Origin of the sequence: Clavibacter sp. VKM Ac-2872 (genome assembly GCF_015351105.1) — a bacterium.
In the GTDB taxonomy this organism is placed as follows: domain Bacteria; phylum Actinomycetota; class Actinomycetes; order Actinomycetales; family Microbacteriaceae; genus Clavibacter.
The window spans coordinates 1362046-1476761 of sequence record NZ_JADKRR010000001.1 but is presented as its reverse complement, the minus strand read 5'-3'; the positions used below and the strand labels follow the sequence as shown (position 1 = coordinate 1476761).

The window sequence follows — 114716 nt, the reverse complement described above, 5'->3', positions numbered from 1 at the left end:
CGTGCGGACCTTCTGCGCGCTGCCGTAGTAGGCGTCGTAGTAGCCGGCGCTCAGCGCGTAGGTGCCGAGGATGATCCGGCGCTTGACCTCGGGGCCGAAGCCGGCCTCGCGGGTGGCGGCCATCACGTCCTCGACGGTGCCGCCGCCGGGCGGGTTCACGCGGAGGCCGAAGCGCACCGAGTCGAACTTGGCGAGGTTGCTCGACGCCTCAGCGGGGAGGATCAGGTAGTAGGCCGCGATGGCGTGCTCGAAGTTCGGCGCGCTCACCTCGACGATCTCGGCGCCGGCCTGCTCCAGCAGGTCCAGCGCCTCGCGGAAGCGCTGCGTGACGCCGGCCTGGAAGCCCTCGCCGTCGAGCTGCTTCACGACGCCGATGCGGAGGCCCTTCACGGATCCCTCGCGCTGCCCGGCCCGCGCGGCGTCCGCGAAGGACGGCCACGCGTCAGTGAGCGACGTGGAGTCGCGCGGGTCGTGCCCGCCGATGACGTCGTGCACGAGCGCCGAGTCGAGCACCGTGCGGGAGACGGGGCCGACCTGGTCGAGGCTGGAGGCGAGCGCGATGGCGCCGTAGCGGCTCACGCCGCCGTAGGTGGGCTTGACGCCGACGGATCCCGTAACGGCGGCGGGCTGGCGGATGGAGCCGCCCGTGTCGGAGCCGAGCGCGACGGGCGCCTCGAACGCGGCGACCGCGGCCGCGGATCCGCCGCCCGAGCCGCCGGGGATGCGGTCGAGGTCCCACGGGTTGTGCGTGGCGCCGAACGCCGAGTGCTCGGTGGACGAGCCCATCGCGAACTCGTCCATGTTGGTCTTGCCGAGCGGCACGAGGCCCGCGGCGCGCAGGCGCTGCACGACGGTCGCGTCGTACGGCGGCGTCCAGCCCTCGAGCATGCGCGAGCCCGCGGTGGACGGCATGTCGATGGTGCAGAGCACGTCCTTGATCGCGATGGGCACGCCCGCGAGCGGCCCGAGCGGGGCGCCGTCCGCGCGCTGCGCGTCGATCTCCGCGGCGCGCCCGAGCGCGCGCTCCCCGGAGACGTGGAGGAACGCGTGGACGTCGCCGTCGACGTGGTCGATGCGATCGAGGTGCGCGCGCACGGCGTCGACGCTCGAGACGTCGCGGGAGGCGAGGCGGGAGGCGAGGTCGGCGGCGCTGAGGCGCGTGAGGTCGTCGGTCATGGTGCTCCTACTGCTCTTCGCCGAGGATCGCGGACACCTTGAACCGGGATCCGTCGTGCTCGGGTGCGCCGGCGAGCGCCTGGGCGGTGGTCAGCGTCTCCCCCGGCACGTCGGGCCGGTAGACGTTGACCAGCGGGATCGGGTGGCTCGTGGCGGGGACGTCCGGTCCCGCGACCGCGGTGACCTTCGCGACCGACTCGACGATGAGGCCGAGCTCGGTCGTGAGCGTGTCGATCTCCTCGGTGCTCAGGCGGATGCGCGCGAGGCCGGCGAGGTGCTCCACCTGCTCCCGGCTGATCTGCTCCGTGGGGGTCGGCGCCAGGGGGATCTCGTCCCCGCTGGTCGCGTCGGCGGGCTCGGGCCGGGTGTCGGGCATGCGTCTCCAAAGGACTGTGTGCGGGGGTACCGGGAGATTCTATTAGCGTGACCCCCATGCCCACCGCAGCCCGGATCCCCGCCCGCCGCCGATCCGGAGGCCCCCGCGGTGCCGCGGTCGCCGCCGTCGGGGTGCTGGCCGTCGTCGCGCTGGCCGCGTGCGCTCCCGTCAGCGACGTGCGCGGCAACTGGCATCTCGTGCGGGGATCCGACTCGGCGGGCGACCTCGGCGTCGGGGACACGCTCATCACGATGCGGGTCGGCGGCGGCGAGGTCAGCGGGCGCGGCCCCTGCAACGACTACTCGGGTCGGATCGGCGCGCGCGGCGACGGCATGCTCAGCGCGCTCGCCCCCGGCGCGCTCGCGTGCGAGGACGGCGGCCTCGAGGCGCGCTACTTCCAGGACCTCGCGCAGGTGTCGTCGCTCGAGGTCGACGACGGCCACCTCGTCGCCACCGGCCCCGACGACGTGCGGCTCGAGTACGCCGAGCGCAGCCGCGGCTGATCCCGGTCCGGCCCAGCTGGGCCCGGCCCATCCGGGTCCGGCCGCGCGCGCTGCTCGGCGACCCCGTCGGCTACCGGCCGCTGGCGTCCGAGACGACGTCACGGGCCGCCGGTCGGTCGATGCCGATGAGCGCGAGGTTGCGGAAGGACTCGGTCCCGCGGTCGAAGTAGCTGTTGTGACCGACGACGCCCGCGAGGGATCCGTCGGCAGAGACGCCCGAGGCCGCGCCCGTCCCGGCGACCCCGAAGTGCTCGGCCCCGAACGACGCGCTGCCCGGGTCGGAGCCGAAGTACGACGACCCGACCACCGGATCCCACGGCGCCTCGCCCACGAACACGCGGCCGGCCGGCACGTCGAGCTCCCCCGCGTCGCGCACGGCGCCGCCCGGGGATCCCACCACGGCCAGCGCGTCGGCGCACGCCCGACCGCTCGAGAGCGCGAGCAGCGCCGCCGTCGACCCGTAGGAGTGCGCGACCACGGTGAGGTACGGCGGGTCCTCCCGGCGCAGGCCCTGGATGCCCTGGATCGCGTCCTCGAGGTACTGCGCCCCCTCGCGCGCGAGGTCGAGGGAGCCGATCCCCAGGAGGTCGGGCGTGCGATAGCCGATCCAGGCGATCGTGGCGACGCCGCCGGCCCTCGCGCCCGGAGCCGCGCCCGCGTCGGCGTCCTCGCCCTCGCCCTCGCCCTCGCCCTCGCCGAGCAGCCTCGTCTGCTGCTGCTGGAGGCGGGCGGCGACGTCCGTCCAGTCGACCAGGCGGTCCGACACGGAGTAGAACATCCCGGGCACCACGATGGTGACGTAGGTCGCCGTGTCGAGGTCGCCCATCACCACGCCCGCGCGTCCCGGCCAGGTCGTGTCGAGCGTCAGCAGCGTCCGCGCGGGGCCGCCCGTCGCGGGATCCAGCGCGCGACGCACCTCGGCGAGCATGTCCAGGTCGGCGCCGAGCGCCTGCTGGGCACCGCGCCCCGGGGTCGTCGTCGCGCTGGCGTGCAGCTCGCGCTCGCGCTGGTCGAGGAGGCGGCGGTTGGCGGCGTCGCGCACGACCACGGGGATGCCCTCCAGGTTGCCCACGAGCTCGGGCACGCCCTCGGCGAGGTCGCGACGCTGGGCCGGCGCGAGGCCCGACCACCAGGCGGCGACGCCGGACACGGAGGGCGGGCGGCGGACCAGCTCCCGGATCGTGTCCGGCACGGCGCGCGCGAGCCGCCGGAGCTCCGGCGCGTCGAGCTCGGGCAGCGCGCCCAGGAGCGCGACGGGGGACGTGTCGCGGAGCGTCCGGTCGGAGACGTCCGCGGCGCGGAGCCGCTGGACCACCCGGGCGGGGCTCGGCAGGCGCGCACCCGCGGTGGGGTCGGCCGCGTCCGGCCCGGCGAGGACCACGGGCAGACGCGTCACCGCCCCGGCCGCGGGTGCGACCAACGTCCCGACCAGCGCCCAGGCGATGACCGCGGCGGCCAACAGCGCGCGGAAGCGAGTCGTCACGGCTCGAGATCCCCCAGAATCCGGCGTGGGAGGTCAGACGCCTGTGGATGGCGCACCCCGCGCCGACGCGTCCGTCAATGCTATCGGCGCACGTCTGCCCCAGGGAGGCCCGATCAGGTGCTGGTCGGGGGATCCGCGGGCTCGGCGCCGGGCTCGGTCGCGGGATCCGCCTCGGCCGGGGTCTTCCGCTTCCGGGCGCGCTTCGGCGTGGGCGTCGACGCCGCCGCCGGTCCGTCGTCCGGCGTCGGAGCCGAGTCGTCCTGAGCCGGATCCCGGTCGGGCAGCGCGATCGTGTCGGGCCCCTGCTCGACGAGCAGGCGGAACTCCGCCGCGTCGATGATCCGCACGCCGAGCGCCTCCGCCTTGCCGAGCTTCGAGCCGGCGCCCGGACCGGCCGCGACGTAGTGCGTCTTCTTGCTGACGCTGGATCCGGCCTTGCCGCCCGCCGCCATGATCGCCTCGAGCGCGCCCTCGCGCGTGTAGCCCTCGAGCGATCCGGTGGCCACGACCGTGAGGCCGGCGAGCACGCCGCCCGCCGCGGCCGCCGCGCCGGGACCCGGGTGGCCGGGGACCGCCGTGACGACGCCCGCCTTCTCCCAGCGGTCGACGATCTCGCGGTGCCAGTCGACCTCGAACCAGTCGAGCAGCGCGTCGGCGATGATGCCGCCCACGCCGTCGACCGCCGCCAGCTCCTCGCGGCTCGCGGAGCGGATGGCGTCGAGCGAGCCGAACCAGCCGGCCAGCGCGCGCGCGGCGACCGGGCCGACGTGCCGGATGCTGAGCGCCACGAGGATGCGCCACAGGTCCTGCGTCTTCGCCTTCTCGAGGTTCTCGAGCAGCACCTCGGCGGACTTCGACGGCACGGAGTCCTCATCGCCGACGGGCGCGGCGGGATCGAAGGGGCCGTCGCGCTTCTGACGCCGGCGGCGGAACGGCGTGACGCGCTTGGCCTCGCCGGTCTTCTCGTCGACCTTGACCATGCCGGTCTCGGCGTCGCGCACGACCACCGTGATGGGCACGAGGTCGGCCATCGTGAGCTCGAACAGGCCCGCCTCGGTCTCGAGCGGCGGATCCTCCGGCTCGAGCGGCTGCGTGAGCGCGGCGGCCGCGACCTCGCCGAGGCCCTCGATGTCGAGCGCGCCGCGCGAGGCCACGTGCTCGACGCGACCGCGCACCTGCGCCGGGCAGCTGCGCGCGTTCGGGCAGCGGAGGTCGATGTCGCCCTCCTTGGCGGGCTTGAGCGGCGTCTGGCACTCGGGGCAGAGCGTGGGCATGACGAACTCGCGCTCCTTCCCCGTCCGCAGCTCGACGACCGGGCCGAGCACCTCGGGGATGACGTCGCCGGCCTTGCGCAGCACGACCGTGTCGCCGATGAGCACGCCCTTGGCCTTGACGACCTGCTGGTTGTGCAGCGTGGCCTGGCGCACCTCGGAACCGGCGACCTCGACCTTCTCCATGACCGCGAACGGCGTCGCGCGACCCGTGCGGCCGACGCTCACGACGATGTCGAGGAGCGTCGTGTTGACCTCCTCGGGCGGGTACTTGTATGCGGTCGCCCATCGCGGCGCGCGGCTGGTGGCGCCCAGCTCCTCGTGGAGACCGAGGTCGTCGACCTTGACGACGATGCCGTCGATCTGGTGCTCGACCTCCGCGCGGTGGGCGCCGTGCCGCCGCACGAACCCGGCGACCTCGGCGATGTCGTCGAACACCCGGAAGTGCGTGGAGATGGGCAGGCCCCATCCGGCCAGCAGCCCGTAGACGTCGGACTGCGCGGACACGCGCGCGTCGCGCTCCAGCTCGCGCACGGGCCAGGCGCCGATGCCGTGCACGAGCATGCGGAGGCGGCGGATGCGCGCGTGCATGAGCTCGAGGCGCGCGGCGCTCTTGCCCTCCTCCTTCTGCCGCAGGGATCCGGCTGCGGCGTTGCGCGGGTTCGCGAAGACGCGCTCCCCCACCTCCAGCTGCCGCGCGTTGAGCTCGTCGAACTCGGCGACGGGGAAGAAGATCTCGCCGCGCACCTCGACGAGCGGAGGATGCCCGGTGCCCGCGAGGCGCTCCGGGACCGTGCCCATGGTGAGCACGTTCTGCGTGACGTCCTCGCCGACGACGCCGTCGCCGCGCGTGGCCGCCGTGACGAGCACGCCGTGCTCGTAGCGGAGGTTGATGGCCAGACCGTCGATCTTGAGCTCGCTGAGGTACCGGACCCGGCCGCTCCCGGCGTCGCGCTCGACCTTCGCCGCCCACTCGGCGAGCTCCTCCTCGCTGAACACGTTGTCGAGGCTGAGCATGCGCTCGGCGTGCGTGACGGGCGCGAACAGCGTGGTCTCCGCGCGGCCGCCGACGGTCTGCGTGGGGCTGTCCTGGCTGCGGAGCGTGGGGTGGGCCTCCTCGAGCGCCTCGAGCTCGTGCACGAGCGCGTCGTACTCGGCGTCGCTGAGGGTGCTCGCGTCCGCCCCGTAGTACTCGTCGCGGTGGCGCTCGATCTCGGTGCGGAGCGCCTCGACGCGGGCGGACGCCGCCTCGAGGTCGGCGGGGGTCGTCGCGGGGACGGCGTCGTCCGCAGCGGGCGAGGCGGTGTCGGTGTCGGTGTCGCTCATGCGCGCGTCACTCCCCCGCGGCCGCGCCGACGAGGGCGGCGTCGCGCATCGGCGGCCGGGCGTCGGCCACGGCGCTCACGGTGCGGTCGATGGTGACCTGGCCGAGCACGCGCGTGCCGGCGTAGACGACGGCGGTCTGACCGGGGGCGACGCCGTGCAGGGGGTCTCGGGGGGTGATCACGAGCTGCATGCTGCCATCGACCTCCGACACCGACGCCCGCGCGGGGACGGGGTCGGCGTGCGCGCGGATCTGCACGTCGCAGTCGAACGGCTGGTCGGGCCGCGTGGGCGGGGTGCCGGCCCACGTGAAGGAGGATCCGGCGATCTCGCGGATCGCGAGCGCCTCCTGCGGGCCGACGACCACGGTGTTGTCCTTGGGCCGGATCTCCAGCACGAACCGCGGCCGGCCGTCGGGCGCCGGCGTGCCGATCGCGAGCCCCTTGCGCTGCCCCACCGTGAAGGCCGCCGCGCCCTGGTGGGTGCCGATCGCGTTCCCCTGGCCGTCGAGGATGTCCCCCGGCTCGGCGCCCACGCGGTCCGCGAGCCAGCCGCGCGTGTCGCCGTCGGGGATGAAGCAGATGTCGTGGCTGTCGGGCTTCTGCGCGACCTGGATCCCGCGCGCCTGGGCCTCGGCGCGCACCTCGGCCTTGGAGGGCGTGGATCCGAGCGGGAAGTACGAGTGGGCGATCTGCTCGGCCGTGAGCACACCCAGCACGTACGACTGGTCCTTGGCCCACGCGGCGGCGCGGTGCAGCTCGGGCTCGCCGTCGGGCCCCGGGATGACGTCGGCGTAGTGGCCCGTGCAGACGGCGTCGAAGCCGAGGTCGAGCGCCTTCTCGAGGAGCGCGGCGAACTTGATCCGCTCGTTGCAGCGCATGCAGGGGTTCGGGGTGCGGCCGGCCTGGTACTCGGCGACGAAGTCGTCGACGACGTCCGCCGCGAAGCGCTCGGAGAAGTCCCACACGTAGAACGGGATGCCGAGCAGGTCGGCCGTGCGGCGCGCGTCCATCGAGTCCTCGATGGTGCAGCAGCCGCGGGATCCGGTGCGCAGCGTCCCCGGCATGCGGCTGAGCGCGAGGTGCACGCCCGTCACGTCGTGCCCGGCCTCCACGGCGCGGGCGGCGGCCACGGCGGAGTCGACTCCGCCACTCATCGCTGCGAGGATCTTCACCCCGTGAGCCTACGCGCCGCGCGGCCCGCGAGGCCCGCCCGGGAGGCGCGTGCGACGGCGTCGGGCAGCGCCGCCAGGAGCGCGTCGACGTCGGCGTCGGTGGTGGTGCGACCGAGCGTGAAGCGGAGCGCGCCGCGGGCCTCGTCATCCGGGATGCCCATGCCGATGAGCACGTGGGAGACCTCGGGCACGCCGGCCTGGCAGGCGGATCCCGTGCTCACCGAGACGCCGGCCATGTCGAGCAGGAGGAGCAGCGAGTCGCCCTGGCAGCCCGCGAAGGTGAGGTGCGCGTTGCCGGGGAGTCGGCCCGCGGGATCCGGGTCGCCGCGCAGCACCGCGCCGGGGACGTCGCGCAGAGCGGACTCGACCAGGCGGTCTCGGAGGCGTGCCACGCGCACCGCCTCGGCGTCGAGCTCGGCGACCGCGAGGGTGACGGCCGTGCCGAACGCGACAGCGGACGCGGCGTCCTGCGTGCCCGAGCGCACCTGGCGCTGCTGGCCGCCGCCGTGGATCTGCGGATCCACCGTCGCCTGCCGCGCGAGCACGAGCGCTCCGCTGCCGACGGGCCCGCCGACCTTGTGCGCCGAGACGCTCACGGCCGCGACGCCCGCCCCGCGCCAGCGCCGGAACGGCACCGGCATGTGCCCGAGCGCCGCGACCGCGTCGACGTGCACGGGCACGCCGTGGGCCGCGGCGAGCGCCGCCAGCTCCTCCACGGGCTGGATCGTGCCGACCTCGTTGCTCGCGGCGAGGAAGGTGAGGAGGGAGACGGATCCGGGGTCGGCGGCGAGCGCGGCGGCGACCGCGTCGACCCGGATGCGCCCGACCTCGTCGATCGGGAGCCGCTCCACGACGGCGCCGCGGCGCTCGAGCCACTCGACCGTGTCGACCGTCGCGTGGTGCTCGCCGTCGGGCACGAGGATCCGCGTGCGACGGGGATCGGAGGCGACGCGCGCGCCGTGCAGCCCCTTGATCCCGAGGTTCACCGACTCGGTGCCGCCGGACGTGAGGATCACCTCGACGGGATCCGCGTCGAGCGCCCGCGCGATGGCCTCGCGCGCCTCCTCGAGCACACGCCGGGCCTCCTGGCCGTGCGAGTGGATGGAGGACGGGTTCCCCACGAGCGTGAGCGCCCCGGCGAGCGCCGCGATCGCCTCGGGCCGCATCGGGGTCGTCGCCGCGTGGTCGAGGTAGACCGTCATGCCCCTACCCTAGGTCGCATGCCGCGCCCCGGACCGCCCGTGCCCCTGGGGCTGACGCTCCACGACCAGGGCGGCACGCTGCGCGTCGTGAGCCACGGCGCATCCGCCGTGGAGCTCACCGTCTCGGACGTCGACGACCCGCGCCGGGTGGTCGAGGTCGTCGCGATGGAACGGGGCGACGGCGGCGTCTGGACGGGATCGAGCGCCCGGCTCGTCCCCGGCACCGCGTACTCCGTGCGCGTCGACGGCCACCCGGCGCCCGGGGACGCCTTCGACCCGACGCGGCACCTGCTGGACCCCTACGCGCGCGGCCTGGTGCAGGTGGGGCCCGCCGCCTGGCGCTCGGTCGCCACGCGCGAGGTGCCCGCCGAGGAGCGCGCCGCCCGCCGCGCCGCGCGCCCCGTCGTGCCGCGCGACCGCCAGGTCGTCTACGAGCTGCACGTGCGCGGCTTCACGAAGACCGACGAGCGGCTGCCGGAGGAGCTGCGCGGCACGTACGCGGGGCTCGGGCACCCGACCACGGTCGAGCGCCTGGTGGACCTCGGGATCACGACGGTCGAGCTGCTGCCGGTGCACGCGTCCACGAGCGAGGAGCGGCTGCGCGCGCAGGGCCGCATCAACCACTGGGGCTACAACACGCTCGCGTACCTGGCGCCGCACGCGCCCTACGCCACGCGCCGGTCGCGCGACGCGGGCGCGGACGCCGTGGCTGCCGAGTTCCGCGCGATGGTCGACGCGCTGCACGCGGCGGGGATCCAGGTCGTTCTCGACGTCGTCTACAACCACACCGCGGAGGAGGGCGCCGACGGGCCGATCACGAGCCTGCGCGGCCTCGACGGCGCGCGGTACTACCGGCACACGCCGGACGGCACCCCCATCGACGTGACGGGCTGCGGCAACACGGTCGACCTGTCCCGGCCCGACGCGCAGCGCCTCGTGCTCGACTCGCTCGAGCACTGGTCCGACGTGATGGGCGTCGACGGCTTCCGCTTCGACCTCGCCGTCACGCTCGGCCGCGACGAGCGCGTCGACTTCGACCCGGAGCACCCGCTGCTGCGCGCCATCGTGGAGGACGAGGCGCTCCAGGGGCTGCTCATGATCGCCGAGCCGTGGGACGTGGGCATGGGCGGCTGGCGCACGGGCGGGTTCGGATCCGGCTGGAGCGAGTGGAACGACGGCTACCGGGACGTCGTGCGCGACTTCTGGCTCACCGACGTGGCCGAAGCCCGGCGTTCCGGACGCGCCCCGAACGGCGTGGGCGCGCTCGCGTCCTGCCTCGCGGGATCCTCGGGCACCTTCGCCGCCGACCGCGGCCCGCTCGCCTCCGTCTCCTTCGTCACCGCGCACGACGGCTTCACGCTCGCGGACCTCACCTCCTACGACCGCAAGCACAACAGCGGCAACGGCGAGTCGAACCGCGACGGCACGGATGCCAACCGCTCCTGGAACCACGGCGTCGAGGGCCCGACGCGCGACGCGGCGATCCTCGCGGCCCGCCGCCGCACCTCGCGCAACCTGCTCGGCACGCTGCTCGTCTCCGCGGGGATCCCCATGATCACGATGGGCGACGAGCGCGGCCGCACGCAGCGCGGCAACAACAACGGCTACTGCCTCGACAACGCGGCGACGTGGATGCGCTGGGACGAGGACGCGTGGCGGATGGACCTGGAGGCGACCACGCGCCACCTCCTCCGCATCCGGCGGGAGAACCCGGCGCTCCGGCCCGTGCGGTACGCGGAGCCCGACGCGCACGTGCCGAGCGCCTCCGTCCTCGCCTGGCGCGACGCCGACGGCGCGCCCATGACGGAGGCGGCCTGGGAGTCGACGGGCACGCGCACGCTGCAGTGGATCACGACCTCCACCCCCGAGACGGAGGATCCGAACACGGTGCTCGTCGTGGTCCACGGCCAGGAGTCCCGCGCGGAGGTGACGCTGCCGGAGCACGACGGGGTGACGCGCTGGCGCCTGCTCTGGTCGAGCGAGTGGGAGCGGCCCGAGGTCTCGACGGCCGACGACGCGCCGGGCGACCGGGTCGAGGTCGACGGGCCGGCGCTGCGGATCTACCTGGCCCGCTGAGCGCGTCCCGCCCGTCGCGCGGCGGATGCGGATGCCGCGTCCCGACCCGGACGGGGGCCGCGACGGGTTCGCGCCACGCGGCGCTCGTGTGCTCTCCTGGAGGCACCCGCACGATCCGCCGCGCACCGTCGCGCCCCGAACGACGAGGATGCCGCCCATGACCGACGAGTCCCCCGCCCCGCCCGGCGGCCGCTCCCCCGATCTGCCTGCCGCCGACCGTCCGACCGGCCGGCGCCGGACCCTCACCCGTCGCGCCCTCGTCGCGGGCGGCGGCCTGGCCGCGCTGTCGGCCGTGGCCGCCGTCGCCGGCTGCACCACGACGCCGCGCCCCGCCCCGCCGACCGCGGGTGCCACCGCGACCCCGACGACGGATCCCGGGGATCCGCCCGCGCCCGCCGTCACCGCGTCCGGCGGCCCGCCGATCGACCCGATGACCTACGCCCCCGACGACGCGCTCGCGGGCTTCTACGCCCTGCGGGACGGGGTGCGGGAGCGGCGCCTCACGATCGGCGTGCTCGGCGACAGCATCACCGAGGGCCAGGGCGCCACCACGCTGCAGCACGCCTACCCCGCCCAGCTCCGCGACCGGCTGCGCGGCGCGTACCCGTCGGGCGCGCGCGGCGGCCTCGACTACATCGCGTCACGGCACCAGATCACCGTGCCCGCCGACCAGGGCTTCGCGTTCGCCGGGACGCCCGCCGCGGGTGGCAGGCACGGCTGGGGGCGCCGCGTCGTCGCGCTCACCGAGGCCGCGGGTCCCGGCACGTACACGGCCCGCATGACGTCGGCGCGCGTGTGCTGGTGGGCGCCCGGGCTCGACGCGGCCATCACCGTGCAGGTCGACGACGGCGCGCCCGAGACCGTGCGCGCGGACGTCGGCGGCTCCCTCACCTGGACGAGCCCGCCGCTCGAGTCCGCCGAGCACGCGATCACGGTGGCGTGGGCCGGCGGGAAGCCCGAGCTCGAGGGCGCCTGGCTCTTCGACGGCGACGAGACCCGCGGGATCCACGTCATCGAGGGCGGCAACTCCGGCTCGCAGCTCTGGCAGCTGTCGGAGAGGGCGCGGCCCGACGGCGTGAGCACGTGGATCCGCTCGGCCCCCCGCTTCGAGCTCGACCTCTGGATGCCCGAGCACCTCATCAACGACGTGGTCGTCCGCACGCCCGAGCAGGTGCGCTCGGACGCGGCCGTGCTCATCGAGCTGATCCGCACCACGAGCGAGGCGCCCATCCTCTTCACCCCGCCGTACGAGCGCACGACGCTGCCGATCCGCGGCACGACCTGGGCGGACTACATCGGCGCGCTCCGCGACGCGGCGTCCGCGGATCCGCTCGCCGACGTGTTCGAGATCGGCGCGTACATCCCGCGCATGGTCGGCGAGGGCGCCTCCGACCCGTACGGCTGGATGGGCCCGGACAACCACCCGAACGACCGCGGCTACGCGCGCTTCGCCGAGGTGCTCGCCGCGAAGCTCTCCGCCACGCCCGCCTGACGCGGCGCCCGGGGACGCCGCCCGGCCGCGTCAGCTCGCGACCGCGACCAGACCCGGCTCCGCGCTCGACGCCAGCAGCTCGTGCCGCGGCACCACGCGCACGGTGTAGCCGAACGGTCCCGCGCTCGCGAGACGCACGGCGCCCGCGTACTCCTGCTGCCCGCCGGATCCGCCGACCGGCTCGAGCGCCTGCCGCACGACGTCCGTGAGCACGTCGCCCTCGCCCGTCGACCCGTGCACGACCTCGACCGTCACGTCCTCCGCGCCGAGGCCGCCGAGCGCCACCCACGCGCGCACCCGCAGCTCGTCGCCGACCTGCGCCTGGTGCTCGACGCCCTCCGACTCGACGTGCGCGACCTGCACGGACGGCCACGCGGCGGCGACGCGCGCCCGCCAGGCGGCCAGCTCGCGGGCCCGCGCCGCCCCGTCCGCCGCGACGACGGCCTGCGCGCGGCCCGCGGGCACGTACAGCCGCTCGACGTACTGCCGCACCATCCGGTCGGCGCTCAGCTCGGGCGACAGCGTCCGGAGCGTGTGCCGGATGTCGTGCACCCAGCCGACGGGCACGCCGTCCGCGTCCCGCTCGTAGAAGCGCGGCGCGATGCGGTTCTCGATGAGGTCGTAGAGCGCGGTCGCCTCCATCGCGTCGCGCTCGGCGCCGTCGTGCGCGCGGTCGGCCGACGGGATCGCCCACCCGTTGCCGCCGTCGAAGTACTCGTTCCACCAGCCGTCGAGGATCGACAGGTTGAGCGCGCCGTTGAGCGCCGCCTTCATGCCCGACGTGCCGCACGCCTCGAGCGGCCGGAGCGGGTTGTTGAGCCACACGTCGGTGCCCGGGTAGAGCAGCTGCGCCATGCCGATGTCGTAGTCGGGGAGGAACACGAGCCGCCCGCGGATCCCCGGCTCGGCCGCGAAGCGCACCAGCTCCTGGATGAGGCGCTTGCCCTCGTCGTCCGCCGGGTGGGACTTCCCCGCGACCACGATCTGCACGGGCCGGTCGGGGTCGGTGAGGATCCGGCGGAGGCGCTCCCGGTCGTGGAGCATGAGCGTGAGGCGCTTGTAGGTGGGGACGCGCCGGGCGAAGCCGATCGTGAGGACCTCGGGGTCGAGCACGTCCTCGAGCCAGGCGGGCTCGACGGCGCCCGGGTTCTGCTCGCGCCAGGCACGCACGACGCGACGACGGGCATCCTCCACGAGCTGGCGGCGCATCCGGCCGCGCACATCCCAGAGGTCGCCGTCGGTCACGGCGGGCGACGACCAGTCGGCCGCCGTGGTGTCCCAGGTGCCGAGGCGCTCCCGCGCGAGCGACATGAGCATCGGATCCGTCCACGTCGGCGCGTGCACGCCGTTCGTCACGCTCGTGATCGGCACCTCATCGGTGTCGAAGCCCGGCCAGAGCCCCGCGAACATGCCCCGGCTCACCTCGCCGTGCAGCTGGGACACCCCGTTGGCGCGCTGCGCGAGGCGGAGGCCCATGAGCGCCATGTTGAACACGTCCGGCGATCCGCCGTCGTGGGACTCCGCGCCGAGCCCGAGCACGCGCTCCGGCGGGACGCCCGGCAGCAGGCGCTCCGTGACGTGCCGCCGCACCAGGTCCACGTCGAACCGGTCGATGCCCGCGGGCACAGGTGTGTGCGTCGTGAAGACCGTGCCCGCGCGCACCACCTGGAGCGCCTCGTCGACGTCGAGCCCGTCGGCCATGAGGGTCGAGATCCGCTCCACGCCGAGGAAGCCGGCGTGGCCCTCATTGGTGTGGAAGACGCGCGGGACGGGTGCGCCCGTGACGCGCGCGTGCGCCGCGATGGCGCGCACTCCGCCGATGCCGAGCAGCAGCTCCTGGTGGAGCCGGTGCTCGCCGCCGCCGCCGTAGAGCCGGTCGGTGACACGGCGGAGGTCGTCGTCGTTCTCGGGCACGTCGGTGTCGAGGAGGAGCAGCGGGATGCGGCCGACCCGGGCCACCCAGATCCGCGCGTGCAGCGTGCGGTCCTCGGGCAGCGCGAGGGACACGTGGACGGGCGCGCCGTCCCCGTCGCGCAGCACCTGGAGCGGCAGGCCGTCCGGGTCGAACACGGGGTAGGTCTCCTGCTGCCAGCCGTCGGAGGAGATCCCCTGGCGGAAGTAGCCGGAGCGGTAGAAGAGGCCGACGCCCACGAGCGGCACCCCGAGGTCGGAGGCGCTCTTGAGGTGGTCGCCCGCCAGGATCCCGAGTCCGCCGGAGTACTGCGGCAGCGCGGCGGCGATCCCGAACTCGGGCGAGAAGTAGCCGATGGACTCGGGCACGTCATCGCCGAGCGACTGGTACCAGCGGGGCTCGTGGCAGTACGTGCGGAGGTCCTGCCGCTGCTCCTCCGCCCACGCGACGAAGCCCCCGTCGGCCGCGAGCTCGCGGAGTCGCTCCTGGTCGACCGCGCCGAGAAGCGCCACCGGATCGTGGCCCATGCCCTCCCAGAGCTCCGGGCTGACGTGCGCGAAGACGCGGCGGGTCGGCTCGTACCACGACCATCGGAGGTTCCCGGCGAGCTCGTCCAGCGCGGACAGCTCCTCCGGGAGGACGGCACGGACGGTGAATCTGCGGATGGCCTTCACGGGACTCCCTCGGACCGGACGGCGGCGGGCGGACCCGCGCGGGTGGCCCCGAGCCTAGGGGCGCGGGGTGGTGCGCACCAGGGTCCCGGCCGGGCGTGGAGGAGCCGTGGACGCGGGGCGCACGGCCGGTGACGCGCGGGCGTCGGGGATCCGCACGGCGCGCGCCACCGCCGCGGCGAGCGACAGCCGGACGGCGCACGGGCTACGGTCGAACAGTGACCACACCCCAGGACGGACCCGATCCCCTCCCCCGCCCGGTGCGCGGCCGTGCCGCCCGCAAGGCCGCCAAGGCCCAGAAGCTCCAGGACGCCCAGAGGCCCCCTGAGCCCCGACCCCCGCTGATCCCGGAGGCACCCGCCCAGGCGGCCCCCGCGACCCCGGAGCCGCAGCCGCGCGTGATCCCCGCGGAGCCCGCGACCCCGCCGGTCCCCGCCGATCCGGAGCCCGTGCACGCCCCGGCGCCCGCGCCGGAGCCCGTCGCTCCCGCGCCGTCCGCGCCGCGCCACGCCGCGCCGGCCGCCGAGCCGACGCCCGACGCCGGGCCTGCGCGATCCGACCTGCCGCTCGAACCGACGCCCGCCGACCGGGCCCCCGCCGCCGGGCCCACCCTCGACGACGACTACGTCCCCGTCATCGGCCGCATCCCGATCCTGTCGCTCACCCCGCAGATCGAGGACGACCTCTGGCCCGCCAAGAGCTTCGTCCACGACGTGGTGCCCTTCGGCGCGACGATCTTCCGCGAGGGCCACGACCTCATCGGCGCCGACGTGCTGCTCACCGATCCGTCCGGCGCCGTCACCGAGCACCGCATGTCCCTGGATGCCACGAAGCCCGGCCTCGACCGCTGGATCACGACCGCCCAGCTCGCGACGCAGGGTGTCTGGACGTGGCGGGTCAGCGCGTGGTCCGACGACTTCGGCACGTGGCTGCACAACGCCGAGATCAAGGTGCCCGCCGGGCTCGACGTCGACGTGATGCTGGCCCTCGGCGCGGAGGCGCTCGAGCGCGCGGCCGCCGACGACGACCGCGCCCCCGCCGACCGCGGCGCGCTCCGCGACGCCCTCGCCGGCATCGCGGACACCGACGTCACGGCCCAGGCCCGCCTCGCCGCCGCCACGACCCCCGAGGTCCTGGCCGCGATCGACCGCGTCCCCCTCCGCAGCCTGGTCACGCTCTCCCCCGAGCGCACCATCGTCGTGGAGCGCGAGCGCGCCGCCGTCGGATCCTGGTACGAGTTCTTCCCGCGCTCCGAGGGCGCGGTGGAGCACGAGGACGGCTCCTGGACGAGCGGCACCTTCGCCACGGCCGCCGAGCGCCTCCCCGCGATCCGCGACATGGGCTTCGACGTCGTCTACATCCCGCCGGTGCACCCCATCGGCCGCACCAACCGCAAGGGCCCCAACAACACGCTCACCGCGGGTCCGCACGACCCGGGGTCGCCCTACGGCATCGGCTCCGAGGACGGCGGGCACGACTCCATCCACCCGGAGCTCGGCACGGCCGAGGACTTCCGCGCGTTCGTCCAGGCGGTCGCCGACCACGGCATGGAGCTGGCGATCGACATCGCGCTCCAGGCCTCGCCCGACCACCCGTGGGTCACGACCCACCCGGAGCTCTTCACGACGCTCCCCGACGGCTCGATCGCGTACGCCGAGAACCCGCCGAAGAAGTACCAGGACATCTACCCGCTGAACTTCGACAACGACCCCGAGGGCAGCTACCGCGAGATGCTCCGCGTCATGCGCGTGTGGCTCGGCCTCGGCGTCAAGATCTTCCGCGTCGACAACCCGCACACCAAGCCGCTCGTGTTCTGGGAGCGCCTCATCCACCAGGTGATGCGCGACGAGCCCGACGCGATCTTCCTCAGCGAGGCGTTCACGCGCCCCGCGATGATGCGCACGCTCGCCAAGATCGGCTTCCAGCAGTCGTACACGTACTTCACCTGGCGCAACACGAAGGAGGAGCTCGAGGAGTACCTCACCGAGGTCAGCCACGAGACGAGCGACTACCTGCGCCCGAACTTCTTCGCGAACACGCACGACATCCTCACGCCCTACCTGCAGTTCGGCGGGCGGGCCGCGTACCGGATCCGCGCGGCCATCGCCGCGACCGCGTCGCCGTCGTGGGGCATCTACTCGGGCTACGAGCTGATCGAGAACGTCGCGCGCCCCGGCGCCGAGGAGAACATCGACAACGAGAAGTACGAGTACAAGCCGCGCGACTGGCAACGCCAGGAGGAGCTCGGCGGTTCCATCGCGCCGGAGATCACGCGCCTCAACGAGATCCGCCGCCAGCACCCCGCGCTCCGCCAGCTGCGGAACCTCGACGTGCACTGGAGCGACGACGACTCGATCCTCGTCTACTCCAAGCACCTCGCGGCCGAGCACACCGGCACGGGCGAGGCCGACACGATCCTCGTGGTCGCCAACGTCGACCCGCACTCCGCGCGCGAGACCCAGGTCCACCTCGACCCGACCCGCTGGGGACTCGCCGAGGACGCCGTCTTCGACGTCGAGGACCTCCTCACGGGCGACGTCTACACGTGGTCGACCTCCAACTTCGTCCGGCTCGACGCGTTCACGCACCCCGTGCACGTGTTCCGGGTCCACCCGACCGCATCGAAGGGATGACGGACATGACCGACACCACCCCCGCGCACGACCCCCAGGACGAGCTGCCCGGCGCCGACGTCGTCGTGCCCCCGGCCGCCGACGCGGACGTGGAGCGCGGCGCCGACGTCCCCGTGCCCGCGGCCGATGACGGTGCCGCGGAGGACGCACCCGCGTCCGCCGCCGACCCCATCCGCCTCCCCGAGGTGGCGGACCACGACCTGCGCGCCGTCGCCGATGGCGCCCACTCCGGACCGCACTCGGTCCTCGGCCAGCACCCCGTCGCCATCGACGGCGTCGGCGACGACCTCGTCGTCGTCCGGGCCCTGCGTCCGCTCGCCGAGGCGGTCTCGGTGGTCCTCGCCACGGGCGCCCGCGTCGCGCTCGCGCACGTGGGCCACGGCGTCTGGCAGGGCGCGCACGTGCTCGGCCTCCAGGACTACCAGGTCGAGGCGCGCTACTCCGACGGCGGCACCTGGACGAGCGACGACCCGTACCGCTTCCTCCCCACCGTGGGCGACCTCGACCTCTACCTGTTCGGCGAGGGCCGCCACGAGCGGCTCTGGGACGTCCTCGGCGCCCATCACCGCGAGCACTGGGGCGTCGCCCGCACCTACTGGGGCGTCTCGTTCTCCGTGTGGGCGCCGCACGCCCGGGCCGTCCGCGTCATCGGCGGGTTCAACGGCTGGGACGGCGTGCAGCACGCGATGCGCCGCCTCGACGGCAACGGCGTCTGGGAGCTCTTCGTGCCGGGCGTCGATCCCGGCGTCTCGTACAAGTACGAGATCCTCACGCAGGCCGGCCAGTGGATCGAGAAGGCCGACCCGATGGCCCGCATGACCGAGGTCCCGCCCGCCACCGCCTCGCGCGTCGAGACGAGCGACTACCAGTGGGACGACGCCGCCTGGCTGGAGGAGCGCGCCGCGCGCGATCCGCACGACTCCCCCATGAGCGTGTACGAGATGCACCTCGGATCCTGGCGCCCCGGCCTCGGCTACCGCGAGGTCGCCGGCGAGCTCGTCGCCTACCTGCAGGAGCTCGCCTACACGCACGTCGAGTTCCTGCCGCTCGCGGAGCACCCGTTCGGCGGCTCCTGGGGCTACCAGGTCTCCGGCTACTTCGCGCCCACCTCGCGCTTCGGGTCCCCGGACGACCTCAAGTTCCTGATCGACGCGCTGCACCAGGCCGGCATCGGCGTCATCGTCGACTGGGTCCCGGCCCACTTCCCGAAGGACGCGTTCGCGCTCGCGCAGTTCGACGGCCAGCCGCTCTACGAGCACACGGATCCGCGCCGCGGCGAGCAGCAGGACTGGGGCACCCTGGTCTTCGACTTCGGCCAGTCGCAGGTGCGGAACTTCCTCGTCGCCAACGCGCTGTACTGGTTCGAGGAGTTCCACATCGACGGCCTGCGCGTCGACGCCGTGGCCTCGATGCTGTACCTCGACTACTCGCGCGAGGAGGGCCAGTGGCTCCCCAACGTGCACGGCGGCCGCGAGAACCTCGAGGCGATCAGCTTCCTGCAGGAGGTCAACGCCACCGCGTACCGCACCCACCCCGGCATCGTGATGATCGCGGAGGAGTCCACGAGCTTCCCCGGCGTGACGCGCCCCACGAGCGACGGCGGCCTCGGCTTCGGGCTCAAGTGGAACATGGGCTGGATGCACGACACCCTCGACTACGCGGCCGAGGACCCGATGTACCGCTCGTACCACCACGGCCAGATCACGTTCTCGATGGTCTACGCGCACACGGAGAACTTCCTCCTCCCCATCAGCCACGACGAGGTCGTGCACGGGAAGGGCTCGCTCGTCGGCAAGATGCCGGGCGACCATTGGCAGAAGCTCGCCAACGTGCGCGCGTACCTCAGCTTCATGTGGTCGCACCCGGGCAAGCAGCTGCTGTTCATGGGCCAGGAGTTCGGGCAGCCGTCCGAGTGGAGCGAGGAGCGCGGGCTCGACTGGTGGATCCTCGACCAGCCCGTGCACCGCGCCCTGTTCGACCTCGTCGGGTCGCTCAACCGCACCTACGTCGACACACCGGCGATGTGGGCGCTCGACAACGACCCGGCCGGCTTCGAGTGGATCGACGCGGGCGACGCCGGACGCAACGTGCTCGCGTTCCTCCGCCGCGACCGCGAGGGCAACCAGGTCGCCGTCGTGCACAACTTCTCCGGCGCGCCCCTCCAGGGCTACCGCCTGGGGCTGCCGCAGGCGGGCGTGTGGGAGGAGATCCTCAACACGGACGCCGAGCAGTTCGGCGGATCCGGGGTCGGCAACCTCGGCGCCGTGCACGCGGGCGACGAGGGCTGGCACGGCCGCCCGGCGTCGGCGGAGCTGACGCTGCCGCCGCTCGCCGGCCTCTGGCTGCGCCTCCGGCAGGATCCGGCGGATCTGCGCCCCGTCGAGGCTCCCGCGCATGCGGCCCCCGATGCCGACGAGTCGCGCGCCGACGGCACGCCGTTCGCCGACGCGGCCGCAGCGCCCGTCCTCCCGCAGTCGCCCGACGCGCAGCCGCCCGTCGAGGCGCTGTCCGCCACGGACGACGACCCCGCCTCGCACGACGGCACCCCGCGGGTGCCCACGGTCTGATCCGACCGCGCACACGGCGACGGCGCCGCATCCCCCGGGATGCGGCGCCGTCGTCGTGCGGGCGGGACGCGCGTCAGTAGAGCAGGCGCGTGAGCCGGCGTCGGGCGACGCCGACGCGCGGGTCCTCGAGGCCGACGACCTCGAAGTGCTCGAGCAGACGCTGCCGGATGGCCTCGCGTCCCTCGGCGTCCGCGGACGGGAACAGCTCGAGCAGGCGCGTGAACGCGTCCTCGACGTGCCCGCCGGAGAGGTCCAGGTCCGCGACGAGCAGCTGCGCGTCGACGTCGTCGGGGGCCGATGCGGCCGCGCTGCGGATCTCGTCCGCCGCCTTCCCGTCGAGACGGTGCAGGAGGCTGACCTGCGCGAGCCCGGCGACCGCGAGGGCGTCGCGCGGGTTCTGCGCGATGGCGGTGCGGTACTCGGCGGCGGCCGACGCGTAGTCGCCCTGCTCGATGAAGGCGTAGGCCTCCGCGTGGTGCGGCGGCAGCGGCTCCTCGACCGGGGCCGCGGGCTCCGCGGATCCCGCGGGGGCGACGGCCCGGCCGGTCACGCCGTTCTGCTGCGCCAGCTCCAGCACCTGCTGGAGCACGTCGCGCACCTGGTCCTCCGGGATCACGCCGGCGAACAGGCCGACGGGACGGCCGCCGACGAGCGCCGCGACGGTGGGGACCGTCTGGGCCTGGAAGGCCTGGCCCAGCTGCGGGCTCTGGTCCACGTCGATGCGCACGAGCAGCACGCGGCCGCCCTGCTCGGTGACCACGCGCTCGAGCACGGGCGACAGCTCACGGCTCGAGGCGAGCCCCGTCGACACCAGCTCGACGATGACGGGCACCACGGACGAGATGTCGAGGAACTGCGTGAACGACGCGTCGTCGGCCGCGAGCACGAGGCCGGGGACGTCGACCGTCTGCGGGGCTGCCGCCGCGTCGGCGGGCGCTCCGGGCGCTCCGGGGCCCGCGGGCGCGCCGGCAGGAGCCGGACCGCCCGCGGGAGCGGCAGGCGCCTGCGCCCGGTTCACGAGCGAGGAGAGGTCGACCGCGCCGCGGAGGCTGGCGGCGGAGGGGGGCACGTTCGTCATGGGAGCTCCTTGGCCGAGGTGATGTGGGTGCTGGAGGCGTAGAGGCGGATCTTCTCGCCCGAGTTCACGGGCGGCACGTACATGAGCATCTGCGCCGTGCGGACGGTGTCGAAGCCCTTCGCCGAGTCGGTGAGCCCGGTGATCGCCTGGACCTCCGGGTTGGCGTTGACCTTGGCGCCCTCGGCCGTCGGCTTCGCCACGATGCCGAGCTGGACCGTGACGCTCACGAGCGCCCCCGACTCGACCGTCGACATGGCGACGGGGGTGGCGGAGTCGGCGGTGGCCTGGAACTCGACCGTGCCCGTCTCGCCGATGGAGGTGGGGAAGTCCGCCTTGCGCTTCGCGTCCTGCGCCCGCACGCCGTCGTCGGTCGGGTCGAAGAGGTCGGCGTACTGGCTCGCGTCGCCGTTGTTGAGCACGTCCGCGTAGGCCGCGGAGAGCTGATCCGGCTGCACCGCGAGGAGCTTGACGTCCGCCGCGAGCCGCGCCGCGCCGATGGCGGCCGGCGCCACGTCCGGCAGCGCCGCAGTGGTGGAGATGGGCATGGCGTAGCGGACGCGGTAGTTGTCGCGCGGGCTGTCCTGCACGAGCGTGAGGGAGAGCGTGGGCGCGTCCTCCGTGTCGGGGTCCTTGACGACCGCCGCGACGGTGCGCGGCCAGGTCAGCGTCGCCTGCGGGAGCGTCAGTTGGAGGTCGCCCGCGGGGATCGCGGGGAGGGCGGCGATGTCGGGCTTGGCCTTCCGCACCTGGTAGTCCGAGGTGCGCTCCTGGAGCGCCGGGCCGGCGAACCGGGGCGTCAGGGTGGCGGCGTCCAGCGACTGGTCCGCCGCGGTCGCGACCTCGGACACGCGGGACACGATGCGCGCGGCCTGGTCCGCGGTGACGACGGGCGGATCCGCGTCCTCCGCCTGCCGCGCGGCGTCGAGCGAGGACGTCGGGGTGGGCGTCGCGGTGGATCCCGCGCCCGCGGCGAGGTCGGCCGGCGCGCCCTGCGCGGTGCAGCCGCTCAGCGCGAGACCGGTGACGACCAGGACGGGAAGCGCGATGCGGCTGCGACGACCGCGGCCGCGGGCTGCGACGGGCGCCGTCCCGGTGCCGGCGGTGAGGGCGGCGCGACGCGCGGCCGGTCCGATGCGCGGGATGCGCGGGCCGCCGCGCGGGGGCAGGTTGCGGCGCGGTCCGCGGCTGCGGCGCAGGTGGCGGAGCGCGAGGAGGTACAGGACGAGGCCGACGACGAGGAGCACGATCCCGCCCACCACGAGCGGGACGACCCAGGGCGACTCGCCCTCGGAGGGCCAGGAGAGCTCGACGTCGGCGGGCGCGGCGGCCTGGCCGTCGGTCGCGAGGATGAGGCTCACGTCGTCCGGGAGCCGGGTGCTGAGCGCCACCTCGCCCTGGCCGGTCTGCTCGGAGAGCCAGAGGTCGGATCCGCGGGGGTCGGTCACCGTCGGCGTCGCCGGGGCCGCGGTGCCCGACGCGTCGGCGCCCGATGCCGCCGCGCCGGGGCTCGGGGACGGCGTGGGGGTCGTGGTGGTCGCGTCGGGCTGCACGACCTGGCTCGTCAGCGCACCCTGCTCGTCCATCGTGACGCGCGTGTAGGGGCTGGTCCCGACCCAGGCCTCGACGTCCGCCGAGGGGCCGTAGGCCGCGAAGACCTCGCCGTCGCCGCGGACGACCGTGTCCTGCAGGCCGGGGTGCGCGTTGAGCGTCTTCCCGTCGACGACCGTGTACGCGGCCCCGTCGGCGGAGGACGTGGCCGCGGTGATGCGGTCGGGTCCCGCCAGGAACGTGTGCTGGGCGATCCCCAGCCCGATCATGAGGGCCGCGACCACGAAGGTCGCGATCGCCAGGACGAATCGCACGGGTGTCTCCTCTCGTGTCGTCGCGGGCGGCGGCCGCGTGAGCAGCGATCGGATGACGACCGCGGCGGCCGACGAGCACGGGTGCTCTCGCGACGCTCCGCCGTGCTGCAGGCGGACCGGCGGCGGACGACGACATCGAAGGATACCGGACGACCCTGGGAGCCCCTGCCCCCGGCGCCGCCGGCGACGGGAGACGGACCGGGTCGCCGGCCCCCGACTCGGTAGGATCGGCTCCTGCTGCGCCCCGCCCGGCGTCCGCGAGCCGCCCGCGAAGGAGTCCCCCGTGCCCCACGACGACACGCCGTTCAGCCCCGCCATGCGCGGCTACAACCGCGACGAGGTCGACCGGGCCGTCGCCGACCTGCGCCGCGAGCTCATCCGCTCGAACCAGCAGGGCGCGGAGCTGCGCGCCGAGGCCGAGCGCCTCCGCCGCAGCGAGCAGGAGCTGCGCGACGAGCTGGATGAGGTCGGCAGCCCCACGTTCGCCGGTCTCGGCAGCCGGCTCGAGGCCACACTGCGCGTCGCGGAGGAGCAGTCGACGCGACTGGTCGCGCAGGCGGACGCCGACGCGGCCCGGCTCCGTCGGGCCACGCAGGAGGAGACGGACGCGCAGCGCGCCGAGGCCGAGGCGACCGCCCGCCACCTCGTCGACTCCGCGCGGGCAGAGGCCGCGCAGATCCTCGACGCCGCCCGGCGGGAGGCGGACGACCTGCACGAGCGCGCCGACGATCGCGCCGAGGGCCTGCGCAGCGACGCCGAGCGCGAGGCCGCGGCCCTCCTCCTCCGGACGCGCACCGAGGTGGCTGACCTCCGCGCCACCGCGGAGCGGGACACCGACTCCCAGCGCGCCGAGGCGGCCCGCGAGGTCGCCGAGCTGCGCGCGCGGGTCGATCGCGAGACCGACGAGGCCCGCCGCGACGCCGCCGACCTCGCCCGCGACACGGTCCTCGCCCGCGGCGCCCTCGAGCGCGAGCTCGCCGACGCGCGGGCCCGGCACGACGAGTCCGTCGCGGAGGAGCGCGCCGAGCTCGACCGCGACGTGCGGGAGACGGAGGAGCGCCTGCGGCTCGACGAGGAGAGCCGCCGCATCGCCCTCGCCCAGCTCGACGAGCAGACCCGCGCCGACCTCGACCGCGAGATCGAGCAGGCCCGCACCGACTGGGACCGCGAGCTGCAGGCGTCGCGCGACGACTTCGACCGTCGGATCCACGCCGAGCGCACGGCCTTCGACCGCGACGTCGAGGAGACCCGCGCCTCCCTCGAACGTGAGATCGCCGAGACGCGCGAGGCGCTCGAGCTGGAGCTGGCGACCGCGCGGGGGGACCTCGCCCGCGACGTCGACGAGGCCCGCACCGACCTCGCGCGCGACATCGCCCAGGGCACCGAGAGCCTGGAGCGCGAGACCCGTGCGACGCGCGCGCAGCTCGAGCTCGAGGCCGTCACCGCCCGGGCGGCGCTCGAGCGGGAGATCGCCGAGGCAGAGGCCCTGGAGGCCGACCGTCGGGAGGCCGAGCGCCTCCGCCTCGAGCGGGAGACGGCCGAGACCCGGCGCGAGATCCACGCCGAGGCCGACCAGGCGCGCCTCATGCTCAGCCGCGAGATCGAGCAGGGCCACCTCGACCTCGACGCCGAGATCACCGCCCGCCGCGACCACGACGCCCGCGACGCGGCCGAACGCCAGCGCGAGGCCGCCGAACGCACCGCCGCCTACCTCGGGGAGGCGGAGGCACGGCTGCAGGAGGTGACGGCGCTGCTCGCCTCCACGCGCGAGGAGGCGGAGGCGCTCGCGGTCGAGAGCCGCGACTCCGCGCGCAAGGTGCGGGAGGACGCCGACCACGACGCACGCGCCGCCATCGCCGACGCCGAGCGCCGCGCCCGCGAGACCGTGGCGGACGCGGAGCGCCGCGCCCGCGAGGCCGTCGCCGACGCGGAGGAGCGCCTCGACCGGATTAGGATCGAGCGCGAGGCGGTGGCCGCGTACCTCGAGAACGTCCGCGGCGTGCTGACCCAGGCGGACGACACCTCTTCCGACGACGACCCCCGCACCGCGCGCTGAGCGCGCGCCGACTCGGAAGCCCTCACGACGTGAAGATCCAGAATCCCTACCGCCTCGGTCTCCTCGCCGGCCTCGGCGTCCTCACCGCCCTCGTCATCGGCGGCGCGCTCGTGTCGCTCGGCACCGTCCTCACCTACGTGGGCACGGCCATCTTCCTGGCCCTCGGCATCGACCCGCTCGTCACGTTCCTCGAGCGCAAGGGCGTTCCCCGCCCGGTCGCCATCCTCGTCATCTTCCTGGTGCTGCTCGGCTCCCTCGCGGGCGTGCTGCTGACGGTCGTCCCCGTCGTCGTGAACCAGGCGAGCGCCCTCGTCACGCAGATCGTCCAGTACGCGCAGAGCGTGAGCGGCGACCAGTTCATCGAGAACCTGCAGTCGTTCGTCCCGCGCGAGGTCTTCGACGTGCAGACCGGCGCGGACCAGCTCGTGCAGTACCTCTCCAACGCCTCCAACGTCGCGACCATCACGGGCAACGTCATCACCGTCGCCTTCACCATCGGCAACTTCCTCTTCGGCCTGGTGATCGTCGTGATCCTCACGATGTACTTCACGGCCTCGCTCAACTCGTTCAAGAGCGGCCTCTACAAGCTCGTGCCGGCCACGCGCCGCGCGCGCTTCGCCGACATCTCCGAGCAGATCACGCAGTCGGTCGGCCGCTACGTCATGGGCCAGGTGGGCCTCGCGCTCTGCAACGGCGTGCTGAGCTTCATCTACCTCAGCATCGTGGGGGCGGCGCTGCCCGCGGTGCTGGCGTTCATCGCGTTCCTGTTCTCGCTGCTGCCGCTCGTGGGCACGGTCACCGGCTCGGCGCTCATCGTGCTCGCCCAGATCGTCCTGCTGCCGGAGTCGATGAACACGTGGATCGCCGTGGCGATCTACTACCTCGTCTACATGCAGATCGAGGCGTACGTGCTGAGCCCGAACATCATGAATCGGGCGGTCAAGGTGCCCGGCGTCGTGGTCGTCATCGCGGCGCTCACGGGCGGCACCCTGCTCGGCGTGCTCGGCGCCCTCATCGCGGTCCCCGTGGCCGCGGCGGTGCTGCTGATCATCCGCCAGGTCGCGGTCCCGCTGCAGAACGAGCGCTGACCGCCTCACGGGGGATCAGCGCGCGGTCGGCCACTCGGTCGGCAGCGGCAGCGCGGCGGGCGCGACGGTCCGCACGATCTCGGTGAGGACGCGGGAGACCTGCGCCTCCCCCACCCACAGGTGCTTGGCGCCGTCAACGGCGATGAGCTCCGCTTCTGGGACGGACGCGAAGCGCTCGCGCGCCTCGGTCGGCCGCAGGAAGTCGTCGTGCTCGGGCACGAGGATCACCAGGCGGCGCGGATCGCCGTGCCACGCGGCTACCTCGTCGGCCGTCGCGCGATGCAGCGGCGGCGAGAGGAGGATGGCGCCCTCGACAGGGTGGGCCCGGCCGTGCTTCAGCGCGATCTCCGTGCCGAAGGACCAGCCGACGATCCACGGCGCGGGCAGGCCGCGCGCGGCCACGAGGTCCATGGCGGCGGCGAGGTCGAGCCGCTCCGCGTCCCCGCCGTCGAAGGCGCCCTCGCTCGTCCCCCGGGCGGACGTCGTCCCGCGCGTGTTGAAGCGGAGGACCGCGATCCCGGCCATGGCAGGCAGACGGAGGGCCGCCTTCCGCAGCACGTGCGAGTCCATGAACCCGCCTGCCGTCGGAAGCGGGTGCAGCGTCACGAGCGTCGCGACCGGATCCCGATCCGCGGGCAGCGCGAGCTCCCCCACGAGGCGCAGGCCGTCGGCGGTCGTGAGCTCGACGTCCTCGCGGTGCGCGGGCAGCTCGGTGGAGCTCGTGATGGGGCGGGGTGCGATGTCCGTCATGAGACCTTCCAGCAGTGGGTGTGCCAGTGGCGGCGGGCGGCGAGGTCGCTCTGCTCGCCCATCATGCCGTCGGCGCGCCAGGCCACGACGTGCGCGTGGCCGGGCTCGATGTCGAGGGTGCAGCCGGGGCAGCGGTACACCTTGAGGGCGCGCGCCGCCGAAACGGGCTGCACGTTCCAGACGCGGCCCCGGCGGGTCTCCGTGTGCTGCGAGCCGCTGAGGAGGCGCGTGAGCACGTCCTCGTCGTCGTCCTCGCGCGCGCGTCTCCCCCGGGGTCGATTGCTGCGCGGCATGCTCCGATCCTAGGCGGCGCCCAGCGCGGGTCCGGTCAGCCGGCGTCCGCCTGGCGGCCCAGGCGCGCCTCCTCCTGGTCGAGCATGCGCTGCGCCCGGGCGAGCACGCGGGACGGGTGCTCCCCCGTCCCGCGCGCCTTGAGCAGGGCTGCGCGCTCGGCGTCGAGGACGTGCCGCCGGAGCATCAGGTACACGGCGCGGGGGCTGAGGGGCGCGTCGTCGTCCGCCGCCATGGCATCCGCGCGCTCCGTCACCCACTCGGCCTTCAGCGCCGTGTCACGGCGCACCCGCTCGACGACCTCGTCGTCCACCGTCGTCCCCTCCGGCAGCTGCCGCACGCCGTCGTCGACCGCGCGGATCCCCGCGTCGGCCAGCTCGGAGACGAGCGTCGCGAGCTGCCGCTGGTCCTCGACGGCGTCGCTGCCGCGGATCCCGCTCAGCCGGATGACGACCGGGAGCGTGCCGCCGTTGACGAGCAGCGAGACGATCGCGACCGTGAAGGCGATGAGCACGAGCTGCGCGCGGTACGGCGTGTCGGACGGCAGCGACTGCGCCGCCGCGAGCGTCACGACGCCCCGCATGCCTGCCCACCCGAGCACGAGCCCGCCGCGCCAGCCGAGACCCTGGGAGCGGAGGGCCTGCAGGTCGGCACGGCGTCGACGGAGGATCCGCGCGGCCGCCCGCTCGCGACGCGACGGACGGTCGTCCCCGCGCTCCCGGCGGAGACGTTCGAGTCCGCGGCGCACCCGACGCGTCCGCGCCGCGACGTGCTCCTCGTGACGCCGGAGCCCGAGCAGCAGCGGCACCAGGAAGCCGAAGCGGATGAGGGTCAGCACGACGAGCGTCAGGACCCCGTAGGCGACCGCCGTCCCCACGCCGAGGTCGGCCTCGTGCACCTCGTCGATGATGTCCCGGAGCTCCAGCCCCATCACGAGGAAGACGCCGTTCTCGAGCAGGAAGAGGACGGTCCGCCAGTTCAGCCGCTCGTTGATGCGCGACGGCGCCGACAGGGTCGACGCGCTCCGATGGCCCGACCAGATGCCCGCGGCCACCACCGCGAGCACACCGGACGCACCGACCTCCTCCGCGGGGATGAAGGCCACGAACGGCACCGCGAAGGAGATCGCCGTGTCGAGCACCGGGTCGTCGAGCCGCCGGCGCACCTCGGTGGTGATGATGCCGACGACGACGCCGATCGCGAGGGCGCCCACCGCGGAGAGCACGAAGCCCCCCGCGGCCTGCCAGAGGTCCACGGAGGCACCCACGGCGGCGATGGAGGTGCGCAGGAGCACGAGCGCCGTCGCGTCGTTGACGAGGCCCTCCCCCTCGAGGACGGTCACGAGGCGCGGCGGCAGGCCGAGCCGGCGGGCGATGCTGGTGGCGGCGACGGCGTCGGGCGGGCTGACGACGGCGCCGAGGGCCAGCGCACCGGCGAAGGACAGGTGCGGGAAGAGGGCGTACAGGAGCAGGCCGATCCCGAAGGCGGAGACGAGCACCAGGACCACTGAGAGGCTGACGATCGTGCGCAGGTTGCGCCGGAGGTCCACGAGCGGAACGGTCACGGCCGCCCCGTACAGGAGAGGCGGGAGGACACCGGCGAGGATCAGCTCCGGCGGCACCTCGACGGGTGGCACACCCGGCAGGTACGAGATGCCCACGCCGACCAGGACCAGCACGAGCGGCGTGGCCACCCGGATCCGCCGTGCCAGCAGGGTGACGGCCACGAGGGTCGCGATCCCGGCGACGCCGAGAGCCGCGTAGTCCATGGTCCGAGGCTAGTCCGACGGCACGGGCATCCACCGCCGCATCATGGTGCGGCCGAGGCCGGCGCCGTGCTCAGTACCAGTTCTTGAGGACGCTGTGCGCCTTGGCGCCGCACGGCGAGCCGTAGCGCGAGTCGATGTAGCCGAGGCCCCAGGTGATCTGCGTGGCCGGGTTGGTCTGCCAGTCGGGGCCCGCGGACGCCATCTTGCTGCCGGGCAGGGCCTGCGGGATGCCGTACGCGCCGCTGGGGTTGTAGGCGTTCACCCGCCAGCCGGACTCCTTGGTCCAGAGGTAGTCGAGGCACGCGTACTCGTCGTCGCCCATGCCCTGCGAGGCCAGGATGCTGCGGGCGATGCCCTTGGCGCTCCCGGGATCCGGGATGGCGATGGCGCCGCCACCACCTGATCCGGACGACTTCCCGCCGGAGCCCGACCCGGTCGACGGCGACGCGGTCACGACGGGGGGCGGGGGCGGCGGGGCCGCGACGGACTCGAAGCCGGGCTCGATCTCGACGGCCGTGTCGGCGGTGGTGACCGTGAGGGACTGCGCGTCGGCGCGGGCCAGCTGGGCGACCGTGGCCCGGTACTCCTGGTACTGCGGGTTCGCGACCGCGCCGGACGTGGGATCCACGACGTTGACGAGCATGAACGCGGCAGCCGCGCCGAACGCGATCGTGGGGGCGGCCACGCGCGAGAACGCCGATCGCCGTCGCGGGACGGCCCTCGGCGCGGTGGTGAGCGGCTGGCGAGGAGCGAGGTCGTTCGTGTGTCTACCCATGGCTCCGCACGACTTTACCCATTCGTTACCGGAATGGCGACTCCCGGACCGGATCGGCGGCGTCCTGCCAGGCGGAACCGCTGGGGAGGAGCGGGGATGCGGTCAGCGGACGGCGTTCATGACGTCGATGACGGCGTCCAGCAGCAGGTCGACCTGCGCCTCGCGATAGCCGCCGCGACGCGGGTGGAAGGCCACCGTCCGCACATCCTCGACGCTCATGGGCTTGGTGCCGCGGAAGTACTTGGCGACGCGGTCCGCGAAGCGATCGACCTCGCGGCGGTCGTACCCAGTGGTGAGGAGACCGGCGCGGTCGAAGCGCTCCCCCGCCGGCCGGCTGACCCGGTCCAGGATCTCCTGGGCCGCGCGCCTGGCCTCGGCGTTCCAGGCGTCGGCGCCGACGCGGGCGACCGTGCGGTCGCGCTCCCGGACCGCGAACGCGTCCTCGAGGCGCTCGAGCACCCGGTCGACGGCTGCCGCCGAGTAGCCCCCGCGTCGCATGTCGAAGGACACCCGGCGGATGGTCTCGGAGGTCAGCGAACGGTCGGCCTCGTCGTCGTAGCAGCGGCGCGCGTCGCGCAGGAAGGCGTCGACCTGGTCCGGGTCGTAGCCGCGCTCACGGCGCCCGGCGCTCGGGAAGGTGGTGGTCATCCGGGACATCCTACGAGGAAGCGCCCGTGACGATGAGGAACAGCGCATAGGCCACCGCCGCGGACGGCAGCACCGAGTCGAGGCGGTCGAGGAAGCCGCCGTGGCCCGGCAGCCAGGAGCTGATGTCCTTGACGCCGAGGTCGCGCTTGATGAGCGACTCGGCGAGGTCGCCCAGGGTCGCGGTCACCACGATCACCAGGCCGAGCACGATGCCGAACCACCAGGCCTGCTGGATCATGAACAGCGAGAGCAGGATCCCGGCGACGACCGCCGCGAGGACCGCCCCGGCGAAGCCCTCCCACGTCTTCTTCGGGCTGATCGTGGGCGCCATGGGGTGCTTGCCGAAGTTGAGCCCCGCGACGTAGGCGCCGGTGTCGCAGCAGACCACGAGGATGAGGAACGCGAGGGTCCACCACTCCCCGCCGTCGCCCGCGGTGAGGAGCACGGCGAACGAGCCGAGGAGCCCGACGTAGGCGAGCAGGAAGACGCTCGAGCCGATGTCGCCGACGACCGCACGGGCGGGCGTGCGCCTGGCGGGCAGCGCCTGCTCGACGAGGCGCCAGAGCGCGACGAACACCATGGCTCCGAGCAGCCCCAGCCACTGCCCGTCGGGACGGCCGAAGTACGTGATGGGCATGAGCGCGACGACCGCGATCACCGAGCCCACACGTGGCACGCGGCGACCGGCCTGGCGCAGCGCGGTGGCGAGCTCGTAGGCGGTGAACCCGAGCAGGCCGACGGCGATGATCAAGAACAGCTGCTTGACCACCACGAGGCTGACGAGGACGACCCCGCCGAGGAGGAGGCCGACCGTGACGGCGAAGAGCAGGTTGCGACCCGTCCGGGCGTTGATGCGGTCGTTCGTCGCCTCGAGCGACGCCCGCGTCGCGCGGACCTGCGCCGTGAGGTCGGCGCGCGTCGCCTGCACCTGCGCCTCGAACTCCGCGCGCGTCACGCGTCCGCGGTGGCGGCGGATCCGCGGAGCGCCGTCGGGGCCCGCGGCGGGCGGGACGACGGGCGCCCGCTCGACGGGATCCTCGGGGCTGGCCACCTAGACCTCGAGGAGTTCGGTCTCTTTGCGCTTCAGCGCGTCGTCGACCTGGTCGGTGTGCGTCTTGGTGAGCGCCTCGAGCTCCTTCTCGCCGCGCGCGACCTCGTCGTCGCCGACCTCGCCCTTCAGCGCGTCCAGCTCGTCCTTGGAGCGGCGGCGGATGTTGCGGACGCTGACGCGCCCCTCCTCCGCCTTGCCGCGGACGATCTTGACGAACTCCTTGCGGCGGTCCTCCGTGAGCTCGGGGAGCGTGAGGCGCACCATCTCGCCGTCGTTGCCGACCGTGGCGCTGAGGTTCGGGACGTTGACGAGGGCCTTCTCGATCTCCTTGAGGGCCGTCTTGTCGTAGGGCGTGACGATGAGCGTGCGCGCCTCGGGGTTGTTCATGCTCGCGAGCTGGCCGAGCGGCGTGGGGCTGCCGTAGTACTCGACCATGACCTTCTGGAAGAGGGCGGGGTTCGCGCGGCCCGTGCGCACGCTCCCGAAGTCCTCCTTCACGGCCTCGACGGCCTTGCCCATCCGGTCTCGGGCATCTGCGAGGACTTCGGCGACGGTCACGGGTTCTCCTTCGGTAGCGCGGGCGCGGTGAGCGCCCGGTCGATCTTAACGCGGATGGGGAGGCGCTCCGGCCGCGACGCGGCCCTCGGGTCCGGTGACGGAGCGACTCCCGTCAGTTGGAGACGATGGTGCCGATGCGCTCGCCCCGGATCGCGCGGGTGACGTTGCCGCCCGGCTCCATGCCGAAGACGACCATCCTCATGTCGTTGTCCATGCAGAGGCTGAAGGCGGTCGAGTCGACGACCTTGAGGCCGCGCTGCAGGGCGTCCTGGTACGTGACGGTGTCGAGGAGCGTGGCGGAGGAGTCGGTGCGGGGGTCGCCCGTGTAGACGCCGTCGACGCCGTTCTTCGCGACGAGGACCTCGGTGGCCGAGATCTCGAGGGCGCGCTGGGCCGCCACCGTGTCGGTCGAGAAGTAGGGCAGGCCGGCACCGGCGCCGAAGATCACGATGCGCCCCTTCTCGAGGTGGCGCACGGCGCGGCGCGGGATGTACGGCTCGGCGACCTGGGTCATGGAGATGGCCGACTGGACGCGCGTGGCGGCGCCGGCCTGCTCGAGGAAGTCCTGCAGGGCCAGGGCGTTCATCACCGTGCCGAGCATGCCCATGTAGTCGGCGCGGCCGCGGTCCATGCCGCGCTGCGACAGCTGCGCGCCGCGGAAGAAGTTGCCGCCGCCGACGACGATGGCGACCTCGACGGTCTTCGCGGCCTCCGCGATCTCGCGCGCGAGCGCGCTGACGACGTCCGGGTCCACGCCCATCTGGCCGCCGCCGAACGACTCCCCGGAGAGCTTGAGGAGGACGCGGCGGGTGGTGGTCTGATCGGTCATGTGGCTCTTCCCGTCCTCGCGTTCCGGTCGCCGGATCCGGCCCCGGTCCAATCTACTGTGACGCCCGGCGGGGGCGGCGGCGCATCGCGGCCGCCCGGCCCGGACATGGAGAAGGGAGCCCGGGTCGCAGGCGACCCGGGCTCCCCGTCGTGGTGCTAGGCGCCGACCTTGAAGCGGGCGAAGCCCGTGACCGTGAGGCCAGCGGCCTCGACGACCTTCTTCACGGACTGCTTGTTGTCCTTCGCGTAGTCCTGCTCGAGGAGCGCGACCTGCTTGAAGTAGCCCGTGAGACGACCCTCGATGATCTTCGGCAGGGCGGCCTCGGGCTTGCCCTCGTTGCGCGAGATCTCGGTGACGATCGCGCGCTCGGCCTCGACCTTGTCCGCCGGGACGTCCTCGCGGGCGAGGTACTCCGGGTTGGCGAACGCGATGTGCTGGGCGATGCTGCGCGCGGTCTCCGCGTCCGTGCCGCTGTAGTCGACGACGACGCCGACCTGGGGCGGGAGGTCCTTCGACGTGCGGTGGAGGTAGATCTCCTGGTGCTCGCCGGTGAGGCGGGCGACGCGGCGGAGCGCGATCTTCTCGCCGAGGATCGCGGCCTGGTCGCTGATCAGCTGGTCGACGGTCTGCTCGCCGGCGGGGGCCTGGAGGGCCTCCTCGACGGTGGACGCGCCGGCCGCGACGACGGCGGCCAGGACGGACTCCGACAGCGCGATGAACTTGTCGTTCTTCGCGACGAAGTCGGTCTCGCACGCGAGCTCGATGAGGGTGGCGGCGCCGTCCTTCTCGGACGCGGCGACGAGGCCCTCGGCGGTGGAGCGGTCGCCGCGCTTGGCGTTGCCCTTCTGGCCCTTGAGGCGCAGGATCTCGATGGCCTTCTCGATGTCGCCGTCGGCCTCGACCAGCGCGTTCTTGCTGTCCATCATGCCGGCGCCGAGGCGGTCGCGCAGCTCCTTGACGTCAGCGGCAGTGAAGTTCGCCATGCTCATGGACTCCTTCTGTAGGTGATGATCCGGGGGTGTCCCGGTGGTGAGAGCCCGACGGGCGGGCGCGGAACCCGCGCCCGCCCGTCGGGATGGTGCGTGTGGCGGACTACTCGGGGACCGGAGCCTTCTCGGCGTCGGTCGCCTCGGCCTCGATCTTCGCCTCCGTGGCGTCGTCGGACTCGGGGGCGTGCACGGGGGCGGGGACCTCGTCCTCGGACTTCGCCTCGTTCTTGGCGGAGACCTCGGCGTCGACGTCGTTCTCCTCGACGGGCAGCTCGGCCTTGGCGGCGTCACCCTGCTCGAGCAGCTCACGCTCCCAGTCGGCCAGCGGCTCGGCCGGGGCGGAGCCCTCGGCGTCGGGCTTCTGGTGACGCTGGATGAGGCCCTCGGCGGCGGCGTCGGCGATGATGCGCGTCAGCAGCGCGACGGAGCGGATCGCGTCGTCGTTGCCCGGGATCGGGTACTGGACCTCGTCCGGGTCGCAGTTGGTGTCGAGGATGCCGATGACGGGGATGCCGAGCTTGCGCGCCTCGTCGATCGCGAGGTGCTCCTTCTTGGTGTCCACGACCCACATCGCCGACGGCGTCTTGGTGAGGTTCCGGATGCCGCCGAGGCTCTTCTCCAGCTTGTCGCGCTCGCGACGCTGGATGAGGAGCTCCTTCTTCGTGAAGCCGCGCGTCGTGTCGTCGAAGTCGACGAGGTCGAGCTCCTTGAGGCGGTTGAGGCGCTTGTGCACGGTCTGGAAGTTGGTCAGCAGACCGCCCAGCCAGCGCTGGTTCACGTAGGGCTGGCCGACGCGCTGCGCCTGCTCGGCGATGGACTCCTGCGCCTGCTTCTTCGTGCCGACGAAGAGGATGGTGCCGCCGTGGGCGACCGTCTCCTTGACGAAGTCGTACGCCTTGTCGATGAGGGCCAGCGACTGCTGCAGGTCGATGATGTAGATGCCGGAGCGCTCGGTGAAGATGAAGCGCTTCATCTTCGGGTTCCAGCGCGTCTTCGGGTGACCGAAGTGGACGCCGCAGTCGAGCAGCTGGCGGATGGTGACGACGGCCATGGCCGTACTCCTGTTCCGGCGCGCGCTGTCGCGGCGCGCCTCGTCGGTTCGCTCGGCGGTCGGGACGACCGCTGATCCTGGTGCCCGGCGCGCATCCGCCCCTTCGGCGACAGGGATCATCGCCACGAGGGGACCGAGTGGATGCGGCGGCCTGATGGGCACGCGTAGTCACCCGACCTGGATCGGGTGCTGGTCGATGCTATCACCCGCCGGACGACCGGCGGAGCGGCGGATCAGGCGCGCGCGGCCTTCGTGCGCTTCTTGGGCTTGTCGACGAAGAGGGTCTCCGCCTCCTCCAGCGACATGCCGTTCGTCTCCGGGATCTTCGTGAGCACGAAGACGAAGGACAGCGCGGCGAACGCGGCGTACATGCCGTAGGTGAACGGCAGCGAGAAGGCGGACAGAGCCGGGAACGACACGGTGATGACGAAGTTCGCGATCCACTGGGCCATCGCGGCGACGCCGAGGGCCTTGGCGCGGATCCGGTTCGGGAAGATCTCGCCGAGCAGCACCCAGACGAGCGGACCCCACGAGGCGCCGAAGCCGATGACGAAGACGTTGGCGGCGATGATCGCGATGACGCCGAAGGGCTGCGGCAGGGAGACGTCACCGCCGTCGGTCGTGGACGACTGGCTGAAGCAGATCGCCATCACGGCGAGGGACACCGCCATCGCGAGCGAGCCCGTCAGGAGGATCGGGCGTCGGCCGATGCGGTCGACGAGCGCGATGGCGATGAAGGTCACCGCGACGTTCGTGACCGCGGTGATCACCGACGTCAGCAGCGACTGGTTCTCGTCGAAGCCGACGGCCTGCCAGAGCGTGGTCGAGTAGTAGAAGATCACGTTGATGCCGACGAACTGCTGGAACACGGACAGGATGATGCCGATCCAGACGATGCCCTGGAGGCCCAGCTTGTTCCCGCGCAGCGTCCCGGTGCGCTTGGCGACGCGGTCCTCCTCGATCTGGCGCTCGAGGTCACGGCTCGCGCGGTCGATGTCCTCCTGCTTCCAGACGCTCGCGAGGATCTCCTGCGCCTCGTCCTTGCGGCCCTTCTCGACCAGGAAGCGGGGCGACTCCGGCAGGCGGTACGCGAGGAAGCCGTAGACGATCGCGGGGATGGCGCAGACCAGGAGCATCCAGCGCCAGGCCTCGAGGCCGAACCAGAAGTCCTCAGACGCACCGTCCGCGGCGGCGGCGAACACGGCGTCAGAGAGGAGGGCCGTGAAGATGCCGAGCGTGATCGCGAGCTGCTGCAGCGACGCGAGGCGTCCGCGGAGGAGCTTCGGCGAGATCTCCGCGATGTACGCGGGAGCGACCACGGAGGCGATGCCGATGCCGAGGCCGCCGATGACGCGCCAGATGGTGAGGTCCCAGACGCTGAACGCGAAGCCGGAGCCGAAGGCGCTGATGAAGAAGAAGAACGCGCCGGCGATCATGGTCCAGCGGCGTCCGAAGCGGTCGGCGATCCGGCCCGCGAGGTAGGCGCCGAGCGCGCAGCCGAGGAGCGCGCTGGCCACGGCGAAGCCGATGAGCGTCTCGCTGAGCTCGAAGCGACCCTGGATCGCGGAGACCGCGCCGTTGATGACCGAGGAGTCGAACCCGAACAGGAAGCCGCCCACCGCGGCCGAGACGGCCAGGCCTATCGCGCGTCGCTGGAGCTTCTTGTCATCCCGGGGGGTCGTCGTCTCATTCACAACGGACCACTCTGCCACTTCTCCGCCGCGGCTGGCGCCGGGCGAGGATCCGACGCCGCAGGGGGCATCATGCGCCCGACCGGCGGTCGGCACGCGTCCGCCGGGGAGGGAGGGCGCATGCGCGGCGGGGACGCACGGAGGAGGGCGAGAGCGGCTGCGCTCCTGGTGGGGCTCCTCATCGGGCTGACGATGCCGGGCTCCACGGATCCCGCGACGGCGGACGGCCCGCCCGCGGCGGCGACGGCCACGCCTGCGGCCCGGTGGGCGTGGCCGGTCGATCCGCCGCACGCGATCACGCGCCCGTTCCAGGCGCCGACGACGGCGTACGGACCCGGTCATCGGGGCATCGACATCGCGGCACCGCCCGGTGCCGCGGTCCGCGCTCCCGCGGATGGCACCGTCTCCTTCGCCGGGTTCGTCGTGGACCGCCCGGCCGTGAGCATCCGGCACGCCGACGGGCTCGTGTCGTCCCTCGAGCCCGTGGTCCCGGCGGTCGCGGCGGGCGACGTCGTCGTCGCCGGGCAGGTCGTCGGCACCCTCGCGGCGGAGCCCCGCCACGAGCCGGACGGCGGGCTGCACCTCGGAGCGCGCCTGCACGGCGATTACGTGGATCCCGCCCTGCTGCTCGCCGCCCTGCGGCACGCGGTGCTGCTGCCGCTGGATCCCTGACGCCCGTCGCGGCAGGGCGCCCCGGCGGCAGCAGGCTCTCGGCGTGCCGCCACGCCGCCCGTGCGCGTCAGGCCCGAGGGTGGGCGCCCTCGTAGCTGCGCCGCAGCCGCTCGATGGACACGTGCGTGTAGATCTGCGTGGTCCCGAGGCTGGCGTGGCCGAGCATCTCCTGGACGGTGCGGAGGTCAGCTCCCCCGTCGAGCAGGTGCGTCGCCGCCGTGTGGCGGAGGGCGTGCGGTCCCTGCGGCCCCGACCCCGGGATGTCCGCCAGGACACCGGCGACGAGACCGTAGACGGCGCGTGACCCCAGACGTCCGCCGCGCGCTCCGAGGAACAGCGCCCTCCCGGTCCGCGGGGTGACGAGCGACGGCCGGCCGCGCGTGACGTAGGCGTCGAGCGCCTCGGCGGCGGGGACGCCGAACGGCACGACGCGCTCGCGATCGCCCTTGCCGATGACCCGGACGGTGAGGCGGGAGGCGTCGACGTCGCCGAGGTCGAGGCCCGTGAGCTCGGACACCCGGAGGGCGGATGCGTAGAGCAGCTCGATGGCGGCCAGATCGCGGAGCGCACCCGGGTCGTCTTCCGCCGCGCGCGCGGCGAGGCCGGTGAGGATGGCGGACATCTGCTCCCGCGCCAGCACCCGCGGGAGATGCGCTCCCGCCCGGGGCGCCTTGAGCCGCACGGCCGGATCGGCGTCGACGCGGCCCGTGCGGAGGAGCCACGCGCCGAAGCCCCGGGCGGCGGCCGACCGTCGCGCCAGCGTGGCGGGGGCCAGGCGCGCCTGGGACCCCCGCCACAACCAGTCGCGCAGCACCTCCAGGTCGAGGTCGGCGGACGTCGTGATGCCCTGGCGCGCGGCGTGCGCGGCGAGGTCCCGCAGATCGGCGGAGTACGCCCGCACGGTGTGCGCGGAGCTCCCCCGCTCCCGGTCCAGGGAGGTCGCGAAGGCGGCGATGTCGTCCACGAGCGGCGTGGAGCCGGCCGCACCGGGCGACGGCTTCGTGCGATCCGCGTCGCCATCTGCGTGTCCGCCGCCGACCCGCACCGTGTCCATCCCCGAAGGCTACGTGGATCCACGCGCGACGGGGCGTGCGCACGCCGCGGACACGACCCGGCGCGTCCGCGGTGCCGCTGCCGTCAGCGCGGTCCGGGTCGCCGCACCCAGCCGCCATCCGGACGGGCCACCGCGCCCTCGAGCTCGAGCCTGCCCAGCACGGATGAGGTCTCCGCCACGCCCAGACCCGCGCGTGCCGCGACGTCCGCGGTCTCACGTGCGCGCCGGACCGCCAGCGCGTCGAGCACGCGCACGACGCGCGGATCCGCTCGAGCATCCGTGGAGTCGTCTCCCACCCGGATGCGCTCCGCCGCGCTCGGCGGGACGAGCGACGGCCCATGCGCGGCGTCCGCCGCGCCCGCGCCGCTCCCATCCGGGAGCAGTTGCATGACGTCGTCGGCGGACGTGATGCAGACCGCCGGTGACTCTCGGAGGAGGCGGTGGCACCCCGAGGAGGACACGCTCGTCACCGGGCCGGGCACGGCCCCGAGGGGCCTCTCCAGCGCGACCGCGTGGTTGGCCGTGTTCAAGGACCCGCTGCGCGCCCCTGCCTCGACGACGACGGTGGCCGCGCTCACCGCCGCGATGAGGCGATTGCGCAGGAGGAACCTCCAGCGCGTCGGCGACGCGCCGCACGGCAGCTCGGACACCACGGCCCCGTCCCGTCGCATCCGCCCGAACAGCTCCGCGTGGCCCGACGGGTAGAGACGGTCGACCCCGCCCGCGAGGAACGCCACCGTGCGCCCCGCCGATCCGACGGCCGCCCGGTGCGCGGCGCCGTCGATGCCGTACGCTCCGCCCGAGACGATCGCCACGCCTCGATCCACGAGACCGGCGGCGAGCTCGGCGGTGACGTGCTCGCCGTACCCCGTGGCCGCGCGCGCTCCCACGATCGCCACGGACCTCGGGAGCGCGGCCATCGCGTCCGGCGTTCCCGTGCACCAGAGCACGAGAGGCGCGTGCGACCCCAGGTCGTCCGCGCCCCCGGGCCAGTGGGCATCCCCCGGCACGAGGACGAACGCGCCCACCGCGCGCCCGGCGTGGAGCCGCGCGAGCGCATCGGTCCGCACCACGCGAGGCCGCCATCGCTCCAGCGCGCCGTCGACCTCGCCCGCGAGCGCAGCCCGCCCGTCCGACTCCAGCTCGAGCCCGGCCTCGAGCATCGCCCCGACGATGGCGTCGGCGGAGCAGCCGTCGACGACCGAGGCCAGGGCCGCGCAGGCGCCGAGGACGCCGACGACCGCGCCGGCGACGCGATCACCCGGCTCGGCGATACCGGACCACGTGCACCTCGCCGCCACCTCCTCCGCATCCACATCACGGGCGTCCACGCCGTGCGGTCCGGGGTCGGGACGGAGCCCCGTCACCAGCTCGCCGAGGTCGCGCGCGGACAGCCCCAGGCGGGCGACGGAACGCGCCCGCGCCGGATGCGGTCCGCCGACGCCGCCCCCATGTGCCCGACCGGGCCGGGAGCGGCATGCGGACGGAGAGGGCGACGGACGGTCGGAGCCGTCGGGTCCCGAGGCAGCGTCCACGACGGCGTCCCCGTCGTGCGCCGTCACGAGGCACCTCGCAGCAGGAGAGCGCGGCCCAGGTGATCCGCGTCGGGGCTGGACGCGCCCTCCAGGTCCGCCAGCGTCCACCCGATCCGCAGCACCCGGTCGTAGCCGCGCATGGTGAGGAGACCACGGTCCAACGCGCGGTCCAGGGACGCCGTCGCCCCTCGGGCGACACGCGCCTCGCGCCGGAGCCAGGTGCCCGAGACGCGGGCGTTGGTGCGCCACGGCGTCATGGCCCACCGCTCCGCGGCCGCAGCCCGAGCAGCCGCGACGCGGACGCGGGCCGTCGACGTCGTGACGCGGGGTGCATCGTCCGCAGCCAGGTGCACGGCGGTCGTGACCCTGCGGACGCCGAGCCGGATGTCCATGCGGTCCATGAGGGGCCCGGAGAGGCGTGCCAGGTAGCGCCGGCGCGCCTGCGGTGGGCACGAGCAGTCGGACCCCGCCACACCGTAGGACCCGCACGGGCAGGGGTTCGCCGCCATCACGAGCTGGAAGCGCCCGGGATAGTGGGCGACGCCGTTCGCCCGATGGATGCTGATGACGCCGGACTCGAGGGGCTGCCGCAGGCAGTCGAGCACCGCGCTGGCGAACTCCGGCGCCTCGTCGAGGAAGAGCACTCCCCCGCTGGCGCGCACGGCCGCCCCGGGGCGGATGCGCCCGCTGCCACCTCCGACGATGCCCGCGGCGCTGGCCGTGTGGTGCGGAGCCTCCAGCGGAGGCCGCACGGGCAGCTCGGGTCCCAGCCGCTCTCCGCAGAGCGACCGGATGCAGCCGACCTCCAGCGCCGCTTCCTCGTCCAGGTCGGGCAGGAGGCCGGGGAGCCGTTGCGCGAGCATCGTCTTCCCCGCGCCGGGCGGCCCGAGCAGGAACATGTGGTGCCCGCCCGCGGCGGCGACCACGAGCGCCTCCACGGCCTCCTCGTTGCCGACGACGTCCCCGAGGCACGGATCCGTCGCCTCCTCTCCCGGGAGCGCCCCACCGGCGCCGCCCCTCGCGACGGCGCTGATCGTGCCGAGCCCCTCCTCGGGCCCCGACTCGAGTTCGGCGCCGTGGTGGATCGCCGCGTCGCGGAGCCCGGCGACCGCGATCACGGTCATGTCCGGCACCAGGGACGCCTCGTCCTCGTGGCAACGCGGCACCATGACGCGGCGGACGCCCGCCCGCCGCGCCGCGAGCACCGCCGGGAGGATGCCGTGGGTCGGCCGCAGGCGCCCGTCGAGGCCCAGCTCGCCGAGGTGCACCGTTCCGGCCACGGATTCGGCCGATACGGATCCGCCCGCCGCCAGGATCGCCAGGGCGATGGCGAGGTCGAATCCGGAGCCGTGCTTGGGCAGCACCGCCGGCGAGAGGTTGACGGTGACCCGCCGGACCGGGAACTCGCATCCGGCGTTGCCCGTGGCGGCGCGCACCCGTTCGCGGGCCTGGCTGAGCGCGGCGTCCGGAAGGCCGATGAGCACGAAGCCGGGGAGCTGGCTCGTGATGTCGGCCTCGACGTCGACGAGCGCGCCGTCGAGGCCCGAGAGCGCGACGGCGAGGGTGCGACCCACGGCCATCAGCACGCGCTCCGGACCACGTCGACCGTGGGCACGCCGCCACGCGGCCACACCACGCCCACCACGTCGATCCGCACAGGACCGCGGCGCTCGGGGTGCGCCTCGCACCACAAGCCCGCGAGCACCCGCAGCCTGGCGGCCTTCGCCCGGGTGACCGCCTCCAGCGGGTGTCCGTACGCGAGGCCCGCGCGCGTCTTCACCTCCACGAGCACGGTGGTGCCCGCGTGCGTCATGACGAGGTCGATCTCGCCCTCGCGGCACCGCCAGTTGCGCTCCACGAGGGTGTAGCCGCGCTCGGTCAGATGCCGCGCGGCGAGCTCCTCGCCGCGTCGTCCCAGGTCCTGCGTGCGTGTCATGGGCACCTCCGCGAGGAGGATGCGCCGCCCGGGACGCGCGGATCGCCTCGCGTGACGACACCGTGCGCTTCGCGGCGCCGGGGCGTCTGGGGAGGGAGCACGGTGACGCCCTGCTCGTCGATCGCGAGCTCCTGGGGGAGCTCGAACTCCTTCGCCGACCGCTCCTCGACGTCGACGTCCGTGAAGGTGAGCACCCGAACCGACTTCACGACGCGATCGGAGCGGTAGACGTCCCACACCCACACGTCGGTCGTCGTCAGCTCGAGGGGGAAACTGCCGCCATCGGGACACCGCAGACGCACCGCCCCCTCCCGAGGACGCCGCTGACGCCCGCCAGCGTCGTCGCCCCGACGAGCAGCGCAGTCTCGAGCACAAGAACCGCGCTGCGGGTGGACGACTCGGGCACAGCCAGCCGAATGCCCCCCCATCTGACCGACAGCACCGTGGGGTGCAGAGCCCGGCGACGTGCTCGGCCCACAGGAAGCTCATGCGGACAGAGGGAGAGCACGGGACCCAGCGCGGCACGCCACGCCACGGGCTCGACCGAGAGGGCAGGAGCCGCAACACAGCTCCACGAGGGCAGTCGGCTGCCAGCGGTCAAGGTGCTGATGACGGCCCTCCCGACGCGCACCACCCTCGCCTCGCTCGTCCACGAGTCACTCCCTGACGACTCACACGCGAACACCTCCCGCGTGGATCAACCTCGGCGCCGACGCCGCAGCCCTGCTGAGCACGCCCGCGTCGGGGATCAGCGCAGGACTCCTGACCAACCGGGACTTCGCGCACCGGCACGTGGACGACCAGTGACGGCGACCAATCGGTGCCGCATGGACCAGAAGGACCATCGGCAGTCACTGCGGTAGTGCCTGTCTTCGCGCACGGGTTGATCGCAACACCGTACGGTCGTCGGCCAACGGAGCTCGATCCTTAACGAGAGGCATGTCTCATGGCAGATCAGTGGGTACTCGCGTCACAGCAGTGGCTCAACACGACGTTCGGCTCGGCATCGGGCTGGACGACGGTGACCGAGGACGGCAGCACCGGCCACGGCACCGTCGACGGCCTGATCGAGGGGCTCCAGGACCTCCTCGGCATCAGCCCGGTCGTCCCGTCGTTCGGCCCGACCACCTGGACCAAGCTCCAGGCGCACGGCAACGTCACTGATTCCGACAGTGCGACGTGGATCACCCTCGTGCAGGCCGCGCTGTACTGCAAGGGCTACCCCGGAGCGAGCCTCGACGGGAGATGGGCAGACACCCTCCCGTCGGTCAGGCAGCTGTCCGCCGACCTCGGTCTCGGCAGCAGTGTCACAGGCCTCACCCCGAAGACGTTCCGCGCCCTTCTCAGCACCGACCCCGCGGTGAAGATCGACGGCGGGTCCGACGCCATCCGCGCCGCGCAGCAATACCTCAACGCCACATACGGCAGCCACGCGGGCTTCTCCTACAACTCCACCGGCGGCATCTTCGACCGCTCCACACAGCAGAACCTGGTCCGCGGCATCCAGTACGAGCTCGGTCAGACAGACACCGCAGCAGACGGCGCCTTCGGCCCAGGCACAGGGTCGCAGCTCAAGGCGAACATCTCCTCCATCGTCCGCGTCGGCTCGGCTGGCCGATGGGTCGCCCTGTTCAAGGCTGCGCTCACCTTCAACGGTTATCCCGTGCTCTTCGACAGCACCTTCGCCGCGACGGACAGCGTCGTCGTGAAGCGATACCAGGAGTTCGAAGGCTTCACCGCCACCGACCAGACCGGCATCGGCGACTATCCGACGTGGGCGGAACTCATCGTCAGCACGGGTGACCCGAACCGTCCCGGTGCTGGCGCTGACATGGCGTCCACGATCACCCCCGCACGGGCTCAGTCCCTCAATGCAGCCGGCTACACCGTCGTCGGCCGGTACCTCACCAACGAGCAGGCGACGAACTTCCTCGACAAGAGGATCAAGCCGGGTGAACTCGAGGTCATCTTCGGTGCTGGCCTCCGTTTGTTCCCCATCTTCGAAGAAGGCGGTTACGAGGCCTCGTGGTTCACCGCGGCGCAGGGCACGGAGGATGCCCAGCGGGCCTACGACGCCGCTGTGACCTACGGCATCCCGGCCGGCACGACGATCTACTTCGCGGTTGACGTCGACGTGGTCGAAGACCAGGTCCGAAGCGCCGTCATGCCGTACTTCGCCGCTCTCAACACGAAGATGAACGACCTCGGGGGCGCGTACGGAGTCGGCATCTACGGTTCCCGCAACACTTGCTCGATCGTCAGCGCCGCCGGGCTCGCGCGGACGTCGTACATCGCGGGACTGTCGACCGGCTTCAGCGGCAACCTCGGGTTTCCGCTTCCGAGCAACTGGGCCTTCAACCAGATCCAGACCCTCACCATCGGTTCTGGCTCCGGCGCAGTCGAGATCGACAAGAACGTCGTCTCTGGACGGGACATCGGAATCAGCGCCGTCAACACCTCGGGGAACCCACTGGCGCAGTTCTTCGCGTACATCGACGCCCTGCAGGCGTACGCGCAGACCTGGTATGACTCCGGGAACGCCACGACCACGCCTGACCGTCTCGTTCTCCAGTACATGCGATACCCGAACTACGGCTCGGGCGTCGGCGACAACAACGGCATCGACGCTGCCGAGTGGGCCGTGATCGCCGGCCGGCTCGACCTCGGGTTCATCTCGTTCGTCGACGAGACCGGTCTTCAGCGGCCGCAGAACTACACCGAACCGAGCCCCCGCGACATCCAGATGGACCCGACGCACTTCGCAGCAGCGGTCGACTCGCTCCTCCAGAACCCCATGAACGATTTCCTAGCCGTCGACATCGGCGAGGGCGGCGGCTGGGCAGGTGATTTCATCCAGTTCGTCGGCACCTGGGTCGCGGCAGGCCGACAGGACATCGACCAGTACACGAAGGAGAACCTGTTCCTCACAGCATCGAGCGGCTTCGGCCCGGACGACTTCTTCGAGGACATCGACGGATGGCTCATCGCGGAGACCCTCCGGAACCACGGGGGCCCGGCCAACGCCGTCATCCGCGACTTCTATGGCGTCGGCGGCGGCTACCGGACCCGCTTGGAAGACTTCCTCCTGCAGCGCTTCGAAGGCAGCGACATCACCGCTGTCCGGATACTGACCCAAGCGCTCCTCCCGGCACTCGGATCGACCTACGACACGTTCAGGACTGCCCTGTACTTGAAGTACGCGCAGAGCCCGTACATGTACTCGTCGGAGGAAGCCGGGCAGTTCGCGAAGGACTTCCTGCAGCAGTACAAGACCTACCTGCTGGTCTGACCCGAACCCGTTCGGCGTCCCCAGCTCGGGACGCCGAACGGGTCGTCCGTCTCGCGACCGATGCGGTCGCGCCGGAGGGTGTGGAAGGGTGACGGAAGCGACAGGGGTGATCATGCACAAGCGGGCCTGGACGATCGGCGTGACAGCGCTGACGACAGCGGCGGTGCTTCTCGGCGTCTACGGAGTGAAGCACGTCGTCGCCCGGACGACGATGTACGGCATCTGCAACTCGATCACCGACAGATGCCACGACGTCCCGGTCGAGACGCTCGAGCTGGTTGCCGGGCTCCGGTGGGACGGAGCCTCGGCGAAGGTCCTGCAGTCCTCTGCGACCCTGTCTCACGGGTTGCTGGGCAGCCCCGAGATCATCAGCGGAGTCCTCGAACTCCGCAACGTCGGTGACGGCGCCAGCCTCGGCGACGGAGCGTCCTATCCGGCGCCCCAGCCAGGGCAGACGCTCAGCACGGAGGAAGGGGAGAGCGTTCTCCGGCAGCTGGGCGCAACCGACGTGACGACGTTGCGCCACAGGGAGCAGCTGGTGGTGTTGCGCGGCGAGACGACGACCACGTCGCTCGTCTACGTGTACAGCGTGCTCTCGCGGTGACGAGCGCTCCATCGACGCCGGAGAGGGCCTCGGCGAGCGTGCGCCCGACGGTCATCAGCAGGCGCACCGCACGACGTCGACCGATGGTCGCCCGCCCCGGGGCCAGACGACTCCCACCACGTCGATCCGCACGGGTCCGAGTCGCTCCGGATGCGCCTGGCACCGGAGGTCCGCGAGCACCCGCACACGCGCGGCCGTGGTCCGCGTGACCGCTTCGAGGGGATTCCCGTAGCCGAGCCCCGCGCGCGTCGTGACCTCCACGAGCACGGTGGTGACCGCGTGCGCCATCACGAGGGCGACCTCGCCCTCGCGGCACGGCCCGTCGCGCTCGACGAGCGCGTAGCCGCGCTCGACCGGATGTCGTACGGCGAGATCCTCGCCACGTCGTCCCAGGTCCTGCTCGCGTGTCATGCGCACCTCCTCGACGAGGATGCGCGATGCGCGCGCACACCGCGGGGGCCCGGATCGAGACCGTGCCCGGCGAGCGGATCACGCCCCTGGAGAGGGAGCGGCGCGCCCTACTCGTCGATCGCGAGCTCCTTCGGGAGCTCGAACTCCTTCGCCGACAGCTCCTCGACGTTGACGTCCTTGAAGGTGAGCACACGCACGGACTTCACGAACCGGTCGGAGCGGTAGACGTCCCAGACCCACACATCGCTCATGGTGAGCTCGAAGTAGAAGTCGTGCTCCGTGTCGCGCCGCACGAGCTCGACCTCGTTGGCGAGGTAGAACCGCCGCTCGGTCTCGACCACGTACTTGAACTGGGACACGATGTCCCGGTACTCCCGGTAGAGCGCCAGCTCCACCTCGCGGTCGTAGTCCTCGAACTCGTCGTCATCCATGGTCCGTCGATCCTAACCGCCCGCGAGGCGGCCGCCCTCCGTCGACGGGCCGGCCCGAGGTGCCCCTCCCGTGGCGTCAGGCCGTCGCGTCGCCGAGCACGCCGGAGAGCCACGTGCGCCGATGGAGGGGCGAGGCGCCGCGCGCCCGGATGGCATCGAGGTGCGCGGCGCTGCCGTAGCCCTTGTTGCCCGCCCACCCGTACTCGGGCAGGTCCTCGTGCCAGACGGCCATCATCCGGTCGCGCTCCACCTTGGCGAGCACGGACGCGGCGGCCACCGAGGCGCAGTCGCGGTCGGCCTTGACGCGCAGGCGCACGGGCACGGGGTGGGCGAGGTGCGGCGTGAGCCAGTCGTGCGCGCCATCCAGCAGGACGACGCTGGCGAGCAGCGGGACGCCGGCCTGGTGCAGCTCGACGAGCGCGCGACGTCCGGCGAGGCCGAGGCACGCGGTGATGCCGAGCTCGTCGACCTCGGCCGCGGAGGCCATGCCGATGGCGGAGTGCCGGACCCACCCGGCGACGACCGGGTGCAGCGCCTCGCGGCGCTTCTCACTGAGCATCTTCGAGTCGCGGAGGCCGGGTGGGAATCCCACGGCGTCCGGCCCCACGACGGCCATGCCGACGGCGACGGGTCCCGCGAGGGCACCGCGGCCCACCTCGTCGCAGCCGATCACGAACCTCGCACCCGCGCGGAGGAGCTCGTGCTCCAGCTCGAGCGTGGGATCCGCGACGGGCATCAGCCCGCGGGGACCGGGTCGGGCACGTCGCCGAACGTCTCGGGGTGGTCGCTGAGGATCGACCAGCGGTCGATGGGCCAGGTGATGACGAACGCGCGCCCGACGACGTGGTCGATGGGCACGAATCCGTGCGTGGGCCCGTCGACGTTGTACCGGGAGTCGGCGGAGTTGCCCCGGTTGTCGCCCATGACCCACAGCGAGTCGGCGGGGACGGTGATGTCGAAGGGATCGTCCGACGCCCGCGTGTCGCCGGGGACGAGCTTGAGGTACGGCTCGTCCAGCGGCACGTCGTTCACGCTCATCTGACCGAGCGAGTTGCAGCAGACGACGTGATCGCCCGGCAGCCCGATGAGTCGCTTGATGAGGTGGTCGTTGCTGTCCGACGCGGACAACCCGACCGTGGTGAGGGCCCAGTCGACCGCGGCGGCGAGCGGCGGCTTGTCGACCTCGGGCGACGGCGTGAGCCAGCCCCCGGGATCGCGGAAGACGACCACGTCACCGCGCTCGAGCGGCACGAACCGCGGTGTGAGCTGGTTGACCACGATGCGGTCGTCGATCTGCAGCGTGTCCTCCATGGAGGACGACGGGATGTAGAACGACCGGATCAGGAACGCCTTGATCAGGATCGATACGAGGAGGGCCACCACGAAGATGACGAGGACGTCCCGGAGGAACGTCTTCCATCCACGCGACCCCTTGTCGCTGTGCCTGCCCGAGGATCTGGTCTCCATGGGCGCCGTGCTGTCTGTCATTTAACCGCCTGAGCTCCCGGCAAGTGTAGATGCCGGGAGCTCGGTGGGATGACAGGTGTGGACGCTCTAGGAGCGCTTCTCCTTGATCTTCGCCTTCTTGCCGCGCAGATCGCGCAGGAAGTACAGCTTGGCGCGACGCACGTCGCCGCGCGTCACGACCTCGATGTGGTCGATGACCGGGGAGTGCACCGGGAAGGTGCGCTCGACGCCGACCTGGAAGCTGACCTTGCGGACGCAGAACGTCTCGCGGACGCCCTCGCCCTGGCGGCCGATGACGATGCCCTGGAACACCTGGATGCGCGAGCGGCTGCCCTCGACGATGTTGACGTGGACCTTGACCGTGTCGCCGGCGCGGAAGTCGGGGATGTCCGACCGCAGCGACGCCTTGTCGACGGAATCGAGGATGTGCATGGTGTACCGCTCTCTGCAACCGCCACGGGTCGACTGCGCATCAATGTCTGGAAGGGGAACGGCCCGCATGAGTGGCCGACTCCCCCGTGGCAGGGTCGACGGCAGGCACGATCGCCCATTGTGTCACCTCGGGCGCGTCGAGCGCAAAGCGCGGAGCCCGCGGACGACGGATCAGTCGAGCCGGATGGTGCGTCCCGCGCCGGGCCCCTCGGCTGGCTTCCACTCGGGGGGACGCGGCTGGGCGTCGCGCTCGATGACCGCGATGACCTCCTGCATGCGCTGCCGCGCCTCCGCGACGAGCTGCCGGATGCCCAGCGCGACGAGCGCGACCGCGGCGAGGGCCGCGACGACGGCGCACCAGGTGCTCACGACGGAGTAGGTGCCCGTGCCGACGACGGCGAGGGTCAGCACGCCCATCGCGACCGCGTCCGTCGGCGAGACGGCCCGGGCCGTGCGGACGGAGCGCCGGGCCAGGCCGAGGCCGAGGCCGAGGATCAGGGCGATCCCGAGGGCGCCCGCCGCGAGCATCACGAGGAGGAGCTCCCATCCGCCGGAACCGAACGCCGCCCAGCCCACCAGGAGCCAGGCGGGCAGCACGACCACCGCGGCGAACTGCCAGCGGTAGAGCACGCGGCGGAGGCCGAGGAGCGGGGACTGCTGCATGGGTCGATGGTACGAGCTGATCCTGGGCGCCACAGGGGCGTCGTAGCCCGGCTCCCGTAGGATCCTCCGCGTGATGGAACTGCGAACGCCCGCCGAGATGGACCAGATGCGACCCGCCGGGGAGTTCGTGGCCTCCGTGCTCACCGCCCTCGCCGCGAAGGCCGACGTCGGCGTGAACCTCCTCGACCTCGACCGTGAGGCGCACCGGATGATCCGCCAGCGCGGCGCGGAGTCCTGCTACATCGACTACCACCCGTCCTTCGGCGCCATGCCCTTCGGCAAGGTGCTCTGCACGTCCGTCAACGACGGCGTGCTGCACGGGCTCCCCCACGACTACCGGCTGCAGGACGGCGACCTCCTGAGCCTCGACTTCGCCGCCAGCGTCGACGGCTGGGTCAGCGACTCGGCCGTGAGCGTCATCGTCGGGACGCCGCGCGCGGAGGACGTCCGCCTCATCGAGGTGACGACCGCCGCGCTCGAGGCCGGGATCCGCGCGGCGCAGCCGGGCGGACGCACCGGCGACATCTCGGCCGCCATCGGCGCCGTCGCGACGGAGGCCGGGTACTCGGTCAACACCGACTTCGGCGGGCACGGCGTCGGGCGCACGATGCACGGCGACCCGCACATCGCCAACCAGGGTCGTCCGAACCGCGGCGTCCCGCTGCGACCCGGACTCGTCATCGCGATCGAGCCGTGGTTCCTGCAGAGCACCGACGAGATCTACACGGACAAGGACGGCTGGACGCTCCGGAGCGCCGACGGCTCGCGCGGCGCGCACATGGAGCACACGGTCGCCATCACGGAGGCCGGTCCGCTCATCCTCACCGCGCGCTCCTAGCGGGAGCGGCTGCGGCGCGGGTCAGTCCGGGAGCAGGTCCGGGCGGACCCGGCGCGTGCGCTCGAGCTGCTGCTCGCGACGCCACGCCGCGATGGCGCCGTGGTTGCCGCTGCGCAGCACGTCGGGCACGGCGAGCCCCCGCCACTCGGGCGGCTTCGTGTAGCTCGGGTGCTCGAGCAGGCCGTCGGAGTGGCTCTCCTCCACGAGGCTCGCGGGGTTGCCCACGACGCCGGGGACGAGCCGGCCGATGGCCTCGATCATGGCCATGACGGCGACCTCGCCGCCGTTCAGCACGTAGTCGCCGAGGCTCACCAGGCGCACCCGGGCGCGCGTGGCCGTGTGGTCGACGACGCGCTGGTCGATGCCCTCGTAGCGGCCGCAGCCGAACGCGAGGTGCGGTTCCGCGGAGAGCTCCTGCGCCATGGCCTGCGTGAAGACCTCGCCGGCGGGCGACGGGAAGACGACGACCGGATCCGTGTCGTCGGCGAGCACCTCGTCCATGGCCTCGCCCCAGGGCTCGGGGCGCATGACCATGCCGGCTCCACCACCGTAGGGGGTGTCGTCGACGGTGCGGTGGCGGTCGTGCGTAAAGGCGCGCAGGTCGTGCACGCGGAGGTCGATGAGACCGGACTGCCGCGCACGTCCGAGGAGGGAGATGTCGAGCACCCCGAAGAACTCCGGGAAGATCGAGACGATGTCGATCCGCATGTCAGCGGGCGTCGTCGCCCTCGGGGGCGTCCGCGGGCTCGGCATCCGCCGTCTCGGCGTCCACGGGCGTCGGCTTCTCGTCCGGGACCTCCTCGAAGAGCCCGAGGGGCGGCGTGACGACGAGCGTGCCGGCCTCCACATCGACCGACGGGACGATGGCCTGGACGAAGGGGACGAGGACTGTGCCCGATGGGGTGTCGACGTGCAGCAGGTCCTGCGCCGGGAAGTGGTCGACGAGCGCGACGGTGCCGACCTCGACGCCGTCGCGGAGGACCTTCAGGCCCACGAGCTGGTGGTCGTACCAGGCGTCGGGCTCGGCGGGCTCGTCGGCCGGCGGCGTCATCCAGAGGATGGCCTTGGCGAGCGACTCGGCCGCGGTGCGATCGGCGACGCCCTCGAAGAAGCCCACGGGGTGGCTGTTGTACCAGCGGAGCTCGGTGAGCGTGAGGGACCGGCCGTGCCAGGGGGACGACTCGGGGACCTGGAGCGAGAACTCGGCTCCGGGCGTGAAGCGCTTGTCGGGGTCGTCCGTGAACAGCTCGAGCTTCACGGCGCCCTTGAGCCCGTGCGCCTTGGTCAGCCGGCCAACGCGGAACGCCGCGGGGTCACGGGCGATGTCCTCAGGAATCGGTGTCCACCACATCGACGCGGACGCGCTGGCCGTCGGCGAGAGCCGAGACGAGCGTCCGGAGGGCCTTCGCGGTGCGACCCGCTCGGCCGATGACCCGGCCGAGGTCCTCGGGGTGCACGCGCACCTCGAGGACCTCGCCGCGGGGGGATCCCTTGCTCGTCACGGAGACGTCGTCCGGGTGCTCGACGATGCCCTTGACCAGATGAGCGAGCGCGGGAGCGAGCATGGGCTAGGCCTGCTCCTCGGTCGACTCGGCCTCGGGCGCGGCGGCCTCGGGCGCGGGTGCGGCCTTCTCGGTCTTCGGCTTGAGGACCGGCTTCTTCTTCTCGTCCGCGACGTAGGCGGGCTTCGCCTCGCGGGTGCGGACGGTGGAGACCGCGTCCTTGTCGCCCTTGAAGCGACCCCAGTCGCCCGTGAGCTTGAGGAGGGCCTCGACCTGCTCGGTGGGCTGTGCGCCCACGGAGAGCCAGTACTGCGCCCGCTCCGACTGGACCTCGATGAACGAGGGCTCCTCGGTGGGGTGGTACTTGCCGATCTCCTCGATGACGCGGCCGTCGCGCTTGGTGCGCGAGTCGGCGACGACGATGCGGTAGTACGGCGCGCGGATCTTGCCCAGGCGCTTCAGACGGATCTTGACAGCCACAATTCTCCTGAATTTCTTTTGTGTGGGGTGAACTGACGGCCGTGAGCGTGGGGGCACACTCGGCATTGGTTCGATGGGGTCTCGCGGCGCCTGATTAGAGGGTCGGACGATCGCGGACTCGACAGATCATTATGGCAGACGCAGGGCCCGGCCGGGACCCCTCCGTCGGCGCGCCGAACGGCGTCGTCGCCCGGCCGCCCCACGGGGTGCGTGGCATGATCGGACGACACCCGGCGCATGCGCCCCGAGACACCGTGGACGGCAGGACCCGCATGCAGATCGACTTCGCCCGGCAGCCCCCGTCCCGCGTGGGCATCGAGTGGGAGCTCGCGTGCGTCGACCGGGGCTCGGGCGAGCTCGCCGGCGTCGCGCCCGAGATCCTCCGCTCCTTCCCGCACGACGACGCGCACCCGCACGTGACCGGGGAGTTCCTCACCAACACGGTCGAGGTCGTCAGCGCGCCGCACGCCCGCGTCGGGCACGCCGTGGACGACCTCGCGCGGCTCATCGAGCGGGTCGTGGACGTCGCGGATCCGCTCGGCATCGACCTCATGTGCGCGGGCACGCACCCCTTCAGCGTGTGGCCCGACCAGGACGTGACGCCCGACAACGAGCGCTACGCGACGCTGCTCGACCGCACCAGGTGGTGGGGGCGGCAGATGATGATCTGGGGCGTGCACGTGCACGTCGGCATCGACGACGCGTCCAAGGCGCTGCCGATCCTCAACGCGCTCCTCGTGCACCTCCCCCGGTTCCAGGCCCTCAGCGCGTCCAGCCCCTTCTGGTCCGGGCAGGAGACGGGCTACGCGTCGAACCGGGCGCTCATGTTCCAGCAGCTGCCGACGGCGGGGCTCCCGCCCGACCTCACGACCTGGGCCGACTACGAGCGGCTCGTCGGCGACATGACGCACGTCGGCGTCATCGACCACCACAGCGAGCTGCGCTGGGACATCCGTCCGGCGCCCAAGTGGGGCACCCTCGAGACGCGCGTGTTCGACGGCGTCTCGACGCTCCGGGAGATCGCGTCGCTGGGGGCGCTCGTGCAGTGCCTGGTGCACGACATGTCGGCCGCGCTCGACCGCGGCGAGGAGCTGCCGCGGATGCAGCCGTGGTTCGTGCGCGAGAACAAGTGGCGCGCGGCCCGCTACGGGATGGACGCCATCATCATCCAGGACGCCGCCGGCGAGGAGGCGCTCGTGGGCGACGACACCCGGGAGCTCGTGGAGCGCCTGTCCCCCACCGCCGATGCGCTCGGCTGCGAGGCCGAGCTCCGCGGCATCCTCGAGATCGTCGACCGCGGCGCCAGCTACCAGCGGCAGCTGCGGGTCGCCGAGCACAACGACGGCGCGCTCGCCCCCGTGGTCAGGCACCTCGTCGAGGAGCTGCGCTCAGGATTGGGTCGGTGACGCGGGGCAGACTGTGCTGGTGAGCCCCGCCGTCGACATCGTCATCCTCGTCGTCGCCGTGCTCGCGGCCCTCGCCGGATGGCGTCGCGGAGCCATCGTGACCGTCGCCGGGCTCGCGGGCATCGTGCTGGGCGTCCTGCTCGCGCTGTGGATCACGCCGGCGTTCCTCGCGCTCCTCGACCAGTTCGGCGTGGCCACCGGGATCACGCGCACCCTCGCGGCCGCGGTGCTCATGCTCGTCACCACCTCGCTCGTGAGCGGGATCCTCGCGCAGGTCGCCAGCGTCCTCACGCGACTGCTCCGCCCGCGCGGTGCCGCGCAGGGGCTCGACCGCGGGATCGGCGCCGTCGCCGGGCTCGCCGCCTGGGCCGTCTCGGTCTGGTTCATCGGCGGCTTCCTGGGCTCCAGCGGCGTGATCCCCGCGGTGCAGCTGGCGTCGTCGTCCCGCATCCTGCAGACCCTCGACCGGGTCAGCCCGATCTCGAGCAGCACCGCGCTCTCCGCCCTCGACGACGCGCTCCACGACGTCGGCTACCCGCGCGTGTTCGCGAACGGCGAGGGCGCGATCGCCGACACGGCCGCGCCCGACGCGGACGTCCCGGAGGCCGTGCGCCGCTCCGCGTCGAGCGTGGTGAAGATCCTGTCGTCCGCGCCCGCCTGCGGCACCTCCTCCTCCGGCAGCGGCTGGGTCGTGCAGGGCGACCGCGTCGTGACCAACGCGCATGTCGTGACGGGATCCGACGAGGTCTACGTGCAGCAGGGCGGGACGGGCGAGCTGCTGAAGGCCGAGCTCGTGGTCTTCGACCCCGCGCGCGACGTCGCGATCCTCGCCGTGCCCGGGCTCATCGCGGCGCCGCTCGCGCTCGGCGGCGAGCTCGCCGCCTCCGACGAGGCCGTGGTCGCCGGGTACCCGGGCGGCGGGCCGTACCAGGCCACCGGGGCGCGCATCCGCGAGGTCGTCGAGGCGCTCGGCACCGACATCCAGCACGAGCAACCCGTCACGCGCCAGGTCTACTCCGTGCGCGGCACGGTGCGTCCCGGCGACTCGGGCGGTGCGCTGTTCGACCAGCGGGGACGCGTGGTCGGCCTGGTGTTCGCGACCTCGACGGTGGACTCGCAGACGGGCTACGCGATGACCCTCGGCGAGATCGCGCCCGTGCTGCAGCAGGCCGGCGCATCCACGCCCGTGGACTCCGGGCGCTGCTCCGTCTGACGCGCGGGCGTCACCCCGCGACGACCGACAGGACGTTGCCCGCCGGGTCCCGGAACCAGGCGATGTCCGGGCCGTTGCCGCGCATGATCCCGCGGGCGTCCGTGGGGAGCCCCGCGAAGATCGCCGTCTCGACGCCGCGCGCGTTCAGCTCCACGACCGCGTGCTCGACGTCGTCGACCTGGAGGTTGAGGACCGTGAAGGTCGCGGGCTCGTGGCCGGGCTTCGGGTAGACGAGCACACGCGCGCCGGAACCGGGGAGCACGAGCCGCAGCATGCCCATCTCCGGCACCTCCTCCACCTCGAGGCCGAGGGTGCCGCGGTAGAAGGCGAGGGCGGCGCGGACGTCGTCGACGCTGAATCCGCTGAACGCGGTGACGGGTGCGAACACGGGGAGCTCCTGACGCGCGGGACCGCGACGGGGTGCCGCGGTGCACACCCCACGCTGGCACGTCGCGGACTGTCCGTCCATGGACACGGCCAGGGCCCTCCCGCGTGCGCGAGAGGGCCCTGGGGTCGTGCGCCGGGTCAGCGCCCGAGGAACTTCTGCAGCGAGGCGAGCTCCTCCTCGCTCGGGGTGCCGGCCGCGCCGCCCTTCGCCGCCCCGGCCAGGCCGAAGCCGGACCCCGCGGGAGCCGTGGGTCCGCCGATGCGCTGGCCGGACGCGAGGGCCGCGTTCTCCTGCGCGCGCTTGGCCGGGTTGCCCGACTTCGAGCCCTTCTTCTTCTGCTGCACGGGCTTGCGGCTCGAGTGCGCGCCGGGCATCGGGCCCATGCCGGGGATCTGCGGCATGCCGCCGCGCGCCACCGTGCGCATCATCTTCGAGGCCTGCTCGAAGCGCTGCACGAGGCCGTTGACGTCGGTGACGGTCATGCCGGATCCGCGGGCGATGCGGAGGCGGCGCGAGCCGTTGAGGAGCTTCGGGTTCTGGCGCTCCGCCTTCGTCATCGACTGGATGATCGCCTCGGTGCGGACGATCTCCTTCTCGTCGAAGTTCTCCAGCTGGTCCTTCATGGCGCCCATGCCGGGGAGCATCCCCATCATCTTCTTGAGGGAGCCCTTGCCGCGGAGCTGCTGCATCTGCTTGAGGAAGTCGTCGAGCGTGAAGGTGTCGCTCGCGAGCTTCTGGGCGACCTCCATCGCCTCCTCCTCGTCGAAGGCCTGCTGGGCCTGCTCGATGAGGGTGAGGATGTCGCCGAGGTCGAGGATGCGGCTCGCCATGCGGTCCGGGTGGAAGGGCTCGAAGTCGTCGAGGCCCTCGCCGGTGGAGGCGAACATGATCGGGCGGCCGGTGACGGAGGCGACCGAGAGGGCCGCTCCACCACGGGCGTCGCCGTCGAGCTTGGAGAGCACGACGCCCGTGAAGTCGACGCCGTCCTGGAACGCCTTGGCGGTCGCGACCGCGTCCTGGCCGATCATGGCGTCGATGACGAAGAGGACCTCGTCGGGGTCGGTGGCCTTGCGGATGTCCGCGGCCTGCTTCATCAGCTCCTGGTCGACGCCGAGGCGGCCGGCCGTGTCGATGATGACGACGCTGTACTGCTTGTCGACCGCGTGCTTCATCGCGTCCTTGGCGACGCGCACCGGGTTGCCCCTGCCGTTTCCGGGCTCGGGCGCGAAGACGGGGACGCCCGCCTGCTCGCCGACGACCTGCAGCTGCTGCACGGCGTTGGGGCGCTGGAGGTCGGCCGCGACGAGCATGGGCGTGTGGCCGTCCTTCGCGAGCCACTTACCGAGCTTGCCCGCGAGGGTCGTCTTGCCCGCGCCCTGGAGGCCGGCGAGCATGATCACCGTCGGCGGCCTCTTGGCGAAGGTGATGCGGCGCTGCTGGCCGCCGAGGATGCCGACGAGCTCCTCGTTGACGATCTGCACGACCTGCTGGGCGGGGTTCAGCGCCTGGCTGACCTCGCCGCCGAGCGCGCGCTCGCGGACGGACGCGGTGAACGCCTTGACGACGTCGAGCGCGACGTCGGCCTCGAGGAGCGCGCGGCGGATCTCGCGGACGGTGCCGTCGACGTCGGCGGCGCTGAGCTTGCCCTTGCCGCGCAGGTTCTTGAAGGTCTCGGCGAGGCGGTCCGAGAGAGTTCCGAAGGTAGCCATGGTGGGTCCAGCTTAACCGGCGGCGGAGCGGGGTCGGGCCAGCGCCCGGGTGGGAGGCGGGTCAGCCGACCAGGTTCTGCGCGAAGACGTGCGGCGTGAAGCCCGTCAGGTCGCCGATGCCCTCGCCCTGGCCGATGAGCTTGATCGGGATGCCCGTGCGCTCCTGGACGTTGAGGATGAAGCCGCCCTTGGCGGATCCGTCGAGCTTGGTGATGACGAGGCCTGTGACGCCGCCGTGCTCGATGAACGCCTGCGCCTGGGCGAGCCCGTTCTGGCCGGTCGTCGCGTCGAGCACGAGGAGCACCTCGGCGATGGGCGACTGCTTCTCGACCACGCGGCGGATCTTGGACAGCTCGTCCATGAGGCCGCCCTTCGTGTGCAGGCGACCGGCGGTGTCGATGATGACCATCTCCGTGCCCGTGCGCATCGCGTGCTCGACGGTCTGGAAGGCGACGCTCGCGGGATCCTGGCCCGGCTGCTGCGGGCGCACGATCTCGGCCCCGGCGCGCTCGGCCCAGGTCGCGAGCTGGTCGACGGCGGCCGCGCGGAACGTGTCGGCCGCACCCACCACGACCGTGCGGCCGTAGTTGCGGAGGAACTTGGCGAACTTGCCGATGGTGGTGGTCTTGCCGACGCCGTTGACGCCGACCACCAGGATCACCGCCGGCCGGGCGCTGAGCTTCAGCGTCGGGTCGTGCTTCGCGAGCCGCTCCTCGATGCTCTCGCGGAGCATGCGCTGGAGGTCGCGGGGGTCGGTCGTGCGGTAGCGCTCGACCTTCTGGCGGAGGTCGTCGATGGTGGCCTCGGTGACGTCGGGGCCGAAGTCCGCGGTGATGAGCGCGGTCTCCAGGTCGTCCCACGTCGTCTCGTCGATCGTCGGCTTCGCGAACATCCCGCGGAGCGCGCCGGAGAGGGACCAGGGGGTGCGGGCTGCCATGTGCCCAGCGTAGCCGCGGGTCAGGAGGCGGCCTGCTCCTCGCGGGCGGGCTCGGGCGCGCTGTCGGGCGACGGGTCGGCAGCGGGACCGGCCTCCGGTCGGGCGTCGCGGCTCACGCGCTGGCCGACGACCGCGCTCACGCCGTCCTGCCGCATCGAGACGCCGTAGAGCGCGTCGGCGATCTCCATCGTGCGCTTCTGGTGGGTGATGACGATGAGCTGCGACGTGTCCCTGAGCTGCTCGAGGATCGTGAGCAGGCGGCCGAGGTTGGCGTCGTCGAGGGCCGCCTCGACCTCGTCCATGATGTAGAACGGGCTCGGCCGGGCGGTGAAGATCGCGATGAGGAGGGCGACGGCGGCGAGCGAGCGCTCCCCGCCGGACAGCAGCGACAGGCGCTCGATCCTCTTGCCGGCGGGGCGCACGCTCACCTCGATGCCCGTCGTGAGCAGCTGCTCGGGATCCGTGAGGTGGATGCTGCCGGTGCCGCCCGGGAAGAGGATCGGGAAGACGCGGTCGAACGCCGCCCGCGTGTCCTCGAACGCGGCGGCGAACACGCCCTGCATGGTGCGGTCGATGTCGTCGATGATCGTGAGCAGGTCCTTGCGGGTGGCCGTGAGGTCGGCCAGCTGCTCGGTGAGGAAGAGGTGGCGCTGCTCGAGCGCGGCGAACTCCTCGAGGGCGAGCGGGTTGACGCGGCCGAGCTGGGCGAGCTTCCGCTCGGCGACCTGGAGCCGGGCCCGCTGCTCCTCGCGGTCGAAGGGGCGGGTGGGGACGGGCGGGGCGTCGTCAGCGGCGGCGGCGTCGGCGTCATCCGACGTGCCCGCGTCCGCGGGTGCGCGCCCGTCGGGATCCGCGTCCGCGTCCGCGTCGGACGGGCGCGCGCCGGCGTCCGGGTCCACGCGGTCGGCCGTGTCGTCGGGAGCGTCCGGGTCCACGGCGTCGGCCCGCGGGCGCTGACGCGGCGGCAGCGGCGCCTCCTCGGGGATCGGCACGTCGGGTCCGTACTCGGCGACGAGCACCTCCTCCCCCAGGCCGAGCTCGCTCGCGGCGCGCTCGAGCAGCTGGGAGACCTGCAGGCGCTTCTCGTAGATCTGCAGCTCGAGGCCGTGCACGTCCTCGGTGATGCCGTGCAGGCGCGTGCGCAGCTCCGCCTCCTCCCGGCGGAGCGCCACCAGCTCGGCGTTGCGGCCGGCCCTGGCCTCCTCGGCGCGGGCCAGCACGAGGCGCGCCTCGGCGGTGCTGCGGTCGGCCGCGCGCACCACGGCGGGGAGGGCATCGGCGACGGACGCGGCGCGGGCGATCTGGCGGCGACGGATCACCTGACGACGGGCGGCCTCCTCGGCCGCGGCGCGCTCCGCGGCGAGGCGGCGCTCGAGCGCGACCGTGCGCTCCTGCTCCGCCCGGACGCGCTCGCGGGCGGTCTCGACCTGCAGCCGGGCCTCGATCTCGGCCTCGCGCGCCGCCTCCCACTCGGCGACGAGCGCGTCGCGGCCGCTCGCATCGAGGACGGGCCGCGGGCGGGACCGCGCCTCGTCGAGCGCACGACGGGCGGCGTCGTTCGCGGCGACGGCCTCGTCCACGGAGGCGCTCGCGAGATCCAGGCCGCGCTGCACGCGGGCGAGCTCGGCGGCCGCGGACTCCGCCTGGGCGCGCGAGCGGCTGAGGCGCTCGGCGTGGGCAGCCAGGCGCGCGTCGGCCTCGCGGAGCCCGCCGAGCGCGGCGGACGCGCGCTCGCGGGCGGCGCGCAGGCGCTCCCGGCCGGCCGCGAGATCCACCTGGAGGTCGTCGATGCGGGCGCGGACGCCGGTCAGCGTCGTCGCGGCGGCCTCGCGCGCGGCGACGAGCTCGAGCTTGGAGCGGGTGGCACCGGATCCGCCGCGCAGCACGTGCGCCGACACGACCTCCCCCGCCCGGGTGATCGCCGTGACGGGAGCGTCCGGTCCGTCGAGGAGGGCGACCGCCTCCGCGAGGCCGTCGACGAACACGACGTCCGCGAGGATCCGCCGCACGCCGGCCGGTGCGTCGACCACGGAGGCCGCGGCGACGGGGCCGGCGCTCGGCGCCTCGGCGGGCTGCCCGTCGCCTGGCCCGGCGACGACGACCTCGACGCGACCCAGGTCGTCCTGGACCGCACGCCGGAGCGCCGCGACGGCGTCCTCGTGCGTCTCGGCGAGCACGGCGTCCGCGAGCGAGCCGAGCGCGGCCGCGACGGCCGCCTCGTAGCCCGGCTGCACGTGCACGTGCTCGGCGAGGAGGCCGCGGATGCCGGGGAGGTCCGCGGCGACGAGGTCGCTGGATCCGTCGCGCTGGTCGAGCGCGCTCGCGAGGGCCTGCTCGCGCGCGGCCAGGGCGTCGCGCTCCCGCTCCTTCGCGTGCAGCTCCTCGCGCACGGCCTCGATCGCCGACTCCTCGCTCGCGACGTCGGCCTGCGCGTCCTCGTAGGCGCGCGTCAGCTCGGATCCGCCCTGCTCGTCGGCCTCGCCCTCCGCCTCGCCGCGCTCCCGCTCCGCCTCTGCCGTCTCGAGGCGGGCCCGTGCCGCATCCAGCGCGTTCTGCTGGCGGAGCACCTCGCCGCGGACCGCCGCCAGCCGGGATCCCGCGGTCTCGGCGCGGCCCGTGAGCCCCGCGATCTCGAGGTCATGCCGCGAGACGAGCGCGCTCTGGGCCTGGATCTCCTCGTCGAGCGCATCGAGCGCCTGCCGAGCCGCCGCGGTCGCCTGCCGCGCGGACGCCCAGCCCGCCTCCGCCTCGCCGATCAGCGCGACCAGCCTGGCCGCCTCGTCGCGGGACTCCTGCACGTGCGCGGGGCTCGTGCCTGCTGCGGTCTCGGGGGCGTCGTCGGCGGATCCGAGGAGCGCGAGCCGCTGCTGCGCGAGGGACAGCAGGTTCCGCAGCCGCTCCTGCACCTGCTCGAGCGCGAAGGCCGTGCGGCGGGCGCCGTCGACCTCGTCGCCCTCCTGCTCCTCGACGATGCGCTCCGAGCGGATGACGGCCCGGTCGAGCTTCTCCTGCAGCACCATGCGCTCGGTGGTGCGCTCCTCCTCGGTGCGCGTGTGCTCCGCGAGCGCGCGCCGGAGGGTCACGACCTCGTCGGCCACGAGCCGCGCGCGGGCGTCGCGCACCACGGCAGCCACGGTCTGCGCCTGCCGCGCGACCTCCGCCTGCCGCCCGAGCGGCTTCAGCTGGCGACGGATCTCCCCGGCCAGGTCGTTCAGCCGCGTGAGGTTCGCCTGCATCCCCTCGAGCTTCCGGAGGGTGCGCTCCTTGCGACGGCGGTGCTTGAGGATCCCCGCGGCCTCCTCGATGAAGCCGCGTCGCTCCTCCGGCGTCGCGCGCAGCACGTTGTCGAGCCGTCCCTGGCCGACGATGACGTGCATCTCGCGGCCGAGCCCCGAGTCGCTGAGGAGCTCCTGCACGTCGAGCAGCCGGCAGGACGTGCCGTTGATCGCGTACTCGCTGCCGCCGTTCCGGAACAGCGTGCGGCGGATCGCGACCTCGGTGTAGTCGATGGGCAGCGCGCCGTCGGCGTTGTCGATGGTGAGCGTGACCTCCGCCCGGCCGAGCGGCCCGCGCGTCGAGGTGCCCGCGAAGATGACGTCCTCCATCTTGCCGCCGCGGAGCGTCTTGGCGCCCTGCTCGCCCATGACCCAGGCGAGGGCGTCGACGACGTTCGACTTGCCGGATCCGTTCGGCCCGACGACGCAGGTCACCCCGGTCTCGAACTGGAACGTGGTCGGCTGCGCGAACGACTTGAACCCCTTGAGGGTCAGGCTCTTCAGGTGCACGCCCGTCGCCCTCCTCGCGTGATGGTCTCGATCACGGTACCGGACGCGGGGGCGGGCGCCGGGAGCCGCGCGCGGCACGCCCGGTCCGGCGGGCCGCCGCTACCGTGGGAGGGTGCGCGCCGGTCCCGGCGGCGCGCGCCGACGAGGGAGCCGACCATGCCGCACGCCGACGAGCCACGCCCCTTCTCCGTGGAGGAGATCCGCCCGCCCGTGACGGTCGGGGCGGAGGGCTGGGACGACTTCGTGGCCCTCACCGACGTCGTCAACCGCGCGCAGTCGCACGACCTCGGCCACGACGCGTTCGTGTGGCTCCCGCAGGAGCTGATCCCCGACTACGCCGACATCGCGCACGTGCGCAAGCGCCTCTTCGCGGCACGCGTGGACGGCCGGATCGTCGGCCGTGGGCTCCTCTCGACCTGGCTCAACGACCCGACGACCTCCGACGTCGCCGTCTCCGTGCTCCCCGAGCACCGCCGCGGCGGGATCGGACGGGCGCTCCGGGAGCGCCTGGAGCGGCTCGCCGTGGACGAGGGCTGCCGGACCCTCACGGGCTCCACCATGCACCGCGCCGAGGCGAACGGGACGCCCATCCCGTCGCCCACGGGAATCGGCGCGGTCGGCGCCGACGACCCGTCCGCCCGGTTCGTCGTCGACGCCGGCTACCGGCTCGGCCAGACCGCGCGCACGAGCGCGCTCGACACGGTGGATGCGGCCCCGACGCTCGCCGCCCACCTCGCCGACGCGCGCCTGGCCGCGGGCGACGACTACCGCGTCCTCTCCTGGGTGGACGCGACCCCCGAGCACCTGCTCGACGACCTCGCCGTGCTGCACACGCGCATGTCGACCGACGCCCCGCAGGGCGACCTCCCGCAGGCGGAGGATCCCTGGGACGCCGACCGGATCCGCGAGGCCGAGGCGCGCCGCGCGTCCGCGGGCCGCACGGGCCTCACCACCGCGGCCGTGCACATGCCGACGGGACGCCTCGTGGGCTTCACGGAGATCGCCGTCTCCCCCAGCGGCCGGCGCTCCGACGGCCACGCCTACACCTACCAGCAGGACACGCTCGTGCTGGCCGAGCACAGGGGTCACCGTCTCGGCATGCTCCTCAAGGCCGAGAACCTGCTGCTGCTCGCGCGCGAGGCGCCCGAGGCGGACCGCGTCGTCACCTGGAACGCCGACGAGAACCGGCCCATGCTCGCGGTCAACGAGGCGCTGGGCTTCCGGCACGTCGCCACGAGCGGGAGCTGGCTGCGGGAGGTCGCGTCGGCCGACGCCGGCTGAGACGCCCCGTGTCTCACGAGCGTCCTCGTCCGAGTTCCTCACGGATGTCGGGGCTCCAGATCAGAGCACCCCCGGCGTGGACCGCACCGCGCCAATCGAGTCGCTGCCCGCGCCATTCCTCGATGGGCTCCTCGGTCACGAACATCCAGCTATTGGAATCCCTGCGCCACTGCTCATCCGACAACGTCCACGCGCCCAGGATGATGGAAGTCGACTTCTGGACCGCGATGAGACGGTCGACATCCCGCGGGAGGCCCGCGTCGCCAGCGCGCTTCTTGGCGCGACGTGCATACGCCGCCCCCAATCCCCACCACCTCGTGGCGCGCTCGTGGAATATCTCCGCGCCTCGCCCGCCATGCAGCGCCGGGCGCCGGATGCCGTCACCGGCGTCGTCGATGTCGTCGTGGTGCAGGATGACGATCGCGGTCCGCGTCAGCTGGTCATAGCGGACGGAGCCCTCGCGCGCGAACACCGCTGGCGTGAGGTACTTGGACGAGCCGACCTTGGCGATGTTCGTCACGTTCGTGAGGTCCTCCGCACGCTCGTCATCGACGATCACCTCGACGCCGGCGGCGGCGGCGGCGGCACAGATCGCGGCGCTCTCCGCGCGTTCCGCCGACGCTCGATCGGGGAAGGGCTCGCTCGTGATGAAGACCTTCGTGCCGGATTCATCGCGCAATGCGTCCGCGGCCGGGTTGTGATGCCCCCAGACGCGTCCAGGACTGCTCCCGATGCCGATGTAGACCGTCTTGCGACGATCATTCCGGTAGATGTAGAGATATGTGCTCGTCATGATGTATCCCCCATAGGGCGTAGGCGTCGCGGCCGCGTCAGTCTCGAGCAATCGGGCTGCTCGCCGTCGATTCGTCCTCACGCCCGGTGACGATCCGGCCCGGATCGTCGTGAGTGAACCCACGATGATGTCCTCGACTCGGCCCGCTGTCTCCTCGGACCCTATTGCCGCCCCTTCGCACCCCCCAATCCCCCTTTCGAGGCGGGCGCATTCGCCTGCGTCCTCGAGAGCACGCCTTCTCGATGCCGTGTCCGAGAGACGGGGGATCACGCCTTCCGACCACCTCGCCGTGCAGCCGGCGCCCGATCGCGCGGCCGCGGTCAGGCGACGGCGGCGTCCGGATCCGGCAGCACCTGGCACCGCGGGCACAGGTGCGAACCGCGGTTCATGAACGCCTCGCGCACGATCGGCGTCCCGCAGCGTGGGCACGGCTTCCCCTGCTGGCCGTAGGCGTTCAGCGAGTGCGAGAAGTAGCCGGACGCGCCATTGACGTTGACGTACTGCGCGTCGAAGCTCGTGCCGCCCTCGGCCAGCGCCCGCGCGAGCACCTGGCGCACCTCGGCGAGCAGGCGCAGCGCTCGCCCTCGACCGAGCTGATCGGTGGGGTGCGCGTAGTGGATCCGGGCGGCCCAGAGCGCCTCGTCCGCGTAGATGTTGCCGATGCCGCTGACGAGCGTCTGGTCGAGGAGCGCGCGCTTGATCCCTGTGCGCCGCCGAGCGAGGCGCGCGAGAAGGTCGTCGTCGTCGAAGGCCGGGTCGAGGGGATCGCGCGCGATGTGGGCGACCTGCGTCGGCACCAGCGCTGCGCCGGATCCGCGTCCGCCCGCGTGCCCGTCCGGCGTCGCCACGAGGCGGTCGACGGCCATCGACCCGAAGATCCGCTGGTCGACGAAGGCGACCACGAGCTCGCCGTGCACGGGGTGCTCGATGCCCATGCGGATCCGCAGCAGGCCGTCCGGGTCGGAGCCGGGCTCGCGGAGGAGCACCTGCCCGCTCATGCCGAGGTGCGTGACGAGGGCGCGGGGTCCGGTGGCATCGCGTCCCGCGTCGGGCTCGAGCGGCAGCCACAGGAACTTGCCGCGGCGGACGGCGGACGTGATCACGCGGCCCACGAGCAGCTCGACGAAGGCGCCCTCGAGCGGGTCGTGCCGCTTGAGCGAGCGGGAGTCGAGGATCTCGACCCCGGTGATGCGGGAGCCGGCGACCGCCGGCTCGAGTCCGGCGCGGACGACCTCGACCTCGGGGAGCTCGGGCACCGCGGGTCAGGCCGTGGTGCGCGCCTCGAGGCGCGTCCACGCCTCGAGCGCGGCCGTCATCTCGGCCTGCTTCTTGCTGGATCCCTCGCCCGTCGTGCGCACGACGGAGCCCACCGTGACGACGGCGTGGAAGCGCTTGCTGTGGTCGGGTCCGCTGTCGCTCACGTCGTAGACGGGGGCCGGCAGCCCCTGGCGCGCGGCGCTCTCCTGGAGCGCGGTCTTCGGGTCCATGGCGGCGCCGAAGCGCGCGGGGTCCTCGAGCAGCGGCGCGATGAGGCGGAGCACGAGCCCGGTCGCGGCCTCTCCCCCGGCGTCGAGGTAGCACGCGCCGATGATGGCCTCGACCGTGTCGGCGAGGATCGACGACTTGGCGCGACCGCCGGTGAGCTCCTCACCGCGGCCGAGCAGCAGGTGCTCGCCGAGCCCGATGCGGGTGGCGACCTCCGCGAGGGCGACGCTCGAGACGAGGCTGGCGCGCCGCTTGGCGAGCTCGCCCTCGTCGAGGTCGGGGTTCTCGAGGTAGAGCATGACCGTGACGGCCTGCCCGAGGATGGAGTCGCCGAGGAACTCGAGGCGCTCGTTGTGCGGGATGCCGCCGTGCTCGTACGCGTACGAGCGGTGGGTGAGCGCGAGCTCGAGGAGCTCGGGGCTCACGTCCACGGCGAGGAGGCGCCGGAGCGCGTCGCGGTCGCCGTGGACGCGGGATCCCGTGGTGTCGGTCATGTCCGACGTGCCGATCGGGTCGCGACTAGACGTCGGCGACCTTGCGGCCCTTGTACTCCATGTACAGGGGCGTGCCGGCGGCGTCCTCGATCACGCGCGCACGGTGCGGCATGGAGTAGACGACCTTGCCGTTCTCGATGGTCTTGACGAGCGTGGGAGCCTCGGCCTTCCACTGCGAGCGACGCGCACGCGTGTTGGATCGGGACATCTTTCTCTTGGGAACAGCCATGGCTAACTCTCATCTCTCTGCGTTTCGGTGTCGGCGTCTTCACGCGCCGCACCGCTGTCTTCGGAAGCTCGGAAGCCGGACAGGGCTGCCCAGCGCTGATCGATCACGGGCTCCGGTTCGGAGTCCGCCAGGACCAGGCTGATGCCGGGACCCAGATCGAGATCGAGGTCCTCGCCCGGCACTTCGGGCTGGAACGGCAGTGAAAGGACCACCGCATCCCGGATGACCGGCTCCAGGTCCACGTGCTCGTCCTGGACCTGGTAGTCGAAAGCTTCATCAAGACTGTACGCGAATAGCTCCGCGAAATCGACTTGGACACGCTCCTGCATGTCGGCGAGCGTGCGCGCGGACTGCCCGTCGGCCACGGTGTCGACCTCGCCGGTGGCCAGGATCCCGTCGTGCAGGGACTCCAGGCGCACGGTGACGTGCATCTCCCGACCGGCGGGGACGGCGATGAGGCCCTCCCCCATGCGCTCGGGCGTGACGATGGTCAGGTCGAGCTCGCGCATCTCCCCCGGGCGGTGCACGATGTCGTGGACGTGGACCGTGAATGGGGTCTTCTGGAACCTGGACACCCGTAGATCCTACGGGTCGTCAGCCGGCGCGACGGACGGCCAGCGCCCGGGCGACGGCCGCCGGCACGTAGGGCGCCACATCGCCGCCGAGCGCCTCGACCTGGCGCACGAGCGAGCTGGAGACGTGGGCGTGCGCGGGATCCGGCAGCAGCAGCACGGTCTCGACGTCGGCGAGGTCGCGGTTGACGAGCGCCATGGGCGTCTCGTACGTCACGTCGAGCTGCGAGCGGACGCCCTTCACGAGCACGGTCGCCCCCACCTGCCTGCAGTAGTCGACGAGGAGGCCGGCGCCCCAGGAGTCGACGCGGACGCTCGCGGGCAGACCGGCGTCGCGGATCACGCGCTCGATGAGGGCGACGCGCTCCGCGAGCGGGAGCATGGGCGTCTTGCCGGGATTGTGCACGACCAGCACGACGAGCTCGTCGTACAGGCGGGCGGCCCGCCGGATCACGTCGAGGTGCCCGAGCGTGACGGGGTCGAACGATCCGGGGACGACGGCGATCCGCTGCATCCCGCCAGCCTACGGCGGGCGCTCCCCTAGTTCTTGTCGAGGAAGGCGCGCTCCTCGTCGTCGAGCCGGCGGGCGAGCGCGCGGGCGAGCGCCGGGTGGCCATGGAGGTCCGGCGACGCCTCGAGCACGTCGTGGGCGTGCTCGCGCGCGGACTCGATGAGGTCGCCGTCCTGGGCGACCCGCAGCAGCCGGAGGGAGGAGCGACCGCCGGACTGGTTCGTGCCGAGGACGTTGCCCTCGCGGCGGAGCTCCAGGTCGACGCGCGCGAGCTCGAAGCCGTCGAGGGTCGCAGCGACGGCGTCGACCCGCTCGCGCGCCACCGTCTCGGGCTCGGCGTGCGTGACCATGAGGCAGAGGCCCGGCACGCCGCCGCGACCCACGCGGCCGCGCAGCTGGTGCAGCTGCGAGACGCCGAAGCGGTCGGCGTCGAGGATCACCATGGTCGACGCGTTCGGCACGTCGACGCCGACCTCGATGACGGTGGTGGCGACGATGAGGTCGATGTCGCCCGCGGAGAACGCGCGCATGACGCGGTCCTTCTCCTCGCCCGTCATGCGGCCGTGCAGGACGGCGCGGCGGACGGATCCCAGGCGCGGGTGCGCGGCGAGGAGCGCGTCGACCTCGGTGACGGTCGCGAGGGCGGGCCGGGTGGGCGCGTCGTCGGCGTCCTCCGCGGCGTCCTCGTCCTCGGCGTCCGGGTCCTGAGGGTCGATCGCCGGGCACACGACGAACGCCTGCCGGCCCTTCTGGATCTCCTCGGCCGTGCGCTCCCAGACCCGCTCGATCCACCGCGGCTGCTCGTGCAGCGGCACCACGAAGGACGCGATGGGCTGGCGTCCGCTCGGCAGCTCGGCGATGGTGGAGACGTCCAGGTCGCCGAACACCGTCATCGCGACCGTGCGCGGGATCGGCGTGGCCGTGAGCACGAGGACGTGCGGCGGGGTGCCGCCCTTCCGCCGGAGCGCCTCGCGCTGGTCCACCCCGAAGCGGTGCTGCTCGTCGACCACGACGAGACCGAGGTCGAGGAACTCGACGCGGTCGCCGAGGAGCGCGTGCGTGCCCACGACGATGCGCGCCTGACCGCTCACGATGCGCAGCAGCGCGCGCTTGCGCTCCGCGGTCGAGAGCTGGCCGGTGAGCAGGGTGGGCATGAGCTCGGCCGCGAGGTCCACCCCGAGCGACGCCGTGAGCGAGCGCAGGTGCTGGCTCGCGAGCACCTCGGTGGGCGCGAGCAGCGCGGACTGGCCTCCGGAGTCGGCGACCGCGAGCATCGCCCGGAGCGCGACGAGCGTCTTGCCGGAGCCGACCTCACCCTGCACGAGCCGGTTCATGGGCCCGGTGCGCGCCATGTCGGTCGCGATCTCCTCGCCGACCAGCCGCTGGTCGCCCGTGAGCTCGAAGGGCAGCTGGGCGTCGAGCCGGTCGAGGTGGCCGCCTGCGGTCGGGATCCGCGGGGTCGCCGGCAGCGCGCGGGCCGCCTGCCGCCGCTGCAGCAGCGCGGTCTGCAGGACGAACGCCTCCTGGAAGCGGAGCGCGTCCCGGCCGCGCCTCCAGTCGACGTCCTTCTCGGGCCGGTGCACGCCCTCGAGCGCCTCCCGGTACGGGAGCAGGCCGCGCTCGGCGCGCACATCGGCCGGGACGGGATCCTCGAGGTCGTCGACCGCGTCGAGCGCCAGCTCCACGGACTTCGCGACCTGCCAGCTCGCCATGGAGGCCGTGGCCGGGTAGATGGGGATGGGCATCTCGGCCCAGCGGCGCGCGGCCGCGTCGGGCTCGCCGCCGGAGAGCTCCGGGCCCTCGTGCGCGTCGAAGAGCTCGTAGTCGGGGTGGGCCAGCTGGAGCGCGCCGCGGTAGTCGCTGACCTTGCCCGCGAAGATCCCGCGGACGCCCGGCACGAGGTCCTTGGCGCGCCACGCCTGGTTGAAGAAGGTGAGGGTGAGGAAGCCGCGGCCGTCGGTGATCCGCACCTCGAGGATGCTGCCGCGCCGCGCCCGCATGGGCCGCTCGCGCACCTCGCGGACCTCGGCGACGATGGTGGCCTGCTGGTCGACGGGCAGCTCCGCGAGGGCCGTGAGCTCACCGCGGCGGGCGTAGCGGCGCGGCAGGTGCTCGAGGAGGTCGGCGATCGTGCGCAGGCCGAAGGCCTTCTGCAGCACACCCGCGGTGCGGCCGCCCACGACGCCCGCGAGCGCGGCGTCGGATCCGGTCATCCCCCGAGTGTACGAGGGGCGTCCGACGCGGGCGGTCCGGCCGCTGGCCAGTCGTCGGCTCCCTCGTCGGACAGCGGGCGGCGGCGGACGAGCGAGCGCGGGGCGACGCGGGCGAGGACACGGTCGGCGCGGCCGGCGCGGGCGCGCAGGGCGTCGCCGAGCGCGACCAGCGCGGCCGCCTGCGCACCACCGGCCGCCGCGTCCACCGGCACGTCCGCGCGGGCGAAGCGCTCCCGCTCGCGGGCGCCGACCAGGACGGCGACCGTGTCGGCCAGCGACGCGTCGTCACCCTGGAGGCGCCGCCCGAGCTCGCGCGGCGACTCGGTGTCCGGCACGCGGATCCCCAGGTCGACCGCCTGGTCCTCCACCTCGCGCCAGGCCGTGCCCGCCGGGGCGTCGCCCGCCTCGAGCGCGCGCAGCCGACCGGATCGACGGGCACGGCGCAGGAGCGCGGGGGCCGCGAGGAGGGCGAGCACGAGGAGCACGAGCGCGGTCGTGCCGAGGGCGGCCCACGGGATCCGCACGCCCGCGGCACCGCTGGCGCCGGGCGCCGCCGACGTGGTGGGCGCGGGCGTCGTGGTCGGCGTGGCCTCGGTCGGCGCGCTCGGCGTCGCCGACGGCGTGGGCGCGGCGGTCGGCGCGGCCGACGGCTGCGCGTAGGGGGCGGCCTGGCCGCGACCCGGCGTGGGCTCGAACGCGATCCAGCCGATGCCCGAGAAGTACAGCTCCGGCCAGGAGTGCAGGTCGTGGGATCCGACGCGGTAGGTGATGAGGTCGCCGTCGCGCCCGACCTGGTCGCCCGGCAGGTAGCCCACGGCCACGCGGGACGGGATGCCCGCCTCACGCGCCATGATCGCCATCGCCGACGCGAAGTGCACGCAGTAGCCCGAGCGCACGCGGAGGAACTCCCCCACGACGTCGACGCCGCTGCCGTCGTAGCCCTGCTGGACGGGCGCGTCCTCCGAGTAGCGGAACTGCCCGCCCGTGAAGAACTCCTGGAGCGCGAGCGCCTGGTCGTAGGGCGTGTCGATGCCGGCCAGCACGTCGGCGGTCGTCGAGGCGACGATCGCCGGGGTGCCGCTGGGGATCTGCAGGAAGGGCGCGAGGTCGTCGTCGGTCGCGGGGGCGACCCGCTCCAGCTGCGCGCGATCGGGGCGCGGCAGCTCGCTCGTGACGGTGTAGCTCTGGTCGCGGCTGTCGGAGTCCGAGGAGCGGATCGCGAGACCCTGCTCCGACCAGCGCCACGAGCCGTCGAGCCCGGTCACGCTGCGCGGCGCGTACGGGGCGGGCAGCCAGGCGCTCGAGGAGCCCTCGACCTGGACGCGCGCCTCGACCTCCTCGGCCGGCACGTCGGATCCCGCGCCGAGGTCCGGGCCGATCTCGTCGACCGTGTTCCCGTCCGGCGGGCGCAGCGGCGACGGCGCCCACTCGTCACCCTCGAACCGGGACAGCGTGGTGACCTTGAAGTAGAGGGGCGTGAGGGAGGCGGTCGAGTAGCGGAGGGCCTCCACGTCGACGGGGCGGCGGAGGTCGTCTCCGAGGTCGAGGATCGGGTTGACGATGCGCGAGCCGCCGGGGCCGGAGCCGGATGAGGTGGGGAACGTCGCCGAGGTGAGGCCCGGGACGATCGCGGGGGCCACGAGGGAGAGGACGACCGCGGCGCCCGCGAGCGCGCCCGCGGAGGCGAGCGTCGTGCGCGCGGACCCCGCCAGGCGCCCGGGCGATGGCCGGCCGGGTGCGGGCGGTGGGGTGGGCCGCGATCCGCCGAGGATCCCGGATCCGCGCCAGCCGCCCTCCCTGTCCGTCTCGCGCGCGTCGGCGGCGAGCACCGCGAACCACGCCAGCGCCGTGACGGCGAAGGACGCCACCGAGAACTCGCCCACGAGCACGGCGCCGGGGACCGAGACGAGCACGAGGAGCGGGAGCCCGGTGACGGCGGGCAGGCGGAGCGCGTGCGCGAGCACGTCGAGCACGACAGCTAGCGCGCCGACCGCGGCCACGATCACGAAGACGATGGAGGCGAGCGGCGGCACGGGCGCCGACCGCCGGTAGATCTCCCCCGCCGCCTGGTCGCCGACGGCGAGGAGCGTGCGCACGGTCTCCGGGGTGGGGATCACGCCGAGCACGGCGGTGCGGCCCGCGAACACGAGCGTGACGAGGAGCACGAGGACGACGAGCGCGCCGAGCGAGGCGAGCAGGCGCGGCACCCCGAGGGAGCGCAGCAGGGCGGCGGATCCGAGCACGGCGGCCACGACGACGACCGCGAGCAGGAACCACGCGCCCGGCTCGACGAGCAGGTGGAGGCTGGCGGCGCCGGCGAGGAGGGCGACGCCGAGCGCGGCGGTGAGCGGCCAGCGGGCGGCGGCGCGCCCGGCGCCCGATCCGCGGCCATGACGGCCGGGGCCCGATCCGGATCCGTCGCCGCGTCCGCCACCGCGCCGGCCGGGACCGCCGGAGCGCTCCCCCGGCAGGGGGCGCGGCTCGACCGTCCAGTGCTCGCGTCCCCCGAGGCCGACGGCGTCGAGGTCGGTCATCGCGCCATCTCCCCGGTGCGGGCGGCGCGCCAGGCGTCGGCGGGCCGGGTGTCGTCGTCGAGGACGACGGTGCGCCAGCCGGCCTCGCGGAGGATCCGCAGGGCCTCGTGGTCGTCGCGGCCGTCGACGCGGCCCGTGTGCGCGAGGAACGCGACGGCGGGGCGGCAGGCGGCGCCGAAGCCCGCGAGCCGCCGGGCCGCGTCCTCGTCGAGGTGGCCGAGGACGGCGTGCATCGGGACGGCGCGGCGGCTGCGACGCAGGTCGGCCAGGGCCTCCTGCACGCCGTCGCGGTCGGGGTCGACGGCGGCCGGGCGCACCTCGGCGAGGTGGAGGAGCAGGTCGCCCTCGGCCGCGGCGTCGCCGGGTCGGGCGCTGACGGGCGCCTGGCGGTCGGATCCCGCGGCCGTCTCGACCAGGTGCACCGCGTAGCCGCCGCGCTGCAGGTGCACGGCCACGGACGCCGCGAACGCGACGGCGCGCTCGAAGGCCCGGTCGCCGTCCCCGTCGTCGTCGGCGCGCTGCGGGAAGCCGGCCGCGCGCGTGTCGAGGAGCACGAGCGAGCGCGGGCTCGACCGCTGCTCCTCCTGGCGCACCATGAGCTCGCCGTGCCGGGCGGTGGCGCGCCAGTGCACGCGGCGGAGCGGATCCCCCGCCCGGTACTCGCGCGTGCCGAGGTCGTCCTCGCCGCCGTCGGCGCGGCGCTGCACCCGCTCGGACTCGCCCTCGGAGGAGACCTGCCCCCCGGGCTCGGCCTCGAGGTCCGTGAGGCGCGGTGTGACGACGAGGCGGGAGGTGCCTCCCGCGACGTGCCGCAGCCCCATCAGGCGGAACGGATCGTGCTCCTCGACGGCGAGCGGGCCCACCTCGTGGACGCCACGGCGCTCGGGCGTGAGGTCGTAGCGGAGGACGGGACGGGCGGACGACCGACGGGATCCGCGCGCGAGCCCCCGCAGCGACGGCAGCTCGGCCGGCGGCGTGGCGCCCTCGGAGCCGGGCACCAGGTCCAGCACCCACGAGCGCGGCGTCGGCATGGCGCCCGCGTTCGCGACCGACACGGTCACGGTCGTCGCGGTCCCGGACTCGACGACCTGCGACGTGAAGGTGCGCTCGACGTGCAGCCGCACCCGCGCGATCACGAGCCACGCGGCGGCCAGCAGCGGGAGCGCCAGGAGGGCGACGCCGATGAAGACGAACTCGCGGCGCCCCGCGATGAAGGCGCCCGCGAACGCGGCGACCCCGGCGGCGAGCAGGGCGATCCCGCGGAGGGTCGGGTGCGGGACGGCCTCGATGCCGATCCGACGCATCAGGCGCGCGAGGGGCGGCACGGGGTCAGCGCGTCCGTCCGGCGGCGCTCAGCGGCACGGCGGTGGAGGCGACGATCCGCTCGAGGATCTCGACCACGGCGGCCTGGCCCCCACCGCGCTGGCCGAGCGCCCGGCCGGTCGCGACCAGCCGGTGCGCGAGGACGGGCGCGGCGAGGGCGTCGACGTCGTCGGGCAGCACGAAGTCGCGCCCGTCGAGCGCGGCCCGCGTCTTGGCGGCGCGGATGAGCTGGAGCGTGGCGCGCGGGCTCGCGCCGAGGCGGATGTCCTCGTGGCCGCGCGTGGCCTGCACGATGGCGACGGTGTAGCGCGAGACCGGGTCGGAGACGTACACGCCGCGGGCCGCGTGCATCATCGCGTCGAGGTCCTCCGCGTCGACCACGGGACGCAGCTCGTCGAGCGGGCTCACCGTGTCGCGGGAGCGGAGCATGGCGAGCTCCGCGGAGGCGTCGGGGTAGCCCATCGAGATGCGGGCCATGAAGCGGTCGCGCTGCGCCTCGGGGAGCGCGTACGTGCCCTCCATCTCGACCGGGTTCTGCGTCGCGACCACCGTGAAGGGCTGCTGCAGCGGATGCGTGACGCCGTCGACCGTGACCTGCCCCTCCTCCATGCACTCCAGGAGCGCCGACTGGGTCTTGGGGCTCGCCCGGTTGATCTCGTCGCCGATGACGATGTTGGCGAACACGGCGCCCGGCTGGAACTCGAAGCGGTGGTCGGCCTGGCTGTAGACGGAGACGCCCGTGACGTCGGACGGCAGCAGGTCGGGCGTGAACTGGATCCGGTTGACGGTGCAGTCGACGCTGCGCGCGAGCGCCTTGGCGAGCATGGTCTTGCCGACGCCGGGCACGTCCTCGATGAGGAGGTGCCCGCCGGAGAGGAACACGGTGAGCGCCATGCGCGTGGCGTCGTGCTTGCCCGACATGACCCGGTCGATGTTGCCGAGGATGAGGTCGGCGAGCCGGCGCACCTCCTCCAGCGGCATGGCGGCCGCGCCGCGGGCGCCGTCCGACCGGCGCGCGGCGGCGCGGATGCGGGCGGGCGGCTGCGCCGACCCGGCATGCAGGGGAACGGACTCGGACTCGGGACTCGTCACGGAGGTCCTCCAGCGTCGTGGGCGTGTTGGCAGCATACGTCAGCGATCCGGGCGCGTCCGGCCCGCCTCCGGGGACGGACAGGCCGGGTAGCGTGGTCGCCCGTGCACCCCGCTCCGAACGCCGCCGTCCCGCGCCCCGCCGGGCGACCGTCGTGACCCGCATCGTCGCGGGGTTCGCCGGCTCGCTGGTCCTCCGCGTCCCGCGGACGGGCACGCGCCCCACGAGCGACCGCGTGCGCGAGGCCCTGTTCTCCGGGCTCGAGGCCCGCGGCGCGCTCGACGGCGCGCGCGTCCTCGACCTGTACGCCGGATCCGGGGCCCTCGGGCTCGAGGCCGCCAGCCGTGGCGCACGCGAGGTCGTCCTCGTGGAGCGCGCGGTGCCGGCCGCCGCGGTCTGCCGGTCGAACGCCGCCATCGTCGAGCGCGCGGCCCCGCGCGGTTCCGCCCCGCGCATCCGGGTGGCCGCCCAGAGCGTGCGCGCGTTCCTCGCGGGCGACCGCGGCTCCTACGACGTCGCGTTCCTCGATCCGCCGTACGAGGTCGGCGACGCGGAGCTGGCGGAGGAGCTGACCGCCCTCGTGCCGCGGCTCGTCGCGGGCGCCGTGGTGATGGTCGAGCGCAGCGCGCGCTCCGCCGAGCCGGCGTGGCCAGCGGGGGTGGCGCTCGACCGCCGGAAGGCGTACGGCGACACCGTCGTGTGGTGGGCGGTCGCCGGGCCGCCCGACGACGACGACGGATCCGCGGATCCGGCGACTCCCGCGGTCTAGCGCGCCCCGTCCCAGTCGGCGTACGGGTCCCAGCCGCCGAGCGGCGTGCGCGGCCCGGCGTAGGGCACGCCGTCGACCGTCACGGCCGGGCCGTCGGGACCCGGGGCGGCGACCACGCCGATCGCGCGGAACGGATCCGGCAGCGTCGCGTCCGCGGGGAAGGCCGCGACCAGCGCGTGGTCCTCTCCCCCGGTGAGCACGAGGTCGAGCGCCGCAGGCGGGAGGGCCGGGTGCGCGGACGCGACCCGGCGGGCGTCGTCGGCGAGGGCGGCGGATCCGAGGTCGATGCCCACGCCGCTCGCGCGCGCCATGCGGCCGAGGTCGAGGAGGAGGCCGTCGGACACGTCGAGCATGGCGGTCGCCCCGGCGCGTGCCGCGTCGACGCCTGCCGCGAGCGGCGCGATCGGCGACAGCTGCGCCTCGACGGCGGCGGGGTGGGATGCCCGCAGCGCCCGGGCGAGCGCGGCGTCGGGAGCGGGGTCCCCGCCGGGGCCCGCGCTCCTGGCGTGGTCGAAGAGGAGGCGGACGCCAGCGGCGGCCATGCCGAGCGTGCCCGCCACCGCGATCACGTCGCCCGCGCGCGCGCCCGAGCGGAGCACGGGATCGCGCCCCTCGAGGTCGCCGGTGGCCGTCACCGTGATCACGAGGGCGTCCGAGACGGAGAGGTCGCCGCCCACGACGCCGCAGCCGGGCGCCTGGAGCAGGCAGCCCTCGCGCAGGCCGTCGGCGAGGGCCTCGAGGTCGGCCACCGGCGTGCCCGCGGGCGCCGCGATGGCCACCAGGAGCGCGGTCGGCCGGGCGCCCATGGCGGCGACGTCGGCCAGGTTCGACGTCGCGGCCCGACGGCCGAGGTCGTGGGGGGACGACCAGGCGAGGCGGAAGTCGGGTCCCTCGATCATCATGTCGGTCGTGATCACGAACCGGCCGTCGGGCGCCCGCACGACCGCGCAGTCGTCGCCCGGGCCCTCGTCGGCGGCGTCCGACGCCGGCAGGTGCGGCAGGATCCGCGCCAGGGTCGCCAGCTCCCCCGCGCTCCCGAGGGTGGCCGTGTCGCGGGCGGAGGGCGTCCCAGGAGTCGTCACGACTGCCACGGTAGCCTGATCGCGATGACTCCCCGCCGCCCCGCCCGCGCCCTGCTGCGCCCCGTCGCCGCCGCGGCCGCCGCGTGCGGCATCGCCCTCGCCGTCGCCGGCTGCGCTCCCACGGTGTCGCTCGAGGCGGCCCCCGGCGCGACCGATCCGCTGTGCGCCGACGTCGTCGTCCACCTCCCGGCGACGCTCGGCACCGCCCCGCTGCGGGAGACGGATGCGCAGGGCACGGGCGCATGGGGCGACCCGCAGAGCACCGTGATCCTCCGCTGCGGCGTCGCGACGCCCGGCCCCACGACGGACGCGTGCATCAGCTACGACGACGTCGACTGGGTCGAGGACGACTCGCGCGCCCCCGACATCCGCTACACGACCTACGGCCGCACGCCCGCCGTCGAGGTCGTCATCGACTCCACGCAGGCCAGCTACACCGCGCTCACCGACCTCAGCGGCGTCGTCGCGGTCATCCCGCAGACGGCCAAGTGCGTCAGCGCGCAGGACCTCGGGGACGCGCCGCCCCCGGAGGGCTGACCGGCAGGGATCCGGTCGGCACGGATCCCGTGTCCCGACCCCGCCCCGGTGCCGTCGCGCGGTGCATGGCGCGCCGCCAGCGCAGCCACGGCAGCTCGTGCGGCCAGTGCACGGTCAACGACGCCATGCCCCGTCTCATCCGCAGCGGCAGCGTCGACGGTCGCGTGAGCGGCCGCATGCTGATCCCCATTCCGAGGTGGCGGTCGAGCACGATGCGGTGCTCGGGACCGAGGTGCACGGACAGGTCGATGTCGTCGTGCAGGTGCGTGCCCTCGCGGTGCACCTCGTCGCGGACGGCGAGCCAGGCGTCGCGGCGGAGCGCGAAGTTGGATCCGAACAGCGGCGGGTGCCCGAGCGCGAGCGTGACGGAGACGAAGTACGCGCCGAGGTAGGCGACCGCCGCGACCCCGCGGAGCGCCCGGGGCCCGTCGACGAACCGCGCGGCGCCCGTGACGGCGGCGACGTCGGGACGCGCGGCGAGCACGTCGCCGAGCCGCTCGATCCAGTCGGCGGGCGGCACGCAGTCGGCGTCGATCCGGGCGATGACCTCGCATCGCGCGGCGTCGTAGCCGGCGGACGCGGCCGCGGGGATCCCGACGACCTCCTCGCGGACGACGCGCGCCCCGGCCTCGCGCGCCACCTGCGCGCTGTCGTCCCGGGACGCGTTGTCGACCACCACGACCTCGTCGGGCGCGATCGTCTGCCCCGCGAGTGCCTGGAGGCACGCGCGCAGGTGCCCCGCGTCGTCGCGCACGGGGATGACGACGGACACCGTCGGCCGTGCCGCCGGCGCGGGGCGCCCGGGTCGGGCGTCGGGATGGAGGCGGGGCCGGGCGACGGATCGTCCTACGAGCATGCGATCGAGCCCAGGCTCACCGACCGGCAGGGACCGGCGTCATGCGGGAGTGCCATGGGACACCCCGCGAGAGCCACGTCCAGCAGACGCGAGATCAGGTCCGGGTACGGGAGGCCCGAGGCCTCCCAGCACGCGGGGAACATCGAGATGGGCGTGAAGCCCGGCATCGTGTTGATCTCGTTGAGCACGAAGCCGTCGGAGGTGAGGAAGAAGTCCACGCGCGCGAGGCCCCGGCCGTCGACGGCACGGAAGGCGCGGATCGACAGCTCCTGCAGCTCGGCGAGCTGCGCGTCGGTCACGTCGGCGGGGCACACCAGGTCGATGCCGTCCGCGCCGAGGTACTTCGCGTCGAAGTCGTAGAAGTCGCGGCCGGAGACCACGATCTCGCCCGCGACGGAGGCGCTCGGCTCCCGGCCCGGGCCCTCGTCGAGGATCGCGCACTCGACCTCGCGTCCGACGAGTCCCGATTCCACGAGCACGCGGTCGTCCTCGCGGAACGCGACATCGAGGGCGGCGTCGAACCCGTCGGCCGCGGCGACGCGGCTGACGCCCACGCTGGATCCGGCGCGCGCCGGCTTCACGAACGCCGGCAGCCCGAGCGCGGCGGCCCGCTCCCGGACGCCCGCGGCGTCGGCGGCCCACTCGTGGCGCGACACCGTGATCCACGGCGCCACCCGGATCCCCGCCGCCTGCAGCACGGTCTTCGCGTAGTGCTTGTCCATGCCGAGCGCCGAGGCGAGCACGCCGGATCCGACGTACGGCAGGCCGGCGAGCTCGAGCATGCCCTGCACCGTGCCGTCCTCGCCCTGCGTGCCGTGCAGGATCGGGAACACGAGGTCGACCCGGCCGAGGGAGCGCTCGGTGCCGTCCGCGTCGCGCACGGTGGGCTCGCGGCTGCCCGCGTCCTCCGGCCACCGCACGCGCGTGCCGTTGTCGACGACCTCGGGCAGCGCGTCGGCGTCGAGGGCGAGGGCTGACGCGTCGTCCTCCTGGAGGGTGAAGGCACCGGCCTTCGTGATGCCCACCGGGATCACCTCGAAACGCTCCCGGTCGATGGCGCCCAGCACGCCGCTCGCGGTGGCGCAGCTGATGGAGTGCTCGCTGGAGGTGCCGCCGAAGAGCAGCACCACGCGGATCCGTGCGGTCATGGTCACTCCCCCTGGGGCGTGTCGTCGTCGGTGGTCAGGTGCGGGGCGATGTCGCGCGGCGACAGCGTGCCCGCCAGCACCTGCGCCACCTGCTCGACGATCGGCATGAGCACGCCGCGCTGGCGGGCGAGCTCGAGCACGGGCGCGACGGAGGAGAGCCCCTCTGCCGTCTGCTGCATGCTCTTGACGACGTCGGTGAAGCTGTAGCCCTGGCCGAGCAGGCGGCCCGCGGTGTTGTTGCGCGACAGCGACGACTCGCACGTGGCGATGAGGTCGCCGAGGCCCGCGAGGCCCGCGAGCGTCTCGGCGCGCGCGCCGTAGGCCACGGAGAACGCCGTCATCTCGGCCAGGCCGCGCGTGATGATCGACGCCTTCGTGTTCTCGCCGTAGCCGACGCCGTCGACGATGCCCACCGCGACCGCGATGAGGTTCTTGAGCACGCCGCCGAACTCGGTGCCGATCACGTCGGTGTTCACGAACGAGCGGAAGTAGGAGCTGCGGGCGATCGTCGCCACGCGCTCGGCCGTCGCCTGGTCGGCGGAGGACACCACGACCGCGGTCGGCTGCTCCCGTGCGATCTCGAGGGCGAGGTTCGGGCCCGACGCCACCGCGATGCGCTCCGGTCCGATGCCGAGCACCTCGGCGACGACCTCGCTCATCCGGAGCCCGGTGCCCTTCTCGACGCCCTTCATGAGGCTGACGACGACCGCGTCTGCGGGGATGAGGTCACGCGCCGCCTCGAGGTTGGCGCGCAACGTCTGGCTGGGCACCGACACGAACACGTCGGTGGCGCCGGCGAGCACGCGCGCGAGCGACGGGTCGGCCGTGAGGCGCTGCGGCAGGTTGATCCCGGGCAGGTAGTCGCTGTTGCGCTTCGCCTCGGTGATCTCCCGCGCGAGCTCGGGGCGGCGGGACCACATGACGACGTCGTTGCCGCCGTCGGCCATCACCTTGGCGAACGTGGTGCCCCAGCTGCCGGCGCCGAGGACGACGATGCGCCGCCGCTCCCCCGCGTCGGGCTCGGGCGTCGATGCGGCGGGTGCGGGGGTCGGGCGCGCGGTCGCGTCACTCAAATCGGCCGGTCTCCTTCTGGTTCTTCGAGCGGGGATCCCACCGCTCGGTCGGGGCGGTCTCGCCGCGGAGCTCCTCCACGAGCCCGGTGATGGCGGCCATGACGACGGCGGTCGCCTCGGTGAGGGTCGCGGAGTCGAGGCTCCGGTCGCGGAAGCGGTCGAGGTCGACGGGCTCGCCGATGACGACGTGGATCGTCGTCCGCGGGAAGAGCCGCACGCGCTTCGAGTAGCGGCCCATGAGCTGCTGCGTGCCCCAGTGCGCGGCGGGGATCACGGGGATCCCGGCCTGCAGGGCGAGGCGCACGGCGCCGGTCTTGCCGCGCATGGGCCAGAGGTCGGGGTCGCGCGTGAGCGTCCCCTCGGGGTAGACCACGACGATGCGGCCGTCGCGCGCGAGGTCGGAGGCGGCCTCGATGGCCGTCCCGCCGCGGACGCCGCCGTCGCGCTGCACGGGGATCTGCCCGGAGCGGCGGAGGAACCAGCCCACGACCGGCACGTCGAAGAGCGAGGCCTTGGCCAGGAAGCGGGGCAGGCGCCCGAGCTTCCAGGCGACGGCCCCCATCACGACGGGGTCGATCTCGCTGTGGTGGTTGGGGGCGAGCACGTAGGAACCCGTCCGCGGCAGCCGCTCGGGGTGCCGGATCTCGAACCGGACGGCCGCGTTGAGCACCGGCAGCACGAGGGCGGCCAGCACCCAGAAGATCGACGGTCGGGCCTTCTCGTTCGCCATGGATCCTCCGGTCGGGTCGGGTCGCGGTCGTCGTCGGTCGCCCGCCGGGATCCGCCCGACGGAGGGCCGGGCGCGTCCGTCATGGACGCGCCCGGTCGCGGTGGGCGGCGCGGGCACCGCCGGCGAGGCTATCCCTCGTAGGAGAAGTCCGCGCCCAGCTGGCGCAGCTTCCCGATGAAGTCCTCGTAGCCGCGGGAGATGATCCCGACGTTGCTGACGGTGGACCGGCCCTCGGCCGTGAGCGCGGCGATCAGATGGCTGAACCCGCCGCGGAGGTCGGGCACGGTGATGTCGGCGCCGTGCAGGTGCGTCGGCCCGGTGATGACCGCGGCCTGCTCGAAGTCGCGACGCGCCACGCGGCGCTCGTGGCCCTCGAGGCCCTCCTTGTGCACGACGATGTCGGCACCCATCTCGTTGAGCGCGTCCGTGAAGCCGAAGCGGTTCTCGTACACGGTCTCGTGGATGATCGAGACGCCGGGCGCCTGCGTGAGCGCCACGACGAGCGGCTGCTGCCAGTCCGTCATGAAGCCGGGGTGCACGTCGGTCTCGATGACCACGGGCTTGAGGTCGCCGCCCGGGTGGTAGAACCGGATGCCGTCCTCCTCGATGTCGAACGCGCCGCCGACCTTCCGAAAGACGTTGAGGAAGGTCATCATCTCGGCCTGGCGCACGCCGCCGACGAAGATGTCGCCGCCGGTCGCGAGCGCGGCCGAGGCCCAGCTGGCGGCCTCGTTGCGGTCGAAGAGCGCGCGGTGCGTGTAGCCCTCGAGGCGGTCGACGCCCTCGATGAGGATCACACGGTTCGGCTCGACGGAGATGATCGCGCCCATCTTCTGCAGGATCGCGATGAGGTCCATGATCTCGGGCTCGATGGCCGCGTTCTTCAGCTCCGTGATGCCCTTCGCCCGCACGCCCGTGAGCAGCACCTGCTCGGTGGCACCGACGCTCGGGTAGGGCAGCTCGACGTTCGCGCCCGTGAGCCCGTTCGGGGCCGTGAGGCGGATCCCGCTCGGCAGCTTCTCGACGACCGCGCCGAAGGCACGGAGGGCGTCGAGGTGGAAGTCGATGGGGCGGTCGCCGATGCGGCAGCCGCCGAGGTCGGGGATGAACGCCTCGCCGAGGCGGTGCAGCAGCGGGCCGCAGAAGAGGATCGGGATCCGCGAGCTCCCCGCGTGCGCGTCGATGTCCGCCATGTGGGCGCTCTCGACGTCCTTCGGGTCGAGGATGAGGTCGCCCTCCTGCTCGCCCTTGCGGAGCGTGACGCCGTGCACCTCGAGGAGGCCCGAGACGACGCGGACGTCGCTGATGTCGGGCACCGAGCGCAGGAGGCTGGGGCTCTCGCCGAGGAGCGAGGCGACCATGGCCTTGGTGGCCAGGTTCTTGGCCCCGCGGACCTCGATGCGACCGCGCAGCGGGATGCCGCCGTTGATCACGATGGAGTCGGACAGGAGGCCCACCCGCTCCCCCGCCTTCTTGGCGTCGCTGACTAGTGAGTTCATTCAGTTCTCCAGAGCTGCCGGCCGGGCCGGCAAGGTGCGCGGGCGCCATGAGGCCCGATTGTGTTCGAAGGTGGTGATGGCGTCCTCGTCCCGGAGGGTGAGGGCGATGTCGTCGAGCCCCTCGAGGAGCCGCCACCGAGTGTATTCGTCGATCTCGAACGGGACCGTCAGGCCGGGTGCCGTGGCGATCCGCTCGACGAGGTCGACGGTGAGGTCGAGTCCGGGTTCCGCGTCCATCGCGGCCCACAGCCTCTCGACGTCGGCCTCCGTCACGATCCCCGTGAGGAGGCCCTGCTTCCCGGAGTTGCCCCGGAAGATGTCGCCGAACCTCGGGCTGAGCACGGCCCGGAAGCCGTAGTCGCGCAGCGCCCACACGGCGTGCTCGCGGGACGAGCCCGTGCCGAAGTCGGGACCGGCGACGAGGACGGTCGCGCCATCGTAGACCGGCTGGTTGACGAAGAAGTCGGGATCCTTGCGCCACTGGAAGAACAACGCGTCCTCGAAGCCCGTCTTGGTGACGCGCTTGAGGAACTGGGAGGGGACGATCTGGTCGGTGTCGACGTTCGACTGCTTGAGCGGCACGGCGGTGCCGGTGACGCGGCTGATGGGCTCCACGGGTCAGGCCCCCTGTCCGACGGCGGCGGCCTGGCGGAGGGACGCGGCGTCGACGACGCCGTCCTCCTGCAGGTCCCACGGGCTCGACAGCGTGCCGCGGATCGCGGTCGCCGCGGCGACGAGCGGCGACACGAGGTGCGTGCGCCCGCCCTTGCCCTGCCTGCCCTCGAAGTTGCGGTTGCTCGTGGAGGCGCAGCGCTCGCCGGGTGAGAGCTGGTCCGGGTTCATGCCGAGGCACATCGAGCAGCCGGCGAAGCGCCACTCGGCGCCGAAGTCCGTGAAGACCTTGTCGATCCCCTCGGCCTCGGCCTCGAGACGCACGCGCGCGCTGCCCGGGACGACCATCACGCGGACGCCCTCGGCCTTGGTGCGGCCGCGCAGGATCTCGGCGGCGGCGCGCAGGTCCTCCACCCGGCTGTTGGTGCAGGAGCCGATGAAGACGGTGTCGACCGCGATCCCCTTCATGGGCGTGCCGGGGACGAGGTCCATGTAGGCGAGGGCGCGCTCGGCGGCGGCGCGCTCGTTCGGGTCGGCGACGGCCGCGGGATCCGGCACGGGCTCGCTGAGCGAGACGCCCTGGCCGGGGTTCGTGCCCCACGTGACGAACGGCTCGAGGGTGTCCGCGTCGAGGAAGACCTCGGCGTCGAACACGGCGTCGTCGTCGGTCGCGAGCGTGTCCCAGTACGCGACGGCCTCGTCCCAGTCGGCGCCGGTGGGCGCGTGCGGGCGGCCGCGCAGGTAGTCGTACGTCGTCTGGTCGGGGGCGACCATGCCGGCGCGCGCACCCGCCTCGATCGACATGTTGCAGATCGTCATGCGGCCCTCCATGGAGAGCGACCGGATGGCGCTGCCGCGGTACTCCAGCACGTAGCCCTGCCCGCCGCCGGTGCCGATCTGCGCGATGACCGCCAGGATGATGTCCTTGGCCGTGACACCGGGTCGGAGCGTGCCCTCGACCGTCACCGCCATGGTCTTGAACGGCTGGAGCGGCAGCGTCTGCGTGGCCATCACGTGCTCGACCTCGCTCGTGCCGATGCCGAACGCCATGGCGCCGAACGCGCCGTGGGTGGACGTGTGCGAGTCGCCGCACACCACCGTGATGCCGGGCATCGTGAGGCCGAGCTGCGGGCCGACGACGTGGACGATGCCCTGCTCGATGTCGCCGAGCGAGTGCAGGCGGATCCCGAACTCCTCGGCGTTCCTCCGCAGGGTGTGGATCTGGGTGCGGCTCGTGAGGTCCGCGATCGGCCGGTCGATGCCGACGGTGGGCGTGTTGTGGTCCTCGGTCGCGATGGTGAGGTCGGGGCGGCGCACGGGTCGGCCGGCGAGACGGAGGCCGTCGAAGGCCTGCGGGCTGGTGACCTCGTGCAGGAGGTGGAGGTCGATGTACAGCAGGTCGGGCTCGCCGTCCTGGCCCGGGGCGACCAGGTGGTCGGCCCACACCTTCTCGGCCAGGGTCTTCGCAGGCTGCACGGCTCTCCTCATGGCGGGGGCGCGAGGGTGGCCACGCGCATCATGGGAGTCTAACGCCGGGTGCCCGCGGCTATTCCTCAGGCGGTGGGCGCGCCCGCGGACCCGTCCCCGAGCGGCTCCGCCTCGGTGGAGGCCTCGATGACCACGACGGTCACGTTGTCCCGGCCGCCGGATGCCAGCGCCTGCGCGACCAGGGCGTCCGCGGCCCGGTCGACGCCGCCGCCGTCCGCGCACGCGAGCTGGATCACGCCGGAGATCGCCGGGTCGTCGAGCTCCTTGGTCAGCCCGTCGGAGCAGATGAGGAACACCTGGTGGTCGACGACCGGGAGCAGCCACTCGTCGGCGGCGACCTCGTCGTGGGAGCCGACGGCCCGGGTGATGAGGTTGCGCACCGGGCTGCGCTCCGCCTCCGCGCGGGTCATGCGGCCCTGGTCGACCAGCTCCTGCACGGCCGAGTGGTCGATGGTCACCTGCTCGAGACGGCCGTCCGTCCACGCGTAGACGCGCGAGTCGCCCACGTTGAAGACCATCCAGAGCGGGTCGCCGGCGTCCGAGCGCACGAGCGCGACGCCCGCGAGCGTCGTGCCGGCCACCGTTCCGGGCGGGTCGTCGCCCGTGATCAGGTCGCCGATCGCGTCGTTGGACGCGTCGACCGCCTCGACGATGCGGTCGCGCGTGACGGGGGCGTCGCCGGACAGGCCGCCGAAGGTCTCCACGAGGGTGGCGCTCGCGCGGTCGCCGAACGCGTGACCGCCCATCCCGTCGGCGACGAGCCACACGGGGGGATCGGCGAGGAGGCCGTCCTCGTTCACGGCGCGCACGCTGCCCACGTCGGTGCGGGCGGCCCAGCTGACGTGGATGCGACGCCCGCCGAGCGCGATGGTGCGCGCGTCCGTCATCGGGCGTCCCCGTCGCCGTCGCGCTCGACGGACGCGGTCTCGGACGCGGGCCCGGTCACGGGGATGCCGTCGGCGCGCATCTTGATGAGGCTGGCGAGCGTGGCGACCACCATCGAGGCGAGGATCACGACCAGGCTCACGATGGTCGGGATCTCGGGCGCCCACTCGATGCCCTCGCCGCCGTTGACGAACGGCAGCGTGTTCTCGTGCATCGCGTGCAGCACGAGCTTCACGCCGATGAAGAAGAGGATGAACGCGATCCCGTACTTGAGGTAGACGAGCCGGTCGAGCAGGCCGCCGAGCAGGAAGTAGAGCTGGCGGAGGCCCATCAGGGCGAAGATGTTCGCGGTGAAGACGATGAACGGCGACTCGGTGATGCCGAAGATGGCCGGGATCGAGTCGAGGGCGAAGATCAGGTCGGTGGTGCCGATCGAGACGAACACGATGACCATGGGCGTGAGCACCTTGCGGCCGTCGATGACGGTGCGCACCTTGGCGCCGTCGAAGTCGGGGGCGATCTTGACGCGTCGGCGGAGGAACCGGATGAAGAGCGAGTCCTCGCTCTCCTCGTCCTCGTCGCCGACGGCCTGCTTGATCGCCGTGTAGAGCAGGAACGCCCCGAAGATGTAGAAGATCCAGCTGTAGCTCTCGATCAGCTCGGCGCCCAGCAGGATGAAGATCCCGCGGAGGACCAGCGCGATGATGATGCCCACCATGAGCACCTCCTGCTGGTACTTCCGGGGCACGCTGAACCGGCTCATGATGATGACGAACACGAACAGGTTGTCGATGCTCAGGCTGTACTCCGTCAGCCACCCGGCGAGGAACTGGCCCGCGTGCTCGCCGCCCGCGACGAACAGCATGATGACCGCGAAGACCAGCGCGAGCCCCACGTAGAACGCGACCCAGAGGGCCGACTCCTTCGTCGACGGGACGTGCGGGCGCCGGTAGACGATCAGGAGGTCGGCGACGAGGACGAGGACGAGCACCGTCAGGGAGACGATCTCGAACGGGAGAGGGAGGACCAGGGGCACGCGGAGGCTTTCTGCAGCACGGGAGCGGCACGGACATGCCTCGACGAAACTACATGGCGGCCGACGGGTTGTTCACAATTCCCCCATCCGGGGCATCCGGTCGTCAGCCCGCGGTTACGGTGGTCGCTCATGACACGAGAGGGACGCCCCATGTCCGTACTGGCGAACGAGCTCGATGCATCCGACCACAGCGGGGAGGACTCCGCACCGCGGCGTCGCGGCCCCCGCACCTCCGGCGACGCCCGGGCCAGCATCATCGAGGCTGCCCGCATGCTCTTCATCGAGTCCGGCGCCGACCGCGTCAGCGCTCGCCGCATCGCCGCGGCCGCGGGGGTCGACCCGAGCCTCGTCCGCTACTACTTCGGCTCGCTCGAGGCCCTGCTCGAGGAGGCGCTCCGCCCCTCGGACGACCTGCTCGCCCCCTACCTCGGTCTGCGCGACCTCCCCATCCAGGAGCGCGGCGCCGCCCTCGTCTCCGCGGCGCTGCACACGTGGGAGCACCCGGTCGGATCCACCATCATGCGCTGGGTCACCGTCTCGTCTGACCACGACAGCGCCGCCTACCGCCGGTTCGCCGAGGCCGCGCCGCAGCACTGGATGAGCGCCCTCCCCGAGGGGATCCCGCAGGACGAGGCGGACATCCGCAACTCGCTCGTCGGCGCGGCGCTCGGCGGCATCGCCATCACCCGCTACATCTGGCGGAGCGAGCCCATCGCGAGCATGTCGCGGGAGACCGTCATCGCGCTCCACGGGCCCGTGGTGCAGGGCTTCCTCACGGGCCCGCTGCCCGACGTGCCGGTGGCGGCGCAGCTGCCCGCGGCCTGACGCGTCGGGCACCCGGCCTGGTCGCGGATCCGCGACCGGATCCGCGGGGTCAGCCGCGGTCGGTCAGGTCCTCCCGCACCGCGAGCGGCGTCCGCACGAGCTTGTGCGGGGCCGCCTGCGCCACGGGCTTGAGGGTGAGGAGGTCGACGTTCACGTGCGGGGGCAGCTCCACGGCGTGGACGATCGCCTCGGCCACGTCCTCCGCCGTGAGGGGCCCGGGGACGCCGTCGTACACGGCGTCGGCCTTCGCGCGGTCGCCGCCGAAGCGGACGAGCGAGAACTCCTCCGTGCGCACCTGTCCCGGCGCGATCTCGATCACGCGGATGGGCTCCCCCGCGAGCTCCAGGCGGAGCACCCCGAGCATCGCGTGCGCCGCCGCCTTGGCCGCGTTGTACCCGCCGCCGCCCTCGTAGGGCACGTGCGCGGCGATCGAGCTGACCGTCACGATGTCGGCGCTGCCGCCCACGGGCACGCCGGCGCGCAGGAGCGGCAGGAGCGCGCTCGTCACGCGCTGCACCGCGAGGACGTTGATCTCGTACATCCAGGCCCAGTCCTCCGGCGAACCGTCCTCGACGGAGTCGGTGCCGACGGCTCCCCCGGCGTTGTTGACGAGCGCGTGCACGTCGCCCGTCGCGCGGAGGTGGTCGCGGAGCGCGTCCACGTCGGCCTGCACGGTGAGATCGGCGACCGCGTACGTGGCGCCGGTCTCCTCGGCGAGCGCGCGCAGCCGGTCCTCGCGGCGGGCCACGCCGACGACGTCCCACCCCCGACTCCGGAACAGGCGGACGGTGGCGGCGCCGATCCCCGAGCTCGCACCCGTGACGACGACCCTCTTGCTGCTGGACATGACCCCAGCGTAGGGAACGCGGACGCCCCCGGGTTACGCCCCGAGACCGGTCGCGTTGACCGGTCGCGGGGCGCTTCCTACTGTCGAGATGCGCCCGCACGGGCGGCACCGACGCACGAGGGAAGGCACCACGATGAGCGACCACGACGAGGACCGGGCAGCGGGCTGGCGCTTCGAGACCCAGCAGATCCACGCGGGTGCGGCCCCGGATCCCGTCACCCACGCGCGCGCCACGCCCATCTACCAGACCACGTCCTACGTGTTCGACGACTCCCAGCACGCGCAGGACCTCTTCGCGCTGGCGCAGCCGGGCAACATCTACACGCGCATCATGAACCCGACGCAGGCCGTGGTCGAGGAGCGGGTCGCCGCGCTCGAGGGCGGCACGGCCGCGCTGCTGGTCGCCTCGGGGCAGTCGGCCACCACGATCGCGGTGCTCAACGTCGCCCAGGCGGGCGACCACATCGTCTCGAGCTCCTCGATCTACGGCGGCACCTACAACCTCTTCACGTACACGCTCGCGAAGCTCGGCATCGAGACGACCTTCGTGGAGGACCAGGACGACCCGGCGGCATGGGCCAGGGCCGTGCGCCCGAACACCAAGCTCTTCTTCGCCGAGACGATCGGCAACCCGCGCATCAACGTCCTCGACATCCGGACCGTCGCCGACGCCGCGCACGACGCGGGCGTGCCGCTCGTCGTGGACAACACGATCGCGACGCCGTACCTCATCCGCCCGTTCGAGCACGGTGCCGACGTCGTGGTGCACTCCGCCACGAAGTTCCTCGGCGGACACGGCACGGTCATCGGCGGACTCGTCGTGGACGGGGGCCGGTTCCCGTGGTCCGAGCAGGGCGAGCGCTTCCCCGGCCTCACGACGCCCGACCCGTCGTACCACGGCGTCACGTTCACCGAGGCGGTCGGCGACGGCGTCGCGTACATCACCAAGGCGCGCGTGCAGCTGCTGCGCGACCTCGGCGCGTCCATCGCCCCCGCGAGCGCGTGGCAGCTCATCCAGGGCATCGAGACGCTGAGCCTCCGGATCGAGCGGCACGTCCAGAACGCGCAGGCGGTCGCCGAGTGGCTCGACGCGCACGACGACATCGCGGACGTCTACTACGCGGGCCTCCCCACGAGCCCGTCGTACGCGGCCGCGAACCGGTACGCGTCGCGCGGCGTCGGCGCCGTGCTCTCCTTCGAGCTGAAGGGCGGGGTGGACGCCGGGCGCGCGCTCGTCGACTCGCTGCAGCTGTTCAGCCACCTGGCCAACATCGGCGACGTGCGGAGCCTCGTCATCCACCCGGCGTCCACCACCCATGCGCAGCTCACGCCGGAGCAGCAGCTGACGGCGGGGGTCACGCCCGGGCTCGTGCGCCTGTCGGTCGGCCTCGAGAGCATCGACGACATCATCGAGGACCTCGCGGCGGGGCTCCGGGCAGCCCGGGCCGTCAAGGACGGGGACGCCGCCGTCGCCCTCCCGGCCGGCCGGCCGAGCGGGGCGTAACACTCGGGCGCGCGCCTGCCGCGGGTGCTTCACTGATCGCGATGGACTGGCAGACACCCGAGGACACCGTCCCGTCGAGCCTCGTGACGGACGCGCAGATCCGCTCCCTGATCGGCCGGCCGCCGGCGTCGGGCGCGTGGCGCGAGGGCGACCCCGTCGCCGACCGCCTGTTCGCGCAGGTGGGCGACATCGAGCTCGAGGCGGGCGGGCGGATCCCCTCCGTGCGCGTCGCGTACGAGACCTTCGGCGAGCGCGCCGCGGACGGCGGCAACGCCGTCCTGGTGCTGCACGCGCTCACGGGCGACAGCCACCTGCGCGGACCCGCCGGTCCCGGACAGCCGACGGGCGGATGGTGGTCGGGGATCGTGGGGCCGGGCCTCGCGATCGACACCGGTCGCTGGTTCGTCGTCGCCCCCAACATGCTCGGCGGCTGCCAGGGAACGACCGGGCCCGCCTCGGTGGCGCCGGACGGCGCCGAGTGGGGAGCGCGCTTCCCCTACATCACCATCCGCGATCAGGTGCGTGCGCAGGCCGCCCTCGCGGACGCGCTCGGCATCGACGTGTGGGCCGCGGTCGTCGGCGGGTCCATGGGCGGGATGCAGGCGCTCGAGTGGGGCGTGGGGCATCCCGACCGGATGCGCCGGCTCGCGGTCCTCGCGGCCCCCGCCATCGCCAGCGCCGACCAGATCGCGCTCAACTCGGTGCAGGCCGAGGCGATCCGGATGGATCCCGCCTACCGCGACGGCGACTACCTGGACGCGGCCGACGGCGACGGCCCGCACCGCGGCCTCGCGCTCGCCCGCCGCATGGCGCTGCTCAACTACCGGAGCCCGGACGAGCTGAACCAGCGCTTCTCGCGCTCCTGGCAGAGCGGCATCAGCCCGATGGGCGACGAGGGCCGGTACGCCGTGGAGTCGTACCTCGACTTCCACGGCAACAAGTTCACGCGGCGCTTCGACGCGACCAGCTACATCCGCCTCATCGACGCGATGAGCTCGCACGACGTGGGCCGCGACCGCGGCGGGGTGGAGGCCGCGCTCGGCCGTGTGCGGGCGGCGACCCTCGTGGTCGGCATCGACAGCGACCGGCTGTTCCCCGTCCCGGACCAGCGGCTCATCGCGAGGGCCGTGCCCGGCTCGGTCGACGGCGGCGAGGCCGTGGTGATCTCCTCCGACTACGGCCACGACGGGTTCCTCATCGAGAACGAGGCCGTGGGCCGCGAGCTCGCGCGCCTGCTCGACACCCCCGCGTAGCAGCGCCCCAGTCCGGGGGTGAGTTCCGCGCCCGGCATCGCCCGCGACATCATGCGTTCCTATGCTTTCCCTGGGAGCACGCCGCCGCCTCCGGGCACCGGCGTACGAGGGGAGCACCGATGAGCCGACGTCCGCTGCACGCGACGGGCCAGGGCCAACGGGTCCGCGTGGCGCTGGTCGACGACCACGTCCTCCTGCTGGACGGGTTGAGCGCACGGCTCTCGCGTCCCCGCACGGGCGTCGAGGTGGTCGCGACCTCCCCCACCTGGAGCGGGCTCGTGCGCGACGACCGCTTCCCGGAGGCGTTCGACGTCGTCGTCCTCGACCTGGCGCTGCGCGACGAGGTCCCGGTCGCGCAGAAGATCCGCACGCTCACGGGCGCCGGCCTCACGTCCGTGCTGCTGAGCACGCACGCCGACCCCTCGACCATCCACGGCGCCATGCGCGCGGGGGCGTCCGCGGTCGTGCCCAAGGCGGAGTCGTCGGAGGAGCTGATCGCGAGCATCCACGCCGCCGCCGACGGGACGCCCCGGCAGTCGGCCCTCGTGCAGCAGGCGATGCAGGACTTCCACGCGGAGGAGGACCCGCGTCTCGGCCAGCAGGAGCAGCGCGCGCTCGTGCTCTACGCGGGCGGGCGGTCGATCCGCGACGTGGCGGAGGCGATGAGCACGACGGAGGAGACCGTCAAGTCGTACATCAAGCGGGGGCGCCGCAAGTACCTGCACGCGGGGACGGACCTCGGGACGAAGCTCCTGCTGCGGCGTCACGCGATCCGGCACGGCTGGATCGCGCCGGAGTAGGGCGCGGATCGAGCCGCCCCGTCCTGCCAGGGCGCGCGATCCTACGGCATGTGGACAATCGCCCCGCGCCTCGACGTCGGCGTGCGAGCCGCGTGACGGACGCGCCTAGGATCGGAGCACACCGAGCGCACGCCACCGGCGTCGGCGCACTCCGAGCGGGGACCCGATGGATCGCATGAAGCGCGAACGCGAGCGCCTGCTGCAGCGGACCGCACGCGTGTACGGCCTCAGCTTCACCGCGGTCGCCGCGGCGTGCATCCTGCTGCCGGGCGAGGTCCCGGTGCCCGCGGCGGTCGGCGGCGTCGCGCTCCTCGCCGTGCTCGCCGTCGCCCAGTGGCGCATCGGGACGGACGCGCGCGTCCGGTGGATGGTCGTCGTGATCGTCGCCGGCGTCGCCGCCATGGTCGTCACCCAGCTCGGCGGGCGCTCCGCGTCGTCGCTCACCGCCCTCACCCACATCTCCGTGGGCGCCGTCGGCTCGCTCGCCCTCCTCGAGACCATCCGACCGGGCCGCCTCCGCGTCGTGGCGGCCGCGTTCGCGCTCACCAGCCTCGTCGCCGTCGGCGCCTCCTGGGACACCGAGGCCTTCCCGTACGTCGTGCTCGTGCACGTGTTCGGCTGGATGCTGGCCGGGATGATCGGCTACTGGCTGAGCGTGGCCGTGCACCGGGTCGGTCGGCGCATCACCGACATCGGGCGCGCCCACCGCGCCGAGCGGATGGCGAGCGAGCTCGAGGCCCAGCGCCGCCAGGGCGCCCGTCTCCTGCACGACACCGTGCTGGCCACCCTCACGCTCCTCGCGCACTCCGGGGTCGGCGTCACCCCGCAGGCCATGCGCCAGCAGGCGGCCGACGATGCCCGCCTCCTCCGCCAGCTGCGCCTGGGCGCGAACCCGACCCCGCAGGCGTCTGGCGGGTACACCCTCGAGCCGGTGGAGCAGTCGGTGCTGGGCAACACACTGGAGTCGGTCAAGCAGCGCTTCGGGCGGATGGGCCTCGAGGTGAGCTGGCACGGCACCGGTCAGGTCCTGCTGCCGAGCGACATCCTCGACGCCTTCCTCCTCTCGCTCGCGGAGTGCCTGGAGAACGTGCGACGGCATGCGGGGGTCACCGAGGCGCACGTCACCATCACCGACGACGACACCACCGTCCGCGCCATGGTCACCGACGCGGGCGTCGGCTTCGACCTCGCGCACGTGGACCAGGCGAAGCTCGGCTTCAAGGAGTCGGTCGTCGCGCGCCTCACGGACGTGGGCGGCAACGCGCGGCTGTTCTCCTCCCCCGGATCCGGGACGACGGTCGTCCTCGAGGTGCCGAAGTGAGCGGCCGGGTGGACGCCGCGACGCCGCGCACGAGCCGGCGGGTCCGGCTGCCCGCGGGGACCCCGGCGCAGGCGACGTCCATCGGCCTCGGGTACATGGGCGCCGGGTCCGCGGTCGTCTGCGCCATCGCCATGGGCTACGGCCTCGTGCGCTTCGCGCTCGACTACCGGATCATGCCGTCGCCCGGGCTCACGGCGACCGCGTGGATCCTGCTGGTCGCCCTCCTGGCCGCGGTCGTCGTGGCCGTCCGCGCCCTCCGCGACCGGATGCCCGGCCCGCTCATGGCGGTCGTCGTCGGCGGCCTGGGCATCGTCGTCGCGCTCGACCTGGTGGCGGTGTGGCCCCTCGGCGACGTGATGCAGCACGCCACAGCGGGCATCGCCGCCGGGGCCGCGCTCCTCACCACGGTCACCTACCGACCGGCCCGGGAGGTGCTGGCGGTCGACGTCGCGCTGGGCGCGGTGCTCCTCGCGGTGTTCCTCTTCTCGGATCCCGTCCGGCCGAGCGACCTCGCCCCCGAGATCTCCGCCATCGCCCGCGCCGTGGTGCCCGCGGCGTTCGGCGTGGCGGTCGTCCGCGGCTTCCGCCGCCTGACCGAGATGGAGCTGGACCGCGTGCTCGTCCAGAGCACCGTCTCCGCGCCGCGCTACGCCGTCGGCATGATGGCGTCCGAGGAGCTGGCGCGCCTCGACCTCGCGGCGGAGCAGCTGCTCGACGACGTCGCGAACTTCCGGGAGCCGCTCCCGCTGTCGCCCCTCGCCGCGTCGACGGCCGCGTCGCTCGCCACCGAGCTGCGGCTGCACCTCATCGAGGGCCGTCGCGAGACGTGGCTGCACCACGCCATCACGGAGTCGGAGTTCCTGGGGCCGGACGTCACCCTCAGCGACCCGAACGCCCTCGCCGGCCTCCTCGACCGGCGCCAGCGCGACGGGCTCCTCTCGGCGGTGTGGCTCCTGCTGACCTCCACCGAGCGGCGCAACGGCGTGCCCGAGGTCTCGGTGCAGCTCGCGCTCGGGCCGCTCCGCGGACGGCCGGCCGGCGCGCAGCCCGTGCCCCTGCGCCGGGCCGTCGTGCCCATCGTCGTCACGACGACGGGGCTCCCCCGCACACGACTGGATCCCTCGACGTGGGATGCTATCGACAAGGTCGGCACGCACACCGAGAGCACCCGCGGGTCGAGCCTCCTCATCACCATCGACTGCGTAGTGGACAACCCCGCCGACCGGTGAGGGCCCCGCACAAGGACCGGAGAGCACGTGTCAGCTGAGAACCGACCGATCACCCTCGCCATCGTGGACGACCACAGGATGCTGCTCGGGGCCCTGACCGAGTGGATCCGCAACGCCGCATCCGACATCGAGATGGTCGCCGCGGTGTCCACGTGGCCCGACCTGCTGACGCATCCGTGCTTCCCCGTCGACGTCGTGCTCCTCGACCTCGACCTCAAGGACAACCTGCCGATCTCGCTGAAGATCGCGACGCTCAAGACCACGGGCGTCAAGACCGTGCTGATGAGCACGTACTCGGAGCCCAACGTCGTGCGCGAGGCGCTGGCATCGGGCGCCCTGGGCTACCTCGTGAAGAGCGAGGACGCGAGCATGATCGTCGACGCGATCCGCCTCGCGGCCGACGGCCAGTCCTACATCTCCGCGGAGCTGGACCTCGCCATCAACAGCACCGACGTCGGCGGCGTGCCCAAGCTCAGCGCGCAGGAGCGCCGGGTCATGGCGCTCTACGGCGGCGGCGAGCCCGTGAAGTCGGTGGCCTACAGCCTCGGCATCTCCGAGGAGACGGCCAAGTCGTACCTCAAGCGGATCCGCGAGAAGTACCGCGTCGCGGGCTTCGACGTGGGCACCAAGGTGGCGCTGCGCAAGCGCGCGATCCAGGACGGGATCCTGCTCCAGGGCGAGTAGCCCGGCGGGCGCCGGCGGTGCGCTCGGTCAGCCGCCGATCCCGATCGGCTGGGTGGTGGGGCGCGGGCCGTCGGCCGCCGGACGGGCTCCGCGGCGGCGCCGGTCGAGCCCGAAGCTCGCCAGCGCGATGAGGAGCCCGGCCACGCTGAGCCCCACGCCCACGAGCGCGGGGGACGTGTAGCCGAGGCCCGCCGCGACCGTCACCCCGCCGAGCGCGGCGCCGACGGCGTTGCCCGTGTTGAGGGCGGAGTGGTTGAGCGCGGCCGCGATGGACTGCGAGTCGTGCGCCACGTCCATCAGCCGGATCTGGATCCCCGGCGACAGCGCCGCCGCCGACCCGCCGATGAGGAACAGGAACGCGAACATGCCCACGGGGTTCGAGGCGGTCAGCACGAGGCCCACGAGGGACGCGATCAGCAGTCCGAAGAGGGAGAGCAGCGCGCTCCGCACGTCGCGATCCGCCCACCAACCGCCCGCGAGGTTGCCCACGGTCATGCCGAGGCCGACGACCACGAGGGCGAGCGGCACCGACCAGTCGGGCAGCCCGGTCACCTCCGTCACCATGGGCGAGACGAACGTGTAGACGGCGAAGAAGCCGCCGAAGCCGATCGCGCCGATGAGCAGGGCGAGCCAGACCTGCAGCCGGGTGAACGCGCGCAGCTCCCGCCGGAGCGTCGCCTCGGGGTTGCCGTCCTGCGCCGGCACGGCCAGGAACACGGCGACGAAGGTCGCGGCGAAGATCGCCGCCACGACGAGGTAGGCGACGCGCCACCCGGCGTTCTGCCCGATCCACGTGACGATGGGCACGCCGATGACGTTGGCGATGGTGAGCCCGGCCAGCACGAAGGCGACGCCGCGGGCGCGCTTGCCCTCCCCCATCAGCTGCGCGGCGACCAGCGACGCGATGCCGAAGTAGGCGCCGTGCGGCAGTCCGGCGACGAAGCGGGCCACGACGACGAGGCCGAAGCTCGGGAGGATCGCGCTGAGGACCGTGCCGAGCGTGAAGGCCAGGAGCAGCCACAGCAGCAGCTTCCGCCGCGGGGCCCGGGCCGACGCGGCCGCGATGGTCGGCGCGCCCACGACGACGCCGAGGGCGTACGCGCTGATCAGCGTGCCGGCCTGCGCGTTGGCGGCCTCCGTCGAGCGCGCGGCTACCTCGGGCAGCAGGTCGGATGCGAGCTGCGGGAGCAGCCCCATGGCGACGAACTCGGTGGTGCCGATGGCGAACCCGCCCATCGCGAGGGCGAGCAGGGCGATGCGGACACGGGCCGGCGACAGCGTCGCCCGCCCGGAGGAGGGGGGATTCACCCGACGAGCCTACCGGCGGTCGGTATCCGGCACACTCGTCTCCCGCAGCGTCAGGCCCCGGTCCCGCGCGCCTCGATCGCCTGCTCGAGACGGTCGAGCTTGCCCGTGAGCTCGCCCTCGTATCCGGGGCGGATGTCGGCCTTCAGCACGAGCGACACGCGCGTGCCGAAGGGCGCGACGGCCTCGGTGGCGCGACGGACGACGTCGAAGACCTCGTCCCAGTCGCCCTCGATCGTGGTGAACATGGAGTCGGTGCGGTTGGGCAGGCCGGATGCGCGGACCACGGCGACCGCGGCGGCCACGGCGTCGTGGACGGAGGCGTCGGGCGCGTCGCCCCCGCTGGGTGCGACGGAGAAGGCGACGAGCATGGGGACCCCCGGGGTTCGACGGCGGCGGTGGCTCCGGGCGGACGCCCGGCCGGCGACCGGCTGTGCGCCCAGGGTACCGGCGGGTGGACCGCCTGTGGACGACGGCCGACGTCCGCGCCCACGCCCCGCGAGACTCCTCAGGTACTTGAAAGTTCACAGAACGGGTGGGTCGCAACGCCCGCCTGCATCGCACGGAGGAGCAGCGTCATGGACAAGAAGACCAAGATCATCATCGGGGTGGCGGGCGGCGTTGTCGTCCTCGTCGGCGCCTTCGCGGCGTTCGGCGGCCCCATCTACAAGCAGCTGGCGGGCACGCCGGACGCCGCCCCCACCCTCGCGTCGACGCCCGCGCCGGGCGGCGCGGTCGGCGACCTGTCCGGCGACTGGAAGGTGGGCGGGTCCTCGTACGCCGGCTACCGCGTCGACGAGGTGCTGAACGGCACGCCCGTCACGGTCAACGGCCGGACGGACGCCGTCACGGGCGACATCACGGTCGCCGGATCCCAGGTCACGAAGGGCACCATGACGGTCGACGTGAAGCAGATCCACACCGACCAGCCGCCGCGCGACGCGTACTTCCAGAACGAGGCCATGAAGACGGGCGACTTCCCGACCGCGACCTTCACGCTCACGCAGCCCATCGCGGCCGACGGCGTCGAGGCGGGCGTGCCCGCCACGTACGACGTGACCGGCGACCTCACGCTCCACGGCGTGACGAAGAGCGTGACCGCCCAGATGCAGGCGAGCTTCACGTCCGACGGCGGCCAGATCGTGGGCTCGATCCCGATCACGTTCCAGGACTTCGGCGTGCAGGCCCCGAGCCTCGGCTTCGTGACGGTGGAGGACCACGGCTCGGTCGAGTTCTCGCTCGACGTCGCGAAGGCCTAGTCCTCCGCGTCTCCTGCCAGCACGTCCCGCACGGCCCTCGGCATCGTCTCCGCGACGTCGAGGGCCGTGACCGGTCCGCCGCCGGAGGCGAGATCCCCGGCGCGCCCGTGCAGCCAGGCGGCGGCCGCGGCGACGGCGGCGAGCTCTGCCAGGGGATCCTCCGCGTGGGCGATCCGCGCGGACGCCCCCGCGGCGAGCGCGCCCAGCACGCCCCCGAGGACGTCGCCCGAGCCCGCCGTCGCGAGCCAGGGGGTTCCCGCGCGGACCGCGATGCGCGCGGATCCGCCCACCACGAACGTGGTCGCGCCCTTGAGCAGCACGCAGACGCCGAGCTCCCGAGCCGCCCGCTCGGCCCACCCCGCGGCGTCCGCCGCGATGTCCTCGGCCGACGCGGCGATCCCGGCGTCGTCGAGCAGCCGCGACAGCTCGCGGAAGTGCGGCGTGACGACGACCGGACCCGTCGCGCGACCCACGAGGTCGAGCGCGCCCGCGTCGACGACCGACGGCAGGCCCTGGCCGAGCGCCGCGGTGATGGCGTCGGTCGCTGCCTCGTCGCGATGCGCCCGGTCCATGCCGGATCCGACCAGCCACGCCTGCACGCGCCCGTCGGCCGTGACGACCTCGGGGCGCCGGGCGAGCACGGACGCGGAGGCGCCCGCGGGGCCGAGGTACCGGATCATGCCGACGCCCGTGCGCGCCGCGGCCTCGACGCCGAGGACCGCCGCGCCCGGGTAGCGGTCGGACCCCGTGCGGACGCCGAGGACGCCGCGCGTGTACTTGTCGTCGTCGTCCCGTGGGAGGCGGATCGCCCGGCGCGTCCGCTCCGCGTCCTGCCGGATCCAGCCGTCGGGTGCGTGGTCGTGGTGCGCGTCGCTCATGCCCTCACGATAGGCGCGCGGGAATGCGCCGGCCGCGCCGGGCCTTGGGACCATGAGGCCGCCGTCGCCCTCCGCCCGTCCCCGCGCGCCGCGCCTCCCCGGAGCCCCGGCCGCCTGCCTGGAAGGATCCCCATGACCACGTCCCCGCTCTTCGAGCCGATCACCGTCCGCGGCGTGACCGCGCGCAACCGCATCTGGGTCGCGCCCATGTGCCAGTACAGCATCGACGCGCGCGACGGGGTCCCCGGCGCGTGGCACCTCGCGCACCTCGGCTCGTTCGCCCGCGGCGGTGCCGGGCTCGTCATGGCGGAGGCCACCGGCGTCAGCCCCGAGGCGCGCATCACGCCCGAGGACACGGGCATCTGGGACGACGCGCAGCGCGACGCGTGGAAGCCGATCGTGGACTTCATCCACGAGATGGGCGCGGTCGCCGCGATCCAGCTCGCCCACGCCGGCCGCAAGGCCTCCACCTACTCGTTCTCGGGCCGCGGCACCATGCCCGCCGAGGAGGGCGGCTGGGAGACGGTCGCCCCGTCGGCCGAGCCGTTCCCCGGCTACGGCACGCCCGTCGCGCTCGACGCCGCGGGCCTGCGGAAGGTCGTCGACGACTTCGCCGCCGCCGCGCGCCGCTCGGTCGACGCGGGCTTCGACGTGCTCGAGATCCACGCCGCGCACGGCTACCTCATGCACCAGTTCCTCTCGCCGCTCAGCAACCACCGCGACGACGGGTTCGGCGGCAGCCTCGAGAACCGGGCCCGCCTCCTGCTCCAGGTGATCGACGCGGTGCGCGCCGAGGTCCCCGACGCGCCGCTGCTGGTGCGCTTCTCCGCCACCGACTGGGCGGGCGACGCGGGGTGGGACGAGCAGCAGACCGCGACGGTCGCCGGCTGGGCCGCCGAGCACGGCGCCGACTTCTTCGACATCTCCACCGGCGGGAACACCACGGGCGTCACGATCCCCGTCGCGCCCGGCTACCAGGTGCCCTTCGCCGAGTACGTGAAGGAGCACGCGAAGGTCGCGCTCAACGCCGTCGGCCTCATCACCGAGCCCGCGCAGGCCGAGGCCGTCGTCGCCGAGGGCCGTGCGGACGCCGTGATGCTCGGCCGCGAGATGCTGCGCGACCCGCACTTCGCGCTGCGGGCCGCGCACGAGCTGGGCGTCGAGATCGACTACTGGCCCAAGCAGTACGACCGCGCGCGCTGGGCCGCCTGACCCACCACGCCCGACGAGGACGACGGCCCAGCACCCCCTGGGGAGCCGGGCCGTCGTCCTGCGCGGGCGCGTCAGACGCGCCGGGTGGCGTCCTGCACCTCGCCGACGAGCTCCTCGATGATGTCCTCGAGGAACAGCACGCCGGTCGTCTCGCCTGACTCCGTGAAGGCGCGGGCGAGGTGGGCACCGGAGCGGCGCATCATCGCGAGGGCGTCCTCGAGCTCCGTGCCCTCGAAGACCGACACGAGCTGGCGGATCCGCTTGGCCGGCACGGGACGCACGAACTCGTCGGCCTCGTCGAGGTCGATGACGTCCTTGAGGTGCAGGTAGCCGGTCGGCTCCCCCGCCTCGTCCACGATCACGTACCGCGAGAAGCCGTGGCGGGCGACGGCGCGCTCGACCTCGGAAGGGCTCGCCGTCTCGGGCAGGCTGACCAGGGCGCCCAGCGGGATCGCGATGTCCTGCACCTTCTTGCCCGTGAACTCGAACGCCGCGGTGAGCGCGCCCGTGCGGTCCTCCAGCAGGCCCTCGCGCGTCGACTGGTCCACGATGCCCTGCACCTCGTCGAGCGTGAACGCGCTCGCGGCCTCGTCCTTCGGCTCGACCCTGGCCACGCGGAGCACCGCGTTGGAGATCGCGTTGAGGGCCACGATGAGCGGCTTCACGACGCGCGCGATCCCCACCAGCGGCGGCGCGAGCAGCAGGGCGGCCCGGTCCGGCACGGAGAACGAGATGTTCTTCGGCACCATCTCGCCCAGCACCACGTGCAGGAACGACACGATGAGCAGCGCGACGACGAACGCGATGGTGGAGATCGCCTCCTCCGGCAGCCCGGTCGCGCCCAGCGGGATCTCCAGCAGGTGGTGGATCGCGGGCTCCGACACGTTGAGGATCAGCAGCGAGCACACGGTGATGCCGAGCTGGGTGGTCGCCAGCATGAGCGTCGCGTGCTCCATCGCGAAGAGCGTGACGCGGGCGGCACGGCTGCCCTCCTCCGCCCGCGGCTCGATCTGCGACCGCTTCGCGGAGATGACCGCGAACTCGGCGCCGACGAAGAAGGCGTTGACGGCGAGCAGCACGACGAGCGCGATGATCCCCCCGGCGTACTCACCCACGGGACGGCTCCTTCCGCATGGCGGCGCGTTCCGCGTCCGCCTGTCTTCCGGCCTCGCGGTCGGCCTGCCGCTCGGCCTGGCGGTCCGCCTGGCGCTCGGCGCGCGTGCTGCCCACCGCGGTGGCGACGGGCACGGGGACGGGCGTGAAGCGGATGCGGTCGATCCGCCGGCCGTCGAGCCGCTCGACCCGGAGCGTGCCGGTCTCGAGCTCCAGCTCGTCGCCGACCACGGGTAGGCGGCCGAGCTCGCTCATGACGAAGCCCGCCGCCGTCTCATAGGGCCCCTCGTCGGGGATCCGGAGCCCGGTGCGCTCGAGGAGCTCGTCGGGTCGGAGCATCCCGGGGAACGTCAGCGAGTCGCGCGAGCGGACGACGCCGGCGCGCGTGCGGTCGTGCTCGTCGGCGAGCTCGCCGACCAGCTCCTCGACGAGGTCCTCGAGGGTCGCGACGCCGGCGGTGCCGCCGTACTCGTCCACGACGACGGCCATCTGGAACCCGCGGCCGCGCAGCTCGCCGAGGAGGTCGTCGAGCTTCATGGTCTCGGGCACGCGGATCGCCTCGGACTGCAGCGCCGTGACGGGCACCAGCGCGCGCTTCTCGCGCGGGACGGCCACGGCCTGCTTCACGTGCACGAGGCCGATGACGTCGTCGACGCCGTCGTCCGTGACGGGGAAGCGCGAGTAGCCGGTGGTCATGGCCAGCTCGATCACGGTCTGCGCGCTGTCGATGCGCTCCACCGACTTGACGCGGAGGCGCGGCGTCATGACGTCGGACGCCGTGAGGTCGGCGAAGCGCAGCGTGCGGCTCAGGAGCATCGCCGTGTCGTCCTCGAGGAGGCCGGCGAGCGCCGAGCGGCGGACGAGCGACGACAGCTCCTCCGCGCTCCTGGCGCCGGACAGCTCCTCCTTGGGCTCGATGCCGACGAGCCGGAGGATGCCGTTCGCGCTGTTGTTGAGCAGCAGCACGGCGGGCTTGAACACCGTGGTGAACAGCGTCTGGAAGGGGATGACGAGCTTGGCCGTCTCGCGCGGCAGGGCCAGGGCGAAGTTCTTCGGCACGAGCTCGCCGATGATCATCGACAGCAGGGTCGCGACGACGAGGGCCACGACGGTCGACACCGGGGAGACGAGCCCCTCGGCGAGGCCCGCGGACGTGAGCGGGCCGGCGAGCAGCAGGCTGAGCGCGGGCTCCATCGTGTATCCGGTGAGGAGCGTCGTCAGCGTGATGCCGAGCTGGGCGCTGGAGAGATGGGTCGAGGTGATGCGGAGCGCGCGGATGGGCGGGCCGAGCCGCTTCTCGCCGCGCTCCTGGCGCTTCTCGAGGTCGGAGCGGTCGAGGTTCACGAGCGCGAACTCGCTGGCCACGAAGAGGCCGGTGCCGAGGGTCAGGACGAGACCCGCGGCGAGGAGGAGCCATTCATGCACGGGGGCGGCTCCCGGGAGCCGGGCGCACGGCCGGCCTCAGTGGGAGGGGCGCGCGCGGCGGGGGTCTATGAGCAGGAGGGGGGTCGTCCATCGTCCGTCGAGCATACCGGGGCTCACCAGCCGACCGGCAGGGGCTTGCCCTCCTCGTAGCCCGCCGCGGACTGGATCCCGACGGCGGCCCGCTCGGCGAACTCGGCCCGCATGCGCGCCCCGGCGTAGGTGAACGCGCTGCGGACCCCGGACGTGATCGTGTCGAGCAGGTCCTCGAGCCCGGGACGGAGCGGGTCGATGCGGATGCGGCTGGTGGAGATCCCCTCCGCGAACAGCGTGCGCCTGGCCAGCTCGAAGGCCTCGCGGCGCCCGAACCGCTCCTGGACGGCACGCGTGGACGCCATGCCCCAGCTCTCCTTGGCGAGCCCGCCGTCCTCGTCGACGAGCAGGCGGCCGGGCGACTCGACGGTGCCCGCGAACCAGGATCCGATCATCACGCTCGCGGCGCCCGCGGCGAGGGCCAGCGCGACGTCGCGCGGGTACCGCACTCCCCCGTCCGCCCAGACGAGGGCACCGGCGGCGCGCGCGGCCTCGGCGGTGTCCAGGACCGCCGAGAACTGGGGTCGGCCGACGGCCGTCATCATGCGGGTGGTGCACATGGCGCCCGGCCCCACGCCGACCTTGACGATGTCGGCGCCCGCCTCGACGAGGTCGCGCGCCCCCTCGGCGGTGACGACGTTGCCGGCGACGAGCGGCACGCGCGGGTCGAGGGCGCGCACGTCGCGGATCGCCCGGAGCATCGCCTCCTGGTGCCCGTGGGCCGTGTCGAGGACGAGCACGTCGACGCCGGCGGCCAGCAGCGCGCGGGCGCGGCCGACCGGATCCCCGTTGACGCCGACCGCGGCTCCCACCGCGAGGCGCCCGCGCCCGTCGAGCGCGGGCGCGTAGACGGTGGACCGCAGGGCGCTGCGGCGGCTGAGCGTGCCGACCAGGCGGCCGTGCGCGAGCACGGGCGCGAAGTCGATCCCCGCGGCGTGCATCAGGTCGAAGGCCGCGCGTCCCGTGGGCACGTCGTCGGCATCCAGCGAGGCGAGCGCGCCGTGCGGCAGGTCGCCGAGCCGGGTGCCGTCGGGGACGCCCGCGAGCTGCGTGCCCTCGAGGCAGCCGACCATCTCGCCGTCCGCGTCGCGCAGCACGATGCCGTGGCCGGCGATGGGCGGCAGCAGCTCGCGCGCCTGGCCGGCGGTCGCGTCCGGAGGCAGCTCGAGGGGCGAGTCGTAGGCGACGGGCTGGTCCTTGACCCGGTGGATGGCGGCGTCCAGCTCCTGCGGGCGGAGGTCCTGCGGCAGGATCGCGATGCCGCCGCGGCGCGCGAGCACGGCGGCGAGCCGCGGGCCGGTGACCGAGCCCATGTTGCTCGCGACCACCGGGATGGTGCACGGCGTGCCGTCGCCGGGCGCGAGGTCGACGTCCATCCGGCTCGCGACGTCGGACCGGCCCGGGCTCAGGAACACGTCCGAGTAGGTCAGGTCGTGGGCGGGAGCCTCTCCGGTGAACCTCATCCCCCGACGCTATCCCCGGTGCCCGGCCGCACGCCAGGGCGGCGGCCCGGCCGCGCCCCGACGCGCCGCTCCCGGCAGCCCGACCGGGGGAAGGTTTAGGCTGGGTGATCGTGGACGCGCGGCACGCGAACGGGCCGCGCGAGGCAGACGACCAACAGCAAGAGAGCGGGCGATCAACTGTGTCGAGCCAGGTGACTGGTACGGGGACCGATGACGGTTCCACGGGCGACTTCGGAGCCAACGAGTGGCTCGTCGACGAGATGTACGAGAGGTTCGTGGTCGACAAGGACTCGGTCGACCGCAGCTGGTGGCCGATCCTGGAGAACTACCACACCACCGTGATCGAGGGCCGCGCGGCGACGCCGGCCACCGGCGACCAGACCGCCGAGGCGCAGATCCCGGACGCGGAGAGCGCCTCCGCCCCCGCGACGACCAACGCCGGGTCGCCGACGCCGACCCCCGCGTCCGCCGGCCAGCCCGATGCGCAGGCGCAGCAGCCCGCCACCGGATCCCAGCCCGCCGCGCGCACCACGAGCATCGCCCCGAAGCAGCAGCCGATCCCCGCGCAGGCGCCGTCGAAGGCCCCGGCCAAGAAGGGCGCCGAGCCCACGCCGCCCGGCGAGGACGAGGTCTCCCCCCTCCGCGGCATGGCCAAGTCCCTGGCGACCAACATGGACGCGTCGCTCACCATCCCCACCGCGACGAGCGTCCGCACCATCCCGGCGAAGCTGATGATCGACAACCGGATCGTCATCAACAACCACCTCAAGCGGGCTCGCGGCGGCAAGGTGTCGTTCACGCACCTCATCGGCTGGGCGCTCATCCAGGCGCTCAAGGAGTTCCCGAGCCAGAACGTGCACTACGACGAGGTCGACGGCAAGCCCAGCGTCGTCTCCCCCGCGCACATCAACCTCGGCATCGCGATCGACATGCCGAAGCCCGACGGCACGCGCGCGCTCCTCGTCCCGAGCATCAAGGGCGCCGAGGCCATGACCTTCGGCGAGTTCCTCACGGCGTACGAGGACCTGGTGAAGAAGGCGCGCGGCAACAAGCTCGCCGCGGGCGACTTCGCCGGCACCACCATCTCGCTCACGAACCCCGGCGGCATCGGCACGGTCCACTCCGTGCCGCGCCTCATGAAGGGCCAGGGTGCCATCATCGGCGCCGGCGCCCTCGAGTACCCGGCCGAGTTCCAGGGCTCCTCCCCCAAGACGCTCGTCGAGCTCGGCATCGGCAAGACCATCACGCTCACGAGCACGTACGACCACCGCGTCATCCAGGGCGCGGGCTCGGGCGAGTTCCTCAAGATCGTGCACGAGCGCCTCATCGGCCAGCACGGCTTCTACGAGGACATCTTCGCGGCGCTCCGCATCCCGTACGACCCCATCCAGTGGGCCACCGACATCAACGTCGACCTCTCCGAGCGGGTCTCCAAGACCAGCCGCGTGCAGGAGCTCATCAACGCGTACCGCGTCCGCGGGCACCTCATGGCGGACATCGACCCGCTCGAGTACCAGCAGCGCACGCACCCGGACCTCGAGATCACGAACCACGGGCTCACATTCTGGGACCTGGACCGCGAGTTCGTCACCGACGGCTTCGGTGGCCGCCGTCAGGCGCTCCTCCGCGACGTCCTCGGGATCCTGCGCGACTCCTACTGCCGCACGATCGGCATCGAGTACATGCACATCCAGCAGCCCGAGGAGCGGAGCTGGATCCAGGGCAAGGTCGAGCAGCCCTACGCGAAGCCCACGCACGACGAGCAGATGCGCATCCTCTCCAAGCTCAACGAGTCGGAGGCGTTCGAGACGTTCCTCCAGACGAAGTACGTCGGGCAGAAGCGCTTCAGCCTCGAGGGCGGCGAATCCACGATCTCGCTCCTCGACACGCTCCTCCAGGGAGCCGCCGACCACGGGCTCGACGAGGTCGCGATCGGCATGGCCCACCGCGGCCGCCTCAACGTCCTCACCAACATCGCGGGCAAGAGCTACGGCCAGATCTTCCGCGAGTTCGAGGGAACGCAGGACCCGCGCACGGTGCAGGGTTCCGGCGACGTGAAGTACCACCTCGGCACCGAGGGCACCTTCCGGGGCGTCCACGGCGAGGAGATGCCGGTGTACCTCGCGGCGAACCCGTCGCACCTCGAGGCCGTCAACGGCGTGCTCGAGGGCATCGTCCGCGCCAAGCAGGACCGCAAGCCCATCGGATCGTTCTCCGTCCTGCCGATCCTCGTGCACGGCGACGCGTCGATGGCCGGCCAGGGCGTCGTGTTCGAGACCCTGCAGCTGTCGCAGCTGCGCGCCTACCGCACGGGCGGCACGGTGCACATCGTGATCAACAACCAGGTCGGATTCACCACGCCGCCGTCGGAGTCCCGCTCGTCGGTGTACTCGACCGACGTGGCCAAGAGCATCCAGGCGCCGATCTTCCACGTGAACGGCGACGACCCGGAGGCCGTGGCGCGCGTCGCGCACCTCGCCTTCGAGTTCCGCCAGGAGTTCAAGAAGGACGTCGTCATCGACCTCGTCTGCTACCGCCGTCGCGGCCACAACGAGGGCGACGACCCGTCGATGACGCAGCCGCTCATGTACAACCTCATCGAGGCCAAGCGCTCGGTGCGGAAGCTCTACACGGAGGCGCTCGTCGGCCGCGGCGACATCACCCAGGAGGAGTACGACGCGGCGCAGAAGGACTTTCAGGACCGCCTGGAGCGCGCCTTCGCGGAGACGCACGCGGCGCAGACCTCGTCCATCCCCATCCAGACCGGCGACGCCGGTGCGGTCGCGGACCTGGAGCGCCCCGACTCCCAGCAGGACGACGGACACGGCGAGCCCGAGACCACGGGCGTCTCCGAGTCCGTGATCCACGCGGTGGGCGACGCGCACGACAACCCGCCGCAGGGCTTCTCGGTCCACCCGAAGCTGCAGGCGCTCATGCGCAAGCGGCTCGAGATGAGCCGCAGCGGATCCATCGACTGGGCCTTCGGCGAGCTGCTCGCCATCGGCTCGCTCCTGCTGGAGAACACGCCCGTCCGCCTCGCCGGCCAGGACTCGCGCCGCGGCACGTTCGTCCAGCGCCACGCGGTGCTGCACGACCGCGACAACGGCCAGGAGTGGCTGCCCCTCGCGAACCTGAGCGAGCGCCAGGCGCGGTTCTGGATCTACGACACCCTGCTCAGCGAGTACGCGGCCATGGGCTTCGAGTACGGCTACTCCGTCGAGCGGCCCGACGCCCTGGTGCTCTGGGAGGCGCAGTTCGGCGACTTCGCCAACGGCGCGCAGACCATCATCGACGAGTTCATCTCCTCCGCCGAGCAGAAGTGGGGCCAGCGCTCGAGCGTCGTGCTGCTGCTGCCGCACGGCTACGAGGGCCAGGGACCCGACCACTCGTCCGCGCGCATCGAGCGCTTCCTCCAGCTGTGCGCCGAGCAGAACATGACCGTCGCGCGTCCCTCGACGCCCGCGTCGTACTTCCACCTGCTGCGTCGCCAGGCCTACTCGCGGCCCCGCCGTCCGCTCGTGGTCTTCACGCCGAAGGCCATGCTGCGGCTCCGCGGCGCGACGAGCGACGTCGAGGCCTTCACCTCGGGCCGCTTCGAGCCGGTGATCGACGACGTCCGGATCCAGGACCGCGGTGCGGTCCGCCGCGTGCTCCTCCACTCGGGCAAGGTGCACTACGACCTGCTCGGCGAGCTGGAGAAGCGCCAGGACACCTCGATCGCCCTCGTTCGGCTCGAGCAGTTCTACCCGTTCCCCGAGGAGCAGGTGCGCCGCGTCGTCGAGTCCTATCCCGGAGCCGAGGTCGTCTGGGTGCAGGACGAGCCCGAGAACCAGGGCGCCTGGCCGTTCGTGCACGTGGAGCTCGGCCGGGTCCTGCCCGACCGTCAGGTGCGCGTCGTCTCGCGCCCGGCCGCGGCGTCGCCGGCGGCCGGCTCGAGCAAGCGCCATGCCACGGAGCAGACGGACCTGATCGCGCGGGCCACCGCGGAGTGATCCACCCGGGCACCCGCCCGACGAGATGAGAGGCCCGGTCCCCCAGGGGGATCGGGCCTCTCGCTGTGCCGCCGGGCGCGCCGCCCTGCCGGGCAGGCCGCCGTGGGGTCAGCCGAGCTTGGAGTAGCGGATGCCGGAGGCGTGGTACCCGCGGCGCGCGTAGAAGCGCGTGACGTTGTCGCGGGCCGCCGCCGAGGTCGCGAGGAACCGCGTCGCGCCGTGCTCGCGCGCCCACGCCTCGTAGTGGCGGATGAGGTCGGATCCGATGCCGCCCGCCTGGCGTCCCTCGCGCACGACCAGGATGATCAGCTGCGCGAGCGGCTCGTCGTCGGCGAGGCCCCACATGAGGTGACCGCCCGCGAGGCCGGCGATCTCGCCGGCGTCGTCGCGCACCACCCACGTCTCGTGGCCGGCCGCGGCGGTCATGCGCGAGAGCCGTGCGGCGACCCGATCCTCGTCCACCTCGTAGTCGAGCAGCCGCAGCAGCTCGACGATGACGGTGAGATCGGACGGGGACGGCGTCCCGAGGGACTGGATCGCGTTGGTCACGTCCCGAGATTACCGGGAGAGCCGCGCCGCCCCGGTCAGTGCGTGGCCTGGATGGCGCGCAGCTTCGCCATCACCTGCGTGCGCAGGTCCTCCGGGGCCGCCTCGGTGCAGGCGCGGCGCACGGTGTCCCGCAGGACGACGCCGACGCGGTGCTCGCGCGCGCAGTCCGGGCAGTTCGCCATGTGCTCGCGGATGTCGGCGGCGTCCGCCTTGTCGAGCTCGTGGTGCAGGTACTCTTCGAGATCCTTCTTGGCCTTGTCGCAGCCGCAGTCGCTCATTTGGTCGCTCCAGTGAGGTGCGCGGTGGAGATGCCCCGCTCGCGCGCGTAGTCGGAAAGCAGGCTCCGCAGCATCCGGCGGCCGCGGTGCAGGCGGCTCATGACGGTGCCCACGGGGGTCTTCATGATGTCGGCGATCTCCTGGTAGGAGAAGCCCTCCACGTCAGCGAAGTAGACGGCCATGCGGAAGTCCTCCGGGATGGACTGCAGCGCGTCCTTGACGGTGCTGTCCGGGAGGTGGTCGATGGCCTCGGCCTCGGCGGAGCGCGTGGTTGTCGCCGTGGCGCTCGTCGCGCCGCCCAGCTGCCAGTCCTCGAGCTCGTCGATGGTGCCGTTGTAGGGGTCCCGCTGCTTCTTGCGGTAGTTGTTGATGAAGGTGTTCGTGAGGATCCGGTACAGCCAGGCCTTGAGGTTCGTGCCCTGCTTGAACTGGTGGAAGGCCGTGTAGGCCTTCACGAACGTCTCCTGCACCAGGTCCTGCGCGTCGGCGGGATTGCGCGTCATGCGCAGGCCCGCCGCGTACAGCTGGTCGATGAAGGGGAGCGCCTGCTCCTCGAAGAGCTCGCGGTTGTCGCCGGGCTGGGCGGCTCGGGGCTCCTCGGCCGGGGCCTCGGCCTGCTCGGCCTGCTGCTGGCCGGCGGCCTCCTCGGTGGAGTGCACGACGGCCTCTACGAGCTCCGCGGGCGCGGCCGACGCGATGGGCGCGTCGCCCCCGGTGGTGTCGGCCGGCGCGTCGTGACTGGTGTTCCCTGAAGTGGCCATCAGGGCAGATTCTACGGCGCGCACGAGCTCGACGGACGGTGCCGCCGGTGCTGTTCTCGTGATCACGGGTGATCCTTCCCGGCCCGGGATCCGGGCCTGCCGGACGCCTGCCCGGTACTCTGGTGAACCCATGGAGATCTTCAGGTATTCCGGTCCCACCTTCAGCCCGTACGACGACGACCGCACCCACGCGCCCGTGCCGACGGACGACGGGCCCTGGGCGGCGCCGGTGGCGGACGGGCCGCTCGACGCGACCGTGCCGCTGCCGGGATCCAAGAGCCTGACGAACCGCGAGCTGGTCCTCTCCGCCCTCGCCGACTCCCCCTCCACGCTGCGCGCGCCGCTCCGGTCGCGCGACACCCGCCTCATGGTGGAGGCGCTGCGGGCCCTCGGCACCGTCATCGAGGAGGTCGACGGCGACGGCGCCTTCGGGCCCGACCTGCGGATCACGCCGGTGGAGCTCGCAGGCGGGATCACCATCGAGTGCGGCCTCGCCGGCACCGTGATGCGCTTCCTCCCGCCCGTCGCCGCGCTCGCCCTCGGGCCGGTGTCCTTCGACGGCGACCCGAGCGCCCGCCGTCGCCCCATGTCCGGCACCATCGAGGCGCTCCGGGCCCTCGGCGTCGACGTCAACGACGACGGGCGCCGCGCGCTGCCGTTCAGCCTGTACGGAACGGGCGAGGTGCCGGGCGGCGAGATCGCCATCGACGCCTCCGCGTCCAGCCAGTTCGTCTCCGGGCTGCTGCTCGCCGCGCCGCGCTTCGCCCAGGGGCTGCGGCTCCGGCACACCGGGGAGAAGCTGCCGAGCATGCCGCACATCGAGATGACCATCCGCACGCTCGCCGAGCGCGGCGTCGTGGTCGAGAGCCCGGAACCGGGCCTCTGGATCGTGCCCTCCTCCCCCATCGCCGGACGCGAGGTGCGCATCGAGCCGGACCTCTCGAACGCCGCGCCGTTCCTCGCCGCCGCGCTCGTCGCCGGCGGCCGCGTCGCGATCCCCGGCTGGCCCGAGGAGACCACGCAGGTCGGAGCCGACCTCGCGCACCTGCTGCCGCGCTTCGGCGCGACCGTCACGCGCGAGGGCGGCGCGCTCGTCGTCGACGGCGGCCCCGGTCTGGCCGCGGGCGGACGCATCCCCGGCGTCGACCTCGACCTGAGCACCGGCGGCGAGCTGGCGCCCGCGCTGGTCGCGCTCGCGGCACTCGCCGACGGGCCCAGCCGGATCACGGGCATCGGGCACCTGCGCGGGCACGAGACCGACCGGCTGGCGGCGCTGGCGGCGGAGATCACCGGGCTCGGCGGATCCGTCACCGAGCTCGAGGACGGCCTCGCGATCTCCCCCGCCCCGCTGCACGGCGGCCCGTGGCGCGCCTACGAGGACCACCGCATGGCGACCGCGGGCGCGATCGTCGGCCTGGCCGTCCCCGGCGTGGAGATCGACGACATCGGCACGACCGCCAAGACGCTGCCCGAGTTCCCCGAGCTGTGGCTCGGCCCGCTCCTCGGCCGCGCGCCGCGGGCCGGCGTCGACCCCCTCGCCCTCGGCGGCATCACCGGGCCGGGCGCCGCGGGCGGGCTCGGCGGCCTCCTGTGAGCTGGCTCGCGGATCCCGAGCAGGACGACGGCGTCTGGGACGCCTACGACGAGTCCTCGGTGCGCGTCCGGCCGAACCCCAAGGGCAACAAGCCGCGCAGCAAGCAGCGGCCCGGGCACACCGACTCCGTCGAGGGCCGCGTGCTCACGGTCGACCGCGGCCGCTTCGGCGTGCTCGTGGGCGAGGACACCGCGGACGAGCACACGCTCATCGCGACGCGCGCCCGCGAGCTCGGCAAGAAGGCCGTGGTCACGAACGACCGCGTCGACATCGTCGGGGACACCTCGGGCGACGAGGGCAGCCTGTCGCGCATAGTCCGCATCGCCCCGCGGCGCACGCTGCTGCGCCGGAGCGCCGACGACTCCGACGCCGTCGAGCGCGTGATCGTCGCGAACGCCGACCAGATGCTCATCGTCGTGGCCGCCGCCGAGCCCGAACCGCGCGCACGCCTCGTCGACCGCTACCTGGTGGCGGCGTTCGACGCCGGGATCCAGCCGATCCTCTGCATCACGAAGTCGGACGTTGCCGACCCCGCGCCGTTCGCCGCCCACTTCCGCGTCCTCGACGTGCCCATCGTCCTGAGCCGCTCCGACGACGTGCCGCTCGACGAGCTGCGGGCGCTGCTGGCGGACCGCACCACCGTCGCGGTGGGCCACTCGGGCGTCGGCAAGTCGACGCTGGTCAACGCGCTCGTGCCGGACGCGAAGCGCGCCACGGGCGTCGTCAACCAGGTCACAGGCCGGGGACGCCACACCTCGAGCTCCACGGTGTCCATGCGCGTCGAGACGGGCGACGGCGGCCACGGCTGGATCATCGACACCCCGGGGGTCCGCTCCTTCGGCCTCGGCCACGTGGATCCGGCGAACATCCTCCGCTCGTTCGCCAGCTACGCCCACCTGCCCGAAGGCGAGCCCCCGGGCGGGATCCCCCTCACGGAGGCGCACGACTGGGAGATCGTGGACCGGGTCGAGGCGGGCGAGCTGGGCGACGCCGGGCGCGAGCGCCTGCACTCGCTGCAGCACCTCGTCGCGAACCGGTCGGACGCCGTCAAGGGAGAGTGATCGGGCGGCGCCGGGCCGATCGCTAGGCTCGACCCCGTGGCCTCCGAACCCCTGCACTCCCTGTCGTCCGACCTGCGGCTCGCCCGGGAGCTGGCCGACATGGCCGACGCGATCTCGCTCGACCGCTTCCGCTCGGCCGACCTCGCCATCGAGACGAAGGCCGACTCCAGCTGGGTCACCGACGCCGACACGTCCGTCGAGCGGGCGATCCGGGCCGGCATCGCCGACAGCCGCCCGCACGACAGCGTGCTCGGCGAGGAGTACGGCACGTCCGGGTCGTCGTCCCGGCAGTGGATCGTGGATCCCATCGACGGCACCTCGAACTTCGCCCGCGGCGTGCCCGTGTGGGGCACCCTCATCGCGCTCGCGGTCGACGGCGTCCCCGTGGTCGGCGTCGTCAGCGCTCCCGCGCTCGGCCGCCGCTGGTGGGGCGCGACCGGCCTCGGCGCGTACGTCGACGACACGCTCGGGCAGGCCACCACCTCCCAGGAGCGCCGGATCCGGGTCTCGGACGTCGACCGCCTGGAGGACGCCTCGATGAGCGTCGCCGGCGTGCAGCGCTGGCGCGACGCCGACCGCCTCGACGAGCTGCTCGACCTCTCGGGTCGTGTCAAGCGCTCCCGCGACTTCGGCGACATGTGGGCCTACATGCTGCTCGCCGAGGGACTGCTCGACATCGCGGGCGAGCACGACCTGAAGCCCTACGACATGGCCGCGCTGATCCCTGTCATCGAGGAAGCGGGCGGACGCTTCACGTCGATCGACGGCGACGCCGGGCCGTGGCACGGATCCGCGCTCGCCACGAACGGGCGCCTGCACGACGCCGTGCTGGCGGTCGTCGCGCGCTGAGCCCGCGCCCGCCGTGCCGTCCGCTCAGGCGGTCGCGGCGCGCTCCCGGCGTCGGCGGCGCTGGCCGAGGTCGACCAGGCCGAGCGTGAGGGCCACGGCCACCAGCGCGATCGTCACGAGGAAGCCGTTGCGGAACCCGTCGTGGTACACCGCCAGGCTCGCGTCGCCGCCGCCCGTGGCCTCCGCGTAGAGCGTGCTGAAGAAGGTGGCCGACGCGGCCGCGACGCCCACGGCGGTGCCGACGCGCTGGCCGACCTGCGCCATGGATCCGGCGACGCCGCCCTCGGTCACGGGGATCTCGGCGAGCGTGAGCGTCTGGTTCGGCGAGATCACGAAGCCCGCGCCGACGCCCGCGACGAGCATCGCCGCGGCCATCGCCCACGGCGTCGCCTCCTGCGGCGTGAGCACGGCGGCCAGGAGCAGCAGCGTGATGCCGACCGCGACGATCGCGAGCCCGATCACCACCAGTTGCCTGCCCAGCCGCGAGACCAGACGCCCGCCGATCCACGCGGTGACGGCGGAGGACAGCGCGAACGGGATGCTGACCATGCCCGCGAACACGGGCGCGAGGCCGAGGCCCTGCTGGAGGTACAGCGTCGTGAGCAGGAACACCGCGGGGATGGCGGCGAAGTACGCGGTGGCGATGAGGATCCCGTTGCGGTACGAGGACAGCCGGAACAGCGCGAAGTGCACGACCGGCGACTCCCCCGATCGCTCGTAGCGCCGCTCCCACGCGACGAAGAGCGCCGCGGCCACGACGGCCCCGGCGAGCCAGATCCACCGGAGCGGGTCGTCGTCCGGCCCGCCCGTCGTCAGGACGAACGGCAGCATGAGCGAGAACGTGGCGACCGCCAGCAGCACGACGCCGACGGGGTCGAGGCCCGTCTTCGCCTGGGGCCGCGCCTGCCTCCGCGGCAGCAGCCTGAGCGCGAACGCGATGGCGACCACCCCGAGCGGGATGTTCATCCAGAACAGCAGGCGCCACCCGTCCTCGGGTCCGCCCAGCTGGATCAGCAGGCCGCCGAGCGTCGGACCGAACGCGGTCGCGATTCCGACGACGGCGCCGAACAGGCCGAACGCGCGCGCCCGCTCCTCGCCCTGGAAGAGCTGCTGGATGAGCCCGAGCACCTGCGGCATCTGGATGCCCGCGGCGACGCCCTGGAGGATGCGCGCGACCACGAGGGTCTTCACGTCCGGCGCGATGGCGCACAGCAGGCTCGCGATGGTGAAGGAGCTGAGGCCGACGACGAACATGAGCCGGCGGCTGCGGATGTCGCCGAGGCGTCCGGCGGGCACGAGGGCCAGGCCGAACGCGAGGGCGTAGCCGGCGACGATGAGCTGCAGGTCGGTTGATCCGGCGCCGAGCGACTCCTCGATCGACGGGAGCCCGACGTTCACCTTCGAGAGGTCGAGGATCGTGAGCGCCGCGACGCCGACGCAGACCCAGAAGGCCTGCCAGCGGGTGCGTTCCTGGTCGTCGGTCGGGGTCGTGCCCGCTGTGGTGCGTCCGGTCATGAGGTATCGAATCCCATACACGGGCTATGTATTCCCGCTCCCGTGAGCGCGGGCGACATGCCCCGACCAGCGTGCTCCTCCTCTGGGGGAATCGTCCGGCGTGTCCCTATGCTGAACAGCGAGCCAACAGCGTCCGCCGGAGCGGGCCGCCGGGGATCCCGCTCCTACTCTGGGGACTTCGTGCCGGTCCGGCGCGACCGCCCGCGAGCACGCCGACGTGCTCAGCCCGAGAGGACACCATGAAGAACCGCGCCCGCCGTCTCACCGCCTCGCTCGCCGCCGTCGTCGCGGCCGGGCTCGCCCTCAGCGGATGCGGGTCGTCCCAAGACAGCGGCACCGCGGATCCCGCCGTCTCCCCCGCGACAGGCGACACCCTCATCGTCTACACGAACTCCAACGGCGACGGCCGCGGGGACTGGGTGACGGCGGAGGCGGCGAAGGCGGGCTTCGACATCCAGATCGTGGGCCTCGGCGGCGCCGACCTCGCCAACCGCATCGTCGCGGAGAAGAACAACCCCGTCGGGGACGTGGTGTTCGGGCTCAACAACATGTACTTCGAGAACCTCAAGGCGGAGGACGCGATCACCGCCTACACGCCCGCGTGGTCGGGCGAGGTCGACCAGGCCGCCGGCGATCCCGCCGACGGCGCGTACTGGCCGCTCGTGGAGCAGGCCATCGTCACCGTCCACGACGCGAAGCAGACCTCGGGCGGCGCCGTGCCGGGGGACGTCACGGATCTCTACTCCTCGAAGTACGAGGGGAAGTACGAGGTGAACACGCGGCTCGGCGAGGCGACCCCGCAGCTCATCCTCGCGGGCCTCCTCGCGCCCTACGAGGACCCGGACGGCGACCTCGGCATCAGCGACGCGGGCTGGGAGGTCGTGAAGGACTACTTCGCGAACGGATCCCCCGCGGTCGAGGGCACCGACCTCTACGCCCGCCTCTCCCGAGGCGAGGTCGCGTTCGGCACCCTCGCCTCCAGCGGCATCGCGGCGCGCGACGCGCAGTACGGCACCACCACCGAGATCGTCCCCGCGAAGGCCGGCGTCCCGTTCGTCACGGAGCAGATCGCCGAGATCGCCGGCACGAAGAAGGAGGAGCGCGCCCGCGCGTTCATCGACTGGTTCGGCAGCGCCGACGTGCAGGGCGCGTTCGCGGAGAAGTTCTCGAGCTACCCCGTCAACACGACGGCACGCGAGAAGGCGCTGCCGGCCGTGAAGGAGCTCATCGAGTCGCTCGACAAGCAGGACGTCGACTACGGCTTCGTGCGCGAGCACATCGCCGACTGGGTCGAGAAGACCGAGCTGGAGTACCTGCCCTGATGATCCGCTTCGACGACGTCGAGGTGCGCTTCGGCGACCAGGTGGCGATCCCCGGGCTCGACCTCGAGATCCACGAGGGCGAGTTCTTCACCCTGCTCGGGCCGTCCGGCTGCGGCAAGACGACCGCGCTGCGGACGCTCGCCGGCTTCGTCGACCCCAGCCGCGGCGACATCGTGATCGACGGCCAGGTCGCCACGCGCCTCCCCAGCGAGAAGCGCCGCGTCGGCATGGTCTTCCAGAACTACGCGCTC

The 114716-nt window shown here is 73.3% G+C and carries 100 protein-coding genes and 1 pseudogene (2 of these 101 only partly in view); 31 read left to right on the top strand and 70 right to left on the bottom strand.

What is annotated here, in order from left to right; all coding sequences use genetic code 11:
- A protein-coding gene (gene gatA / locus ITJ40_RS07005) for an Asp-tRNA(Asn)/Glu-tRNA(Gln) amidotransferase subunit GatA (RefSeq protein WP_194666357.1) crosses the window boundary here: on the bottom strand, positions 1–1176 show its 5' portion. The gene continues 375 nt to the left of window position 1, outside the view; the window shows 1176 of its 1551 coding nt (coding positions 1–1176); its start codon is at positions 1174–1176; its stop codon lies beyond the left edge, outside the window.
- Positions 1177–1183: 7 nt separating this feature from the next.
- Positions 1184–1552 carry an Asp-tRNA(Asn)/Glu-tRNA(Gln) amidotransferase subunit GatC gene (gatC, locus tag ITJ40_RS07000; protein ID WP_194666356.1) on the bottom strand — a complete coding sequence of 123 codons (369 nt, stop codon included), beginning with the start codon at positions 1550–1552 and terminating at the stop codon, positions 1184–1186.
- Between the two features lie 56 nt (positions 1553–1608).
- Between gatC and ITJ40_RS06995 the strand changes: the two genes are divergently transcribed.
- Positions 1609–2055: an META domain-containing protein gene (locus ITJ40_RS06995; RefSeq protein ID WP_228511854.1), complete on the top strand. Its 447-nt coding sequence runs from the start codon at positions 1609–1611 to the stop codon at positions 2053–2055.
- A gap of 70 nt (positions 2056–2125) precedes the next feature.
- Here the strand turns inward: ITJ40_RS06995 and ITJ40_RS06990 are convergent, their stop codons facing one another.
- The 4 genes from ITJ40_RS06990 to ITJ40_RS06975 form a co-directional block, all read right to left on the bottom strand.
- On the bottom strand, positions 2126–3538 hold the full coding sequence (locus tag ITJ40_RS06990) for an alpha/beta hydrolase (protein WP_194666354.1): 1413 nt from the start codon (positions 3536–3538) through the stop codon (positions 2126–2128).
- A 113-nt stretch (positions 3539–3651) separates the two neighbouring features.
- On the bottom strand, positions 3652–6135 hold the full coding sequence (ligA, locus tag ITJ40_RS06985) for an NAD-dependent DNA ligase LigA (protein WP_194666353.1): 2484 nt from the start codon (positions 6133–6135) through the stop codon (positions 3652–3654).
- Positions 6136–6142: 7 nt separating this feature from the next.
- Positions 6143–7306, bottom strand: coding sequence for a tRNA 2-thiouridine(34) synthase MnmA (mnmA, locus tag ITJ40_RS06980; RefSeq protein WP_194666352.1), 1164 nt, complete (start codon positions 7304–7306; stop codon positions 6143–6145).
- Complete coding sequence (locus ITJ40_RS06975; protein WP_194666351.1) at positions 7303–8508, bottom strand: cysteine desulfurase family protein; 1206 nt, start codon at positions 8506–8508, stop codon at positions 7303–7305. Before ITJ40_RS06975 ends, mnmA begins: the two co-directional genes overlap by 4 nt.
- 18 nt (positions 8509–8526) lie before the next feature.
- Between ITJ40_RS06975 and ITJ40_RS06970 the strand changes: the two genes are divergently transcribed.
- Both ITJ40_RS06970 and ITJ40_RS06965 read left to right on the top strand, forming a co-directional pair.
- Positions 8527–10584: a glycogen-debranching protein gene (locus ITJ40_RS06970; RefSeq protein WP_228511852.1), complete on the top strand. Its 2058-nt coding sequence runs from the start codon at positions 8527–8529 to the stop codon at positions 10582–10584.
- A gap of 157 nt (positions 10585–10741) precedes the next feature.
- The gene (locus ITJ40_RS06965) at positions 10742–12076 is read left to right on the top strand and encodes an SGNH/GDSL hydrolase family protein (RefSeq protein WP_194666350.1); all 1335 of its coding nucleotides are present in this window, start codon (positions 10742–10744) and stop codon (positions 12074–12076) included.
- A 30-nt stretch (positions 12077–12106) separates the two neighbouring features.
- On the opposite strand, the gene glgP is transcribed toward ITJ40_RS06965, so the two are convergent.
- Positions 12107–14662 (bottom strand): alpha-glucan family phosphorylase, encoded by a 2556-nt coding sequence (gene glgP, locus ITJ40_RS06960; RefSeq protein WP_194666349.1) that lies wholly within the window; start codon positions 14660–14662, stop codon positions 12107–12109.
- A 446-nt stretch (positions 14663–15108) separates the two neighbouring features.
- Here glgP and ITJ40_RS06955 point away from each other — a divergent pair, with 446 nt between their 5' ends.
- On the top strand, positions 15109–17292 hold the full coding sequence (locus ITJ40_RS06955) for an alpha-1,4-glucan--maltose-1-phosphate maltosyltransferase (RefSeq protein ID WP_370532031.1): 2184 nt from the start codon (positions 15109–15111) through the stop codon (positions 17290–17292).
- Positions 17289–19859, top strand: coding sequence for a 1,4-alpha-glucan branching protein GlgB (gene glgB, locus ITJ40_RS06950; protein ID WP_194666348.1), 2571 nt, complete (start codon positions 17289–17291; stop codon positions 19857–19859). The genes ITJ40_RS06955 and glgB overlap by 4 nt, the downstream gene beginning before the upstream one ends.
- A gap of 73 nt (positions 19860–19932) precedes the next feature.
- Here the strand turns inward: glgB and ITJ40_RS06945 are convergent, their stop codons facing one another.
- Together ITJ40_RS06945 and ITJ40_RS06940 are read right to left on the bottom strand one after the other, a co-directional pair.
- Positions 19933–20937: a tetratricopeptide repeat protein gene (locus tag ITJ40_RS06945; RefSeq protein WP_194666347.1), complete on the bottom strand. Its 1005-nt coding sequence runs from the start codon at positions 20935–20937 to the stop codon at positions 19933–19935.
- Positions 20934–22799, bottom strand: a complete 1866-nt coding sequence (locus ITJ40_RS06940) for a hypothetical protein (RefSeq protein WP_194666346.1) — start codon at positions 22797–22799, stop codon at positions 20934–20936. The genes ITJ40_RS06945 and ITJ40_RS06940 overlap by 4 nt, the downstream gene beginning before the upstream one ends.
- 283 nt (positions 22800–23082) lie before the next feature.
- On the opposite strand from ITJ40_RS06940, the gene ITJ40_RS06935 reads away from it, so the two are divergent.
- Both ITJ40_RS06935 and ITJ40_RS06930 read left to right on the top strand, forming a co-directional pair.
- Positions 23083–24855 (top strand): hypothetical protein, encoded by a 1773-nt coding sequence (locus tag ITJ40_RS06935; protein WP_194666345.1) that lies wholly within the window; start codon positions 23083–23085, stop codon positions 24853–24855.
- A 29-nt stretch (positions 24856–24884) separates the two neighbouring features.
- Positions 24885–25943 (top strand): AI-2E family transporter, encoded by a 1059-nt coding sequence (locus ITJ40_RS06930; protein ID WP_194666344.1) that lies wholly within the window; start codon positions 24885–24887, stop codon positions 25941–25943.
- Positions 25944–25958: 15 nt separating this feature from the next.
- Here the strand turns inward: ITJ40_RS06930 and ITJ40_RS06925 are convergent, their stop codons facing one another.
- The 11 genes from ITJ40_RS06925 to ITJ40_RS06875 form a co-directional block, all read right to left on the bottom strand.
- A complete protein-coding gene (locus ITJ40_RS06925) occupies positions 25959–26693 on the bottom strand; it encodes an alpha/beta hydrolase (RefSeq protein WP_194666343.1) in 735 nt (244 codons plus the stop codon).
- Positions 26690–26986: a hypothetical protein gene (locus ITJ40_RS06920; protein ID WP_194633172.1), complete on the bottom strand. Its 297-nt coding sequence runs from the start codon at positions 26984–26986 to the stop codon at positions 26690–26692. Before ITJ40_RS06920 ends, ITJ40_RS06925 begins: the two co-directional genes overlap by 4 nt.
- Positions 26987–27021: 35 nt before the next feature.
- Positions 27022–28752: a sodium:proton antiporter gene (locus tag ITJ40_RS06915; RefSeq protein WP_194666342.1), complete on the bottom strand. Its 1731-nt coding sequence runs from the start codon at positions 28750–28752 to the stop codon at positions 27022–27024.
- Positions 28753–28822: 70 nt separating this feature from the next.
- Complete coding sequence (locus ITJ40_RS06910; protein WP_370532008.1) at positions 28823–29437, bottom strand: transglycosylase SLT domain-containing protein; 615 nt, start codon at positions 29435–29437, stop codon at positions 28823–28825.
- Between the two features lie 192 nt (positions 29438–29629).
- Entirely contained in the window at positions 29630–30175 is a 546-nt protein-coding gene (locus tag ITJ40_RS06905; protein WP_194666340.1) for a DivIVA domain-containing protein, read from the bottom strand.
- Between the two features lie 10 nt (positions 30176–30185).
- Entirely contained in the window at positions 30186–31226 is a 1041-nt protein-coding gene (locus ITJ40_RS06900; protein WP_194666339.1) for a phosphatidate cytidylyltransferase, read from the bottom strand.
- Complete coding sequence (gene frr / locus ITJ40_RS06895; protein WP_045929184.1) at positions 31227–31745, bottom strand: ribosome recycling factor; 519 nt, start codon at positions 31743–31745, stop codon at positions 31227–31229. It lies immediately after the preceding gene.
- A gap of 151 nt (positions 31746–31896) precedes the next feature.
- A complete protein-coding gene (gene pyrH / locus ITJ40_RS06890) occupies positions 31897–32613 on the bottom strand; it encodes a UMP kinase (protein WP_194666338.1) in 717 nt (238 codons plus the stop codon).
- A gap of 155 nt (positions 32614–32768) precedes the next feature.
- Complete coding sequence (tsf, locus tag ITJ40_RS06885) at positions 32769–33596, bottom strand: translation elongation factor Ts (protein ID WP_116055107.1); 828 nt, start codon at positions 33594–33596, stop codon at positions 32769–32771.
- 109 nt (positions 33597–33705) lie between these two features.
- On the bottom strand, positions 33706–34653 hold the full coding sequence (gene rpsB, locus ITJ40_RS06880; protein ID WP_194666337.1) for a 30S ribosomal protein S2: 948 nt from the start codon (positions 34651–34653) through the stop codon (positions 33706–33708).
- Between the two features lie 233 nt (positions 34654–34886).
- Entirely contained in the window at positions 34887–36347 is a 1461-nt protein-coding gene (locus ITJ40_RS06875; RefSeq protein WP_370532007.1) for a sugar porter family MFS transporter, read from the bottom strand.
- A gap of 165 nt (positions 36348–36512) precedes the next feature.
- Here ITJ40_RS06875 and ITJ40_RS06870 point away from each other — a divergent pair, with 165 nt between their 5' ends.
- A complete protein-coding gene (locus ITJ40_RS06870; protein WP_370532006.1) occupies positions 36513–37016 on the top strand; it encodes a peptidoglycan DD-metalloendopeptidase family protein in 504 nt (167 codons plus the stop codon).
- Between the two features lie 67 nt (positions 37017–37083).
- Here the strand turns inward: ITJ40_RS06870 and ITJ40_RS06865 are convergent, their stop codons facing one another.
- From ITJ40_RS06865 to ITJ40_RS17425, 5 genes and pseudogenes are all read right to left on the bottom strand, one after another.
- Entirely contained in the window at positions 37084–38061 is a 978-nt protein-coding gene (locus ITJ40_RS06865; protein ID WP_370532030.1) for a tyrosine recombinase XerC, read from the bottom strand.
- Between the two features lie 92 nt (positions 38062–38153).
- A complete protein-coding gene (gene dprA / locus ITJ40_RS06860; protein WP_370532005.1) occupies positions 38154–39401 on the bottom strand; it encodes a DNA-processing protein DprA in 1248 nt (415 codons plus the stop codon).
- 227 nt (positions 39402–39628) lie between these two features.
- Complete coding sequence (locus ITJ40_RS06855) at positions 39629–41185, bottom strand: YifB family Mg chelatase-like AAA ATPase (protein WP_194666333.1); 1557 nt, start codon at positions 41183–41185, stop codon at positions 39629–39631.
- A complete protein-coding gene (locus ITJ40_RS06850; RefSeq protein WP_194666332.1) occupies positions 41185–41541 on the bottom strand; it encodes a YraN family protein in 357 nt (118 codons plus the stop codon). The genes ITJ40_RS06855 and ITJ40_RS06850 overlap by 1 nt, the downstream gene beginning before the upstream one ends.
- Before the next feature lie 113 nt (positions 41542–41654).
- A pseudogene (locus tag ITJ40_RS17425) lies at positions 41655–41813 on the bottom strand (DUF2469 family protein); the annotation flags it as partial.
- 674 nt (positions 41814–42487) lie between these two features.
- On the opposite strand from ITJ40_RS17425, the gene ITJ40_RS06840 reads away from it, so the two are divergent.
- Both ITJ40_RS06840 and ITJ40_RS06835 read left to right on the top strand, forming a co-directional pair.
- Complete coding sequence (locus ITJ40_RS06840) at positions 42488–44830, top strand: glycoside hydrolase domain-containing protein (protein ID WP_194666330.1); 2343 nt, start codon at positions 42488–42490, stop codon at positions 44828–44830.
- Between the two features lie 106 nt (positions 44831–44936).
- On the top strand, positions 44937–45434 hold the full coding sequence (locus tag ITJ40_RS06835; RefSeq protein WP_194666329.1) for a hypothetical protein: 498 nt from the start codon (positions 44937–44939) through the stop codon (positions 45432–45434).
- A 54-nt stretch (positions 45435–45488) separates the two neighbouring features.
- On the opposite strand, the gene ITJ40_RS06830 is transcribed toward ITJ40_RS06835, so the two are convergent.
- From ITJ40_RS06830 to ITJ40_RS06805, 6 genes are all read right to left on the bottom strand, one after another.
- Positions 45489–45845, bottom strand: a complete 357-nt coding sequence (locus tag ITJ40_RS06830; RefSeq protein ID WP_194666328.1) for a YraN family protein — start codon at positions 45843–45845, stop codon at positions 45489–45491.
- Positions 45846–45952: 107 nt separating this feature from the next.
- Entirely contained in the window at positions 45953–46276 is a 324-nt protein-coding gene (locus ITJ40_RS06825; RefSeq protein ID WP_194666327.1) for a DUF2469 family protein, read from the bottom strand.
- Between the two features lie 76 nt (positions 46277–46352).
- Positions 46353–47012 (bottom strand): ribonuclease HII, encoded by a 660-nt coding sequence (locus ITJ40_RS06820; RefSeq protein WP_194666326.1) that lies wholly within the window; start codon positions 47010–47012, stop codon positions 46353–46355.
- Positions 47012–47764, bottom strand: coding sequence for a signal peptidase I (gene lepB, locus ITJ40_RS06815; protein ID WP_194666325.1), 753 nt, complete (start codon positions 47762–47764; stop codon positions 47012–47014). Before lepB ends, ITJ40_RS06820 begins: the two co-directional genes overlap by 1 nt.
- Positions 47765–47830: 66 nt before the next feature.
- Positions 47831–48175, bottom strand: a complete 345-nt coding sequence (rplS, locus tag ITJ40_RS06810) for a 50S ribosomal protein L19 (RefSeq protein ID WP_012298189.1) — start codon at positions 48173–48175, stop codon at positions 47831–47833.
- Positions 48176–48346: 171 nt separating this feature from the next.
- Complete coding sequence (locus ITJ40_RS06805) at positions 48347–48838, bottom strand: hypothetical protein (protein ID WP_194666324.1); 492 nt, start codon at positions 48836–48838, stop codon at positions 48347–48349.
- Between the two features lie 70 nt (positions 48839–48908).
- Between ITJ40_RS06805 and map the strand changes: the two genes are divergently transcribed.
- Positions 48909–49676, top strand: a complete 768-nt coding sequence (map, locus tag ITJ40_RS06800) for a type I methionyl aminopeptidase (protein WP_194666323.1) — start codon at positions 48909–48911, stop codon at positions 49674–49676.
- A 21-nt stretch (positions 49677–49697) separates the two neighbouring features.
- On the opposite strand, the gene trmD is transcribed toward map, so the two are convergent.
- The 4 genes from trmD to rpsP are packed head-to-tail and all read right to left on the bottom strand — an operon-like array spanning position 49698 to position 51658.
- Positions 49698–50384, bottom strand: coding sequence for a tRNA (guanosine(37)-N1)-methyltransferase TrmD (trmD, locus tag ITJ40_RS06795; protein WP_194666322.1), 687 nt, complete (start codon positions 50382–50384; stop codon positions 49698–49700).
- Position 50385: 1 nt separating this feature from the next.
- Entirely contained in the window at positions 50386–51027 is a 642-nt protein-coding gene (gene rimM / locus ITJ40_RS06790) for a ribosome maturation factor RimM (protein ID WP_194666321.1), read from the bottom strand.
- Complete coding sequence (locus tag ITJ40_RS06785; RefSeq protein ID WP_012038054.1) at positions 51005–51241, bottom strand: RNA-binding protein; 237 nt, start codon at positions 51239–51241, stop codon at positions 51005–51007. Before ITJ40_RS06785 ends, rimM begins: the two co-directional genes overlap by 23 nt.
- A 3-nt stretch (positions 51242–51244) precedes the next feature.
- Positions 51245–51658, bottom strand: coding sequence for a 30S ribosomal protein S16 (rpsP, locus tag ITJ40_RS06780; protein WP_015490055.1), 414 nt, complete (start codon positions 51656–51658; stop codon positions 51245–51247).
- Between the two features lie 272 nt (positions 51659–51930).
- Here rpsP and ITJ40_RS06775 point away from each other — a divergent pair, with 272 nt between their 5' ends.
- Together ITJ40_RS06775 and ITJ40_RS06770 are read left to right on the top strand one after the other, a co-directional pair.
- Complete coding sequence (locus tag ITJ40_RS06775; protein WP_194666320.1) at positions 51931–53064, top strand: glutamate--cysteine ligase; 1134 nt, start codon at positions 51931–51933, stop codon at positions 53062–53064.
- A gap of 19 nt (positions 53065–53083) precedes the next feature.
- Positions 53084–54277 (top strand): MarP family serine protease, encoded by a 1194-nt coding sequence (locus tag ITJ40_RS06770; RefSeq protein WP_370532004.1) that lies wholly within the window; start codon positions 53084–53086, stop codon positions 54275–54277.
- A gap of 10 nt (positions 54278–54287) precedes the next feature.
- On the opposite strand, the gene ITJ40_RS06765 is transcribed toward ITJ40_RS06770, so the two are convergent.
- The 4 genes from ITJ40_RS06765 to ITJ40_RS06750 all read right to left on the bottom strand — a co-directional run bounded on the left by ITJ40_RS06765 (position 54288) and on the right by ITJ40_RS06750 (position 61096).
- Positions 54288–54665: a VOC family protein gene (locus ITJ40_RS06765; protein WP_194666318.1), complete on the bottom strand. Its 378-nt coding sequence runs from the start codon at positions 54663–54665 to the stop codon at positions 54288–54290.
- A gap of 137 nt (positions 54666–54802) precedes the next feature.
- Positions 54803–56374, bottom strand: a complete 1572-nt coding sequence (gene ffh, locus ITJ40_RS06760) for a signal recognition particle protein (protein ID WP_194666317.1) — start codon at positions 56372–56374, stop codon at positions 54803–54805.
- A 61-nt stretch (positions 56375–56435) separates the two neighbouring features.
- Positions 56436–57311 carry a signal recognition particle-docking protein FtsY gene (gene ftsY / locus ITJ40_RS06755; protein ID WP_043587307.1) on the bottom strand — a complete coding sequence of 292 codons (876 nt, stop codon included), beginning with the start codon at positions 57309–57311 and terminating at the stop codon, positions 56436–56438.
- 20 nt (positions 57312–57331) lie between these two features.
- Positions 57332–61096 (bottom strand): AAA family ATPase, encoded by a 3765-nt coding sequence (locus tag ITJ40_RS06750; protein ID WP_194666316.1) that lies wholly within the window; start codon positions 61094–61096, stop codon positions 57332–57334.
- Between the two features lie 156 nt (positions 61097–61252).
- Here ITJ40_RS06750 and ITJ40_RS06745 point away from each other — a divergent pair, with 156 nt between their 5' ends.
- Positions 61253–62377, top strand: a complete 1125-nt coding sequence (locus ITJ40_RS06745; protein WP_194666315.1) for a GNAT family N-acetyltransferase — start codon at positions 61253–61255, stop codon at positions 62375–62377.
- Between the two features lie 13 nt (positions 62378–62390).
- Here the strand turns inward: ITJ40_RS06745 and ITJ40_RS06740 are convergent, their stop codons facing one another.
- From ITJ40_RS06740 to ITJ40_RS06695, 10 genes are all read right to left on the bottom strand, one after another.
- Complete coding sequence (locus tag ITJ40_RS06740) at positions 62391–63170, bottom strand: hypothetical protein (RefSeq protein WP_194666314.1); 780 nt, start codon at positions 63168–63170, stop codon at positions 62391–62393.
- Between the two features lie 320 nt (positions 63171–63490).
- On the bottom strand, positions 63491–64426 hold the full coding sequence (gene mutM / locus ITJ40_RS06735; RefSeq protein WP_194666313.1) for a bifunctional DNA-formamidopyrimidine glycosylase/DNA-(apurinic or apyrimidinic site) lyase: 936 nt from the start codon (positions 64424–64426) through the stop codon (positions 63491–63493).
- Positions 64427–64432: 6 nt separating this feature from the next.
- Positions 64433–65149: a ribonuclease III gene (gene rnc, locus ITJ40_RS06730; RefSeq protein ID WP_194666312.1), complete on the bottom strand. Its 717-nt coding sequence runs from the start codon at positions 65147–65149 to the stop codon at positions 64433–64435.
- Between the two features lie 25 nt (positions 65150–65174).
- On the bottom strand, positions 65175–65378 hold the full coding sequence (gene rpmF / locus ITJ40_RS06725) for a 50S ribosomal protein L32 (RefSeq protein ID WP_012298174.1): 204 nt from the start codon (positions 65376–65378) through the stop codon (positions 65175–65177).
- 2 nt (positions 65379–65380) lie between these two features.
- Complete coding sequence (locus ITJ40_RS06720) at positions 65381–65953, bottom strand: DUF177 domain-containing protein (RefSeq protein ID WP_194666311.1); 573 nt, start codon at positions 65951–65953, stop codon at positions 65381–65383.
- Between the two features lie 19 nt (positions 65954–65972).
- Entirely contained in the window at positions 65973–66464 is a 492-nt protein-coding gene (gene coaD, locus ITJ40_RS06715) for a pantetheine-phosphate adenylyltransferase (protein WP_194666310.1), read from the bottom strand.
- Positions 66465–66490: 26 nt separating this feature from the next.
- Positions 66491–68674: an ATP-dependent DNA helicase RecG gene (locus ITJ40_RS06710; protein WP_194666309.1), complete on the bottom strand. Its 2184-nt coding sequence runs from the start codon at positions 68672–68674 to the stop codon at positions 66491–66493.
- The gene (locus ITJ40_RS06705; protein ID WP_194666308.1) at positions 68671–71208 is read right to left on the bottom strand and encodes a DUF3488 and transglutaminase-like domain-containing protein; all 2538 of its coding nucleotides are present in this window, start codon (positions 71206–71208) and stop codon (positions 68671–68673) included. Before ITJ40_RS06705 ends, ITJ40_RS06710 begins: the two co-directional genes overlap by 4 nt.
- Positions 71205–72533: a DUF58 domain-containing protein gene (locus tag ITJ40_RS06700; RefSeq protein ID WP_370532003.1), complete on the bottom strand. Its 1329-nt coding sequence runs from the start codon at positions 72531–72533 to the stop codon at positions 71205–71207. The genes ITJ40_RS06705 and ITJ40_RS06700 overlap by 4 nt, the downstream gene beginning before the upstream one ends.
- A gap of 4 nt (positions 72534–72537) precedes the next feature.
- Complete coding sequence (locus ITJ40_RS06695) at positions 72538–73452, bottom strand: MoxR family ATPase (RefSeq protein ID WP_255526456.1); 915 nt, start codon at positions 73450–73452, stop codon at positions 72538–72540.
- A gap of 323 nt (positions 73453–73775) precedes the next feature.
- Between ITJ40_RS06695 and rsmD the strand changes: the two genes are divergently transcribed.
- On the top strand, positions 73776–74390 hold the full coding sequence (gene rsmD / locus ITJ40_RS06690; RefSeq protein ID WP_194666307.1) for a 16S rRNA (guanine(966)-N(2))-methyltransferase RsmD: 615 nt from the start codon (positions 73776–73778) through the stop codon (positions 74388–74390).
- Here rsmD and ITJ40_RS06685 read toward each other — a convergent pair.
- On the bottom strand, positions 74387–75472 hold the full coding sequence (locus ITJ40_RS06685) for a thiamine-phosphate kinase (RefSeq protein ID WP_194666306.1): 1086 nt from the start codon (positions 75470–75472) through the stop codon (positions 74387–74389). The genes rsmD and ITJ40_RS06685 overlap by 4 nt on opposite strands.
- A 24-nt stretch (positions 75473–75496) precedes the next feature.
- Here ITJ40_RS06685 and ITJ40_RS06680 point away from each other — a divergent pair, with 24 nt between their 5' ends.
- Positions 75497–76009 carry a DUF3515 family protein gene (locus tag ITJ40_RS06680; RefSeq protein WP_194666305.1) on the top strand — a complete coding sequence of 171 codons (513 nt, stop codon included), beginning with the start codon at positions 75497–75499 and terminating at the stop codon, positions 76007–76009.
- Here ITJ40_RS06680 and ITJ40_RS06675 read toward each other — a convergent pair.
- The 9 genes from ITJ40_RS06675 to ITJ40_RS06635 all read right to left on the bottom strand — a co-directional run bounded on the left by ITJ40_RS06675 (position 75966) and on the right by ITJ40_RS06635 (position 85336).
- A complete protein-coding gene (locus tag ITJ40_RS06675) occupies positions 75966–76865 on the bottom strand; it encodes a glycosyltransferase family 2 protein (RefSeq protein ID WP_194666304.1) in 900 nt (299 codons plus the stop codon). The genes ITJ40_RS06680 and ITJ40_RS06675 overlap by 44 nt on opposite strands.
- Positions 76856–78013: a D-alanine--D-alanine ligase family protein gene (locus tag ITJ40_RS06670; RefSeq protein ID WP_228511848.1), complete on the bottom strand. Its 1158-nt coding sequence runs from the start codon at positions 78011–78013 to the stop codon at positions 76856–76858. Before ITJ40_RS06670 ends, ITJ40_RS06675 begins: the two co-directional genes overlap by 10 nt.
- Positions 78014–78015: 2 nt before the next feature.
- Entirely contained in the window at positions 78016–79086 is a 1071-nt protein-coding gene (locus ITJ40_RS06665; RefSeq protein WP_194666303.1) for an NAD(P)H-dependent glycerol-3-phosphate dehydrogenase, read from the bottom strand.
- Positions 79079–79816 (bottom strand): 1-acyl-sn-glycerol-3-phosphate acyltransferase, encoded by a 738-nt coding sequence (locus tag ITJ40_RS06660; RefSeq protein WP_194666302.1) that lies wholly within the window; start codon positions 79814–79816, stop codon positions 79079–79081. The genes ITJ40_RS06665 and ITJ40_RS06660 overlap by 8 nt, the downstream gene beginning before the upstream one ends.
- Before the next feature lie 128 nt (positions 79817–79944).
- Positions 79945–81315: a UDP-N-acetylglucosamine 1-carboxyvinyltransferase gene (gene murA, locus ITJ40_RS06655; RefSeq protein ID WP_194666301.1), complete on the bottom strand. Its 1371-nt coding sequence runs from the start codon at positions 81313–81315 to the stop codon at positions 79945–79947.
- Positions 81316–81930, bottom strand: coding sequence for a 3-isopropylmalate dehydratase small subunit (gene leuD, locus ITJ40_RS06650; RefSeq protein WP_194666300.1), 615 nt, complete (start codon positions 81928–81930; stop codon positions 81316–81318). It abuts the gene before it with no gap.
- A 3-nt stretch (positions 81931–81933) separates the two neighbouring features.
- Positions 81934–83415, bottom strand: coding sequence for a 3-isopropylmalate dehydratase large subunit (gene leuC / locus ITJ40_RS06645; protein WP_194666299.1), 1482 nt, complete (start codon positions 83413–83415; stop codon positions 81934–81936).
- A 65-nt stretch (positions 83416–83480) separates the two neighbouring features.
- A complete protein-coding gene (locus ITJ40_RS06640) occupies positions 83481–84302 on the bottom strand; it encodes a PP2C family serine/threonine-protein phosphatase (RefSeq protein WP_194666298.1) in 822 nt (273 codons plus the stop codon).
- Complete coding sequence (locus tag ITJ40_RS06635; RefSeq protein WP_194666297.1) at positions 84299–85336, bottom strand: TerC family protein; 1038 nt, start codon at positions 85334–85336, stop codon at positions 84299–84301. Before ITJ40_RS06635 ends, ITJ40_RS06640 begins: the two co-directional genes overlap by 4 nt.
- Before the next feature lie 150 nt (positions 85337–85486).
- Between ITJ40_RS06635 and ITJ40_RS06630 the strand changes: the two genes are divergently transcribed.
- Positions 85487–86161, top strand: coding sequence for a TetR/AcrR family transcriptional regulator (locus tag ITJ40_RS06630; RefSeq protein WP_194666296.1), 675 nt, complete (start codon positions 85487–85489; stop codon positions 86159–86161).
- 49 nt (positions 86162–86210) lie between these two features.
- Here the strand turns inward: ITJ40_RS06630 and ITJ40_RS06625 are convergent, their stop codons facing one another.
- A complete protein-coding gene (locus ITJ40_RS06625; RefSeq protein ID WP_194666295.1) occupies positions 86211–87008 on the bottom strand; it encodes an SDR family NAD(P)-dependent oxidoreductase in 798 nt (265 codons plus the stop codon).
- 133 nt (positions 87009–87141) lie between these two features.
- On the opposite strand from ITJ40_RS06625, the gene ITJ40_RS06620 reads away from it, so the two are divergent.
- The 6 genes from ITJ40_RS06620 (at position 87142) to ITJ40_RS06595 (ending at position 93799) form a co-directional block, all read left to right on the top strand.
- Positions 87142–88512 carry a bifunctional o-acetylhomoserine/o-acetylserine sulfhydrylase gene (locus ITJ40_RS06620; RefSeq protein ID WP_194666294.1) on the top strand — a complete coding sequence of 457 codons (1371 nt, stop codon included), beginning with the start codon at positions 87142–87144 and terminating at the stop codon, positions 88510–88512.
- Between the two features lie 41 nt (positions 88513–88553).
- Positions 88554–89765 (top strand): homoserine O-acetyltransferase, encoded by a 1212-nt coding sequence (locus tag ITJ40_RS06615; RefSeq protein WP_194666293.1) that lies wholly within the window; start codon positions 88554–88556, stop codon positions 89763–89765.
- Positions 89766–89884: 119 nt separating this feature from the next.
- Positions 89885–90565, top strand: coding sequence for a response regulator transcription factor (locus ITJ40_RS06610; protein ID WP_086520491.1), 681 nt, complete (start codon positions 89885–89887; stop codon positions 90563–90565).
- 175 nt (positions 90566–90740) lie between these two features.
- Positions 90741–91886: a sensor histidine kinase gene (locus ITJ40_RS06605; protein ID WP_228511846.1), complete on the top strand. Its 1146-nt coding sequence runs from the start codon at positions 90741–90743 to the stop codon at positions 91884–91886.
- Entirely contained in the window at positions 91883–93115 is a 1233-nt protein-coding gene (locus ITJ40_RS06600; protein ID WP_194666291.1) for a hypothetical protein, read from the top strand. Before ITJ40_RS06605 ends, ITJ40_RS06600 begins: the two co-directional genes overlap by 4 nt.
- A 27-nt stretch (positions 93116–93142) precedes the next feature.
- Complete coding sequence (locus tag ITJ40_RS06595) at positions 93143–93799, top strand: response regulator transcription factor (protein ID WP_194666290.1); 657 nt, start codon at positions 93143–93145, stop codon at positions 93797–93799.
- A gap of 27 nt (positions 93800–93826) precedes the next feature.
- Here ITJ40_RS06595 and ITJ40_RS06590 read toward each other — a convergent pair whose 3' ends face one another.
- Complete coding sequence (locus ITJ40_RS06590; RefSeq protein WP_194666289.1) at positions 93827–95107, bottom strand: MFS transporter; 1281 nt, start codon at positions 95105–95107, stop codon at positions 93827–93829.
- 50 nt (positions 95108–95157) lie between these two features.
- Positions 95158–95475, bottom strand: coding sequence for a thiamine-binding protein (locus ITJ40_RS06585; protein ID WP_194666288.1), 318 nt, complete (start codon positions 95473–95475; stop codon positions 95158–95160).
- A gap of 207 nt (positions 95476–95682) precedes the next feature.
- On the opposite strand from ITJ40_RS06585, the gene ITJ40_RS06580 reads away from it, so the two are divergent.
- Positions 95683–96363, top strand: coding sequence for a YceI family protein (locus ITJ40_RS06580; protein ID WP_194666287.1), 681 nt, complete (start codon positions 95683–95685; stop codon positions 96361–96363).
- Here the strand turns inward: ITJ40_RS06580 and ITJ40_RS06575 are convergent.
- Entirely contained in the window at positions 96360–97241 is an 882-nt protein-coding gene (locus ITJ40_RS06575; RefSeq protein WP_370532002.1) for an NAD(P)H-hydrate dehydratase, read from the bottom strand. The two genes, ITJ40_RS06580 and ITJ40_RS06575, sit on opposite strands and share 4 nt — an antisense overlap.
- Positions 97242–97373: 132 nt before the next feature.
- Between ITJ40_RS06575 and ITJ40_RS06570 the strand changes: the two genes are divergently transcribed.
- Positions 97374–98453: an NADH:flavin oxidoreductase/NADH oxidase gene (locus ITJ40_RS06570; RefSeq protein WP_194666285.1), complete on the top strand. Its 1080-nt coding sequence runs from the start codon at positions 97374–97376 to the stop codon at positions 98451–98453.
- A gap of 71 nt (positions 98454–98524) precedes the next feature.
- Here ITJ40_RS06570 and ITJ40_RS06565 read toward each other — a convergent pair whose 3' ends face one another.
- The 3 genes from ITJ40_RS06565 to ITJ40_RS06555 all read right to left on the bottom strand — a co-directional run bounded on the left by ITJ40_RS06565 (position 98525) and on the right by ITJ40_RS06555 (position 102544).
- The gene (locus ITJ40_RS06565) at positions 98525–99568 is read right to left on the bottom strand and encodes a hemolysin family protein (RefSeq protein WP_194666284.1); all 1044 of its coding nucleotides are present in this window, start codon (positions 99566–99568) and stop codon (positions 98525–98527) included.
- Positions 99561–100991 (bottom strand): hemolysin family protein, encoded by a 1431-nt coding sequence (locus ITJ40_RS06560; RefSeq protein ID WP_194666283.1) that lies wholly within the window; start codon positions 100989–100991, stop codon positions 99561–99563. Before ITJ40_RS06560 ends, ITJ40_RS06565 begins: the two co-directional genes overlap by 8 nt.
- Before the next feature lie 113 nt (positions 100992–101104).
- Positions 101105–102544 carry a GuaB1 family IMP dehydrogenase-related protein gene (locus ITJ40_RS06555; protein ID WP_194666282.1) on the bottom strand — a complete coding sequence of 480 codons (1440 nt, stop codon included), beginning with the start codon at positions 102542–102544 and terminating at the stop codon, positions 101105–101107.
- 179 nt (positions 102545–102723) lie between these two features.
- On the opposite strand from ITJ40_RS06555, the gene ITJ40_RS06550 reads away from it, so the two are divergent.
- A complete protein-coding gene (locus ITJ40_RS06550) occupies positions 102724–106536 on the top strand; it encodes a multifunctional oxoglutarate decarboxylase/oxoglutarate dehydrogenase thiamine pyrophosphate-binding subunit/dihydrolipoyllysine-residue succinyltransferase subunit (protein WP_194666281.1) in 3813 nt (1270 codons plus the stop codon).
- A 108-nt stretch (positions 106537–106644) separates the two neighbouring features.
- Here the strand turns inward: ITJ40_RS06550 and ITJ40_RS06545 are convergent, their stop codons facing one another.
- The 3 genes from ITJ40_RS06545 to ITJ40_RS06535 are packed head-to-tail and all read right to left on the bottom strand — an operon-like array spanning position 106645 to position 108124.
- The gene (locus ITJ40_RS06545; protein ID WP_194666280.1) at positions 106645–107085 is read right to left on the bottom strand and encodes a GNAT family N-acetyltransferase; all 441 of its coding nucleotides are present in this window, start codon (positions 107083–107085) and stop codon (positions 106645–106647) included.
- A 35-nt stretch (positions 107086–107120) separates the two neighbouring features.
- Positions 107121–107363, bottom strand: coding sequence for a mycothiol system anti-sigma-R factor (gene rsrA / locus ITJ40_RS06540; RefSeq protein ID WP_194666279.1), 243 nt, complete (start codon positions 107361–107363; stop codon positions 107121–107123).
- Positions 107360–108124: a sigma-70 family RNA polymerase sigma factor gene (locus ITJ40_RS06535; RefSeq protein ID WP_228511844.1), complete on the bottom strand. Its 765-nt coding sequence runs from the start codon at positions 108122–108124 to the stop codon at positions 107360–107362. Before ITJ40_RS06535 ends, rsrA begins: the two co-directional genes overlap by 4 nt.
- Before the next feature lie 130 nt (positions 108125–108254).
- On the opposite strand from ITJ40_RS06535, the gene aroA reads away from it, so the two are divergent.
- From aroA to ITJ40_RS06520, 3 genes are read left to right on the top strand one after another with little or no spacing between them, the layout of a single operon-like run.
- Entirely contained in the window at positions 108255–109718 is a 1464-nt protein-coding gene (aroA, locus tag ITJ40_RS06530) for a 3-phosphoshikimate 1-carboxyvinyltransferase (protein WP_194666278.1), read from the top strand.
- On the top strand, positions 109715–110779 hold the full coding sequence (gene rsgA, locus ITJ40_RS06525; RefSeq protein WP_194666277.1) for a ribosome small subunit-dependent GTPase A: 1065 nt from the start codon (positions 109715–109717) through the stop codon (positions 110777–110779). The genes aroA and rsgA overlap by 4 nt, the downstream gene beginning before the upstream one ends.
- Positions 110780–110815: 36 nt before the next feature.
- On the top strand, positions 110816–111628 hold the full coding sequence (locus tag ITJ40_RS06520) for an inositol monophosphatase family protein (RefSeq protein WP_194666276.1): 813 nt from the start codon (positions 110816–110818) through the stop codon (positions 111626–111628).
- A 24-nt stretch (positions 111629–111652) separates the two neighbouring features.
- On the opposite strand, the gene ITJ40_RS06515 is transcribed toward ITJ40_RS06520, so the two are convergent.
- Positions 111653–113143, bottom strand: coding sequence for an MFS transporter (locus tag ITJ40_RS06515; protein WP_194666275.1), 1491 nt, complete (start codon positions 113141–113143; stop codon positions 111653–111655).
- Positions 113144–113382: 239 nt separating this feature from the next.
- Between ITJ40_RS06515 and ITJ40_RS06510 the strand changes: the two genes are divergently transcribed.
- A complete protein-coding gene (locus ITJ40_RS06510; RefSeq protein ID WP_194666274.1) occupies positions 113383–114465 on the top strand; it encodes an extracellular solute-binding protein in 1083 nt (360 codons plus the stop codon).
- Positions 114465–114716: the beginning of an ABC transporter ATP-binding protein gene (locus ITJ40_RS06505; RefSeq protein ID WP_194666273.1), read on the top strand. It continues 777 nt past the right edge of the window; 252 of the gene's 1029 nt are visible here — the first part of the coding sequence; its start codon is at positions 114465–114467; the stop codon falls past the right edge of the window. The genes ITJ40_RS06510 and ITJ40_RS06505 overlap by 1 nt, the downstream gene beginning before the upstream one ends.

What these genes read in the sequence shown, in the direction of transcription:
- ITJ40_RS06975 (WP_194666351.1), bottom strand. Translation starts at nt 8,508, where the DNA reads ATGACGGTCTACCTCGACCACGCGGCGACGACCCCGATGCGGCCCGAG.
- coaD (WP_194666310.1), bottom strand. Translation starts at nt 66,464, where the DNA reads ATGCAGCGGATCGCCGTCGTCCCCGGATCGTTCGACCCCGTCACGCTC.
- ITJ40_RS06840 (WP_194666330.1), top strand. Translation starts at nt 42,488, where the DNA reads ATGGCAGATCAGTGGGTACTCGCGTCACAGCAGTGGCTCAACACGACG.
- ITJ40_RS06915 (WP_194666342.1), bottom strand. Translation starts at nt 28,752, where the DNA reads ATGGACTACGCGGCTCTCGGCGTCGCCGGGATCGCGACCCTCGTGGCC.
- leuC (WP_194666299.1), bottom strand. Translation starts at nt 83,415, where the DNA reads ATGAGGAGAGCCGTGCAGCCTGCGAAGACCCTGGCCGAGAAGGTGTGG.
- ITJ40_RS06660 (WP_194666302.1), bottom strand. Translation starts at nt 79,816, where the DNA reads ATGGCGAACGAGAAGGCCCGACCGTCGATCTTCTGGGTGCTGGCCGCC.
- ITJ40_RS06640 (WP_194666298.1), bottom strand. Translation starts at nt 84,302, where the DNA reads ATGACGGACGCGCGCACCATCGCGCTCGGCGGGCGTCGCATCCACGTC.
- ITJ40_RS06620 (WP_194666294.1), top strand. Translation starts at nt 87,142, where the DNA reads ATGAGCGACCACGACGAGGACCGGGCAGCGGGCTGGCGCTTCGAGACC.
- ITJ40_RS06570 (WP_194666285.1), top strand. Translation starts at nt 97,374, where the DNA reads ATGACCACGTCCCCGCTCTTCGAGCCGATCACCGTCCGCGGCGTGACC.
- rplS (WP_012298189.1), bottom strand. Translation starts at nt 48,175, where the DNA reads ATGCACATCCTCGATTCCGTCGACAAGGCGTCGCTGCGGTCGGACATC.
- ITJ40_RS06555 (WP_194666282.1), bottom strand. Translation starts at nt 102,544, where the DNA reads ATGAGGTTCACCGGAGAGGCTCCCGCCCACGACCTGACCTACTCGGAC.
- ITJ40_RS06580 (WP_194666287.1), top strand. Translation starts at nt 95,683, where the DNA reads ATGGACAAGAAGACCAAGATCATCATCGGGGTGGCGGGCGGCGTTGTC.
- ITJ40_RS06675 (WP_194666304.1), bottom strand. Translation starts at nt 76,865, where the DNA reads ATGCTCGTAGGACGATCCGTCGCCCGGCCCCGCCTCCATCCCGACGCC.
- pyrH (WP_194666338.1), bottom strand. Translation starts at nt 32,613, where the DNA reads ATGACCGATCAGACCACCACCCGCCGCGTCCTCCTCAAGCTCTCCGGG.
- ligA (WP_194666353.1), bottom strand. Translation starts at nt 6,135, where the DNA reads ATGAGCGACACCGACACCGACACCGCCTCGCCCGCTGCGGACGACGCC.
- ffh (WP_194666317.1), bottom strand. Translation starts at nt 56,374, where the DNA reads ATGGCTACCTTCGGAACTCTCTCGGACCGCCTCGCCGAGACCTTCAAG.
- ITJ40_RS06605 (WP_228511846.1), top strand. Translation starts at nt 90,741, where the DNA reads ATGAAGCGCGAACGCGAGCGCCTGCTGCAGCGGACCGCACGCGTGTAC.
- ITJ40_RS06830 (WP_194666328.1), bottom strand. Translation starts at nt 45,845, where the DNA reads ATGACACGCGAGCAGGACCTGGGACGACGTGGCGAGGATCTCGCCGTA.
- rpmF (WP_012298174.1), bottom strand. Translation starts at nt 65,378, where the DNA reads ATGGCTGTTCCCAAGAGAAAGATGTCCCGATCCAACACGCGTGCGCGT.
- ITJ40_RS06965 (WP_194666350.1), top strand. Translation starts at nt 10,742, where the DNA reads ATGACCGACGAGTCCCCCGCCCCGCCCGGCGGCCGCTCCCCCGATCTG.
- ITJ40_RS06850 (WP_194666332.1), bottom strand. Translation starts at nt 41,541, where the DNA reads ATGACACGCACGCAGGACCTGGGACGACGCGGCGAGGAGCTCGCCGCG.
- ITJ40_RS06785 (WP_012038054.1), bottom strand. Translation starts at nt 51,241, where the DNA reads ATGCTCGCTCCCGCGCTCGCTCATCTGGTCAAGGGCATCGTCGAGCAC.
- ITJ40_RS06995 (WP_228511854.1), top strand. Translation starts at nt 1,609, where the DNA reads ATGCCCACCGCAGCCCGGATCCCCGCCCGCCGCCGATCCGGAGGCCCC.
- ITJ40_RS06945 (WP_194666347.1), bottom strand. Translation starts at nt 20,937, where the DNA reads ATGACGAACGTGCCCCCCTCCGCCGCCAGCCTCCGCGGCGCGGTCGAC.
- ITJ40_RS06925 (WP_194666343.1), bottom strand. Translation starts at nt 26,693, where the DNA reads ATGACGGACATCGCACCCCGCCCCATCACGAGCTCCACCGAGCTGCCC.
- rnc (WP_194666312.1), bottom strand. Translation starts at nt 65,149, where the DNA reads ATGACCGACACCACGGGATCCCGCGTCCACGGCGACCGCGACGCGCTC.
- ITJ40_RS06855 (WP_194666333.1), bottom strand. Translation starts at nt 41,185, where the DNA reads ATGGCCGTGGGTCGCACCCTCGCCGTCGCGCTCTCGGGCCTCGACGGC.
- rsrA (WP_194666279.1), bottom strand. Translation starts at nt 107,363, where the DNA reads ATGAGCGACTGCGGCTGCGACAAGGCCAAGAAGGATCTCGAAGAGTAC.
- ITJ40_RS06630 (WP_194666296.1), top strand. Translation starts at nt 85,487, where the DNA reads ATGTCCGTACTGGCGAACGAGCTCGATGCATCCGACCACAGCGGGGAG.
- ITJ40_RS06745 (WP_194666315.1), top strand. Translation starts at nt 61,253, where the DNA reads ATGCCGCACGCCGACGAGCCACGCCCCTTCTCCGTGGAGGAGATCCGC.
- ITJ40_RS06575 (WP_370532002.1), bottom strand. Translation starts at nt 97,241, where the DNA reads ATGAGCGACGCGCACCACGACCACGCACCCGACGGCTGGATCCGGCAG.
- ITJ40_RS06695 (WP_255526456.1), bottom strand. Translation starts at nt 73,452, where the DNA reads ATGTCGGGCAAGCACGACGCCACGCGCATGGCGCTCACCGTGTTCCTC.
- rimM (WP_194666321.1), bottom strand. Translation starts at nt 51,027, where the DNA reads ATGTGGTGGACACCGATTCCTGAGGACATCGCCCGTGACCCCGCGGCG.
- murA (WP_194666301.1), bottom strand. Translation starts at nt 81,315, where the DNA reads ATGAACTCACTAGTCAGCGACGCCAAGAAGGCGGGGGAGCGGGTGGGC.
- ftsY (WP_043587307.1), bottom strand. Translation starts at nt 57,311, where the DNA reads ATGGCAGCCCGCACCCCCTGGTCCCTCTCCGGCGCGCTCCGCGGGATG.
- ITJ40_RS06820 (WP_194666326.1), bottom strand. Translation starts at nt 47,012, where the DNA reads ATGCCCGTCGCGGATCCCACGCTCGAGCTGGAGCACGAGCTCCTCCGC.
- trmD (WP_194666322.1), bottom strand. Translation starts at nt 50,384, where the DNA reads ATGCGGATCGACATCGTCTCGATCTTCCCGGAGTTCTTCGGGGTGCTC.
- lepB (WP_194666325.1), bottom strand. Translation starts at nt 47,764, where the DNA reads ATGACAGACAGCACGGCGCCCATGGAGACCAGATCCTCGGGCAGGCAC.
- frr (WP_045929184.1), bottom strand. Translation starts at nt 31,745, where the DNA reads ATGGGCAAGGCCGTCGAGGCCGTGAAGGAGGACTTCGGGAGCGTGCGC.
- ITJ40_RS06510 (WP_194666274.1), top strand. Translation starts at nt 113,383, where the DNA reads ATGAAGAACCGCGCCCGCCGTCTCACCGCCTCGCTCGCCGCCGTCGTC.
- ITJ40_RS06710 (WP_194666309.1), bottom strand. Translation starts at nt 68,674, where the DNA reads ATGACCGGATCCGACGCCGCGCTCGCGGGCGTCGTGGGCGGCCGCACC.
- ITJ40_RS06970 (WP_228511852.1), top strand. Translation starts at nt 8,527, where the DNA reads ATGCCGCGCCCCGGACCGCCCGTGCCCCTGGGGCTGACGCTCCACGAC.
- rpsB (WP_194666337.1), bottom strand. Translation starts at nt 34,653, where the DNA reads ATGGCCGTCGTCACCATCCGCCAGCTGCTCGACTGCGGCGTCCACTTC.
- glgB (WP_194666348.1), top strand. Translation starts at nt 17,289, where the DNA reads ATGACGGACATGACCGACACCACCCCCGCGCACGACCCCCAGGACGAG.
- ITJ40_RS06610 (WP_086520491.1), top strand. Translation starts at nt 89,885, where the DNA reads ATGAGCCGACGTCCGCTGCACGCGACGGGCCAGGGCCAACGGGTCCGC.
- ITJ40_RS06680 (WP_194666305.1), top strand. Translation starts at nt 75,497, where the DNA reads ATGACTCCCCGCCGCCCCGCCCGCGCCCTGCTGCGCCCCGTCGCCGCC.
- ITJ40_RS06670 (WP_228511848.1), bottom strand. Translation starts at nt 78,013, where the DNA reads ATGACCGCACGGATCCGCGTGGTGCTGCTCTTCGGCGGCACCTCCAGC.
- aroA (WP_194666278.1), top strand. Translation starts at nt 108,255, where the DNA reads ATGGAGATCTTCAGGTATTCCGGTCCCACCTTCAGCCCGTACGACGAC.
- ITJ40_RS06615 (WP_194666293.1), top strand. Translation starts at nt 88,554, where the DNA reads ATGGACTGGCAGACACCCGAGGACACCGTCCCGTCGAGCCTCGTGACG.
- ITJ40_RS06515 (WP_194666275.1), bottom strand. Translation starts at nt 113,143, where the DNA reads ATGACCGGACGCACCACAGCGGGCACGACCCCGACCGACGACCAGGAA.
- ITJ40_RS06805 (WP_194666324.1), bottom strand. Translation starts at nt 48,838, where the DNA reads ATGCAGCAGTCCCCGCTCCTCGGCCTCCGCCGCGTGCTCTACCGCTGG.
- ITJ40_RS06775 (WP_194666320.1), top strand. Translation starts at nt 51,931, where the DNA reads ATGCAGATCGACTTCGCCCGGCAGCCCCCGTCCCGCGTGGGCATCGAG.
- ITJ40_RS06625 (WP_194666295.1), bottom strand. Translation starts at nt 87,008, where the DNA reads ATGTCCAGCAGCAAGAGGGTCGTCGTCACGGGTGCGAGCTCGGGGATC.
- tsf (WP_116055107.1), bottom strand. Translation starts at nt 33,596, where the DNA reads ATGGCGAACTTCACTGCCGCTGACGTCAAGGAGCTGCGCGACCGCCTC.
- ITJ40_RS06920 (WP_194633172.1), bottom strand. Translation starts at nt 26,986, where the DNA reads ATGCCGCGCAGCAATCGACCCCGGGGGAGACGCGCGCGCGAGGACGAC.
- ITJ40_RS06585 (WP_194666288.1), bottom strand. Translation starts at nt 95,475, where the DNA reads ATGCTCGTCGCCTTCTCCGTCGCACCCAGCGGGGGCGACGCGCCCGAC.
- ITJ40_RS06705 (WP_194666308.1), bottom strand. Translation starts at nt 71,208, where the DNA reads ATGACCGACCTCGACGCCGTCGGCCTCGGGGGACGCGAGCACTGGACG.
- ITJ40_RS06905 (WP_194666340.1), bottom strand. Translation starts at nt 30,175, where the DNA reads ATGACCACCACCTTCCCGAGCGCCGGGCGCCGTGAGCGCGGCTACGAC.
- gatC (WP_194666356.1), bottom strand. Translation starts at nt 1,552, where the DNA reads ATGCCCGACACCCGGCCCGAGCCCGCCGACGCGACCAGCGGGGACGAG.
- ITJ40_RS06740 (WP_194666314.1), bottom strand. Translation starts at nt 63,170, where the DNA reads ATGACGAGCACATATCTCTACATCTACCGGAATGATCGTCGCAAGACG.
- ITJ40_RS06825 (WP_194666327.1), bottom strand. Translation starts at nt 46,276, where the DNA reads ATGGATGACGACGAGTTCGAGGACTACGACCGCGAGGTGGAGCTGGCG.
- ITJ40_RS06535 (WP_228511844.1), bottom strand. Translation starts at nt 108,124, where the DNA reads ATGGCCACTTCAGGGAACACCAGTCACGACGCGCCGGCCGACACCACC.